This window comes from Phocaeicola coprocola, from assembly GCF_041333015.1.
Taxonomy (GTDB): Bacteria; Bacteroidota; Bacteroidia; order Bacteroidales; family Bacteroidaceae; genus Phocaeicola; species Phocaeicola coprocola.
In genome coordinates this window covers 576712-692054 of record NZ_JBGKGM010000004.1, presented here as the reverse complement: position 1 = coordinate 692054, position 115343 = coordinate 576712, and the positions used below count along the sequence as shown (strand labels likewise).

General features: G+C 43.9%; 112 protein-coding genes (2 of these 112 only partly in view). 90 read left to right on the top strand and 22 right to left on the bottom strand.

Annotated features, from left to right (window positions below; all coding sequences use genetic code 11):
• From ACDG22_RS13705 to ACDG22_RS13550, 32 genes are all read left to right on the top strand, one after another.
• On the top strand, positions 1–393 hold the 3' portion of the coding sequence (locus ACDG22_RS13705; protein ID WP_370858934.1) for a DUF1896 family protein. Its footprint begins 57 nt before the window's first position; 393 of the gene's 450 nt are visible here — the last part of the coding sequence; its start codon lies off the left edge, out of view; its stop codon occupies positions 391–393.
• Positions 383–6454 (top strand): N-6 DNA methylase, encoded by a 6072-nt coding sequence (locus tag ACDG22_RS13700; RefSeq protein ID WP_370858933.1) that lies wholly within the window; start codon positions 383–385, stop codon positions 6452–6454. Before ACDG22_RS13705 ends, ACDG22_RS13700 begins: the two co-directional genes overlap by 11 nt.
• A 232-nt stretch (positions 6455–6686) precedes the next feature.
• Positions 6687–7784 carry a toxin-antitoxin system YwqK family antitoxin gene (locus tag ACDG22_RS13695; protein ID WP_270230903.1) on the top strand — a complete coding sequence of 366 codons (1098 nt, stop codon included), beginning with the start codon at positions 6687–6689 and terminating at the stop codon, positions 7782–7784.
• A gap of 144 nt (positions 7785–7928) precedes the next feature.
• Positions 7929–8540: a TetR/AcrR family transcriptional regulator gene (locus ACDG22_RS13690; RefSeq protein WP_370858932.1), complete on the top strand. Its 612-nt coding sequence runs from the start codon at positions 7929–7931 to the stop codon at positions 8538–8540.
• A 135-nt stretch (positions 8541–8675) separates the two neighbouring features.
• A complete protein-coding gene (locus tag ACDG22_RS13685; protein ID WP_370858931.1) occupies positions 8676–9776 on the top strand; it encodes a tyrosine-type recombinase/integrase in 1101 nt (366 codons plus the stop codon).
• Between the two features lie 109 nt (positions 9777–9885).
• Positions 9886–10467, top strand: a complete 582-nt coding sequence (locus ACDG22_RS13680) for a hypothetical protein (RefSeq protein ID WP_087383464.1) — start codon at positions 9886–9888, stop codon at positions 10465–10467.
• Positions 10468–10547: 80 nt separating this feature from the next.
• A complete protein-coding gene (locus ACDG22_RS13675) occupies positions 10548–11093 on the top strand; it encodes a hypothetical protein (protein WP_013616531.1) in 546 nt (181 codons plus the stop codon).
• A 117-nt stretch (positions 11094–11210) separates the two neighbouring features.
• Positions 11211–12182: a hypothetical protein gene (locus tag ACDG22_RS13670; protein ID WP_117616253.1), complete on the top strand. Its 972-nt coding sequence runs from the start codon at positions 11211–11213 to the stop codon at positions 12180–12182.
• A gap of 108 nt (positions 12183–12290) precedes the next feature.
• Positions 12291–12836 (top strand): hypothetical protein, encoded by a 546-nt coding sequence (locus tag ACDG22_RS13665; protein ID WP_013616531.1) that lies wholly within the window; start codon positions 12291–12293, stop codon positions 12834–12836.
• Positions 12837–12961: 125 nt separating this feature from the next.
• The gene (locus ACDG22_RS13660; RefSeq protein ID WP_005650147.1) at positions 12962–13354 is read left to right on the top strand and encodes a hypothetical protein; all 393 of its coding nucleotides are present in this window, start codon (positions 12962–12964) and stop codon (positions 13352–13354) included.
• Between the two features lie 75 nt (positions 13355–13429).
• Positions 13430–14020 carry a T6SS immunity protein Tdi1 domain-containing protein gene (locus ACDG22_RS13655; RefSeq protein ID WP_004309992.1) on the top strand — a complete coding sequence of 197 codons (591 nt, stop codon included), beginning with the start codon at positions 13430–13432 and terminating at the stop codon, positions 14018–14020.
• A 92-nt stretch (positions 14021–14112) separates the two neighbouring features.
• Positions 14113–14562 (top strand): hypothetical protein, encoded by a 450-nt coding sequence (locus tag ACDG22_RS13650; protein WP_270245081.1) that lies wholly within the window; start codon positions 14113–14115, stop codon positions 14560–14562.
• A 96-nt stretch (positions 14563–14658) separates the two neighbouring features.
• Positions 14659–15219: a hypothetical protein gene (locus tag ACDG22_RS13645; RefSeq protein ID WP_117905093.1), complete on the top strand. Its 561-nt coding sequence runs from the start codon at positions 14659–14661 to the stop codon at positions 15217–15219.
• A gap of 73 nt (positions 15220–15292) precedes the next feature.
• Complete coding sequence (locus tag ACDG22_RS13640) at positions 15293–15724, top strand: hypothetical protein (RefSeq protein ID WP_087407125.1); 432 nt, start codon at positions 15293–15295, stop codon at positions 15722–15724.
• Positions 15725–15818: 94 nt separating this feature from the next.
• Positions 15819–16514, top strand: coding sequence for an Imm43 family immunity protein (locus ACDG22_RS13635; protein ID WP_370858930.1), 696 nt, complete (start codon positions 15819–15821; stop codon positions 16512–16514).
• 78 nt (positions 16515–16592) lie between these two features.
• On the top strand, positions 16593–16808 hold the full coding sequence (locus ACDG22_RS13630; RefSeq protein WP_270527687.1) for a hypothetical protein: 216 nt from the start codon (positions 16593–16595) through the stop codon (positions 16806–16808).
• Positions 16805–17146 (top strand): imm11 family protein, encoded by a 342-nt coding sequence (locus ACDG22_RS13625; RefSeq protein WP_370859005.1) that lies wholly within the window; start codon positions 16805–16807, stop codon positions 17144–17146. Before ACDG22_RS13630 ends, ACDG22_RS13625 begins: the two co-directional genes overlap by 4 nt.
• 69 nt (positions 17147–17215) lie before the next feature.
• A complete protein-coding gene (locus tag ACDG22_RS13620; RefSeq protein WP_151878564.1) occupies positions 17216–17683 on the top strand; it encodes a hypothetical protein in 468 nt (155 codons plus the stop codon).
• Positions 17684–17727: 44 nt separating this feature from the next.
• Positions 17728–18450 carry a PoNe immunity protein domain-containing protein gene (locus tag ACDG22_RS13615; protein ID WP_195617082.1) on the top strand — a complete coding sequence of 241 codons (723 nt, stop codon included), beginning with the start codon at positions 17728–17730 and terminating at the stop codon, positions 18448–18450.
• Positions 18451–18458: 8 nt separating this feature from the next.
• Positions 18459–18962 carry a DUF7691 family protein gene (locus ACDG22_RS13610; RefSeq protein ID WP_270245105.1) on the top strand — a complete coding sequence of 168 codons (504 nt, stop codon included), beginning with the start codon at positions 18459–18461 and terminating at the stop codon, positions 18960–18962.
• Positions 18963–19061: 99 nt separating this feature from the next.
• Positions 19062–19484 carry an NTF2 fold immunity protein gene (locus ACDG22_RS13605; protein WP_117905095.1) on the top strand — a complete coding sequence of 141 codons (423 nt, stop codon included), beginning with the start codon at positions 19062–19064 and terminating at the stop codon, positions 19482–19484.
• A 104-nt stretch (positions 19485–19588) separates the two neighbouring features.
• Positions 19589–20284 carry an Imm43 family immunity protein gene (locus ACDG22_RS13600; RefSeq protein WP_370858929.1) on the top strand — a complete coding sequence of 232 codons (696 nt, stop codon included), beginning with the start codon at positions 19589–19591 and terminating at the stop codon, positions 20282–20284.
• Between the two features lie 176 nt (positions 20285–20460).
• Positions 20461–20913 carry a hypothetical protein gene (locus ACDG22_RS13595; protein ID WP_259326310.1) on the top strand — a complete coding sequence of 151 codons (453 nt, stop codon included), beginning with the start codon at positions 20461–20463 and terminating at the stop codon, positions 20911–20913.
• 177 nt (positions 20914–21090) lie between these two features.
• Complete coding sequence (locus ACDG22_RS13590) at positions 21091–21729, top strand: ankyrin repeat domain-containing protein (protein WP_270230950.1); 639 nt, start codon at positions 21091–21093, stop codon at positions 21727–21729.
• Between the two features lie 1729 nt (positions 21730–23458).
• On the top strand, positions 23459–23854 hold the full coding sequence (locus ACDG22_RS13585) for a sodium transporter (protein ID WP_370858928.1): 396 nt from the start codon (positions 23459–23461) through the stop codon (positions 23852–23854).
• A gap of 177 nt (positions 23855–24031) precedes the next feature.
• Positions 24032–24898, top strand: coding sequence for a helix-turn-helix domain-containing protein (locus ACDG22_RS13580; protein ID WP_370858927.1), 867 nt, complete (start codon positions 24032–24034; stop codon positions 24896–24898).
• A gap of 87 nt (positions 24899–24985) precedes the next feature.
• Positions 24986–27394: a hybrid sensor histidine kinase/response regulator gene (locus ACDG22_RS13575; protein ID WP_270673012.1), complete on the top strand. Its 2409-nt coding sequence runs from the start codon at positions 24986–24988 to the stop codon at positions 27392–27394.
• Positions 27382–28692: a sigma-54-dependent transcriptional regulator gene (locus ACDG22_RS13570; protein ID WP_270673009.1), complete on the top strand. Its 1311-nt coding sequence runs from the start codon at positions 27382–27384 to the stop codon at positions 28690–28692. The genes ACDG22_RS13575 and ACDG22_RS13570 overlap by 13 nt, the downstream gene beginning before the upstream one ends.
• A 31-nt stretch (positions 28693–28723) precedes the next feature.
• Positions 28724–28981, top strand: a complete 258-nt coding sequence (locus ACDG22_RS13565) for a hypothetical protein (protein WP_270667160.1) — start codon at positions 28724–28726, stop codon at positions 28979–28981.
• Between the two features lie 53 nt (positions 28982–29034).
• Positions 29035–29676, top strand: coding sequence for an RteC domain-containing protein (locus ACDG22_RS13560; protein WP_270230577.1), 642 nt, complete (start codon positions 29035–29037; stop codon positions 29674–29676).
• Positions 29677–29753: 77 nt separating this feature from the next.
• Positions 29754–29933, top strand: coding sequence for a hypothetical protein (locus ACDG22_RS13555; RefSeq protein WP_007565529.1), 180 nt, complete (start codon positions 29754–29756; stop codon positions 29931–29933).
• 69 nt (positions 29934–30002) lie between these two features.
• Positions 30003–30545: a GNAT family N-acetyltransferase gene (locus ACDG22_RS13550; RefSeq protein WP_370858926.1), complete on the top strand. Its 543-nt coding sequence runs from the start codon at positions 30003–30005 to the stop codon at positions 30543–30545.
• Positions 30546–30629: 84 nt separating this feature from the next.
• Here the strand turns inward: ACDG22_RS13550 and mobC are convergent, their stop codons facing one another.
• The 3 genes from mobC to mobA are packed head-to-tail and all read right to left on the bottom strand — an operon-like array spanning position 30630 to position 34367.
• A complete protein-coding gene (gene mobC / locus ACDG22_RS13545; RefSeq protein WP_270230579.1) occupies positions 30630–32639 on the bottom strand; it encodes a conjugal transfer protein MobC in 2010 nt (669 codons plus the stop codon).
• A 34-nt stretch (positions 32640–32673) separates the two neighbouring features.
• Positions 32674–33945, bottom strand: a complete 1272-nt coding sequence (gene mobB, locus ACDG22_RS13540) for a conjugal transfer protein MobB (protein WP_270673006.1) — start codon at positions 33943–33945, stop codon at positions 32674–32676.
• The gene (gene mobA / locus ACDG22_RS13535; RefSeq protein WP_040311721.1) at positions 33930–34367 is read right to left on the bottom strand and encodes a conjugal transfer protein MobA; all 438 of its coding nucleotides are present in this window, start codon (positions 34365–34367) and stop codon (positions 33930–33932) included. Before mobA ends, mobB begins: the two co-directional genes overlap by 16 nt.
• A 7-nt stretch (positions 34368–34374) precedes the next feature.
• On the opposite strand from mobA, the gene ACDG22_RS13530 reads away from it, so the two are divergent.
• The 22 genes from ACDG22_RS13530 (at position 34375) to ACDG22_RS13425 (ending at position 49147) form a co-directional block, all read left to right on the top strand.
• Positions 34375–34503, top strand: coding sequence for a hypothetical protein (locus ACDG22_RS13530; RefSeq protein ID WP_260401392.1), 129 nt, complete (start codon positions 34375–34377; stop codon positions 34501–34503).
• 37 nt (positions 34504–34540) lie between these two features.
• A complete protein-coding gene (locus ACDG22_RS13525; protein WP_270230581.1) occupies positions 34541–34741 on the top strand; it encodes a hypothetical protein in 201 nt (66 codons plus the stop codon).
• A gap of 119 nt (positions 34742–34860) precedes the next feature.
• On the top strand, positions 34861–35040 hold the full coding sequence (locus ACDG22_RS13520) for a hypothetical protein (protein WP_370858925.1): 180 nt from the start codon (positions 34861–34863) through the stop codon (positions 35038–35040).
• Between the two features lie 116 nt (positions 35041–35156).
• Positions 35157–35915 carry a ParA family protein gene (locus tag ACDG22_RS13515; RefSeq protein ID WP_370858924.1) on the top strand — a complete coding sequence of 253 codons (759 nt, stop codon included), beginning with the start codon at positions 35157–35159 and terminating at the stop codon, positions 35913–35915.
• A 5-nt stretch (positions 35916–35920) separates the two neighbouring features.
• On the top strand, positions 35921–36337 hold the full coding sequence (locus ACDG22_RS13510; protein WP_270230605.1) for a DUF3408 domain-containing protein: 417 nt from the start codon (positions 35921–35923) through the stop codon (positions 36335–36337).
• Between the two features lie 36 nt (positions 36338–36373).
• Complete coding sequence (locus ACDG22_RS13505; RefSeq protein ID WP_270230583.1) at positions 36374–36547, top strand: hypothetical protein; 174 nt, start codon at positions 36374–36376, stop codon at positions 36545–36547.
• Positions 36541–37218: a hypothetical protein gene (locus ACDG22_RS13500; protein WP_270230584.1), complete on the top strand. Its 678-nt coding sequence runs from the start codon at positions 36541–36543 to the stop codon at positions 37216–37218. Before ACDG22_RS13505 ends, ACDG22_RS13500 begins: the two co-directional genes overlap by 7 nt.
• A gap of 99 nt (positions 37219–37317) precedes the next feature.
• Entirely contained in the window at positions 37318–37629 is a 312-nt protein-coding gene (locus ACDG22_RS13495) for a DUF4134 domain-containing protein (RefSeq protein ID WP_370858923.1), read from the top strand.
• A gap of 42 nt (positions 37630–37671) precedes the next feature.
• Positions 37672–38031, top strand: a complete 360-nt coding sequence (locus tag ACDG22_RS13490) for a DUF4133 domain-containing protein (protein WP_270230585.1) — start codon at positions 37672–37674, stop codon at positions 38029–38031.
• Complete coding sequence (locus ACDG22_RS13485; RefSeq protein ID WP_270230586.1) at positions 38028–40535, top strand: TraG family conjugative transposon ATPase; 2508 nt, start codon at positions 38028–38030, stop codon at positions 40533–40535. The genes ACDG22_RS13490 and ACDG22_RS13485 overlap by 4 nt, the downstream gene beginning before the upstream one ends.
• Before the next feature lie 79 nt (positions 40536–40614).
• Positions 40615–41028, top strand: coding sequence for a DUF3876 domain-containing protein (locus ACDG22_RS13480; RefSeq protein ID WP_270230587.1), 414 nt, complete (start codon positions 40615–40617; stop codon positions 41026–41028).
• Between the two features lie 33 nt (positions 41029–41061).
• Positions 41062–41700 carry a DUF4141 domain-containing protein gene (locus ACDG22_RS13475; protein ID WP_270230588.1) on the top strand — a complete coding sequence of 213 codons (639 nt, stop codon included), beginning with the start codon at positions 41062–41064 and terminating at the stop codon, positions 41698–41700.
• Positions 41701–41703: 3 nt separating this feature from the next.
• On the top strand, positions 41704–42729 hold the full coding sequence (traJ, locus tag ACDG22_RS13470) for a conjugative transposon protein TraJ (protein WP_270230589.1): 1026 nt from the start codon (positions 41704–41706) through the stop codon (positions 42727–42729).
• Positions 42730–42860: 131 nt separating this feature from the next.
• A complete protein-coding gene (traK, locus tag ACDG22_RS13465) occupies positions 42861–43484 on the top strand; it encodes a conjugative transposon protein TraK (protein WP_057098990.1) in 624 nt (207 codons plus the stop codon).
• A gap of 4 nt (positions 43485–43488) precedes the next feature.
• On the top strand, positions 43489–43773 hold the full coding sequence (locus ACDG22_RS13460; RefSeq protein ID WP_270230590.1) for a TraL conjugative transposon family protein: 285 nt from the start codon (positions 43489–43491) through the stop codon (positions 43771–43773).
• Complete coding sequence (gene traM / locus ACDG22_RS13455) at positions 43742–45070, top strand: conjugative transposon protein TraM (RefSeq protein ID WP_270230591.1); 1329 nt, start codon at positions 43742–43744, stop codon at positions 45068–45070. The genes ACDG22_RS13460 and traM overlap by 32 nt, the downstream gene beginning before the upstream one ends.
• Positions 45071–45154: 84 nt before the next feature.
• Entirely contained in the window at positions 45155–46153 is a 999-nt protein-coding gene (gene traN / locus ACDG22_RS13450; protein WP_370858922.1) for a conjugative transposon protein TraN, read from the top strand.
• Positions 46150–46707 (top strand): conjugal transfer protein TraO, encoded by a 558-nt coding sequence (locus ACDG22_RS13445; RefSeq protein ID WP_270230592.1) that lies wholly within the window; start codon positions 46150–46152, stop codon positions 46705–46707. Before traN ends, ACDG22_RS13445 begins: the two co-directional genes overlap by 4 nt.
• Positions 46708–46718: 11 nt before the next feature.
• Complete coding sequence (locus tag ACDG22_RS13440; protein ID WP_270230593.1) at positions 46719–47636, top strand: toprim domain-containing protein; 918 nt, start codon at positions 46719–46721, stop codon at positions 47634–47636.
• A gap of 5 nt (positions 47637–47641) precedes the next feature.
• Positions 47642–48160 carry a DUF3872 domain-containing protein gene (locus tag ACDG22_RS13435; RefSeq protein WP_270230594.1) on the top strand — a complete coding sequence of 173 codons (519 nt, stop codon included), beginning with the start codon at positions 47642–47644 and terminating at the stop codon, positions 48158–48160.
• Between the two features lie 7 nt (positions 48161–48167).
• Positions 48168–48680, top strand: a complete 513-nt coding sequence (locus ACDG22_RS13430; RefSeq protein ID WP_270230595.1) for a glycoside hydrolase family protein — start codon at positions 48168–48170, stop codon at positions 48678–48680.
• A 122-nt stretch (positions 48681–48802) separates the two neighbouring features.
• Positions 48803–49147 carry a hypothetical protein gene (locus tag ACDG22_RS13425; protein ID WP_270230596.1) on the top strand — a complete coding sequence of 115 codons (345 nt, stop codon included), beginning with the start codon at positions 48803–48805 and terminating at the stop codon, positions 49145–49147.
• Between the two features lie 110 nt (positions 49148–49257).
• On the opposite strand, the gene ACDG22_RS13420 is transcribed toward ACDG22_RS13425, so the two are convergent.
• The 9 genes from ACDG22_RS13420 to ACDG22_RS13380 form a co-directional block, all read right to left on the bottom strand.
• Positions 49258–49563, bottom strand: a complete 306-nt coding sequence (locus tag ACDG22_RS13420) for a hypothetical protein (protein ID WP_270230597.1) — start codon at positions 49561–49563, stop codon at positions 49258–49260.
• Between the two features lie 52 nt (positions 49564–49615).
• Positions 49616–49819 carry a hypothetical protein gene (locus ACDG22_RS13415; RefSeq protein WP_021908424.1) on the bottom strand — a complete coding sequence of 68 codons (204 nt, stop codon included), beginning with the start codon at positions 49817–49819 and terminating at the stop codon, positions 49616–49618.
• A gap of 62 nt (positions 49820–49881) precedes the next feature.
• Complete coding sequence (locus ACDG22_RS13410; RefSeq protein WP_005650234.1) at positions 49882–50121, bottom strand: DUF6956 domain-containing protein; 240 nt, start codon at positions 50119–50121, stop codon at positions 49882–49884.
• Entirely contained in the window at positions 50118–50339 is a 222-nt protein-coding gene (locus tag ACDG22_RS13405) for a DUF3873 domain-containing protein (RefSeq protein ID WP_072543831.1), read from the bottom strand. Before ACDG22_RS13405 ends, ACDG22_RS13410 begins: the two co-directional genes overlap by 4 nt.
• Positions 50340–50351: 12 nt before the next feature.
• Positions 50352–50609, bottom strand: a complete 258-nt coding sequence (locus ACDG22_RS13400; RefSeq protein WP_270230599.1) for a hypothetical protein — start codon at positions 50607–50609, stop codon at positions 50352–50354.
• A gap of 26 nt (positions 50610–50635) precedes the next feature.
• Positions 50636–51916 carry a PcfJ domain-containing protein gene (locus ACDG22_RS13395; RefSeq protein ID WP_270230600.1) on the bottom strand — a complete coding sequence of 427 codons (1281 nt, stop codon included), beginning with the start codon at positions 51914–51916 and terminating at the stop codon, positions 50636–50638.
• Position 51917: 1 nt separating this feature from the next.
• Complete coding sequence (locus ACDG22_RS13390; protein WP_270230607.1) at positions 51918–52328, bottom strand: PcfK-like family protein; 411 nt, start codon at positions 52326–52328, stop codon at positions 51918–51920.
• A 7-nt stretch (positions 52329–52335) separates the two neighbouring features.
• Positions 52336–52593, bottom strand: coding sequence for a DUF6926 domain-containing protein (locus tag ACDG22_RS13385; RefSeq protein WP_007565601.1), 258 nt, complete (start codon positions 52591–52593; stop codon positions 52336–52338).
• Between the two features lie 18 nt (positions 52594–52611).
• Entirely contained in the window at positions 52612–52833 is a 222-nt protein-coding gene (locus ACDG22_RS13380) for a hypothetical protein (RefSeq protein WP_022217990.1), read from the bottom strand.
• A 30-nt stretch (positions 52834–52863) separates the two neighbouring features.
• On the opposite strand from ACDG22_RS13380, the gene ACDG22_RS13375 reads away from it, so the two are divergent.
• The 3 genes from ACDG22_RS13375 (at position 52864) to ACDG22_RS13365 (ending at position 57347) form a co-directional block, all read left to right on the top strand.
• Complete coding sequence (locus tag ACDG22_RS13375; protein ID WP_007565604.1) at positions 52864–53160, top strand: hypothetical protein; 297 nt, start codon at positions 52864–52866, stop codon at positions 53158–53160.
• Between the two features lie 1624 nt (positions 53161–54784).
• The gene (locus ACDG22_RS13370) at positions 54785–55891 is read left to right on the top strand and encodes an SGNH/GDSL hydrolase family protein (protein WP_270668822.1); all 1107 of its coding nucleotides are present in this window, start codon (positions 54785–54787) and stop codon (positions 55889–55891) included.
• Positions 55892–55922: 31 nt separating this feature from the next.
• A complete protein-coding gene (locus ACDG22_RS13365; protein WP_270668821.1) occupies positions 55923–57347 on the top strand; it encodes a sialate O-acetylesterase in 1425 nt (474 codons plus the stop codon).
• Between the two features lie 394 nt (positions 57348–57741).
• Here the strand turns inward: ACDG22_RS13365 and ACDG22_RS13360 are convergent, their stop codons facing one another.
• Positions 57742–59949 carry an alpha-galactosidase gene (locus ACDG22_RS13360; RefSeq protein ID WP_270668820.1) on the bottom strand — a complete coding sequence of 736 codons (2208 nt, stop codon included), beginning with the start codon at positions 59947–59949 and terminating at the stop codon, positions 57742–57744.
• A gap of 313 nt (positions 59950–60262) precedes the next feature.
• Here ACDG22_RS13360 and ACDG22_RS13355 point away from each other — a divergent pair, with 313 nt between their 5' ends.
• From ACDG22_RS13355 to ACDG22_RS13320, 8 genes are all read left to right on the top strand, one after another.
• Entirely contained in the window at positions 60263–61153 is an 891-nt protein-coding gene (locus tag ACDG22_RS13355; protein ID WP_040311992.1) for an AraC family transcriptional regulator, read from the top strand.
• 306 nt (positions 61154–61459) lie between these two features.
• The gene (locus ACDG22_RS13350; RefSeq protein ID WP_370859004.1) at positions 61460–62365 is read left to right on the top strand and encodes a glycoside hydrolase family 5 protein; all 906 of its coding nucleotides are present in this window, start codon (positions 61460–61462) and stop codon (positions 62363–62365) included.
• 241 nt (positions 62366–62606) lie between these two features.
• Positions 62607–63914 (top strand): glycoside hydrolase 5 family protein, encoded by a 1308-nt coding sequence (locus ACDG22_RS13345; RefSeq protein WP_302452103.1) that lies wholly within the window; start codon positions 62607–62609, stop codon positions 63912–63914.
• 285 nt (positions 63915–64199) lie between these two features.
• On the top strand, positions 64200–67448 hold the full coding sequence (locus ACDG22_RS13340; protein WP_302559074.1) for a SusC/RagA family TonB-linked outer membrane protein: 3249 nt from the start codon (positions 64200–64202) through the stop codon (positions 67446–67448).
• A gap of 14 nt (positions 67449–67462) precedes the next feature.
• The gene (locus ACDG22_RS13335; RefSeq protein ID WP_370858921.1) at positions 67463–69226 is read left to right on the top strand and encodes a RagB/SusD family nutrient uptake outer membrane protein; all 1764 of its coding nucleotides are present in this window, start codon (positions 67463–67465) and stop codon (positions 69224–69226) included.
• A gap of 30 nt (positions 69227–69256) precedes the next feature.
• The gene (locus tag ACDG22_RS13330) at positions 69257–70093 is read left to right on the top strand and encodes a YajG family lipoprotein (RefSeq protein ID WP_177593276.1); all 837 of its coding nucleotides are present in this window, start codon (positions 69257–69259) and stop codon (positions 70091–70093) included.
• A gap of 180 nt (positions 70094–70273) precedes the next feature.
• On the top strand, positions 70274–72025 hold the full coding sequence (locus ACDG22_RS13325; protein WP_370858920.1) for a DUF6057 family protein: 1752 nt from the start codon (positions 70274–70276) through the stop codon (positions 72023–72025).
• A 3-nt stretch (positions 72026–72028) separates the two neighbouring features.
• The gene (locus ACDG22_RS13320; protein WP_040311995.1) at positions 72029–73492 is read left to right on the top strand and encodes a TolB family protein; all 1464 of its coding nucleotides are present in this window, start codon (positions 72029–72031) and stop codon (positions 73490–73492) included.
• Between the two features lie 3 nt (positions 73493–73495).
• Here the strand turns inward: ACDG22_RS13320 and ACDG22_RS13315 are convergent, their stop codons facing one another.
• Positions 73496–74626, bottom strand: coding sequence for a chorismate transformation enzyme, FkbO/Hyg5 family (locus ACDG22_RS13315; protein ID WP_370858919.1), 1131 nt, complete (start codon positions 74624–74626; stop codon positions 73496–73498).
• A gap of 241 nt (positions 74627–74867) precedes the next feature.
• Between ACDG22_RS13315 and ACDG22_RS13310 the strand changes: the two genes are divergently transcribed.
• The 13 genes from ACDG22_RS13310 (at position 74868) to ACDG22_RS13250 (ending at position 93957) form a co-directional block, all read left to right on the top strand.
• Positions 74868–75977, top strand: coding sequence for a glycoside hydrolase family 26 protein (locus ACDG22_RS13310; protein WP_370859003.1), 1110 nt, complete (start codon positions 74868–74870; stop codon positions 75975–75977).
• Between the two features lie 21 nt (positions 75978–75998).
• A complete protein-coding gene (locus ACDG22_RS13305) occupies positions 75999–77174 on the top strand; it encodes a glycoside hydrolase family 130 protein (protein WP_040311954.1) in 1176 nt (391 codons plus the stop codon).
• Positions 77175–77199: 25 nt separating this feature from the next.
• Positions 77200–78591 carry an MFS transporter gene (locus ACDG22_RS13300; protein ID WP_302761467.1) on the top strand — a complete coding sequence of 464 codons (1392 nt, stop codon included), beginning with the start codon at positions 77200–77202 and terminating at the stop codon, positions 78589–78591.
• On the top strand, positions 78584–79780 hold the full coding sequence (locus tag ACDG22_RS13295; protein ID WP_370858918.1) for an AGE family epimerase/isomerase: 1197 nt from the start codon (positions 78584–78586) through the stop codon (positions 79778–79780). The genes ACDG22_RS13300 and ACDG22_RS13295 overlap by 8 nt, the downstream gene beginning before the upstream one ends.
• 95 nt (positions 79781–79875) lie before the next feature.
• The gene (gene galA / locus ACDG22_RS13290) at positions 79876–82320 is read left to right on the top strand and encodes a beta-galactosidase GalA (protein ID WP_370858917.1); all 2445 of its coding nucleotides are present in this window, start codon (positions 79876–79878) and stop codon (positions 82318–82320) included.
• Between the two features lie 4 nt (positions 82321–82324).
• Positions 82325–84664 carry a glycoside hydrolase family 3 N-terminal domain-containing protein gene (locus tag ACDG22_RS13285; protein ID WP_007568164.1) on the top strand — a complete coding sequence of 780 codons (2340 nt, stop codon included), beginning with the start codon at positions 82325–82327 and terminating at the stop codon, positions 84662–84664.
• 366 nt (positions 84665–85030) lie between these two features.
• A complete protein-coding gene (miaA, locus tag ACDG22_RS13280; protein WP_007568162.1) occupies positions 85031–85948 on the top strand; it encodes a tRNA (adenosine(37)-N6)-dimethylallyltransferase MiaA in 918 nt (305 codons plus the stop codon).
• A gap of 4 nt (positions 85949–85952) precedes the next feature.
• On the top strand, positions 85953–86885 hold the full coding sequence (locus tag ACDG22_RS13275) for a diacylglycerol/lipid kinase family protein (RefSeq protein ID WP_007568160.1): 933 nt from the start codon (positions 85953–85955) through the stop codon (positions 86883–86885).
• Between the two features lie 11 nt (positions 86886–86896).
• A complete protein-coding gene (kdsA, locus tag ACDG22_RS13270) occupies positions 86897–87703 on the top strand; it encodes a 3-deoxy-8-phosphooctulonate synthase (protein WP_007568158.1) in 807 nt (268 codons plus the stop codon).
• A 95-nt stretch (positions 87704–87798) separates the two neighbouring features.
• Entirely contained in the window at positions 87799–89073 is a 1275-nt protein-coding gene (serS, locus tag ACDG22_RS13265) for a serine--tRNA ligase (RefSeq protein ID WP_022126418.1), read from the top strand.
• Between the two features lie 250 nt (positions 89074–89323).
• Entirely contained in the window at positions 89324–91270 is a 1947-nt protein-coding gene (locus ACDG22_RS13260; protein WP_022126419.1) for a glycogen debranching enzyme N-terminal domain-containing protein, read from the top strand.
• Between the two features lie 15 nt (positions 91271–91285).
• Positions 91286–92557 (top strand): glycosyltransferase family 4 protein, encoded by a 1272-nt coding sequence (locus tag ACDG22_RS13255; protein ID WP_118483173.1) that lies wholly within the window; start codon positions 91286–91288, stop codon positions 92555–92557.
• 17 nt (positions 92558–92574) lie between these two features.
• Complete coding sequence (locus ACDG22_RS13250; RefSeq protein ID WP_022126421.1) at positions 92575–93957, top strand: glycoside hydrolase family 57 protein; 1383 nt, start codon at positions 92575–92577, stop codon at positions 93955–93957.
• Between the two features lie 278 nt (positions 93958–94235).
• Here ACDG22_RS13250 and ACDG22_RS13245 read toward each other — a convergent pair whose 3' ends face one another.
• Positions 94236–95141 carry a cation diffusion facilitator family transporter gene (locus ACDG22_RS13245; protein ID WP_007567808.1) on the bottom strand — a complete coding sequence of 302 codons (906 nt, stop codon included), beginning with the start codon at positions 95139–95141 and terminating at the stop codon, positions 94236–94238.
• A 219-nt stretch (positions 95142–95360) separates the two neighbouring features.
• On the opposite strand from ACDG22_RS13245, the gene ACDG22_RS13240 reads away from it, so the two are divergent.
• The 5 genes from ACDG22_RS13240 to ACDG22_RS13220 all read left to right on the top strand — a co-directional run bounded on the left by ACDG22_RS13240 (position 95361) and on the right by ACDG22_RS13220 (position 102700).
• Positions 95361–95537, top strand: a complete 177-nt coding sequence (locus ACDG22_RS13240; protein WP_007567807.1) for a histone H1 — start codon at positions 95361–95363, stop codon at positions 95535–95537.
• Positions 95538–95676: 139 nt separating this feature from the next.
• Complete coding sequence (locus ACDG22_RS13235; protein WP_370858916.1) at positions 95677–100077, top strand: DUF5113 domain-containing protein; 4401 nt, start codon at positions 95677–95679, stop codon at positions 100075–100077.
• Between the two features lie 13 nt (positions 100078–100090).
• Positions 100091–100813, top strand: coding sequence for a DUF5932 domain-containing protein (locus ACDG22_RS13230; RefSeq protein ID WP_007567804.1), 723 nt, complete (start codon positions 100091–100093; stop codon positions 100811–100813).
• Positions 100803–101507 carry an AbgT family transporter gene (locus ACDG22_RS13225; RefSeq protein WP_204460294.1) on the top strand — a complete coding sequence of 235 codons (705 nt, stop codon included), beginning with the start codon at positions 100803–100805 and terminating at the stop codon, positions 101505–101507. The genes ACDG22_RS13230 and ACDG22_RS13225 overlap by 11 nt, the downstream gene beginning before the upstream one ends.
• A gap of 92 nt (positions 101508–101599) precedes the next feature.
• Positions 101600–102700 carry a TlpA disulfide reductase family protein gene (locus ACDG22_RS13220; protein WP_007567801.1) on the top strand — a complete coding sequence of 367 codons (1101 nt, stop codon included), beginning with the start codon at positions 101600–101602 and terminating at the stop codon, positions 102698–102700.
• 197 nt (positions 102701–102897) lie between these two features.
• Here the strand turns inward: ACDG22_RS13220 and fabD are convergent, their stop codons facing one another.
• Positions 102898–103785 carry an ACP S-malonyltransferase gene (gene fabD, locus ACDG22_RS13215; RefSeq protein WP_007567798.1) on the bottom strand — a complete coding sequence of 296 codons (888 nt, stop codon included), beginning with the start codon at positions 103783–103785 and terminating at the stop codon, positions 102898–102900.
• Between the two features lie 70 nt (positions 103786–103855).
• Complete coding sequence (gene thiD, locus ACDG22_RS13210) at positions 103856–104686, bottom strand: bifunctional hydroxymethylpyrimidine kinase/phosphomethylpyrimidine kinase (RefSeq protein ID WP_022126426.1); 831 nt, start codon at positions 104684–104686, stop codon at positions 103856–103858.
• Between the two features lie 246 nt (positions 104687–104932).
• Here thiD and ACDG22_RS13205 point away from each other — a divergent pair, with 246 nt between their 5' ends.
• The 4 genes from ACDG22_RS13205 (at position 104933) to ACDG22_RS13190 (ending at position 109753) form a co-directional block, all read left to right on the top strand.
• A complete protein-coding gene (locus ACDG22_RS13205) occupies positions 104933–105673 on the top strand; it encodes an NUDIX hydrolase (protein WP_022126427.1) in 741 nt (246 codons plus the stop codon).
• A gap of 14 nt (positions 105674–105687) precedes the next feature.
• A complete protein-coding gene (locus ACDG22_RS13200; RefSeq protein ID WP_022126428.1) occupies positions 105688–107169 on the top strand; it encodes a xylulokinase in 1482 nt (493 codons plus the stop codon).
• A gap of 91 nt (positions 107170–107260) precedes the next feature.
• On the top strand, positions 107261–108577 hold the full coding sequence (gene xylA / locus ACDG22_RS13195; protein WP_007567790.1) for a xylose isomerase: 1317 nt from the start codon (positions 107261–107263) through the stop codon (positions 108575–108577).
• Positions 108578–108688: 111 nt separating this feature from the next.
• Positions 108689–109753 carry a mannose-1-phosphate guanylyltransferase gene (locus ACDG22_RS13190; protein WP_022126429.1) on the top strand — a complete coding sequence of 355 codons (1065 nt, stop codon included), beginning with the start codon at positions 108689–108691 and terminating at the stop codon, positions 109751–109753.
• A 107-nt stretch (positions 109754–109860) separates the two neighbouring features.
• Here ACDG22_RS13190 and tpx read toward each other — a convergent pair whose 3' ends face one another.
• Complete coding sequence (gene tpx, locus ACDG22_RS13185; RefSeq protein WP_370858915.1) at positions 109861–110373, bottom strand: thiol peroxidase; 513 nt, start codon at positions 110371–110373, stop codon at positions 109861–109863.
• Positions 110374–110527: 154 nt separating this feature from the next.
• Between tpx and ACDG22_RS13180 the strand changes: the two genes are divergently transcribed.
• The gene (locus tag ACDG22_RS13180; protein WP_040311908.1) at positions 110528–111439 is read left to right on the top strand and encodes a polyprenyl-phosphate transporter; all 912 of its coding nucleotides are present in this window, start codon (positions 110528–110530) and stop codon (positions 111437–111439) included.
• Positions 111440–111634: 195 nt separating this feature from the next.
• Here the strand turns inward: ACDG22_RS13180 and ACDG22_RS13175 are convergent, their stop codons facing one another.
• Both ACDG22_RS13175 and ACDG22_RS13170 read right to left on the bottom strand, forming a co-directional pair.
• Positions 111635–112108, bottom strand: a complete 474-nt coding sequence (locus ACDG22_RS13175; protein WP_007567783.1) for a PaaI family thioesterase — start codon at positions 112106–112108, stop codon at positions 111635–111637.
• A 14-nt stretch (positions 112109–112122) separates the two neighbouring features.
• A complete protein-coding gene (locus ACDG22_RS13170) occupies positions 112123–112422 on the bottom strand; it encodes a Dabb family protein (protein ID WP_007567780.1) in 300 nt (99 codons plus the stop codon).
• Between the two features lie 72 nt (positions 112423–112494).
• Between ACDG22_RS13170 and udk the strand changes: the two genes are divergently transcribed.
• Together udk and ACDG22_RS13160 are read left to right on the top strand one after the other, a co-directional pair.
• The gene (gene udk / locus ACDG22_RS13165; RefSeq protein WP_007567778.1) at positions 112495–113106 is read left to right on the top strand and encodes a uridine kinase; all 612 of its coding nucleotides are present in this window, start codon (positions 112495–112497) and stop codon (positions 113104–113106) included.
• A complete protein-coding gene (locus ACDG22_RS13160) occupies positions 113103–114485 on the top strand; it encodes an MltF family protein (protein ID WP_007567776.1) in 1383 nt (460 codons plus the stop codon). The genes udk and ACDG22_RS13160 overlap by 4 nt, the downstream gene beginning before the upstream one ends.
• A 100-nt stretch (positions 114486–114585) precedes the next feature.
• Here the strand turns inward: ACDG22_RS13160 and trxA are convergent, their stop codons facing one another.
• Positions 114586–114882 (bottom strand): thioredoxin, encoded by a 297-nt coding sequence (trxA, locus tag ACDG22_RS13155; protein WP_007567774.1) that lies wholly within the window; start codon positions 114880–114882, stop codon positions 114586–114588.
• Between the two features lie 187 nt (positions 114883–115069).
• On the bottom strand, positions 115070–115343 hold the 3' portion of the coding sequence (locus ACDG22_RS13150; RefSeq protein WP_022125310.1) for an OmpH family outer membrane protein. It continues 335 nt past the right edge of the window; only the last 274 of its 609 coding nucleotides appear in the window; the start codon falls outside the window, past its right edge — the gene reads right to left on this strand; it ends in the stop codon at positions 115070–115072.

Here is a 115343-nt window from a genome sequence, read left to right as displayed (position 1 = left end):
CTGGACTATCTGAGAAAATATCATCCCGACAAAGTATCCGACACCGGTCTTATCTCCGGGCGCGAGGAAGCCGCCGCCGAGACCTTCGAGAAGGCAAGGCTGGAGGGAAGCTCCACGGAAGCCGCACAGGAGGAAGCCATGCGCATCCTGCTTGAAGGGCTGCACTTCTCCCCCTATGCACTGCTGCTTGAGGTGGTGGAAAACGAGTTTTCCGAAGAGGTGCAGGAACAGGAACGCGAGGCGTTCTGCCGGGAGATATTCCCGCATCTGAAAAACCTGTTTGCCGGCTATCCCACAACGGACGACACATTCGCCCTGTCGCCCGAACACGACCTGCTCTATACGGAGCTGACGGGTGCAATAATGCTTTATCTGGAGGCTTATGGCGTTTAACAAGAAGCAGAGGCTCAGGGAAAACATCGAGGCGATACGGACGGCATTCACGCTCGACCGGGAAGGGCGCACGCCCACCGCACGGGAACGGGCGCTGCTGGAGAGGTACTGCGGCTTCGGGGGACTGAAGTGCATACTGAACCCGGCACGGGAACTGACGGATGCCGTACACTGGGCGAAATCAGACCTCGAACTGTTTGCCCCGACGGTGGAGCTGCACCGTCTGATACGGGAGAACAGCCGGGACGAAACGGAGTACAAGCGTTATACGGACTCGCTGAAAGCCTCGGTGCTGACGGCGTTCTACACCCCGCAAGCCATAACGGACACCATAGCGGATGTGCTGCACGACCGCAAGGTGCGCCCGAGGCTGGTGCTGGAGCCGTCGGCAGGCATGGGCGCGTTCATCAGCCCGGTGCTGTCGAACAACCCGCAGGCGGAGGTGACGGCATTCGAGAAAGACCTGCTGACGGGCAAGATGCTCGGACACCTGTACCCGCAGCAGAAAATACGCACGGAGGGCTTCGAGAAGATAGAGAAACCTTTCCTGAACCGTTTCGACCTTGCCATCTCCAACATACCCTTCGGGGACATCGCCGTGTTTGACGCGGAATACGAGAAAAAGTCGGTCATGCACCGGATAGCGGCGAAGAAAGTGCATACGTATTTCTTCCTGAAAGGGCTGGACGCGGTGCGCGACGGCGGTGTCGTGGCATTCATCACCTCGCAGAGCGTACTGAATACGGAAGGCAACGGAGGCACGCGCTACCTGATGATGAAGCAGGCGGACCTGTTGTCCGCCATACGTCTGCCGAACAACCTGTTCACGGAAAACGCCAACACGGAAGTGGGTTGTGACCTGATAATCCTACAAAAGAACATCAACAAAATGGATTTGTCCGAAGAGGACATGCGGTTTACCCGGACAGTCAGAAGCAACCATACCGGAGTCGTTACCAATGAATATTTCCTTGACCACCCGGAACGCATCATCCATACCGAAGCGAAAAAGGATACCGACCCCTACGGCAAGCCCGCCATGATATACACGCACAGCGGCGGTGTGGAAGGTATTGCGATGGATTTGTATAAAATGCTGTCGGAAGACCTGTCGGTACGGCTGGACTTGGAACGCTACAACGGCATCAAGGGCGAAAGACAGGAAGCACGGCAAGAGATGCGGCAGAACATTGCCGTACAGACCGAGGGTATTGAGACGAAAAGAGAAAATATCCATTCGGCTGCGGGTGAACCGGCGAAGGCGAAAAGAGAAAACTCCGCTTCGGTTGCGGAAGAACGGACGGAGGTGAAAAAAGAAAGCGGATTGCCGGATGCAGGTGCAGCGGACCGGACAAAAAGGGAAGCAAACAGTGTGCAGCCGAAAGTACAAGCTATGACCGGCGTGTCGCAAGAAGCGCAAAGCAGACAGCCGGAAGCCCCGGTGATGGATTTGTATGACCTGTTCGGCTACACGCAGGAGGAAAGGCGGCTGGCGGAGCGCGGACTGAAACCGGAGCGGAAGAAGGGCAGCAAGTCCAAGCCGAAGAAACCGGTACAGGCATCGCTGTTCGTGCTGCCGGAGGACGGTACGGGAATGGAAGCGGACAAAGGAAAGACGGAGGCAGGTGCCGCCATTACCCCGGAAGAGGCAAAGGAAATGGAGGAAATCATCCGTGTCACAGCAGAGGTGGAAGCTGCCCCAGTGGAAACGACCGCACCGAAAGCAGAGGACACGGCATCTCCACAAGAGGACGACGACCCGGAGGACGCCGTTTACCGCAGCCTCGACTGGGAAACAAATCCGCCCATCAACGGATTCTATGAAACGATGATGTCGCTTACGCCGGAACAACGGGCGGAACTGCGCCGGCTGGGAAAGACGAAGATGGAAGCCAATGCCGTCAAACGGACAGTCGGGACATCGGAGGCGCAAAGAGAAAAAGTCCATGTGGGGAAAACGGAAGAACCGCAAGGTACTGCTGCCACGGTGGTCTATCCGATAGAAAACGGATTCGAGGCGGAACGCGACAGACGGATAGCGGAAGTGGAGAAAGCCCTACGCGCGGAGGAAGCCGCCCTGACACCGGAAGAGAGGCAGCGCAAGCGGGAGGAGGAAATGATGCCCTGCCCGTACAGCCGACCGCTGGAGCCGCACCTGAAGGACGGCTCGCTGGCATGGGTACACACGCAGGGCGTGCGCTATCAGGTGGGCGTGTTGAAGGACGTGACCCGCTACGGGGCAACCTTCCATCCGCTGGACATGGAGGGTATGCAGAAGGAGAAAGCGCAGCTGTACATCTCGATGCGCGACACCTACGAGCGGCTCTACGCACAGGAGGCGGAACGGCAGGAGGCAAACGACATGCTCCGCCGCCACCTGAACACCTACTATGACGAGTTCGTGATGCGCTACGGCTGCCTGAACGCCAGACAGAACGTGAAACTGCTGATGATGGACGCCTCCGGGCGCAACATGCTGGCACTGGAACGCAGCGAGGGCGGTACGATGGTGAAGGCGGACATATTCGACCATCCCGTTTCCTTTTCGCAGGAAACGACCGTCATGGCGGAATCGCCGGAAGAAGCCCTATCCGCCTCGCTCAACCGCTACGGCGGGGTGAACCTGCCGTATATGGAATCCCTGTGCGACATGGCACAGGCGGACATGCTGGAAGCACTGAAAGGCAGGGTGTACTACAACCCGCTGGCGGGGAACTACGAGATAGCCGACCGCTTCATCGCCGGGAACGTGGTGGTAAAAGCGAAGGAGGTGGAGGAATGGGTAAAGGGACACGAGGGGCACGGGATGCTGCCGCAGGCACGGGAGGCTCTGGAGGCTTTACGCGAGAACATACCCGAACAAATCCCGTTTGAAGACCTGGACTTCAACTTCGGGGAACGGTGGATACCCACGGGCGTGTATGCCGCCTACATGAGCCGCCTGTTTGAAACGGACGTGCGGATAAGCTACTCGGAGAGCCTCGACGAGTATTCGGTGGCGTGCAGCCACAGGACGATGAAAATCACCGACGAGTTTCTGGTGAAGGGATACTACCGCCACTATGACGGGATGCATCTGCTGAAGCACGCCCTGCACAACACCTGCCCGGACATGATGAAGAAGGTCGGCGAGGACGAGCACGGGAAAGACATCAAGGCACGCGACAGCGAGGGCATACAGCTGGCGAACGCGAAGATTGACGAAATCCGGGGTGGCTTCACCGAATGGCTGGAAGAACAGTCGCCGGAGTTCAAGAAACGGCTGACGGACATGTACAACAACAAGTTCAACTGCTTCGTACGCCCGAAGTACGACGGCTCGCACCAGACCTTTCCCGGACTTGACCTGAAAGGGCTGGGAATCACCGATCTGTACCCCAGCCAGAAGGACTGCATCTGGATGCTGAAACAGAACGGCGGAGGAATAGCCGACCACGAGGTGGGCACCGGCAAGACGCTGATCATGTGCGTGTCAGCACACGAGATGAAGCGGCTGGGGCTGGTACACAAACCGATGATAATCGGTCTGAAAGCCAATGTGCGCGAGATAGCGGAGACCTACCGCAAGGCATACCCCAACGCCCGCGTACTGTACGCATCGGAGAAGGACTTCGAGGCGGCCAACCGCGTGCGCTTCTTCAACGACATACGTAACAATGACTGGGATTGCGTCATCATGAGCCACGACCAGTTCGGGAAGATACCGCAGTCGCCGGAGCTGCAGCAGCGGATATTGCAGGCGGAGCTGGATACGGTGGAGGAAAATCTGGAGGTGCTCCGCTCGCAGGGCAAGGACGTGTCACGCGCCATGCTGAGGGGATTGGAGAAGCGCAAGTTCAACCTGACGGCCAAGCTGGAGAAGGTGGAGCACGCGATAAAGTCGAGGACGGACGACGTGGCGGACTTCAGGCAGATGGGCATCGACCATATTTTCATAGACGAATCGCACCAGTTCAAGAACCTGACATTCAACACCCGGCACGACCGCGTGGCGGGTCTGGGCAACTCGGAAGGCAGCCAGAAGGCACTGAACCTGCTGTTTGCCATCCGCACCATCCAGGAGCGGACGGGAAAAGATCTGGGGGCGACGTTCCTGTCGGGCACGACCATCAGCAACTCGCTGACGGAGCTGTATTTGCTTTTCAAGTATCTGCGTCCGAAGGAACTGGAAAGACAGGACATCCGATGCTTTGACGCATGGGCGGCGATCTTCGCCAAGAAGACGACGGATTTCGAGTTCAATGTGACGAACAACATCGTGCAGAAGGAGCGTTTCCGCTACTTCATCAAGGTACCGGAGCTGGCGGCGTTTTACAACGAGATAACGGACTACCGCACGGCGGAGGATGTGGGTGTGGACAGGCCGGACAAGAACGAGATACTACACCACATATCCCCCACACCCGACCAAGAATATTTCATCAAGCAACTGATGGAATTTGCCAAGACGGGCGATGCGACATTGCTGGGCAGGCTGTCGCTGTCGGAAACGGAGGAAAAGGCGAAGATGCTCATCGCCACGGACTACGCGCGGAAGATGGCACTGGATATGCGCATGATAGACCCGGAATACGAAGACCACCCGGACAACAAGGCAAGCCACTGCGCCAAGATGATAGCGGAGTATTACCACAGATACGACGCACAGAAAGGCACGCAGTTCGTATTCTCCGACTTGGGTACTTACCAGCCGGGCGGGTGGAACGTATATACCGAAATCAAGCGCAAGCTGGTGGAAGATCACGGCATACCGGCACACGAGATACGCTTCATACAGGAATGCAAGAGCGAGAAGTCAAGGAAAGCGGTGATCGAAGCGATGAACGAGGGATATGTGCGCGTACTGTTCGGCTCGACCTCGATGCTTGGCACGGGCGTGAACGCCCAGCGCAGGGCGGTGGCCATCCACCACCTGGACACGCCGTGGCGTCCGTCCGACCTCGCCCAACGTGACGGACGGGCGGTGAGAAAGGGCAACGAGATAGCGAAGCTGTATGCCGGAAACCGGGTGGATGTCATCATCTATGCGGTGGAGAAGTCGCTGGACTCGTACAAGTTCAACCTGCTGCACTGCAAGCAGACGTTCATCAGTCAGCTGAAGAGCGGCGCGATGGGCGCGAGAACCATAGACCAGGGAGCGATGGACGAGAAATCAGGCATGAATTTTTCGGAATACATGGCTATCCTGTCAGGGAACACCGACCTGCTGGAGAAGGCGAAGCTCGAAAAGAGGATAGCCTCGCTGGAGGGAGAGCGCAAGTCGTTCCACAAGGGCAAGCGCGAGTCGGAGCTCAAACTGGAGACCAAGACCGGGGAACTGAACGGGAACACGGCGGCCATTGAAGCCATGACAGAGGACTGGAACAGGTTCCTTGCCGCTGCCCGGACAGACAAGGATGGCAACCGACTGAATGGGGTCAGGGTGGACGGCGTGGACTCCACCGACGAGAAGGTTATCGGGAAGCGTTTGCAGGAGATAGCCAGGAACGCCACTACGGGCGGACTGTACAAACCGATTGGGGAACTGTACGGCTTCCCTGTCAAGGTGGTCAGCGAAAGGACGCTCAAAGAGGGACTGGAGTTTACAGACAACCGCTTCGTGGTGGAGGGAAACTACAAGTACACCTACAACAACGGGCATCTGGCAATGGCTGACCCGGTAGCCGCCGCGCGCAATTTCCTGAACGCGATGGAGAAGATACCTTCCACCATTGACCAGTACAAGGCGAAGAACGAGGTGCTGGAAAAGGAGGTTCCGCAGTTGCAGGAGATAGCCAGCAAGGTGTGGAAGAAGGAAGACGAACTGAAACAGCTGAAATCCGAACTTGCCGCACTTGACCGCAAGATACAGCTGGAACTGGCTCCTCCCGCAACGGAAACCGCCGAAAAGGAAACGGAGGGTCAGCAACAGGCCCGACCGACATTGGGAGATGTTACGCAGGTACGCGGTACGGCTGACGGGCAGCATCCTGCCGGTGAAAACATTGCAGACCGGTTCTCTGCCGTACGGCCGGGATTTCAGCCCAAGGATGAGCCCCGGATGAAAGGGATAAAGATGTAGGCCCGATTCTTGCAAGCCGGTCGCACTGCCATGCAGAACGTGATCGGCTTGCCTGTCGTAAAAGCGGAAAAATACGGGAGGAAACTATGACAAAACAAAAAACAGACCGACCTGTCGGTTTTTCCGTTTCTTTGTGTATATTTGCGACCGGACGGCATCCTGACCGGGAATACGGACACTGAAGAAAGAATGAGATTCAAAGAATAGAAATAACCCTAAAGACAATTGAAGTATGAAACGAATGAACTGTTATTTTCTGCTGTTGGCAGCCTCACTGTGCGTTTTACCGCTCCATGCACAGAAAGAATACCCGATAGACCGTATCACAGCCATAAATCTGGGAGACGGCCGTATTCTCCACCGGGAAATTTCGGGCGACAAGCCTCTTGACGGAGAGCACCGCATTATCGACGGCTACCATTCCGCCTATATCCTTGCCCGTTTCAAGGACGGTCTTTACAATGGCGATTACGAAGAATACATCTACAACAAGCTGAAATCCAAGGGTTCCTACAAGGAGGGTTGGAAGGACGGAACCTTCAGGAAATATGACGACGAAGGCAGGGTGACGGAAGAGAAATCCTACAAATCCGGCAAACTGGACGGTGCCCACCGCACATTCTACACAAACGGGAAACTGGAAATGGAACGCTTCTACAAAGAAGGAAAGCAAGACGGAAAGGACGTGTACTACGAGTTTGACGGTACGCTGCGAAGGGAACACAACTATAAGGACGGGAAGCAGACCGGCAAGCAGTATTCCTACATCAAGGGCACATTCGAGCTGAAAGAGACCTCTTACTACAACGAGCAGGGGCTGCTTGACGGCGACTTTGAACAGCTTTACCTGTTCGGCCAGCCCCGCACAACCGGCCATTACAAAAACGGGCAGAAGGATGGAACCTGGGTGCAGATAGCGGAGAGCGGCGACACCCTGCACATCACAACCTATCGTGAAGGGAATGAAGAAGGGCTTCAGGTCCGTTTTGACAGAGAGACCGGTTCGCGGCTCAAGGAATATTACAAAAAGAACAACCGGTATGACGGCCTTTACAGGGAATACGACCCGGCAACCGGAGAACTTGTCTATGAGGCAACCTACGAGTTTGGACGGCTCAACGGCAAGGCGAGGTCACTGGTGCGTGACAACCGGTTCGACTATTGGGAAACCAGCACTTACGTCAACGGACGCCAAACCGGTCCCTTCGAGTCGCGCTACGTGAAGAACGACAAGGTAAGGGAAACCGGAACCTACCGCAACGGTCACCGCACGGGACGGTGGAAACGCTATGACATCAACGGGAAGCTGGAAATGGAATGGGAAGAATAGAAGCTGCGGGTGTCCATAGCGGGCAGTCCTGACAGCAGGGTCTGGGTATGCAGAAATCCGGGGGGATGAAAATAATCGGTACGGAGAAGGGAAATCCCCCCGAAATCACTATCTTCGCAGAAGAAAACCAATGGATATAAAAATATGTTTACCAACAGGGATGAAGTACTGGAAAAGGCTTTGCGGATATTCGCAAAAATGAATTACGAGAAGGCAAGTCAGATGGAGATTGCCAGAACCTGCGGACTGTCGAAAGCGGGACTGACCTATTATTTCCCGTTCAAACTGGACCTGTTCACGGCTGTGGCAGACAGGTACGTGTTCGATACCCAGCATACTAAAAACAAGTTCAACTTTACGGCAAACTCGCTGGAGGAATTTATTGACCAGTATGTAGCCGGAGTGGAGAACACGAGGCAGAGGCTCGTACGACTGCTGGACGACGGGGACAATTCCGGCGGATGCAGTGTCAACTTCTATTATTACCACCTGCTGATGCAGGTAAGGATGTACTATCCTGACGTGGAGCAAAAGATTGCTGCCATATTCAGTCAGAACCTTGAACTGTGGAAAGCTGCTATTGGAAAGGCGAAAGAAAGCGGGGAAATCAGGCAGGATGTGGATGTGGATGAAGCGGCTTCGATGTTCTGGCAGATGTTCTTCGGAACCTCCTATGAGCTGTCCTTCTTTCAGGGGCTTGACACCCGGAAACTCTCACGCAGCCTGCACTTCCTCTATTCGCTGCTGAAAGCCTAAAGTACAGGTTGCAGGCTGTACGGAACGGCGGACGATACCCAAGCGAGGGACTTTAACAAAATAAAACCGACCAACCTGTTGGTTTTTCTGTTTCTTTGTGTATATTTGCATCTGTATGACATCACATTCAGTACTATGGATCATGTTCGGAAACAGAGAGGAAGCATCGTGCTGTATAAGGAAAAACGCAACGGTGCGGATTACATACGGATAGAGTATGCTGACAGCGAAGCTGTTGGCATACTGCTCTCGCAAGATGCGGAAAAGACAGGCGAGAATTCCGCCTGCATCCCTGCTGCCGCTTTCAGGCTGCCTGATTTCTACGACCGCTATTCGCCCCACGCCTACATCGATTACAGCAGGGTTTATGTGAGGCATCCCAAGCCCCAAAGGGAATACACACTGCCGGAAGGCTATCTGGAACTGCTGGAGCAGAAGCGTTACAGCCCCTCGACCATTAAAACCTATCGTGCCTATTTCAGCGACTTTATGGAATACCATAAAGGACGCAACATCGACCGCCTGAAAGTGGCGGACATCAACAAATACATCCTCTATCTTGTAAACGAAAAGAAAATCTCGGTATCGCAGCAGAACATGCGCATCAACGCCATCAAGTTCTACTACGAGCAGGTGAAGGGCGGAAAGCGGCAATACTACGGCGGCATCACCCGCGCCAAAGAGTACAAGAGCCTGCCCGAAGTGCTGAGCCGTAATGAGGTATGCCGTATCCTCTCGTGCCTATCGAACCGGAAGCACCGCTGCATGATTTCATTGATATACTCAGCCGGATTACGGCGGAGCGAGCTGCTGAACCTCACCCCGAAGGACATCATAAGCGAAAGGATGCTTGTGCGTATCATGGGCAAAGGACGGAAATGCCGGTATTCGCTGCTGTCGGAAAAGCTGCTGAAGGAACTGAGGGAATATTTCAAGGAGTACCGTCCGCAGAAATGGCTGTTCGAGGGAGAGACACCCGGAGAACAGTATTCCGCAAGTGCGCTGGTAAAGGTACTGAAAGAAGCCGCCAGCCGTGCCGGAATCAAGCACCGGGTACATGTACACATGCTTCGCCATTCGTTTGCCACCCACCTGCTGGAGCAAGGAACAGACCTGAGAACCATACAGGAACTGCTGGGGCATAATGACATCAAGACAACCTCAATCTATCTTCATGTGACGAGCGCACACAAGTCAAGCATACCCAATCCGCTTGATTCACTGGATGATTCATAGGGTGCAGCTATTAGAGATTAGGAAACACACCTGCCGGGTGTCGGTTATCGAAATATCCTACACCTAAAGGTGTATTTATAAACAAATTATAAACAGTATTGATTGAAATATGACGAAATCCAAATTCTTTTATATCATTCTCTGTATTCATCTATTATCTGGAATAATAGGATTGATAACTTTGAATTTGTCAAGTAATTGTGACCGGTTACGCTGGAATATTGGTGATATTCTTCGGTTATTGTTTTTCCTTACTCCTTTCGTCATGATGTTCTGCGTTCCTAAAAAACTACCTACATGGAGCAAAGTCTGTATGCGCATTTATTTTGGAGTATATATATTTCCATTCGTCATTTTTCCTCCATTATGGTGGTTTCTATTCAAATTTGACACTGCTGTAGCTGAAAACAATCAATATATAATCCGTCAATATAGATATGGAGGACGTGATTATTACGAACAAAAAAGTATATATAAAAAAAGTGGAATCTTAGAGAAATATGTAGGGCTTTTTGACAGCTCTGACTCTTATAGTGAGTTAAACCAGTTGGATTATGTAATAAAAGAATTTAAGATTGATAACATGACATTTACAGGAAATGTGCTCTTGAAACGAAATGAAAATGGGCAAGTTGTAACTAAAGACACGCTTATTGTTTACCCGATATACGAAAAAGAAGCACCTATGTAATTCAGTTTATAACAAGGTCGAGATAACAGCTTAAGGCTGTTCCTCACCAAATCATTACAGACAACTTAATACAGAAATATATGGAATATATACCGGATTATCTAAAACCATTCATTATACACAAAGATTATTTTCCTGAGTTGATAGAAGATTCATGGTTTAATAATCCTGTGTATTGGAAAGGTCGGTTAATATCACCACAACATGAAACAAAATTCAGACTTTATTTTTGTGGTGAATTAATTGATAATTACATGGCAAACAAGCAAAATTTCCCTTTGGCAATATATGCGTATTCAGTAAATTCAGGAGAAAAGATTACTCTTTTCGATGAAAGGTATAATGGATATGAAGCATTACTAATAGAGAATAAGAGAGAACTACCATTATCTCATGAAATTCAGTTCGTAGATAAAGATGCTGAAACTGAATTTGAAATTATCATTCTTGGATGCAGTAATACCGATTTTGATGATGAATACCCAGCCACCGAACAAGTACAACTAATCAATGGCGACTGGGTAAACAAAGAGTATCTAAAATGTAATGCTTTTGATTTCATTTCCATACTTATTCGCAATGCCAAAGGTCAGGTATATACGATATTGGAAATGGAATTAAGTTAATAAAATCGTCTGTAACAAGGTCGAGATAACAGCTTAACGCTGTTCCTCACCAAACCATTAATAATAATTAAGTTCGTAACAAGATTCATATATAATCAACTACATATAATACTCAATATGGAAAATATAAAAACAATAGCTTTTAGAGGTAGCAGTGACTTAATAGGTAATTTACAGTTATGTATAGACCATATAAGCTATGCTATACCTAATATTATGAATAGTGTATCGGGTCAATATAATGTTAGATGTGTGTTTGAGAAAGTTGAAAATCAATTAACATTTAGTGATTCTATATTAGGTGAACTGATAAATCAAGAAGTTTTAGGGAAGGTATATATGAACGATAAGTCGGATATAAGATTGTTCTCTTCAAATAGAAATTTACCTGAATATAGAATTAATTTTGATTTACAAGGAGAGTTTAATTTAGGAGTCAAGATTTTCAAAGACAAGCCAGTTCAAACATTACCAGTCATAGATGTTCTTCCAATACCTGTTGAAATCGTCACTATTTACTTTTATTTTTCAGAAACGAAAGTAAATGGGAAATCGGATTCTTTTATATTTGACAAATATTTTGATTCTTATGATTATCTCGGTTTCTGTCTTGTGGACTTACCGAAGATGAATGAAATAATAACTCGAAAGTATGGCAATCAGAAATTGGATTTAATCGACGAATTTTCAAACACAGAGCTAATCGACGAACTATTTGAAGAAGAAATAATCATAATAACTTGGGGCATTCATCCATATTCATATCCAATTTACAGTACTGAAGATACAGACTCTATCCGTCCTTTATTGGGACGGAAGTTCAGCCAAGAAGGTTGCTTTCGCATAAAAGAAGACATAAAAGAATTGAGCTTAATTCCAGGATATGCACTAAGAAAGTGGCCGGAATTTACACAAAAAGAATGGACAAAAATTTCATTATATGGCAAAGGTGAAATAGTACACTTAACACCTTATATTCTTGAAGATTCTGAATTTGAAACAGTATCAGTTTCATTCTTAATTCATAGAAGTAAGGGAGATTTGAAAGAGAGTATTCCTCTACTGAATGTGAATCTTTTATACGAATAACAACATTGAAAATCGTAGTTGTTGGATGATAATTATTATTAATATGCCAAGTTAGCTGCTAACGCAGCTCCTTGTCAAGCCATTACAGACAACTTAATACAGAAATATATGGAATATATACCGGATTATCTAAAACCATTCATTATACACAAAGATTATTTTCCTGAGTTGATAGAAGATTCATGGTTTAATAATCCTGTGTATTGGAAAGGTCGGTTAATATCACCACAACATGAAACAAAATTCAGACTTTATTTTTGTGGTGAATTAATTGATAATTACATGGCAAACAAGCAAAATTTCCCTTTGGCAATATATGCGTATTCAGTAAATTCAGGAGAAAAGATTACTCTTTTCGATGAAAGGTATAATGGATATGAAGCATTACTAATAGAGAATAAGAGAGAACTACCATTATCTCATGAAATTCAGTTCGTAGATAAAGATGCTGAAACTGAATTTGAAATTATCATTCTTGGATGCAGTAATACCGATTTTGATGATGAATACCCAGCCACCGAACAAGTACAACTAATCAATGGCGACTGGGTAAACAAAGAGTATCTAAAATGTAATGCTTTTGATTTCATTTCCATACTTATTCGCAATGCCAAAGGTCAGGTATATACGATATTGGAAATGGAATTAAGTTAATAAAATCGTCTGTAACAAGGTCGAGATAACAGCTTAACGCTGTTCCTCACCAAACCATTAGATATAATTGATTCATGCGATATACAGTTAATATAATAGTGAGTATAAAGGACGTTATTAAAAAGATGGATATTGAAATACCAGAGTACATTTCAAATATCCAGTCTTTCTATTTATATCTTAAAGAGAAATGTGATTTACCACAGGTTAATCAAGGTGAAGTCTGTATTTGCAGTAAGGATAAGAATAGAGATATAACTTTATTTGTCATAACTGATACCGAATCAGTTCTTTACTCTCCCTTTGAAGATATAAGTATGTTTGCTTCTATTTTTCCTCTTTATATTTCTTATTGTAGCACTATTGCACGAGCAGAAGAAATATTTCTCGCAAATGAAGGTTCTCACTATTATATGTGGCATGAAGGTTATGAAGATGAGTATTCAAAGTATGGAATCGCTAAAGAATTGGAAGAAGAATGGCTTCAAGAATACTGTTTATCTCCCAAGATTCCTTAAATATATCTAACAAGGTCGAGATAACAGCTAACGCTGTTTCTCACCAAACCATTATCAACCATAAAACGTAGAAATATGTACGAAGAATTTTTAGAAAAAAGCCTCAATAGCAAGAGGCAAGCAGTAGATGATACTTTTATTGCTAAATATGCTGATTTGTCTTATCCCGAACTGAATACTTTATGGCAGGAGGTCGGGTTAGGAAGTTTTTGTAATGGGCTGTTTAAGCTCATCAATCCATCCGATTATCAGGATGTGATAAACTCCTGTTTTGAAAAGGAGGATGACCAATCATTTCTACCATTCATGTGTACGGCTTTCGGCGATCTCTTTGCCTATGTAAAGAATCCGAGACTGAATAATTACGTCGTTTATCTGAATGTCAGATACGGAACATATTTAATACTTCCTGCCAATCTTCGTGCGATTTTTAATAAGGTAATGGTAAATGAAAGTTTCTTGAAAGGCTGGTTTGATTTAGAAAATTATCCTATAATACAAGAAAAACTCGGAACTCCAGATTATGACGAGTGTTTTGGATATTCTCTACTTTTGGCTTTGGGAGGAAGTGAAGATATTGAAAACATCAAGATAGTCAAGACTATTCCGTACATTGACATTTGTACCCAAACAATCGGCGAATTTGAAATTGCAGATAAATGGTGAATATAGAATAGGTTGATAACAACGCAGGATAACGGCAAGCCGTTCCCTGCTGAACCATTAACATCAATTTGGTAATGCAATTCATCAAATTTATGGAAATAAATCTCTCTAAAAAGAAAAAATGGATACTTAGGATTATTTGCATTTGTGTTTTATTACAATTGCCGATAGTTTACTTTATGGATAAGTTCTATTATTTTAATGACAATAATATTCGTTATACAATCGGAACTTATTATAAAGATGGGATTATTATCAATTCGAGTTCGAGTAAAGAAAAAGGATTTATTTATTATGTTGATAGTATTAAACATGTTGTAACAACAAGTAAATTTAATAATACAGATATGTCTCATACACATGTATTGATAATGTTCTCAGCGGTATTTCATGGCAATGCAAATGTCTTAAATATCATTGTTCCTAAATGGGTGCTTGCACCACCCAAAGGCGGATGGAAACAGTTCCCTCCTGACATAAACTGGAAAGGAGCTGAATTAGATACTGCATATATGAAGAAGATGAATTTGGAAATACCATAATTTGATGAGAATAAAAATAGAATGTTAACAAGGTCGAGATAACAGCTGAACGCTGTTCCTCACCAAACCATTATAAACAATTAGAATTGAAATAGGATGGTAGTCATTGTATTGCTTCTTATGCTAATTATAGCCTTCTTTGGATGCATCGTTCGAAAGGATTTTAGACATTCCTTGATATTTGCATTTCCGATTATCATCATTATTGGAATGTATGTATGGCTATTTACATTATATCCAGTTCAATGGGGATTAAAAAAACTACCTTTCGTTGAACAAGCATGTATAAGAGAAATATCGGCAAGTGATTACAGTAACATAAATTACAGGCACCTCAAATACGATGGTGTGATAGAATTTATAACAGATAAAGAACTTGATGGTCGTCAAAATATTTTACGAGGCAGCTATAAAAGGAATTTAAGCTACAATGATTTTATAACTAATGATAGTCTTGCCATATTAATCTCTTATGATGTGGTTTTTGTCAAAAAAATGAACGATAAGTTTTTTTATAAAGCATTGTTTATTTCGAATCAACCCAATGATAACATACTATGTGATAGTATATATTGCAAGATTTTTATGATACGAATGTTTGCTCCTATTTATGAAACGAACGAGTTTGCAATACCAACTATTTCAAATGGCAAATAGAGTTTATAACGAGGTCGAGACAACAGCTAAACGCTGTTGCTCACCAAACCATTAACATTATAATCTTCAAATTATGCGATTAAACAATAGGAAAATAATAATTTATACAGGAACAACAATTTTATTGATTATAATAATTGCCACTCGCTGTCTGGATTTTTTCTTCTTTTTTAATGAGGATAATAGAAGATATACAATAGGCACGTTTTCTGACATAGGATATTATCGTGGTTCAATCTGCAAATTTAATTACAAAGTGGGTGATTCAATTTATATTGTTGATACAAGGTTTGGACTACATGATAAAGATTTGAAAAATCTAAGATTGGTTGTCAAATATTCAAATAAATGGGTTGAACATTCAGAGCTACTTTTAGAGGTTGTTCCTAAATGGGTGCTTGCACCACCCAAAGGCGGATGGGAACAGTTCCCTCCTGACATAAACTGGAAAGGAGCTGAATTAGATACTGCATATATGAAGAAGATGAATTTGGAAATACCATAATTTGATGAGAATAAAAATAGAATGTTAACAAGGTCGAGATAACAGCTAAACGCTGTTGCTCACCAAACCATTAACGATAATAAATTCAGCAATTATGAATACGGAAGAACTTTATATTTGGCGATATGGGATAGATAAACTGCCTAAAGGATTATTGGAGTATGGCAAATCTGATGTTTGTGATATCTACGATGAAAGTAAAAGGCAGAAGTTTCAGAATCTCGGGCAATGGATGTGGCAAAATAATGACGGATGGCGCGAGAATTTACCTCCCATCTTATACCTTGTATGCAACAAGAAACCAGGAATCCTGAAATTTGATTTTCTTGATAAAAGCAGTATAGAACTCAAAATCGTGTCGGAAGAGTTTTTGTCTTTACTTCAAGAAAATGGGTTCGTTGATAAATATGATATTGCAACCGTCAAGGTCGTAAACAAGAAAAACGAAACTCTAACGGATAAAAAATACTACGCTTTACGTATAAATCATTTTGATAATGATTCTTTTCTTTTCGGGAAAGGCATAACATATCAAAGTGACCTACAGAAAGAACGAGGTACTTGTTTTACAGTATATCCTAATATGAAACTGAAAGACAATTCTATCAAACAGAATTTCTTTGTTTTGAATAGTCTAGAATATGGAGATGGTATAATATTCCGAGAGAGAGTTTTGGATAAGGTATTAAATCTGTATAAACCTGAAATTTACAAATTATCTGACTACTCAAAAATATGGAGAGATAAAGGCTTTTATCCATATGGGAATGAGTTTATGATTGTGAAATAAAATCGTTAACAAGATCGAGATAACAGCTAAACGCTGTTGCTCACCAAACCATTATCAGTAATTAAATAGTATGACATTATGAAAATATATGAAATTGGACAAGACTTTGATAATTATAAGTTCTTCGTATTCAAGGAAAATGATGAATTGAATAAAGGTATATGGGATTTTAGAGGTCAATCACTCATTAGTGGATGGAAAGGTCTTAACTTAGAATTATTTAGAGATAAAAGAAAAAGAAAGACAAGCGAAGTGAAGACTTTGATGCTTCTTGTTTTTTTTCAGGTCATCTGATAGTAAATAAAAGAACCTCTTTATTGCTCTCTGAAAAGCTGAAAGACCAGATAGAAGTTTTACCAGTCAATGTGGTTGGAAACACTTCAGAATATTATTTTATAAATGTACTAAATACAATAAAATCCTTAAATACAGAGTCTAAAAGCAATGAAGAAATCTTGATGATGGTGAGAGAAAATAACTGTGTCTTTAATAAAAAAAATATCGGACCATATATCATATTTCGAGATAGTATATTTGATGATGGTTATTATTGTACAGATGAATTTATAGATTTTGTGAAACAAAATTCAATTACTGGATTAAAATTTACCTGTGCAGGTATTGCTGAATAAATCACTGATAACAAGCCAAGTTAGCTGCTAAACGCAGCTTCTTGTCAAAACATTACTAACAATAGTACGATGAATAAAACTGTCCAATCCATAGTATCATTGACTGCTTTCAGTGCTTTATTGATAGTCATAACATTATTTTGTGGTGGCTTAGGTTTTGGTCGTTTGTTCGAGATATATGGCATTATGGAATATTGTTTTTTAGGTTTACTTCTAATTATAGATGTATTGCTAATCTACAAGGTCTATAAACTATATGCAATGCAACCTACAGCGATAGTGTTATTGTTGGGCTTGGAATGTTGCTCTATTCTTTTGTGGATTGCCTTTATCTGTATAGACCAAAGTTTATTAGATTGGCAAATTACAAACTGCATATTGCAAGCTGTCAATTTAGACGGCTTCGAGGGGGATGAACGAGGATTGAATATGCTCGCAGTCTTATGCGGCATTGTTTATCCTCTTATTGGGATTGGGTGTTTATTCACCGGATTGGGATTTATAAATAAGTTAGTAACAACGAAAGATAGCATCTAACGATGCTCCTTTCTAACCATTAACATCAAAAACAGTGTACCATAATGGAAACAAGAGATAAACTTTTTACCGAAGAACAGTATATAAAGCAATTGGCTAAGTATACTACCAGAATAGAAAAACTTAATAGTATGATAGAACAATCAGAAAAAGATGGTGATGAGATTAGCCCTGATTTGTATGGACGTTTATTTGATTGTAGAGTTTATACTATCGTAACTATGTATTCTATGGGGGAGAATTTAGAATCTATAAAATCCAATTATATTTTAACAATCAATGTTTTAGAAAAATGCTGGACTCCGTATGGCTATTATGTTCAGATGTTATGGTTGCTTTCAATAGGAATCATGTTGGAGTATGATAATAATGTTATTGATAAACTCCGCGTACTTATAGACATGAAAGAAGTTAAAGACCGTGTTTATGATGTATTGCTGAATTACCGTTTCCCGGAACGGAAGGAAATGGCGGATTGTGTGTTTGATGCTGTGCCTTATCGGGCAATCTTGGAAGTGTCGGATTTGGCTAAAACAAACAAGCTTCAAGCGACGAAGCGATTGGAAAAGTATCTAAAAAGGGAATGGTATCGAGGACATTCCGATTGTGCTTGGCATGACGACCACAAATATGGTATAATACATGATGGATATTGGAGTTTTGAGAGCGGTGCATTGGTCAAGGTTTTGGGGCTGGATGATAGCAGCCTGAAAGGGTTGCCATATTATCCATACGATATGGTACACTGGAACGACAACATAAAATAAAGATAAGTATGAGTTACTCTGTTTGTGCATATTTGACAGAAGCCGATAAGGTAAAGTCTGTTTATGGAGCTCGTGATAATCTGCTGCTTAACCAATTAAAGGCAGCACTGAAGCCGGGACTTGACAGTTTGAACGATTATTTCAGCGATAGTCTGAACACGGATATGGATGCTTATGCTGTATTGGCTGATATTGTGAACGGAGAAGTCCGTTATCCCGAAATCGCTTCCATGTACGGGTATGTATATGAAAAGATTTGCAATCATTTCGGAACGCAAATCTATTGTGCGGAAAACCTTTGGCAACTGGATAGCCAAAGCACATTCATACCTATTCCATTGAGTGATGATTTTCCCTATATCATTAGCATACCTGTTTCTGAATTGGAGAGCAAGAGGATGGAATACAATTCGCTGGAAGAAGGCAATGATGAGCAGGAAATGGACGATTTGAACTTCATTTTCGATGAAGCCGTTGAAGCACAAAAGGACCTTGTGATTATGGTGTATTAATATGGTACACTGGAATGGAAATTAAATATGATGTTAACGAAGCAGGATAACGGACAAGCCGTTCCCTGCTTAACCATTAATAATAAAGATAATTAAAGTATGGATGATATTACAAAAAAAACGATTGAAAAACTTGTCCTAAACTTTATTTCAGAAATGAATGAATGGGAGAAGTATTGTAACGAGTTAGACCAAAATAGTCAGTTGGCATGGGACGAAGCAGATCGTATGATGGAACAAAGGGTAGCTTCTATAATAAACAAATACTGCACAGATAAGGAACGCAAAATGAGTCGTCCAAATGCTATCTCATGGGGAGTTGAAGGAAGTTATGTCTATGATCCGAATAAGGAAAAAATAATAGATATGCAAGAAAGCAGGAAAAATAGATTTTTTGTGACAACACGAACTGACAACAAATACCTACAGTATATTGTCGTCAAAAAAAATAATAAGTATTTGATAGATAGTAAAAAAAGAAGATTCTTAAACGAAGATAAATGGTACGTGGATTATTTATAAGTCTAACAACCAACTTTAATGTTTACTTTAATAAACTCTATTATTAACGAGGTCGAGATAACAGCTTAACGCTGTTGCTCACCAAACCATTAACGATAATAATTATGAATACAGAAGAACTCTATATTTGGAACTATGGAATTGATAAACTGCCTAAAGGATTATTGGAGTTTGGTAGATCTGATGTCTGTGATACTTACGATGAAAGCAAAAGGCAGAAGTTCCAAAACCACGGGCAATGGATGTGGAAAAACAAGAATGGATGGAGAGAAAATTTACCACCAGTCTTATACCTCGTATGCAACAAAAAACCGGGAATCTTGCAATTTGATTTTCTTGATAAATACAGTATAAAACTCAAAATCGTATCGGAAGAGTTTTTATCTTTACTTCAAGAAAATGGATTCATTGATAAATATGATATTGCAACTATCAAGGTAGTAAACAAGAAAAACGAATCTCTAACGGATAAAAAATACTACGCTTTACGTATAAATCATTATGACAATGATTCTTTTCATTTCGGGAAAGGCATAACATATCAGAGTGACTTTCAGAAAAAACTAGGTACTTGTTTTACAGTATATCCTGATATGAAACTGAAAGACAATTCTATCAAACAGAATTTCTTTGTTTTGAATAGCATAGAATATGGAGATGGAATAATATTCCGAGAGAGAGTTTTGGATAAAGTGTTGAATCTGTATAAACCCGAAATTTACAAATTATCAGACTACTCAAAAATATGGAATAAAAGAGGCTGTTATCTGTATGGGAATGAACTAATGATTGTGAAATAAAATCGTTAACAAGGTCGAGATAACAGCATAATGCTGTTCCTCACCAAACCATTAACATTAACAAAAACAGAAAGTCTATGAACAAAGAATACTATGTATCAGAAGTAGAGGACAAAAGTTCTGTTGAGTATAGTAAAAAGAGGAGTGTTTAAACACCATGTAAACAGTATTAAATTATGATTGGTATGAGTTGTATGTTCAATCTTTCTGAACCTTTGGTCATTCCACGAAAGAAAATCAGTACATTTGTGGAAGCCGGATTGTGTACCGCCTATATATGGATCTGTCGGGACATGCTGTCCGAAAGACTGATTTTTTGGATTCCCGTAGGCCTATTTTTTTATTTCATGGTGAAGGGTATCAGGCATTGGCACCGTGTTATCCGAATCAGTGAACAGGGAATCACTACTCCCAAAGGAAAGCTGTTGCTTTGGAATAAAATCTTGTATTGCCAGTATGTGGTAGTGCATGGTAGATATACGCATGTAGATCTGTTTCTCCGTACTAACCATAACTACAACGAGAGAATCCATCTGAATGATTATTTTTGTAACCATCGGGAGTTGAGGGCTGCCATTGCATTTTACTCCAGAGGAAAGGTGGAATTGGAAAGTAAAGAAGAATTTTAGTATGAAATTACATTACTGGAATAATGTTTTCAATTCCGGGTAACAGACAGTATCTTGTTCATAAATCTAACCCAATATTAGAATGGGTATAATATTTTGTTAACAAGGTCGAGCCAACAGCTAAACGCTGTTGCTCACCAAACCATTAGCATTAATGTTCGACTTAAAAAAGTAAATATGAAGATAATAAATTGGACATTACTTTTTCTTGCAGCGTTTTTTTGTTGCTTTGATAGCGTGAAAGCAAATCCATTGCGGCAAGATACTATACGGGATGTACCCTATCAACTTTATCCGTTGGGGGTTGCCTGCCGTGACAATGATATGGCAACCATAAAACGGTTGCTGGCTGGAAAAGATGAACCTATGGCAATGGGTAACGATTTTTATGAGTTTGACATATTCTATACGGCGATTTACTTTGATAAAGAGGATGTACTGAAATATGCCCTTACCAGGTATAAGGACATTAATAACAGATTATATAGTGACGAATACGGGCTGACGCTCCTGACATACGCTTGTAAATTGTCTAATGTGAAGTTAGCCCGTATATTGCTGGAGCATGGCATTGACGTAAACGGTTACCAAAGTCCATACGATACATATAAAGTATATCCGATTATGGAAGCCATTGCCAATAATAACATTGAACTGGTTAAATTGCTTTTAGAATATCATGCAGATCTTAATATAAAAGATAGTAACGGCAACACCCCTCTTGCTTTAGCAAAGGAAATAGGTGCAAAAGAAGTAGAAGATTTGCTTTTGCAATGGAAGGAACAACAAAAAAATAATGCTAACAACGCAGGATAACGGACAAGCCGTTCCCTGCTTAACCATTATGAACAGTAGCAATATATGATACATAGAATATTAGGATATTTATGGTATAAGACAGAATACTTAATCCGACATTCAGATTCTTGGCATGTCCCAGATGTGTTAAGTATTGTAATTATGTTTTACGGAGTAGATATAGCTTTGATATATTGGGCAGCTACAAGTGTTAATCCGGGACCACTTTTTCTGCTTGCCTTTCCTCTTGTATGGATTATTCTGTATATTTATTATCATTATAAACGACGGTATTTGAAAATTCGAGAGGACGAATCGTATAAGAAATATTCCAATATATGGGCTATTCTATTTTTAATATTACCGTTTATTATTCTAATTGTATTGCTGTTTATGGCAGATAAATTTTATATGCCATATTAATCTTTTATAATAAAATAAGTTCATAACAAGGTTGAGATAACAGCTAACGCTGTTTCTCACCAAACCATTAGCGAAAACATATTAAGATGAAACGGATAGAATTGTTTTTTAATATGCTATACTATTGTAATTATATGATTTTTCATAAGGTACAAAAAGGTATTGATTGGCTTCTCCTCTCTATACTGGACAATACATGTACACGAAAGTTTTGCAAAAGCAATGGTTACTGGGAATATGTAAACAGCGTTAAACAGATATATAATAATTTGATGTGGTCTTCAGAAAATAAAAAGAGACCTCCGTTTAAAATTCTTAGCATGGCAGACACAGGAATTATTTTATTTATTTGCATTAACTCATTTACAATACTGATTATCTTACTTACTATACTGGATGCTATAGCCCTAAAAACAGGTATAGGAGTATATGATTTTTTCAATAATAAAATGGTATTGGGATTACTAATAATTATTCTTTGTATAATGATATATTTTACTTATCATGTTTTTATAGATAAGAACGATAAATATGTTTCTTATTTTAAGAAATTCAGGAAACAGAAAATTTGGAAACTATTTATATGGTATATACTATCTTATAGTATGTCTATAGCTTGTCTTTGTATAACTTTAAGGTTTATTCTGACAAAATAATAACAGAAAGAATATTTCACTAACAACGCAGGATAACGGACAAGCCGTTCCCTGCTGAACCATTAGTAACAATTATATTGAAAATGAAAAAAAGAAAAGAGACGATAAGTCGTTTTGAGTTAAATAACTTGATACGAGAGGGTAAGAAATACAGGTATTATTTTTTTGATTATCTGTATTATCGGTTGTATGTTGGTTATCGGAGACATAATGAACCTGCACGTATCAGTTCCTGTCTCTTTTTAGGGATGATTTGTATAATACTGTTTGGCTTTTTAGGTCTTTTCTTTAACATAGTACTGACTTATGATTGGTTATTAGACAACTTTACCCCCATTCAGGTGAAAGGAATATTTGTGGGGTTAGGAATTTTTTTCCCTATTGCATTTTTTATTCGATACAATCGTAAAAGGACTACCGCTATACTTTTGAAATACAAAGGCAATATATGGAATAAGATAATTCCTGCATGGATAATATATTTGTCTCCTATATTAATATTCTTTATATGCATATTGATGTGTAAAATATTATTTCATCTAAAAATGATTTGATGTTTAAGAGATTAAATATAAAAATCCGTTAACATGGTAAAACCAACAGCAGAACACTGTTGCTCACCAACTTATTACTGACAAAAATAAATCAAGATTTAGAAACAACAGCTTATGGAAAAGATTATTGATTACCTGTTTTACAGGTATTATCTGATTTCCATCAAGAATGAGGAATTTCCTCGTTTTGGGGCAACATGTGTATTGGCTGAAGTTGTTACAATGGTTTATTTGTTTGCTGCGCTAATATTGTCGTTTCTTTTAACTGGAGATTTCTTTTTACCCAGTACATCCGGGAGAACAAGAATAATAATAGGGATAATCGGCTGTTTTCTGCCCTGGCCTATCATCTATCTACATTACAACAAAAAAAGAATAAACGCTTTATTGGAAAAATATCAAAACAATAGATACAATACCAAATATTCAGACAAGGCGGTGTTAAGCCTCAGTTATATAGTACCAACAGTAGGGCTTATTCTGATGCTGTTACTTTATCAGTTCAGATAACTGCGGATTACGGGGCAAATTAAATATCCGATATTCAGTCTTGCCCATAAGACAATATGATATATGTATTCCGAATAGAAACCGTGCATTGATTTTTGTCAGGATTTGGAACAATAGTCCAGCGACTCCACGCTACTTTTGCCGGAAAACCATTATAAACCATTAAAACAGAGAAAGATGAAGCTGAGAATTACAGAAGCGGTGCTTGCGGAGGCATACAGGGCAAAAGTGTGCAGGGAACGGATGGAAGAACTGGCGGAGAGCATACGGAAGTCGGTGAAGGAACGGCATTCGCTGCCGAAGATGAGAATACGGCTGGCGGAGTACGGCAATGACACGGAGCTGATGCTGGCGGCAGTGAGCGCACTGCGGAAGGATAAGGAAGCACCGTCGGCAAGGGACAGGGATTTCAGGGCATGGATGCTCATGCTGTGCCGCTCACGCGAGCATGAAGTGATCTGCTACATGTGCAATGAACTGACGGATGCATGGGAACGGAAATACCGGACACGGGAAATGCTGGTGCTATGCGACGTGCTGCATACACTGAAAGGCCATGCACGTACGAACGAGATGACTAACAGGGTATGCGACTATTTCTTCAGGGAAAGACGCAACAAGCTGTATGGCAAGATTTTCCGCATAGAGGAAAAGGATATGGCATACGCCGAGAGCAGGCTGCCGGAACTGGACAAGGCGGTATTCCGCATGACAGTGAACCACTACAGCCACCGCACATTTGTGGCGGAAGAACTTGCCGGACTGTGCGGCATGGGCTATTCGCTGATGCGGCGCAAGTTCAAAACATACTACGGTATGGGGCCATCGGAGTGGCTGCGCCGGGAGCGGATAAGGCGCATAGAGGAGGATATGGAATACCGGGTGGAACTGCCGCTGAAGGAAGTGGCCGAGCGCAACGCCTTCGGCTCGGCAAGCAATTTTGCGGACTTCTGCCAGAAGCAGACCGGAATGAGTCCGTGCGAACTGAAAGCCATAGGATATGAGAAATGGGAGAAGCGCAGGATGGATTTCTGGAACCAATAAAAACGCGCACTGATTATTGTCAGGATCTGGAACATCCCTTCGGGAAGGTTCCACTAACTTACCGCCTAAAAAACAATCCGAAAATACATGAACAACAATACATTTTCAAGATGGAAGGAATCCCTCCACCTGAAAATCCTGTCGGGCTATCTCATACTGGGACTGCTCGTACTGGGCATTATCACAGCTGTATGGTACGAAAAGCAGGTATTTGAGCAGGCGGAGGCTGAGGAACGCAGCTTGCTCATGCAGCGTACCGCCGCCAGCGAAGCATACCGGGGACTGATCACACTGTTTCTGGACAATGACCGCGCGATGCTGTGGGATGACTCGGACATGGATACATACGACCGGCGGGAATCGCACACGATGGAGGTGATAGACCGACTGAAAGGCTACTACGGAGAACCGGCGCAGACGGCAAGGATAGACACGGTAGTAAGGCTGCTGCACGAGAAACGCAGGCTGATCGGGCGGATGGTGGATATGCCGACCACGGCATTCCGCATGGACAGTCTGCTGGAACGCCACCTGCCCGGACTGGAGCAGACGGCATCGGTACGGACAACGACAGTGACGGAACGCACCGAACCGGAAGAGGAAAAGAAACGGGGCGGGCTGTTCGGCCTGTTCCGCAAGAAAAAGAAAGAAGAACCGGCACGCACGACCACACGGGTGAGCACGACGCCCAACACCCGGCACATTGCGGAGATGCGTCGGTTTGAGGAAGAGATGCGTACGGCACTGGCAGAGCAGGAACAGGCATTCTCCCATCTGTCGGACTCACTGAAAATACGCAACAGCATACTGAACCGGAACCTTTCGCGGCTGATACGGGAAATCGGACAGGACGAGACGGAACGCATGGAAGAAAGGCACATGCGGGTGGCGGAACTGAGAGAGACGGCATTCGCACTGATATGCTACATATCGGCGGCAGGTGTCCTGTGTGCGGTGCTGCTGTATGCAGTAGTCCATAGGGACATCCGCCGCCGCACCAGAGACAGGAAACAGCGGGAGGAACTGATAGAGAGCCTGCGCCGGTCGGTCCGGGAGAATGAAGAGCTGATAAAAAGCAGACAGAACATCATGCAGACGGTGACGCACGACCTGCGCTCACCGCTGACCGCCATCCGCGGCAATGCGGAACTGATACTGAAGGACGGGAACCGGGAGACAACGGCGCTGCACGCGGAGCATATACGGCAGTCGGCAGAGCGTATGGGGGCACTGATGGAGAACCTGCTGGACTACTACCGCATAGACAACGGAAAGGAGACCGTCAGGGTGAAGCCGTTCAGACTGGCGGGAGTGGCGGAAACGCTGGAAACGGAGTTTGCCGCACGGATGGAAGAGAAACGGCTGGAGTTCAGGGTGAACAACGCCGCTGACGAGGTGGTCATGGGCGACAGGAACCTGATACTGCGTATCGGCAGCAACCTGCTGTCGAACGCACTGAAGTTTACGGAACGCGGGGGCGTGACACTGACCGCCCTGTATGCCGGAGGGAAATTCACGCTTGCGGTGGAAGATACCGGAGGAGGAATAGACAAGGACAAACGGGAACAGATATTCAAGCCGTTCGAGCGGCTGAGCAATGCCGCCACGCAGGACGGCTTCGGGCTGGGACTGTCGATAGTGAAAAGCCTTGCGGAACTGATGGAGGGCAGCATATCGGTGGAGAACATACGGAACACGGGCAGCCGCTTCAGCGTGGTGCTGCCGCTGCCCCAGGCGGAGAAAGCCGATGAGACAGACCGCAAGGCAGCAGCGAAGCGGACAAGACTGGGCGGATGTTCGGTGTTGTCGCTGGACAACGACAGCATCATACTGGGGATGATACACGACATATTCGTGCAGAACGGGGTGCACTGCGACACCTGCACGAGCACGGGGGAAATGGCGGAGAAGCTGCGCGAGGGACACTATGACCTGCTGACCACGGACCTGAAGATGCAGGACGCAAGCGGCTACGAGGTGCTGGAACTGCTCCGCACGTCGGACATAGGCAACTCACGCACCATCCCCGTGATGGTGGTGACCGGCTCGAAAAGCATCACGAAAGAGGAGCTGGCAGGTGCGGGCTTCGGCTCGGTGCTGTACAAGCCGTTCTCCATCGACGAACTGCTGGCAGCCGCGGAAGAATGTATCGGCGAGGACAGTACCCCACGCATAGACCTCGGCCCGCTGTTCGCATACGGCGACAAGAGGCAGAGGCTGGAATGTCTGGTCAGGGAAACGGAGAAGGAAATGGCCGCCATACGGGAGGAAGCGGAAAGGTGTGACAGGGACAGGCTGGACTACTGGGTACACCATATCCGCAGCTCGTGGATGCTGATACATGCCGAAGGACCGCTGCAGGAGCTGTATGACGTGCTCCACGGAAACGGGACGGCAGAAGAAATCAGGGAGTATGCCGGAAAAGTAACCGGTCAGGGCGAAACCATCATCCGGCTCGCCCGAAAGGAAATGGAGAGAACGGTATGGGAAGAATAATAGTGATAGAAGACAATCCGGTATTCCGCGACCATGTCTGCGGAATGCTGGAGAAGGCAGGCTACGAGACCCGCACGGCATACGACTGCGCCGGGGCACGGAGGCTGCTGGCAGAACTGGACGAAGAGGACATCATCCTGTCGGACCTGCGTCTGCCTGACGGAGAATGTACGGAAGTGCTGGAGCGGATGCGGGAAGCAGGTATCAGAAACCCGTTTGTCATCATGACCGACTATGCGCAGGTCGCGTCGGCGGTCAGCTCCATGAGGCTGGGAGCCGAGGACTATATCCCCAAGACCCTGCTGCAGGAAAAGCTGCTTCCGAGGATAAGGGAGCTGGTACGCAAAACGGAAAGAAGGCATACCATGCCCATACTGGAACGCAGAAGTGCCGCATTCCGGACCATCGACCGGCGCATCTCACTGGTAGCCCCGACGGACATAGGGGTGCTGATACTTGGAGAGAACGGCACGGGCAAGGAACACATTGCAGAAAAGATACATGCGCAGAGTACCCGACAGAAAGGTCCGTTTGTCGCGATAGACTGCGGCATGCTGACACGGGAGCTGGCGGCATCCGAACTGTTCGGATACGAGAAAGGCGCGTTTACGGGAGCCACAACCGGAAAGAAGGGCTGCATGGCAGAGGCTGACGGCGGCACGCTGTTTCTGGACGAGGTGGGCAACCTGCCCGCTGAGGTACAGCAGAAATTGCTACGTGCGCTGCAGACCAAATGCTACCGTCCGACGGGCTGCACCCGCGAACGGAAAGCGGACGTGCGCATCGTGGCGGCTACCAACGAGAATCTGGAGAAGGCAGTGGAGGAAGGACGTTTCCGGCGGGACCTGTATCACCGCCTGAAGGAGTTCGTCATCAAGATACCGCCGCTGCGGGAGTGCCGGGAGGACATACTGCCCCTTGCGGAGTTTTTCCGGGAGCTTGCCAACGAGGAACTGGGACGGCATACGGAAGGATTCGACAAGGAGGCGGAAAAGGAACTCATGAGGCGGATGTGGGCAGGAAATGTGAGGGAACTGAAACAGACGGTGCGTTCCGCCGTCCTGCTGACGGAAGGAAGGCTGATAGGAGCCGACAGACTGGAAGTGGAAAGTACGGCACAGGCAGGCAGCTCCCTGCTGCTGAAAGACGGGAATGAGGAAAGGGAACGCATCGTGCGGGCACTGGCACAGGCGGACGGGAACCGCGAAGTGACTGCCGGACTGCTGGGTATCAGCCGCACGACCCTGTACAACAAGATGAAAGAATACGGTATCATGCAGAAAAAGAGCGAAAAATGAGAATTATCTCAATGAAAAAAACTATATTTGCATGAAGATAGGACAAAACGGCACATACAAACATGTTTTGGATGTGCTGATGGAAAACACCCCGCCAACGGGTGGTGACGTTCGGAAAATGAACGCCCGGGGCGTTCAAAAAGTGAACGTACGTTCAGATTCTGAACAAAAAATGAGGCGTCGGGAAAAGCTCCAAAAAATATTTTCAGCAAATATTTCGCTGAATATCAGTGTGATATATCCATACTTAAAGAAAAACACTCCCGCAGGACCGCTATTTGTCCCATAGTTTTATGTGCGCACACTTCAAACCAAGTGTAATAACATAAAACTGAAAGAGATATGAAATACCTCATATTGACAGAAACCGAATTTTTCGGTCTTATAGACGGGAACGATGAAACAGTTAATCTGAATGCCGCATACAACCGTTTTGTTAGGGCGGTTGTGGAACTGATGCATGACGGCGATACGGACGGGGCGAAGATTGCGCTGGCGTATGCCGAAAACGAACTGCAATACCACCACACGCAGTACATTGCGGGTGTGAGAAGCCATACCGCCCTGTTTGTCCGTAAAGCCCTGTCTTTCATACGTAAGATGCAGAAACATATCCCTTCCAACCGCCCGCAGGTGTCGCCACTATCCACAACCATCCACTCCGAATGTGAAAAGAGAAATAAAGACACAGGCAATATTCCTGCCATGCGTTGGACGGGCAGTATGGCTGAGTTGGTGGAACTGATTTACGGGCTGGATTCCATGAAGCTGGTAAACGCGGGTGAACCGGGCATCAAGGAACTGCTGGAAGGTTTCTGCAAGGTGTTCGGCATGGAAATAAAGGAAAGCCAGTGCTACAACACCTATGCGGACATCAAGCGGCGGAAAAACGATAGCCGCACCTATTTCTTCGACAAGGCTGCGGAGAAGCTGAACCGCAGGATGCAGGAGGATGAGGAACGGGAACGGATGCGGAAAAGATAACGAGAAAATGAGGCATGGGTGTCATAGTCTGCGAAAAATTGCTTACCTTTGCAGAAACAATTATAATACAATAGATTATGGCATTAGAAATTAAACCTATTCCGGTACTTCGCGGCAAGGCGGCGGAGCGTTTCGTGGAAGAAGCGGACAGGAACGCCAGAGAAAGGCGCGGTTCCATAGACTTCACGAAGCAGGTGGAAAAGATGCGTGCTATCCTGAAACGCTCCAGACTGTACAATATAGATAAGGAGGGATAGGACGGTATGCTGGAGTATTGTGAGTTCTGTGAGCTGAATGAAGACGTGCTGCGCGAATGCGGCGGCTTCTTGTGCAAGGACAGGGATATAACCGAGTTCTTCACGAGAGAGTATGCGGATTATGCCTACCAGCTTTTGGGAAAGTCCTACTGCTTCGTGGAGCAAGACAAGCATCGCATCGTCGGAGCTTTCACCGTAGCCAATTCGAGTATCCGTGCAGACCTGCTCCCGAGCAGCCGGCGTAACAGGCTCAACCGTAACATCCCCAACGAGAAACGCCGTCCCCAATATCCTGCGGTGCTGGTGGGGCAGCTTGCCGTCAGTGACGGCTATATGGGACAGCATATCGGCGATGAGATACTGGATGCCATCAAGTCATGGTTCATCGAGCCATTGAACAAAACCGGATGCCGCTATATAGTGGTGGATGCCCTGAACAATCCGAAGATATTTGATTTTTATCAGCGGAACGGCTTCAAGTTCCTGTTTTCCACAGAGGAAGAGGAATGGACTTTCCTGCACGGCAGGAGAACGGCAGAAGAACAATCAGTCATGCAGCCCATGCACACCCGGCTGATGTATTTCGACCTGATACTGCTGCGAACACAATAAACATAATGATATAGAAAAGAAAATCCGTAATCCGGCTGAATGTTCAACCGTGTTACGGATTTTCCTTTTTTCGTCTGCGACGCGTTACTTGTTCTGCAAGAGGTATTGCAGTTCGGGGTCGGACTGTATGCGCTGCAACTCGTCGGCGACAATCTGCCGGACCTCGGCACGGATGCGGTTGTAGTTCTCCTGAATCATCTCCTTCATGCGGTCGTTGCCGCCGGCATCGGTAAAGTCCGTGATGACGGGAATAGGCTTGTAAGCCTGTTCCTCACGCTTGACCTTCTCGGCATCGACTACAATCTCGCAATGGAAAATCTTCTGTTCAATGCGCTCGCTGAAATTGTCGGCAACCGCCCCCACGAACATGCCCTGCGTGAGCGTGGAAATCTTGCTCGCCGGGATAAGGCTCTCCATCTGCGTGTTGATGGAGGTGGACTTGTCCTCGCGGTTGATGGTGATGCTCTGCCGCTTCTGCAAGATTTTTCCGAAACGTTCGGACAGGTTCTTGGCAGTCTCACCCACGACCTGCCCGGAAAAGATGTTGCCGACGGTGTTCATCACCACAGCGGCTTCCTTGTCGCCGTAGTCGCGCTTGAGCTGCGAAAAGTCCTGAAAGCCCAGCAGGGTGGAAACCTTGTTGCTCCGGGCGGTGGCAATCAGGTTGTCCAGCCCCTTGAAGTAAATCGTGGGCAGCTCGTCGATGATGATGGAGGACTTGAGTCTGCCCTTCTTGTTCACGAGCTTGACGATGCGCGAGTTGTACAGCCCCAATGCCGCCCCGTAGATGTTCTGGCGGTCGGGATTGTTGCCGACACAGAGAATCTTCGGCTCGTCGGGGTTGTTTATGTCGAGCGTGAACTCGCTGTCGGACATGACCCAGTAGAGCTGCGGGGAAATCATGCGCGAGAGCGGAATCTTCGCCGAGGCTATCTGCCCGGCGAGCTGCTCCATCGCTCCGCCCTGCCATGCGTCCATGAACGGGGAAAGGTAGTTCTCCAGTTCGGGATAGCTGGTCAGCATGGGAAACACGTCCTCGTAACGGCGGTTGAGCAGTTCGATGGCATGGGGAAAGGTGCAATACTTTCCGTCCTGATAGATGCGCAAAAACCATATCACTGCGGCGAACAGGATAATCGGCGACTCCACGAAGAAGTCGCCTTGTTTCTGCACCCACGTCTTGTTCAAATTGAGCATTATCGTGTAGGCACTCTCGTAGGCATCGGTGATGTCCTCCATGAAATCCGGATGGATTGGATTGCAGCGGTGCGAACGGCGCGGGTCGTCGAAGTTGATCACGTAGAACTTCGGCCTGACCTTGTATCCGTCCGGATGATTCAACAGGTGGTTGTAGGCGATGGTGGACAAGTCGCTGAATTTGAAGTCATAGATATAGAGTGCGAAACCCTTTTCAATCTGTTGCTTGATGAAAGAATTTACCACAGCATACGACTTGCCGCTACCCGGCGTACCCAGCACGATGGAAGCACGGAACGGGTTTACCACGTTGATAAATCCGTCGTTCCACTTCTTCTTGTAATAAAAGCGGGTGGGCAGATTGACGGAATACTCGTTCTCCATGAGGCGGGTTTCCTGCATGAAGCTCTCGTTTTCCACATTGAACACGTCTTCCATAAGGTTGGTACGCAAGAGGCGGCTCATCCATGTGCCTGCCATAAGCAGGCAGACATAGCCCGCCGCCATCGAAGCGGTGTAAAAACCGGCGACCGCCTCCACCGGGAGCGGCAGGGACAATATCCACCAGTTCAGAAAGAACAGCACAAGCCCGGCGGCAAGCACTGCCCAAATCCTGCGCCAAGTGATTTTCTGCTCCTTGACACCCTTCGTGCCGAGGCACGAGAGCGCGAGCAGCAGAAGGGCAAAGAGTTTCGTGTAGAGAATGTGATGGAACAGCCCGGCAGTGCGGTTGAAGTTCATCAGCACCCTGTCCACGACACCGATTTCGATGCCCCACAGCCTTACGGCTTCATAACAATACCAGTAGAGGTGGATGACCACCAGAATAATGCTCACGGCACGGAGAAAGTCCATGATTTTCGCCAGTGCCCTCAAATCGTCTTCCTGTTGTGACATAATCTGTTTCTGTTTTTAAGTGTGAATGACTGAATTATAATCCCTGTCCCTTGCGGCGTTTCTTCCGCCTGCGCTTGAGGTCGCGCTCGAAGGCGGCTTCCTCCGCCTGTGCGCCCGAAGCGTCGCCACCGAGCAAGCCCAAGCCGGAGGAATACCCCTCGTCGCGTTCCACGACGGGACGGTCTTCGGGCTGCTGCACGTCCACCGCAACAGTGAAAGGCATGGGCGGAGTACCGGCATACGGCAGGGTGAAATGCTCCTGCAAGGCGTTGGCGGAAAACTCCTTGCCCAAACGCGAGCCGTTGAGAACACAGCCCGTGCGGTGGTCGATGAAGGTTGCCCCGTAGATGCGCCCCTCGTCGGTGTAGCGGAACACCACATCCACGCCTTTCGCTTTGAGGAGGGCGACAAACTCCTCGCGGCGGTATGTCCGGGCAAGGGCGGCGGCGACGGTACGGCGGGTCGTCTCCGCCAGACGCCTGTCGCGGATCTGCCCTTTGGAAAATTCGAACCTGCGCTGCACGGCTTCGTAGCCGACGGACTTGCCGATGCGGGAAGCCTTGAAAGGATTACCGGTCTTGTTCCCGGCACCGTTGGTGGCGGATGAGTTGTCGGGCGATAGCGGAAAATAGACCAGCCCGTGATACTCGCGCCCGTCCACCATGCCGCGGGCTTCCTCCACGGTGACGTTGTAGAGCGAGAGCAGGGCACGGTATTCGCCCATTGTCCGGAACTTGTAGGTTGCCATGACCGCCTTTACGACATTCGAGACCTGCCGCTTCACGTCGCCCTGCGATACGTCCACCCTGCGGAGCGGGTTGTCGGTACGAAGCTGGCAGCGGTTAGCCGGGTGCAGCCCGTACTTCTTTTCCAGCTCGGAGGTGATGCGCTTGCTGCGACGGTGGATGAAGTCACGGTTAAGCCGCCTGCCCCGTTCGTCCACATTGACGGAAACGATGTGCAGGTGGTGGCGGCTGATGTCCTCGTGCTTAAAGACAAGGTAAGGCTGGTCGCCGTAACCCAGCCTGTCGAGATACTCGCGTGCGAGCTGTTCCAGCTCCGTGTCGGTCAGGCGGTCGTCGGGATGCGGATTGAGCGAAATATGGATGACCCTGTTGCGCGTGCGCACCTGCTCCGGCATGAACCGCTTGAAATCCTGTTCGGTACGTGCCACGTCCACCCGTCCGCTGCCGTCGTCGAAGACCCTGTTCACGGCAAGGAGCCTGCCTTCGCCCTCGTTCACCTTCAGACCGTTGTAGGCGAGTGCGCCGTACAACGATGTCCCCATGCTTATCTTCGCGACCATCTCTCCTCAAACTCCCTTGAAAGTTCCACGACCTGCCGCGTCAGGGCGACCAGTTCCTCCGTGCATTTTTCCAGACGGTAGAGCAATGCCATCGCCTTCTTTTCCGAGAAATGGCAGCGAAGCTCCCTGACCGTCTGGTTGTAGTTGTTGCCGACCATGCGGTACTGCGCATGGAAAGCGGAAAGCTTCGTGCAGTAGTCCAGCAGCGTCCTGTCCGTGACCAGCACACGGAAGGGTTGCCCGAAGAAGTGCGCTTTCAGGAACACCGCCCTCGCGTACACGCCGGATTTCTCATACATGGCGAGAAACTTCTGCCATTCCTCATTGTCGAAGCGCACCATCACGCAGTGCGACTTGCGGCTCTCTTTCGGATGCCGCCCCCATTTGAGGGACGCTTCATCCACGTTCTTTTTCTTGTTCATCTTTATTATGGATTTAGTGGTTCGTTTCACGGCACAAGCGCAGCTTCCGGCACGCATACCGCAGGTAGGAAACAGGCTTCCCGACTTCGGAGGGAAAGCCCTCCCCCGCAAGGGGCAAGGTCGTTTCCGGGAGTAACCGGAAACCCTTTGAGTAACTCAAAGGACACCTTGCTGTGTCTTTAAGGACACAAGAATCCGTACACGACGGATTGGGGATAGACCTGCCTGTTACCAACCCCAAAGGTATCGGGCGACCGATACCTTCCTGCTGCCCAAAAGAAGGACGGAGCCGGGGTGCGGTGTGCGCATCGGGAGCGTTGCCCTGCCGCTTGGGTGCAAAGGTACGGGGTAAAAATGCACTGGGAAGGGGCTGAAGTACGCCACAAGCTACCGGAACGAAGCCAAATGCTGCCACGCAAGGGGGAAACGATACAGACCGGCGGATTTGTATATTCCTTTGCGGACAGAAACGATGAAGCAACAAGGCAAATAAATGAACATGGACGGAAACAGACATTTGAAAAGGCAAGTCCGCACGGACGGACAGACACACAGCTCCGCTGACGTACTGACATACATACGTACTGATGCATTGACGTACATACGTGCTGACGTATTGACGTATCGGCGTACGACCGCACACCGGTGGGGAACCAAACCAAGACCTCCGTAAAAATGCGGGTATGCAAGAAAGTGCGTCTGCGCATATATGCGGAAGCGGAGAAACGAACAGGCGGGGAAACACACCGCCACAGTCATAAACCAACAACGATTAAAACATACAGAAAAATGAACAAGGAAACATTCGTTGCATTCGCAACACAGAAAGGCGGGGTCGGCAAATCGACCGTTACCGCGCTCGTAGCCAACTATATCCACAACGTGATGGGGATTGACGTCGCCGTGATAGACTGCGACGAGCCGCAGCACAGCATCGCCGGGCTGCGCGACAAGGAAACGGCACTCATCGAAAAGAACGACAGCCTGAAGTCCGTCGCTTATGAACATTTCCGCAAGTCGGGACGCAAGGGATTCCCCATTGTCCGAAGCAACGCCGTGCAAGCGTTGGACGATGCGGACAGCCTGCTCTCGGAGAAAGGGTACCGGCCGGAAATCGTGTTCTTCGACCTGCCCGGCACGCTGAAAAGCGACGGGGTGATAAAGACGCTGTCGCAGATGGACTACATCTTCACGCCCGTCAGCGCCGACCGCTTCGTGGTGGAAAGCGCGTTGCAGTTCGTAATGATGTTCAACGACAACCTCGTCACCACCGGGCTTGCCAAGACAAAGGACATCTCCCTGTTCTGGACGATGGTGGACGGACGGGAGAAAACCGGGCTGTACGACCTGTACGGCAAACTGTTCGCCGAAAACAACTTCCGTGTCCTTGACACGAGGCTACCCGACAGCAAGCGTTTCCGCCGCGAGCCGTCGGACGACCGCAAGTCGGTGTTCCGCTCGACCATCCTGCCGCCGGACGCCTCCATGCTGAAAGGAAGCCGTATCCGCGAGCTGTCGGAAGAGATATGTTCCATCATCAACGGATAAACCTCATGGCAAGCCGAAAGTTGAATACGGAGGGCATAGACGAAAGCCTGCTGCTTGCCTCCATAGGAAAATCCCGTCAGATGGGCGGACCTCCGGCGAGGGAAGGAACGGACGAACCCGATGCCGGCAACGCACCGGAAGATGCGGTACAGCCCACGGAAGCGAGAGCACGGAGCGAACCCGCGAAAAGAAAGAAGCCTGACTACGGCTCGACCTTCCTCAAACGGAACGAGGTGAAACTCCGGCACTGCGTGTACATCAGCAAGGAGGCGCACAGCATCGTTTCCAAGATAGTGAACACCATCGCCGGCAAGGAAATAACCGTGGGCGGCTACATCGACACGGTGCTGATGCGCCATTTTGAAGAGAACAAGGACGAAATCAACGACCTGTACCGCCGCAACAGGGACAACCTGATTTGAAGAAAACATTGTATCACATAAAAAAGTAAGGACAGAATGAAACTGAACATCCACTTTTTCAGAAGAAAACAGAATGAGGAAGCCTATAAGGGCAAGTACCACAAGCCGGAAGGCACCGAACACCTTGCACGCCACAGTACGGAGCAGGAAAACCCATGCAGGGAGAAAAAACATGATGTCGTCGAACCGGTAACGATCAGACAATGGTGACGCTGCTGTTGATCCTGATGATGGTGTGCAACCTGTGGATTCTGTTTTATCTGACATGGGAACACAAAGAGGCACGGAAGGCGGACAACAGGAAAGATGCCTGGAACGCGCATCAAAGACCGCCCGATGATATGATGGGCAAGAGCCGGTTCAGCATGCCGGAAACGAAGCCACAGGCTACCGCACCGATGCCAAATGCGGCCACGGAAAAGCAAAGCGAGGCGGTGGACGAGAAGGACGTTACCTTTGCTGACGAAATGGAAACCGCCGGCAGCCACACAGCGGAAACAAAGCCGTCGCGCCAAGTGCCCGATGAAGATCTGGACGAGGTTTTCAGGGACAACCGCGTCCACGACACGGACGGGGAGTTTGACGGGGAACCGCCAGAGGCAAGCGGAAGTACCTTTGACGAAATTGACCGTGCGGCAAGGGCGGTGAAGGACCCGAAGGCAAGGGAATCCGATGTCCTGCAGGCGGGCAAGGTATTCCACGAGCTGGAAGGGACGGAGTTCTACAACATGTTCCGGCGAAACAATGCCCGCTACGAGGCAAGGGTGTCGGAAATGGTGGAAACCTATCTTGCAAGCATCCAGCCCGCAGAGAAGAAAACAAGAATGAAAGCGGCTGTACGGAAGGAATACGAGAACTTCAACATCCGTGACTATGTATGAAAATCCGTAAGCCGGCTTTATCCGAAGCCGCAAGAATAAAAAAAGTATCAACCGCCGAAGGGAATATCCGACCCGGAGGCACAAAAACAAGAAAAGATTATGACAGAAACATCGAAGAAAAAACAAATCATTCTGGCAGTCCTTCTGACGGCTGCCAACATCTCCGCCTTCGCTCAGGGCAACGGCATGGCGGGCATCACCGAAGCAACCAGTATGGTGACCTCGTATTTTGAACCGGCTACGAAACTCATCTACGCCATCGGTGCAGTGGTGGGCCTTATCGGGGGCATCAAGGTCTATAGCAAGTTCTCGTCGGGCGACCCGGACACGAGCAAGACCGCCGCAAGCTGGTTCGGAGCCTGCATCTTCCTGATAGTAAGTGCGACCATCCTGCGCTCGTTTTTCCTCTAAACAGGCGTTTCCCATACATATATAATATAAGGTATAAGGACAATGACTGACGAATTGTTGAGCGCTAAGCGCGAAAAATACCCGGTAAACAAGGGCATCGGTCGTCCGGTGGAGTTCAAGGGGCTGAAGGCACAATATCTGTTCCTGTTTGCAGGCGGGCTGCTCGCCGCCTTCATCCTGTTTGTCATCCTGTACACGGCTGGTGCTGGCCAGTGGCTCTGCATCGGCTTCGGCATCACAGCGGCTTCCGCCGTGGTGTGGCTCACGTTCCGGCTGAATGCGAAGTACGGGGAACACGGGCTGATGAAACTGGGTGCGGCACGGATGCGCCCCCGCTACCTGATCCACCGCAGACGGGTGTCCCATCTGTTGAGACGGAAAAAGAAAGGAGGAAAAACATGAGAAACGTAATGAAAGCAACCACACTGGAAAGCCGTTTCCCGCTGCTGGCGGTGGAACACGGCTGCATCATCTCGAAGGACGCGGACATCACCGCCGCCTTCGAGGTGGAACTGCCGGAAGTCTATACCGTGACGGCGGAGGAATACGAGGGCATCCACGCCACGTGGTGCAAGGCAATCAAGGTGCTGCCCGACTACTCGGTGCTGCACAAGCAGGACTGGTATGTAAAGGAGGAATACCGCCCCGACTGGAAGAAGACGGGCACGGGCTTCCTGGCACGGAGCAACGGGATGCACTTCAACGAGCGTCCCTTCCTCAATCACCGGTGCTACCTGTTCCTGACCAAGACGACAGGAGAGCGCATGAGGCGGCAGAGCAACTGGAGCACGCTGTGCCGCGGACATATCATCCCGAAGGAGATACAGGACCGGGAGACGGCGGTGAAGTTCATGGAGGCGGTGGAACAGTTCGCCCGCATCCTGAACGATTCGGGTCGCATCCGGCTGCGCCGGCTCTCCGATGACGAGCTTGCCGGCACGGAGAAGGAAACGGGCATCATAGGAAGATACCTCGCCCTGTCACCCGGCAACACGGACTGTCTGGAAGACATCGCCATGAGCGCGGAGGAGATGCGCGTGGGCAGCAACCGCCTGTGCCTGCACACGCTCTCGGACACGGAAGACCTGCCGGCGGCGGTGGAAACGGATTACCGCTACGAACGGCTCTCGACCGACCGCTCGGACTGTCGCCTGTCGTTCGCCGCCCCGCTGGGACTGCTGCTTCCCTGCAACCATATCTACAACCAGTACGTGTTTGTCGGCAACAGCGACGAGGAGCTGCGCCGCTTCGAGAAGTCGGCGAGGAACATGCAGTCGCTCTCGCGCTACAGCCGCCAGAACGCCATCAACTGCGAGTGGATCGAGGAATACCTGAACGAGGCTCACTCGCAGGGACTGAAATCCGTCCGCGCCCACTTCAACGTGATGGCGTGGAGCGACGACGGGGAGGAGCTGAAACGGATACGGAACGACGTGGGGAGCCAGCTGGCAAGCATGGGATGCGTGCCCCGCCACAACACGACGGACTGCCCGACGCTGTTCTGGGCGGGCATACCGGGCAATGCGGCGGACTTTCCGGCGGAAGAATCGTTCCACACGTTCGTCGAGCAGTCGGTGTGCCTCTTCACCGGGGAGACCAACTACCGGGATTCGCCCTCGGCTTTCGGCATCCGCATGGCGGACCGCATCAGCGGCAAGCCGCTGCATATCGACATCTCCGACCTGCCGATGAAGCGCGGCATCATCACCAACCGCAACAAGTTCGTGCTGGGACCGAGCGGCAGCGGGAAGTCGTTCTTCATGAACCATCTGGTCAGACAATATTATGAACAGGGCACGCATGTGGTACTGGTGGACACGGGAAACTCCTATCAGGGACTGTGCGAGATGATACACCGCCGCACGCACGGGCAGGACGGCATCTACTTCACCTACACGGAGGAGAAGCCCATCTCGTTCAACCCGTTCTACACGGACGACGGGGTGTTCGACGTGGAGAAGAAGGACAGTATCAAGACACTGCTGCTGACGCTGTGGAAAAGCGAGAACGAACCCGCCACGAAGACGGAGACGGCGGAGCTGGGAAGCGCGGTGAACGCCTACATCCTGAAACTCCAACAGGACAGGAGCATCGCACCGTCGTTCAACACGTTCTATGAGTACCTGCGGGACGTGTACCGCAAGGAAATGGAGGAACGCTACATCAAGGTGGAGAAGTCGGACTTCAACATCGACAATCTGCTGACCACGCTCCGGCAGTATTACCGGGGCGGACGCTACGACTTCCTGCTCAACTCGGCGGAGAACATCGACCTGCTGCACAAGCGGTTCGTGGTCTTCGAAATTGATGCCGTGAAGGACAATGCCGAGCTTTTCCCGGTGGTGACGATTATCATCATGGAGGCATTCATCAACAAGATGCGGCGGCTGAAAGGCGTGCGCAAGCAGCTGATATGCGAGGAGGCATGGAAAGCCCTGTCATCGGCGAACATGGCATCCTATCTCCAGTACCTCTACAAGACAGTGAGAAAGTATTTCGGGGAGGCAATCGTGGTGACGCAGGAGGTGGACGACATCATTTCATCGCCCATCGTGAAGGAGAGCATCATCAACAACTCGGACTGCAAGATACTGCTTGACCAGAGAAAATACATGAACCGCTTTGACCAGATACAGTCGCTCCTGGGTCTGACGGAAAAGGAGAAGTCGCAGATACTCTCGATCAACCAGTCCAACGACCCGGCAAGGCGGTACAAGGAAGTCTGGATCGGACTTGGGGGCACGCACTCGGCGGTGTATGCCACGGAGGTGTCGATGCACGAGTACCTCGCCTATACGACGGAGGAGACGGAGAAGATGGAAGTGCGCGGGCTGGCGGAGAAACTGGGTGGCGACATGGAAGCCGCCATCCGGCAGGTGGCAGAGCGACGGAAGGAAGAAGGCTGAAATGCCGGAAAGGTGAAAAGAAAAATGACTCATAAACAAAAGAAGTATGACCGATTAAGAAAACAAGAATTAAAGAATCATGAACATCAAACTGACAAAGACGGAAAGGCTGCTGCTGTGCGGCGGTCTGATAGGCATGGCATCGCTGATGCTGCAAGCCTGTGAGACGGTAATGAAAGAAAACGAAGATGAGCGCGAGAAGATTTGCGGCAACTGGGAAAGCGCGGAGGGAAAGCCCGACATACTGGTGTACCGGGAGGGTACACTTTACAAGGTGACGCTGTTCCGACGGTCGGGCGTGCGCCGCAGGCTGAAGCCGGAGACCTACCTGCTCGAACGGGAGGAGAACGGCAACCTCTACATGAACACGGGCTTCCGCATCGATGTGGCGTACAACGAGGAAACGGACGTGCTGACCTTCTCGCCGAACGGCGACTACATCCGGGTGGACACGGATGACACTTCGGACGGCGAAAAGAAAGAAGAACAATAAAGATGTACCATTCAATCCAACGTGAAAATGAAAATGAAACGAAAACTGAAAATGCCGCTGATTGCGGTCTGCCTGTGCCTGATGGGCACAGGCAGGGCACACGCCCAATGGGTGGTGTCTGACCCCGGAAATCTTGCGCAGAGCATCATCAACTCCGCCAAGGAGATGGTGGAGACAGCCGGGACGAAAGCCAACACCCTGAACGGCTTTCTGGAAACGAAGAAGGTGTTCGAGCAGGGAAAGGCCTATTATGACGCGCTGAAATCGGTGCACGACGTGGTGAAAGGCGGCGCGAAGGTGGCGAAGAGCATCTCCCTGGTAATGGAAATCTCGGAAACCTATGTGGACAACTACCAGAAGATGCTCTCGGACGGGAACTACACGCCGGAGGAGCTTGCCGCCATCTCGTCGGGCTATGCGATGCTGATTGACGAAAGTTCGGACGTGCTGCAGGACCTGAAGAACGTGGTGAACGTGACGGGGATGTCACTGACGGACGCGGAACGGCTCGCCATGATCGAGAATGCCTACCGCAACCTGCTGAACTACCGCAACCTCGTGCGTTACTATACGAACAAGACCATTTCGGTATCCTACCTGCGGGCAAGGAAGAAGAACGACATGGACCGGGTGATGGCGCTTTACGGGAACTCCAACGAAAAATACTGGTAGCCTATGGGAGAGTTCGATAACCTGCACCGGATACTCCTCTCGCTGTATGAGGAGATGATGCCGCTCTGCTCGGACATGGCAGGAGTGGCAAAGGGGCTTGCCGGACTGGGCGCCCTGTTCTATGTGGCGGTGCGCGTGTGGCAGTCGCTCGCCCGTGCCGAGGCGATAGACGTGTACCCGCTGCTGCGGCCGTTTGCCATCGGGCTGTGCATCCTCTTCTTCCCGACCATCGTGCTGGGAACGATGAACTCCGTTCTGGGAGTAATCGTACAGGGGACGCACTCGATACTGGAGGAACAGACCTTTGACATGGAGAAGTACAGGGAACAGAAAGACAGGCTGGAATACGAGGCGATGATGCGCAACCCGGAGACCGCCTATCTCGCCTCGGACGAGGAGTTCGACCGCCAGATAGACGAGCTGGGCTGGTCGCCGTCGGACATGATCACCATGACGGGCATGTACATGGACCGTGCGTCGTACAACATCAAGAAGAGCGTGCGCGACTGGTTCCGCGAGCTGCTGGAACTGATGTTCTCCGCTGCCGCACTGATAATCGACACGCTCCGGACGTTTTTCCTGGTGGTGCTCAGTATACTGGGACCTGTAGCCTTCGCCTTTTCAGTATGGGACGGCTTCCACTCCACGCTTTCGGCATGGTTCAGCCGCTACATACAGATTTACCTGTGGCTGCCCGTCAGCGACCTGTTCAGCACGGTACTGGCGAAGATACAGATACTGATGCTCCAGAATGACATCGAAGCGATGCAGGCTGACCCGAATTTCTCGGTGGAGGCGAGCAACGGGGTGTACATCGTGTTCCTCATCATCGGCATCGTGGGCTACTTCACTATCCCGACGGTGGCAGGTTGGATTATCCAAGCCGGTGGCGGTATAGGCAGTTACAACAAAAACATCGGTACAGCCGGAGCCTTGGGCGGCAGTCTGGCGGGTGCAACCGCAGGAAATGCGGCGGGACGCACGGGCAGATTCATCAAGGGAACGGCGGGCAGGCTGTTCAGGAGATAGGCGTTCCGCCTTTCACGAGTCGCCGACTTGTGCCCCTCTTGTCGCTAACTTGGCATCCACCAGTCGGCGACAAGGAAAAGGGGATGTGAAAAGGCAAAGAAATTCATGAACTAAAAGACGAAAAGAAGAAAATGGAATTCAAATCACTCAAGAACATTGAAACGAGTTTCCGGCAGATACGCCTGTTCGGAATCATCTACACGGCGGCGTGCGCCCTCGTGGTGGTCTGCTCGGTGGTGTGTGCCTTCCGCTTCGCTGAAGCGCAGAGGCAGAAGATATACGTCCTTGACGGAGGCAAGAGCCTGATGCTCGCGCTCTCGCAGGACCTGTCGCAGAACCGCCCGGCGGAAGCGAGGGAACACGTGCGCCGCTTTCACGAGCTGTTCTTCACCCTCTCGCCGGAGAAAAGCGCAATCGAGCACAACGTGAAGCGCGCCCTGCTGCTGGCAGACAAGAGCGCGTACAACTACTATGCCGACTTTGCGGAAAAAGGTTTTTATAACCGCATCATTGCGGGGAACATCAACCAGGTGCTCCAGGTGGACAGCGTGGTCTGCAACTTCGACCGCTATCCCTATGAGGCGCGGACATACGCAAGGCAGATGATCATCCGTGAGAGCAACGTGACAGAACGCACGCTGGTGACATCGTGCCGGCTGCTGAATGCGAGCCGCTCGGACGACAACCCGAACGGGTTCACCATCGAGGGGTTCACCATACTGGAGAACAGGGACATCAGAAGCGTGGAGAGATAGGCGTATGGGAAAGGTGAGAATAATCATTGAAAAGTGCGCCACCCGTTTCCGGACGGAACTGCGCAGAAAGCTGGACACGCTGCCGCCGAAGGCAAGGCTGGCGGTCATTGCCGGGATGCTTGTCCCCTTTGCCGCCGGGTGCCTCCATACGACAGTTGCCTCCATTGCCGGCTTCGGAGAAAGAGGTGGCACGATGAAGATGCGGCATATCGAGAAACCGGACCTGCCTGTGCAGGAGAGTATGAAATTATATAATAATGTGTATGGAAAAGGAACAGAAGAAAATTGAAACAAAAGAGAAGAGACCGCTGACGGAGGAACAGCGCCTGTTGAGAAGGAAGATGCTGGTCTTTCCGCTGATGGGGCTGACCTTTCTGGGCTGCATGTGGCTCATCTTTGCCCCCTCGCAGGAGGACAGGGAGAAGGAACGGCAGGGGCAGGGATTCAATACAGATATGCCCCAGCCGGAAGATTCCAAAATCATCGGCGACAAGGCGAAAGCCTATGAGCAACAGCTGCTGGAGAAAAGGCAGAAGCAGCGCCGGGGCATGGTGGGCGACCTGTCCTCGTTCTGGGACGACACGGACGTGAAACCAGATGCGGCGGATGCACCGGAAGACTGCCGCCTGACACCGGTGGCGACACCCCGAAAGGAAACGGATAGCCGGCAACATGCGGGTATCCGCTCCTCGGCTGCCGCCAACAAGCGGCTGAACACCTCGCTGGGCACGTTCTACGAGCCGCCGAAGGAGGATGCCGAGAAGAAGGAGCTCAGGCAGCGCATCGACGAACTGGAGCGCATGGTCATGGAACAGGAGAAGCAGCCTGCAAGGATGGAGGAACAGGTCGCCCTGCTGGAGAAGTCGTACGAGCTGGCGGCGAAGTATCAGAACGGGGGAAGCAATGCCGGACAGACCGCACGGACCGATGGGACGGAAATGACGGGAAGCAATGCCGGCGAAAAGGAAATGAAGGCTGAACCAGTGAGCGGCGTGCAGCAGCTGGTGGTGTCCGCCCTGCCGCAACCCCTGACAGATTCCGCCTTTATAGCGGACTACGGGGGCGAAAGGAACTACGGGTTCCATACTGCCATCGGCACGGCAGAGGCTGCCGGAAAGAACACCATCGCCGCCTGCGTGCAGGGCGACCAGACGATAACGGACGGTCAGACGGTAAGGCTGCGGCTGCTGGAGCCGATGCGGGTGTCTGGACGGACAATACCAAGGAATACGCCCCTTGTGGGGATGGCACGCTTGCAGGGCGAGCGTCTGGAAATCGGCATCATCTCGCTGGAACATCAGGGGAACATCATTCCGGTGGAACTGGCGGTGTACGACAGCGACGGACAGGCGGGCATCTTTGTGCCCGGCTCGATGGAAACGGACGCGGCAAAGGAAATCGGGGCGAACATGGGCAGTTCGCTGGGGAGCAGCATCAACATTTCGACAGATGCGGGGGCGCAGCTTGCCTCCGATCTGGGAAAGGGAGTGATACAGGGAGTCTCGCAGTATATATCGAAGAAGATGCGCACCGTCAGGGTACATCTGAAGTCGGGATACAGGGTGTTGCTGTATCAGGAAAAATAGACAGCAAGAGACGAAAGGAAAAAACAGCAAGAGGCGAAAGAAAAAAACAGTCAAATTTTATCAACCACTAAATCCAACGTAAAAATGAGTATCAGAAAAGTAATGATGATGTTTGCCCTTATGACGGGCATTGTCTGTGCAGGACACGCACAGGAAGTGAAAAACGACAGCACCGCCACCACGAAGGCGGAGGAGCTGAAACTGGTAAAGGACGTCTATCCGCAGACGGAGGAGGACGGCGACCTGTACCACGGACTGACCAGGAAGCTGATGTTCGATCGCATGATACCGCCGCACGGTCTGGAGGTCACGTATGACAAGACGGTGCATATCCTGTTTCCCTCGGCTGTGCGCTATGTGGATCTCGGCTCGCCCAACCTCATAGCGGGCAAGGCGGACGGCGCGGAGAACGTCATCCGCGTGAAGGCGACGGTAAGGAACTTCCGCACGGAGACGAACATGAGCGTCATCACGGAGGACGGGTCCTATTATTCGTTCAACGTGAAATACGCCGATGAACCGCTGCTGCTCAATGTGGAGATGAAGGACTTCATCCATGACGGCAGCACGGTGAACCGCCCGAACAACGCGCAGGAAATCTATCTGAAGGAACTGGGAAGCGAAAGCCCCATGCTGGTGCATCTCATCATGAAGTCGCTGCACAAGGAGAACAAGCGCAAGGTGAAGCACATCGGCTGCAAGCGTTTCGGCATCCAGTATCTGCTGAAAGGGATATATGTCCACAACGACCTGCTGTACCTGCACACGGAGATAAAGAACCAGAGCAACGTGCCGTTTGACGTGGACTACATCACGTTCAAGATTGTGGACAAGAAGGTGGCGAAACGAACCGCCATCCAGGAACAGGTGCTGTTTCCGCTCCGTGCGTACAACTATGCGGTACGTGTGGCCGGGAAAAAGTCAGAGCGCACGGTGTTCTGCCTGCAGAAGTTCACCATCCCCGACGGCAAGCAGCTGGTGGTGGAGATGAACGAGAAGAACGGCGGTCGCCACCAGACGTTCACCGTGGAGAACGAAGACCTGGTACAGGCTGAAACCATCAACGAACTGTGTGTGCGATGAAAGGGAAGGCGGTGTTTTGGGCAATGCTTCTGTCCGTCCTTCTTGCAGGACGGGCGGAAGCCCAGCGATGCCTGCCGAAGATGCGGGGCATTGAGATGAAAGCCGGAATGACCGGGGCGGACGGCTACTGGCTGAGAGCCGCACTGTCGAGCTATGCAAGGGGCGGCAACAAATGGGTGTACGGAGCGGAATACCTGCAGACCAACCATCCGTACAGAAACGTGAATGTTCCCGTGGCACAGTTCACGGCGGAGGGCGGTTTCCACTACAACTTCCTGTCGGATGTGAAAAAGACGGTGTTCTTCTACGCGGGGGCGTCAGCCCTTGCCGGATACGAGACGGTAAACTGGGGAGAAAGGACGCTGTATGACGGGGCAAGGCTGAACAACAGGGACGGCTTCGTCTATGGCTGCGCCGCCACGCTGGACATGGAGCTGTATCTGGCGGACTTCATCGCACTGACGGCTTCGGTAAGGGAGCGTTTCCTATGGGGCGGCAGTACGGGCGTGTGCCGTACGGAGTACGGGATAGGTATAAAGTTCATCATCAACTGATGTATGAGCCTATGGAAACGGAAATAGACAGAATGAAGAGGATACCGATTGAGGACTTTCTCGCACGGCTGGGACATTCGCCCGTGCAGCGCAGGACAAACGCGCTGTGGTACAAGGCTCCGTACAGGGAGGAACGCACGGCATCGTTCAAGGTGAACATGGAGCGAAACCTGTGGTATGACTACGGGCTGGGCAAGGGCGGCAATATCTTCGCCCTTGCCGGGGAGTTCATCCATTGTGCCGATTTCCTCTCGCAGGTAAGGTATGTGGCGGAAGTGGCGGGTATGCCGCTGCCGGAAAAGAAGGTGTACCACCCATGCGAAGTGAGGCGGCCGGTAGAGCCGTCCTTCGAGGACGTGGAGCTGATGCCGCTCCAGAACCGGACGCTGCTCTGCTACATGCAGGAAAGGGGCATATCGTCGGGGGTGGCCATCGGCGGATGCAGGGAGATACACTACACCACACACGGGAAGCGGTATTTTGCCGTGGCATTCGGTAACGGAGGGGGCGGCTATGAGATACGCAACCGCTTCTTCAAGGGATGCCTGCCGCCCAAGGATGTGACACTGCTGGCTTACGGTTCGGCAAGCTGCAACCTGTACGAGGGTTTCATGGACTATCTGTCGGCACGTGTGCTTGGAATTGGAAACGGTGAAGACCACCTCGTGCTGAACTCGGTGGCGAACCTAACGAAGGCATACAGGCATCTGGACGGTTACGGGAAACTGCAATGTCACTTTGACAATGATGAAGCCGGACGGAGGACGCTGGAAGCCCTGCGTGCACGGTACGGCGGAAAGGTGACGGACTGCTCCGGACTGTACGGCGGCTGCAAGGACCTGAACGACTATCTGCAAAAGACGCTTGCCGAAAGGCAGGCATGGCGGGAAAACGAAAAGAAAGGAAAAAACAACGGAATAAAATTATAATGATTATGGACATGAACAGACTTAAAAATGGAATAAGGGAAAAGGTAAATACAGTAAAAATGCTGGCAGTCTTCTGTGCCGGAGTGCTTTCTATCGGCATGACGGCCTGTGATGATGGGCTGGATGTGACGCAGGCTTATCCGTTTACGGTGGAAACGATGCCCGTACCGAAGGAGCTGGCAAAGGGTGAAACGGCGGAAATCCGCTGCGAGCTGGTGCGTGAGGGCGAGTTTGACGGAGCAGTCTATACCATCCGTTATTTCCAGTTTGACGGCAAAGGTACGCTGAAGCTCGACAACGGGCTGGTGTTCCAGCCCAACGACCGTTACCTGCTGGAGAACGAGAAGTTCCGCCTGTGCTACACATCGGAGTGTGACGAGTCACAGAGCCTGACCATTACGGTGGAGGACAATTTCGGGAACTCTTTTGAATGGGAAACGGATTTCAACAACGATTCGGATGCGGAAAAGGTTCCGTCCGGGGCTGATGCTTCGGTTATGATGAAAGGAGGTGTCTATCAGTAAGGGGGTAATGAAACGGTTGTTGGTATGGGCGGTGCTGGCGGTCTTGTTCACCGTCAGCCTGCCCGCACAAAATACGAATGAAACGGCTGCATCGTTCCACGATGAGCCGAAAGCGGAACTGGCTGTTGAGCTGATTAAAAAATACGAAGGACTCCATGACCGTTCTGATTATCCGTACTACGGTTACGGACATTGTAAACTTCCGGGAGAGGAACTGTCCTATGATATGATGGAGGCGGAAGCGGAAAAACTGCTGATAAGGGATTTGGAGAAGCGTTACAGGTTGTTCAGCAAGTATGGGAAAGATGCCCTGATCCTGACCGTACTCAGCTACAATGTGGGTCACGGAACTCTGCTCGGATATGGGAAACACCCGAAAAGCCGTCTGCTGAAGAAGCTGGAAGCCGGTGACAGGGACATCTATAAGGAGTATATATCCTACTGCCACTACAAGGGGCGGAAAATCCGCTCGATAGAGCGGCGACGGAAAATGGAGTTTTTGCTGCTGTATGAGAAGTAACGCAAAGGGAGAGCTTCACACGAATGGTGGGGTCTCCTTTTGTCATTTTCCGGAAAGGTTTTGCTTTGCTCCGGGAAAAGACCTAATTTTGTACCACTTTTTTTGAAACAGAAAAAACAATCATGGAAAAATATATGGCAAAAGCGGCGTATGCCTTTCTGATTGGGCGTCCGTATGGCATACGTCTGGACTTCAAACATAAGGGCTTCGCTCTTTTCAATCACAACATGAACGAGCTTGGCAACCATCTTCCCGGCAGACTGGAAACGCTCCCGCTGGAGGATTTTGACGTGGAGGATATTCCACAGTGTGGGGAGCATATTGTCCGAAAGGAAAACATAACGGACATCTTCTTCTATGACGAGAAGAGCAACCCGTATTCGGACAACCGGGTGGATATGGAAAAACTAAGGGCATACAACAAATATATCTATCCGCTTTCACTTATTCTGAACCGTAATTTGTAAGCTGTGAAAAGAAAAAGACTTCTGTCAGTGGAAGTCTTTGGAACAGCGGTTTCTTTGCTACTTTCTTTGTCCGCCTTCTGCTCACCGAAAGAAAGTAGGGCGGCTCTCGCCTAAAGTCGGGTGTAAAGTCCCGTTACATCCGTGAAAATCTGCTGTAACATATCAAAGTACACTCCCTCGTATTTGGCTATCTTCTTGACTTTGATGTCCGCATACTTCGTCAGTGTCTGACGATAGAAATACATGGTGTATGTATCCGTATCCTCGTCCAAGATGATTTTCAGTCTGTTGGCTGACGTTTTGTTCCTTGCAAGGCTCATTTGTAGTCCGTTGCCCAAATTGATATAGTTACGGCCTCCCGTCATGACAGTAAATCCATGACCGCCCAACTGCTGTAAGATTGTATTCGCTATCATCTGTAAATGAATTTAAGTTATTGTCAATGGGTGGCTTTTGCCACCCGATTTTTTATACGTTCATGCTCTGCCTTATATGTTCCAATGTGCGCTCGGCAATGGGTCGTGTTTCCTCCGTCCAAAGGTCATAGTCATGTACGGATATTCCCACACTCTGCAAGTCACGGATATAGCCGGATACATAATCTCCCGTAGGGAGGTAAACGAACTGCATCCATGCGTCCCTGCTGTCTGTCAATATAAAATAGTATTTCATGCTCTTTCTGTTTTATGGGTTATCTGTTTCGGGTGCGGGCGGTATTGTGTACCGCCACACCTTTAGTATTCTTTCATTTCGGCAATGGGGGTATATTTTCTGAGCCATTCCACCACATGCACCATGTTGTATTCGGAAGTAATGACTGCCGTATGTTCGTTTATCGGGGTCATTCTTGTACTTTCGTAGCTCTCTATCCACTCCTTTAGTGTTGCCACATCACAAGTATCGGTACACATCATATCCAAAATTCTGATAGGGTCGCTGAATGTCACAATCAAAGTATCATAGTATGCTGTCATAATCTGTCCTCCTTTCCTTTTATCCATTCGTCACGCAGGTGTCTGCACTCCTCCAATGTCGGTCTCACACAAGAGAAAAGTTCTCCGTCCGTGTGTCGGTAGTCATACTGGAAAAGGGTTGTTCTTTTCCGTCTGATAGTCGTTTGGTACTTTTCGTACTTTTCAGTACCTGCCGTCTGGCAGGTACTCACTCCGTTGATGGTCATTCTTGTTGTCATGGTAGTCATTTATTAAAATTCAACAATCAGCAGTCGGTTCTCCATTACCTTTTCGGGGTCGGTTATCATCCTTTGGGCTACCCAAAGGTGATGCGCTTCGAAGCCGTAGGCGAACAGCCTTCCGAAGTTCTCGTTTTCTGAAAGTTTCGCCATTGAATTGCGGATTTCCTTTTCACTGAAACTCAAGGACAAGGTGTTTATCAGACTGACAAAGATGTCGGTAACTTTCTCGTCCCATAATATCAGTATGTTTTCTATCTTTATTTCCATATCATGTATATTTTGAAGTCTATAAATCAAGCACTCATCCGTTTGCGGATAAGTTCGGCATTGCTCTCTACAAGGCTGATGATGCGGTCGTGGTATTCGGTATTGGAATTGCATACACCTCTGCTCTGTACCACCTTGAATGTTGTCAGTGAAACCTCTACCGTTTCAATGCGTTTGCCGTCAATGGTTGCGGATAGTATAAGAGAGTCTGTCCTCTTGTGATAGCTTCCCACACAATGGTGCATCAGTTTACCTTCAAGTTGCATTTCCGCCACACTCTCAATGACCTTTACAAGAATAAGGTTGTCGGTAAACACAAGTCCGAAGAACTTACCTTTGGACTTCAGATAATTCTTTTCGTCCTTGACCAACTGCTCCCTGCGTTGCTCCGCTCTTTCCCTTTCAATCTGTTCTTCGTGTTTTCTGACAAGTCGGTCATGTGCCTTTTTCAAGTCTGTCGGACAAACATATTTTGGGCAGTGGGTGTCTTTCCCGAAATGTCGGAGCAGTCTTACAAGGTCACACCACATGGAGGCATCTGCAATATGATAGCCGTTTCGGATACAGATTTTTATGGAGTTCCAATATTCATGTAAATTGATATTTGATATGACGGTATATCTGAACATTTCTGTCTGTCCCGCTTTAAGCAATGTTTCTTTTTTGCTGTCCGTCAGAATGGCGGTAAAAAAATCGTATGGGGTCAGTTTGTGGAATGCTCCCTTGAAGCCGTTTCGTTTTAATTCGGGAATGATGCGCATTGCCGGATAGGTCTTGTATGCGTCTATGTTGTATGCTTTCAGCATCTTGTTGCTGCGCAAATCCATATCGCTCCATTCAGTCCAAAGGTCATAGTACATCGTGTGCATGGCTCTCAGTCGGGCAATAACTTCGGTCTTTCCGTTTGGGGCAATCCACCATTGCACCACCTCCCTTATGGAATACTCTGCCTTCTGTCCCACCTTGTATGTTGCTCCTACCATAAAGTAGCGCAACACTTGATAGCCTTTTCGGGTCGTAATGATTTCATAATATGCGCTGCCTCTGAAAACTCTCTTTCGGGTATCAAGTATTTCAAGTCCCTTTCCGCAATGGGGACAGCTACAGCCACATATAGTTTCCGCAAGAGTGTGTCCGCCTTTCCAGCGGTGTCCACATTCCGAACAAGTGATAGTTCCGCCTTTTGTGCGGTAGGCATGATGCTTGAAGCAATGTTCAAAAGCGTATGCTTTCTGCTTGTCTGTCAGTTCGGGCAGTCCGCTTGACAAACGGACTACCTCTTTCTGTATGCGTGTTCTCGGTTTCATATCAAAAATCAAATAATGAGGGTTGGACTTGTGTTTCTTTTTTCGCTGTCGGCTTGTTGCGGTTCTGTAGCTTTTGGAGTTCCATCTGCTGATATTGGGCAACCGCCTTTCTCCTTGCTTCCTGCTTTTCCTCTTCTGTCAGTTCCACCACATGGTTTACAACTACTTGACATTGTATAGGCTTGCCTACTTCAATCTTGTTTTCATCGTAATAGTGAATGGCTTGTCCGTAAATCTCTCCGTCTGAAAAGCCGTTGCAACCGCTTTTCTGCACATAGTTCAGAATGTATGTGACACAATCGTCTATGTTCTTGGCTGGGTTGCGGTGGCTTTTGGCGAATAGTTCATCTTCCGCTGCTCTCTGCTCCAAAAACATCTGTATGGTTCGTTTGAAATGGTCTGTTCCTTTCATCATAATCTCAAATTTTAGTCGGGTTGTCGTTCAAATAAAGTATCTCGCAATCTTCCACTTCTGTGGGAAGTCCGAAAAGGGGGTAATGGGTGAAATAAGGCTGTGCGTTCCCTTCTTCATCTGTGAGGGGTGAAACATCTTGTACTTGCCATTGCTTCATCCATCTGTCTATTGTCTGAACTTCATCGTCTGTGAGTGCGCTTGCATCGCCATTGATGATGTAGGCTAAACTCCATGTGGGTATCTTTTCCGTTGTCCTGTTCATCTCCGTTTCTTTATGGGGTCAGACAATCTCTTGTAAAATCTCCGTGTGGTATTGTGGAGGACATTCCACCAAAAGAAAACCGATAAAGTCCTTTCTCGCTTCCTTGTTGAGTTCGTGGTATAGCCTTCTTAGAGTTGAATGGTTGCCGTTGATGTAGGTTTCCACCATATACTCAAAGATGTTGTCCACCTCGTAAAACCTGCATTGCTGTGCTGCTGTTCTGCTGTATCTTCTTGCCATATCTTTATTTGTTAAATAGTTAATAACCAAATGAAAAAGCCGATTGCCGCCATTACTGAAAATAGGGAGATTAGGATGCCGAACATGATGCTCAACATGCCGAATAGGATTTCTCCTATGATACCTACTACCAAACCGCCAGCACAAAAGGCTATGTTTGATGTTGCCGTTACTACTGCGGATAATGCTTTCCACAATACCTTTCCGATGTCACTCAATATCATTCTCATATTTTCCGATTTTAGATTGTTGATTACCTTGTTCGGATTTGGAGTGGGCGGTTTCTTTTTCTTTTCGCCTCTCTGTATGTCCGATGTTTTCTTGTGACGTCTTCCGACCGCATTGGTCGTTTTCGTTTCGGGGGCTTCTCAAAGGTTAGGGAGTAGGATTAGCAAATTTTTTAGATAAAATACTACCCCTGAAAGGGCGTGGAGATTTTTCGACAAAAAATTTGAGTTCCTAATCCCGTCTTTACCTTTGCCCCATGCAACGAAAATGACACCTGATGCCGTCCTGGATGGCGGCATGGAAACAGAGGCATACGCATAGAGAGGCGGAAAGGAAAAGGGAACAGAGGTATTGGCGTGCAGCGCCATGTGGATGGATTAAGGGCGGTGCTACAACTAAGGGGAAAGTTGGCTTTCCGACCACCGTGTGGAAATCCTGTAACCGTCATTGTCATGCGTGCATGGCTTGCGGTTACTGGTGTTCCTCCGGTGGTACATTGTCGTAAAAACGGGATTGTCTGCTGTTGCTTTGTCTGCAATGGAAGGCAAACTGGTTTTACGACACGGGGCTTTGTAGCCGAAAATGGTCACAAGAACAGATCCACGCTTGGCGTGTCCTGTAGAAGTGGCATTTTCGGCTACTTGTATATGGATGAAATAATGACTGTAAGAACGGTTTTACCGTTTTAGTACAAGCATATAAAAGAAGTGCCCACGGCGATGGCAGTGTCATTTATGACATTGTGGTCGCTGTTGGCTTTTCTTTTGCTTGTACTGTTTCTGAAATCGGCTTTTAGTAGGCAGAAAGCGTTTTTGGAATTTTATGAAGAAAATGGGTTTCTGACTACGATAAATAAAGCAAAAATAGGTTGTGCGATAAAAAGGAGGTGAAACCTTCTTCATCGTTGAGTAACTTCTGTAATAAGCATTAGTCATGGAATAGCATGGCTTGCGGTTATAGGTGTTACTCCGGTGTATTGCCTTAAAATGGACTTTGGAGATTTACAGAAAAGTCGGTTTTAAGGCAGTGGTCTTTCTGAAAAATGAAACAACAAATTGAAATACAATGTATAAGACGTTATTAGAGAACTAATTAGAGGTCTGAACTTTAATCCATACCGATTTGATTTTGAAAAAAATAGGATAAAAGTTTGCTGTTACAGAAAAAGTGTGTATCTTTGCAACCGTAATGATAAAACGCGCAGATATTGTTAAGTCACATTAGGACATAATCAGTCAAATGTTCGTTACATATTCGTTACAGAAAAGATATACGGTCGTTGTAACAATTTGAAAATCAAATTGTGGACATTTTCGGGTCCGAGTCCCGTACGCACCGCAGAAGTCTGCAAATCATTTTGATTTGTAGACTTTTTTTATGTTATAAACTGTAGTCTTGACATTTTTCATTACCGAATCATTGCAGAATTTCTAACCGTTGCAACGGCTTATGTACAAACTCGTAGATTTTATCTTTTCCTATTTGCTTATATTATTTAGTTGACAAGTTTTTTGTTGTAGATCTTACTGACGAACATTGTCATTCGAAAAAGGATAGAAAAAGAGAAGTTTATGGTTATAAGAAAGGGTAAAAAAAGTACCATATCAGTAAGCAAATAATCCGAAACAGAGTGAATAGATCTTAAATTTGACAGATATTAGATAATAAAGTATCAAACGCTCTTGGGTTAGATGTGCTATATTTGCAGAAAATACTATGATATATGAAAAACAAAAACTATTTGTATGGTTTATTGCTGTACGGATTCATAGCCGGATTTACTTCTCCGGTTTCAGCCGAAATCCGTCAGTGTGATAAAGAATTTATATCCTCAGATGATTCACGCATCGTTTATATGGGAAGAATTAGCCGGAGTATTCCTCATATTGTCCGTTTTACTTATCCGGGAGTCAGTATACTGGCAAACTTTGAAGGAACATCCTTACAGATGAAAGCAAAACCGGGAAGCGGAGCGTTTATGGTAGAAGTTGACGATGAATTGCCTTATCGGATTAACTTCGCTGAAAACGATTCGATCCAGACGTTAGCAGAAGGATTACCGGAAGGAACACACCGTGTTCGCATTATGTATGCCATAGAAGGATATGAACTGAAGCCAGCATTCAAGGGCTTTTATTTAGATAAAGGATGCAGACTGGCCGAGGCTCCGGTGTTACCTGAACGTCGAATTGAATTTATCGGTAATTCCATTACTTGCGGTTATGGAGTAGAATCAGAAAATCCTTCTGATCCGTTTACCTATGAAACAGAAAATCATTTTTATACATATGCAGCCCGTACGGCAAGAGCATTGAAAGCCCAGCATCTGGTAGTGGCCCGTTCCGGAATCGGTGTATACCGTAACTACGGTGCACCTCGTTCGGGCAGTAAGGACTGTATGCCTGCCATGTACGAACAGGTCCTTTTTACAGACTCTACAGAGTTATGGGATCATACGCTTTATACACCGGATGTGGTATGTATTAATTTGGGAACAAATGATACAAGTCTCGACAATTATGACATGAATCTGCTGACTGAGGGATATCGCAGTTTTGTGAAAAAGCTCCGTGCTGTCTATCCTCATGCTAAACTGGTATTGCTGACAGGTTCCATGATGAATGGAAAACCATTGGATGATGTAAAGAAAGCAATGGATACCGTAGTGGGTGAAATGAACAGTCAGGGAGATAAAGAGGTATATCGTTTTGATATGTCGCCTCAAACAGGTTCGCTGGGGATAGGTGCTAGTTACCACCCTTCCATGCGACAGCATCAGAAGATGGCTTCAGAGCTGACCGCCTTCCTTAAAAAACTGATGAAATGGTAAACTGAAAGAATTACTTTAAAATATTGAAGATATGAAAAAATGGATTATCAGTGCCTGTCTGCTGATGATGCAGGCTGGGGCATGGGCAAAAGTTACATTGCCTGATATTATGAGTGACAATATGGTTTTGCAGCAACAGACGGAAGCCTGTTTGTGGGGAAAAGCCAATGCAAATGCCGAAGTTACAATCCGTCCGTCGTGGAATCGTGAAACATACAAGGTTACTGCCGGTGCAGACGGAAAGTGGATTGCAAAGATTAAGACTCCTACGGCAAGTTACAACGCTTACACCATTTCTATTTCCGATGGTGAAGAAATCATTTTGAATAATGTACTGGTAGGAGAAGTATGGTTCTGTTCTGGTCAGTCGAATATGGAGATGCCGTTGAGAGGCTTCTGGAATTGTCCGATAGCAGGAGCTAATGAAACGATCGCTACTTCATCAAAGTGGAAAGGAATCCGTGTAGCTACTGTTGAAAAGAACGGACAATTGCAGCCTGTCGACGAATGTAAAGGAAGCTGGAAAGTTAGTAATCCGGAAAATGCTCCGGCATTCAGCGCGACAGCCTTTAACTTTGCGATGATGATGAATCAGGTACTGGATATTCCAATTGGTATTATCAACTGTAGCTGGGGAGGTTCGATGGTAGAAGGATGGTTGCCTCGTGAGATTGTTTCTCAATATCCCGATATTGACTTGAAACGTGATATCCGTAAGGAAGACGGACACGACTGGTGGCATTATCTGAGTCCGACATTGATGTACAACGGTATGCTGAAACCTTTGCAGAATTATACTATTAAGGGATTTTTGTGGTACCAGGGAGAATCGAACGTAGGTAAACATAAGACGTATGCTGAACGTTTGAAAACAATGGTCGAACTCTGGCGTAAAGAGTGGGGATTGGGTGAGTTGCCGTTCTATTATGTAGAGATAGCTCCATTCAATTCTACAGAAACTACAGGATGTGCATTGCTTCGCGAAGCACAGTTCCAGGCACAGTCTATCATTCCAAACAGTGGAATGATTTCTACAAACGATTTGGTAGAACCTTATGAAATAAAAAATGTTCATCCTAAAAATAAAACTGATGTAGGAAAACGTCTTGCCTATATGGCACTGAATAAGACTTATCATGTTCCGGGTATAGAAGCTTACGGACCGGTTTACAAATCGATGGAGGTAAAGGATGGTGCAGCTATCTTGTCATTCGATCATGCAGAAGAAGGATTTAACCGTTTGTCTGATATGGAAGGATTTGAGGTTGCAGGAAGTGACAAGGTCTTTTATCCGGCAAAAGCTGAGGTCTTTAATAATTTGCAGATAAAGGTGACTTGTGATAAGGTTGCACAGCCCGTTGCTGTACGTTATTGTTTCCGAGATTCCCAGCCGGGAAATGTTGCAAATCTTCGTGAACTTCCTTTATATCCGTTCCGCACAGATAATTGGGAATAAATTATAAAACTTATTTATTCTAAAAGAGCCATGTCAATATTCCGAAATGGAGTTTGATATGGCTCTTTTATTGTTTTCTATGTCATATATGTTTTTTGGGTTTAAATGAACATTGACAGGTCATTGGACATATACGACAACTATGGGTTATGGCTGAGGGCTGTTATAGAAAATAATCTGTTGGATTGTATTATTTCCACAGTGTGAAGAACTTAAAATGATTAGATCTTTGAGGTTGGGAACCGGCATATGAAAAAATATGCTGTACATTTTGTCTGTTGAGTAAATGAAAGGTCCTGGATAGCATATCAGATTGGAAATTCTGATGAACGAAAAAGGCTGTTTCAGACCTAAAACCTCTGAAACAGCCTTTATTTTTACTTAATTTACAGACTTATTTTACTTCTTCCAAATACAAGACTCTGCTGGAATAATCATTCTGTTTGTGATAATCAACGATATGGTTGTAAGGTATTTCCAGTCCGTTCGCCATCAGATAAGCACCACTGTATACCTTCCCTTCAAAGGCAAGCGGTTGATTGTCTATGCGGTTCAGTTCTGTGATGCGGTACTTTTTGTCAGGATTAAGTCCTGCCATTGTCACGCGAGGCAAATGCTGGTTGACGAAATGTTCTGTTTTCCACCAGTAGAATACGGCCTTATCTTTTTCAGGGCTGGTATACATCAGCGAAGCTACTCCCAAACGGTCGTAAGGTGAGATGAGGCGGTAAATATCTCCCAACTGTACAATCGGGCGAATCTTCTTGTAGTCAGCTATAGCCTTGCGGCACAAGTCCTTTTCTTCATCGGTCATATTCTTGGGCTGAATTTCCATACCCAGTCGTCCGCTCATTGCCACATCAATACGGTATTTTAATGGAATGGTACGGAAAGTCTGATGATTAGGAGCTGCGCTGATGTGTGAAGCCATGGCAATAGCAGGGAAGAAGTACGATGTTCCCCATTGCATATATACGCGCTGAAGTGCATCGGTATTGTCGCTCACCCAAAATTCATCAAAATAGGGAAGAATACCATAGTTGGCACGTCCGCCACCGCTTGCACATGCTTGAATAGTCAAATCTGGGTATTTGGCACGGATGCGCTGGCATATTTTTTCGAATCCTTTGTGGAATTCTATATACATATGGCTTTGTTTATCCGCAGGCAGATAGTTGGAGCCATGATTCATGATTGGCATGTTTGCATCCCATTTGATATAAGCTATTTCAGGGTAATTTGTCATCAAGTCGTCTACAACTTTAAATACAAAATCTTGTACTTCCGGATTAGCCAGGTCAAGTACTACTTGTGTACCTCCACGTCCTAGTACCGGATCACGCTGAGGGGCTTTCAGTATCCATTCAGGATGCTTTTCATACAGTTCGCTGGTTGTGTTTGCCATTTCAGGCTCAATCCAGATACCAAACTTGATTCCGTGTTTCTTGGCGTCTCTTATCAATCCCTCAATGCCTTCAGGCAGCTTGTTCTTGTCTACTACCCAGTCACCTAGTGAAGAACTGTCGTTCTTACGCGGATATTTGTCGCCGAACCATCCGTCGTCCATTACGAAAAGTTCACCTCCCATTGAAGCAATGTCACCCATCATCTGGTCCATGCCCTTCTGGTTAATATCGAAATATACACCTTCCCAGCTGTTCAGCAGAATGTCGCGTACGGTGTTACCATGTGCCAGCTTATACGTTCTTCCCCATTTATGGAAGTTACGGCTCGCACCGCTCAGACCTTCGTTGCTGTATGTAAGAGCAACGGCAGGAGTCTGAAATACAGTTCCTTTAGGAAGTGTATACGAAGAGTTCTCTTCGTTGATACCTGCATAAAACTGATGGTAGTCGCTGTCGTCAGTATCTATTCTCAGTTTGTAGTTTCCCGAGTAACAAAGTGCAGCTCCGATAACACGTCCTTTATTTTCCTGAGGAGCGCCATCGAGTGAAAACATCACTTCCGCGTGCGATGTGTGTGAATTGCGTGCACCGTCTTTGTTCTTGATAATTGTCATGCCCGGTTGTAAAGGCTCTTGGGTAAGCTGACCTTCGTTAGCCCATGAACCTGATAAATGTGAAAGCCATACGTTTCCTCTGCGGATTGGCAAGTAGGCAGATGCAAATTGTGTCAGGTAAACAGGTTTTTTCTCTGTGTGGCTTATTTCAGTCCATGTTTCTATCATGTCTACATCTTCGTAGGCTTTATAGCGTACATCTATATAGAAAGGATATACCTTATCTTTCAGACGTACAGTGGTTAGTGTAGCCTGATTCTCTTTATCAGTACTTACGCTTACCACTTCCATTTGTGTTGACATGTTTCCATCACCATGTCTGACAGCCAGTGCAGTTTCTCCAGGGCAGTTCATACCATAAGTCGGATAAGCTGTATGGTCGCAGTTCTTGCCCCCGTTGATATTCTGTAAATCAGTTTCATTTAACTTGTTTCCATAATAAAGATACTTCAGCTCACCACCGGTTGGTGCATTCAGAACAAGCGAAGTGTTTGGGGTAGAAATGCAAATGTTTTGTGCCCACATGTTTCCAGCAAGTAAAGAGAATCCTGCCAGCAGATAGATTTTGTTTTTTACTTTCATGCTTTTCATCTTTTTGATAATCGGTTTATGCAGTTATTAACTCATTTGCAAAAATAGTAATTATTTTATGAACAGACTGATATGGTTTTATCTTATTTTGATAGAAAGGTGGAAGTAAGATAAAATATTATCGGGAACAGGTGATAAAAGTTTGTACAGAAAATAAAAAAATATCAGCATGTTTTTCTGAAGATATCAGCATATTTCTTTGAAAATATCAGCATGTTTTTCTATAAACGTGAACACGTTTTTTCTTCGGTTTTATGGTTTTGTCATTTTATTATGTATATTTGTGATAATGAAAACAAATGCTATGGAAAAACTGGTAAATGAAAATTTTATACGCGAAATAACTCCACTTTCGGACAAGGACTGTTTTTATATAGCCGACCGGCATAAGAAAGAGTTTACCTATCCGATGCATTCGCATAAAGAGTTTGAATTGAATTTTGTAGAACATGCGCCTGGAGTGCGCCGTGTGGTGGGTGATTCGGCAGAGGTTATAGGCGATTACGATTTAGTGCTGATAACAAGTCCGGACCTGGAACACGTTTGGGAGCAAAATACCTGTTCGTCATCAAATATCCGGGAAATAACCATTCAGTTTGTACCCGCTTTTTTGAGTGGACTGATAGATGCCAATCAGTTTGATATGATTCGAAAGATGCTCGACAAGGCGCAATACGGCTTATGTTTTCCAATGGATGCGGTGATGAAAGTGTATGCACTGATAGACAAGCTTCCGGAAATGAAAGGTTTTTATGCAGTAGTGCATTTTCTGACCTTGCTGTATGAACTTTCCCTTTTTACAGATCAGGCACGTACGTTGTCTAGTTCTTCGTTTGCAAAAATCGAAGTGCACTCAGACAGCCGGAGAGTACAGAAAGTACAGGATTATATTGGAAAACATTATCAGGAGGAAATCAGACTAGGTCTGCTTGCTGATATGGTAGGTATGACAGAAGTTTCGTTCAGCCGTTTTTTCAAGTTGCGTACCGGAAAGAACCTGTCAGATTACATTATTGATTTACGTTTGGGGCATGCTACCCGTTTACTGGTAGATTCTACGATGGCGATTGCTGAAATCTGCTATGAGTGCGGTTTCAACAATCTTTCCAACTTTAACCGTATCTTTAAGAAAAAGAAGAATTGTTCTCCGAAAGAGTTCAGGGATGATTATCGGAAGAAACGTACAATTATTTGATAAAACTAGTATGGTAAGTAAAGCGGTGTTTCCTTTCAAGACTAATGTCTGTAAAAGAAACATCGCTTTTTTATTGTCAATGTTATGGTAAGATGAACTATCGCTGTTAGCGTATATAAATAAGGTAATAAAAAGCGGTTTGTGATAGAAATGCAACAATCAGATAAAATAGTATTGCTTTTTTATTTTATGATAGTCTACTTTTGCAAGTGTTAATCGAATGGATTTTTAATTTGAAATGCTATGGACCGAAACATGATTAAAAGCGTCTTTTCTATTCTGCAAGTTTGTGTATTGTGCTGCCTGATGTTTTTATATGGTAGTGTAAATGCTAGTGCAGCTGTGGAACGTTTGTCTGTAAAAGGAACCTTTCTTGTAAACGAAAAAGGCGAAAAGGTCGTATTGAAAGGAGTCAGTATGGGCTGGCATAACTGGTGGCCTCGCTTTTATAATGCTTCGGCTGTGAAAACGCTGAAAGAGCAATGGAATTGTACGCTGATTCGTGCCGCTATGGGAGTAGAGCCCGAAGGGGCTTATCTAAGCAATCCGGAGAAGGCGTTGAAATGTGTGACGGCTGTTGCCGATGCTGCTATCGCTAATGATGTGTATGTCATTATAGACTGGCATAGCCATGGGTTACATACAGAAGAGGCGAAAGAGTTTTTTAGTCAGATAACCGCTCGCTATAAAGGTGTTCCCAATGTTATTTATGAAATATTCAACGAACCGGTAAAGGATACCTGGGCTGATGTGAAAAAATATTCAGAGGACGTTATTGCTTGTATTCGTGCCGTCGATAAGGAGGCATTGATTCTGGTGGGTACTCCTCATTGGGATCAGGATGTACATCTGGCTGCTGATGATCCAATAAAGAATGTACATAATATAATGTATACACTGCATTTTTATGCTGCTACTCATAAAACTTCGTTGCGTGAGCGTGCCGATTATGCGTTGGAAAAAGGACTTCCTCTTTTTGTTTCCGAATGTGCCGGCATGGAAGCAAGCGGAGATGGAAATATAGATTTGGAGGAATGGAATAAATGGCAGGCGTGGATGAAAGAACATGCTGTCAGCTGGGCTGCCTGGTCAATAGCTGACAAAGACGAAACTTGCTCGATGCTTTATCCTTCAGCACCTGATACTGGGTGGAAAAGTGAGGATTTGAAGGAGTGGGGGCGTATTGTAAAAGAAGTGTTATTGGTAAAATAAGATATGTTGTTTATAGATAAAGTGTTTTTTTAGGTAAGGTTGAAAGGATAATGGTTTTTGTGCCGGTAATTCTCTGAATTATCGGCACTATTTATTTGAAAGTATTCGGGAGATTTATAGGACATAGAGTAGATGTAAGTAATTAGACTATCTGCAATGTTGTGAATTATTGGATAAAATTATATCATATTTCTAGATAGTTTCTTCTTACTTTTGCATTGTTGAAATAAATCTAATAGATATGCGGAAGCAGAACTTTTTTTTGTTGTTAATGTCACTTGTGGTTATTGTGTCGTGTACCACAATGTCGAAAAATCAGAAAGAGAATAATTTTGTACGAGTAGAGAACGGACAGTTTATCCGTAATGGAAAGCCTTATTATTACATTGGTACTAACTTTTGGTATGGTGCAATATTAGGCTCAGAAGGCGAAGGAGGTAACCGTGTGCGTCTATGTCGCGAGCTTGATTCATTAAAAAGTATTGGCATTGATAATTTACGTATACTGGTTGGTTCTGATGGCGAGCGAGGAGTAGCTGCTAAAGTAGAACCTACGCTTCAGGTTGCTCCAGGAGTTTACAATGATACTATTTTTGCAGGACTTGACTATCTGCTTGCTGAAATGGCAAAGCGTGATATGCTGGCTGTGCTTTATCTGAATAATTCATGGGAATGGAGTGGAGGATATGGACAGTATCTGCAATGGGCTGGTTATGGAAAAGCACCACAGCCAGCAGTTGATGGGTATGCGGCTTATATGAATTTTGCCGGTCAGTTTGTATGCTCGGACAGTGCCCAAGCTCTTTATGCAAATTATGTAAAGGATGTAATAACCCGTACCAACCGTTATACAAATGTGCGTTATATAGACGATCCGACTATTATGTCATGGCAGATAGGTAATGAACCTCGCGCTTTCTTACCAGAATATAAACAGAATTTTGCCAATTGGATGGGTAAGGCTGCTGCCTTGATCAAATCTCTTGATCCCAATCACCTGGTTTCTACCGGAAGCGAAGGTAAATGGGGCTGTGAGATGGATATGGACTTATTCGAAAAAATTCATGCAGATGCTAATGTGGATTATATGAATATTCATATCTGGCCATACAATTGGGGATGGGCTCCGAAAGATAGTTTGCAGGAGAATCTGGAAAAAGCAAAACAGAATTCGAAAGTGTATATCGACGAACATCTTGCAGTTGCAAAGAAGTATCAGAAGCCTTTGGTAATGGAAGAATTTGGATATCCTAGAGATAATTTTCAATTCAGTAAATCGTCGTCAGTGAAAGCACGAGATGCTTATTATAAATATATATTCGATTTGGTATTAGATAATGCTTCATCTCACACTTTGTTTGCGGGTTGTAATTTCTGGGGATGGGGAGGCTTTGCTAATCCTTCTGAAGAATATGAATATTGGAAACCTGGAGACGATTATACTGGCGATCCTGCTCAGGAGCAGCAGGGGCTGAATTCTGTATTTGCATCGGATAGTACAACTATCACTTTAATAAAACAGGCTAATAGAGTATTAGGTAACAATTGAAATCTGAAAAATATATCATAATCAGGTAGTATTTATACAAACTATACCCTGATTGAAAACATATTTACCCCTTTTGTTCTAATGTAAATGCCTATTTTTGCTTCGTATTTTTTATGCAAAACTAATTTATAATTGAAGAAATAAAATTGTAACAAGTTATAATTTTATGATAAAATTATATCGGAATATAGATTGCGTATTCTGTAACTTTGCATTGAAGATATATGATACAAGTCTTTATATAGAGTAATAAAAATACTTGAAAACTTTAAAAAATATGATGTTATGAACAAACATGCAAAAAGAACTGTATTGGTTGCAGGAACTTGCTTATCAGTAATGGTTGCAGGTTTTCCAGGGACATTGTCTGCATCAACAGGAACTATGATTGCTGCTCAACAGACAAAGTCTATTTCTGGTACGATTGTTGATTCTAATGGAATTCCAGTGATCGGTGCTAATGTCTTGGTAAAAGGAACAACGAATGGTACAATTACTGACATTGATGGTAATTTTACTTTAACTGTTCCTGCTGGTGCTATATTACAAATCTCTTTTATTGGTTATAATAGTCAAGAGGTAACTGTTGGAGAACAGACATCTTTCAATGTTGTATTGAAGGAAGATACAGAAACTTTGGAAGAAGTTGTCGTAGTTGGTTATGGTGTTCAGAAAAAGAAACTCGTAACAGGTGCTACTGTTGAAGTAAAGGGTGATGATGTAGCAAAAAGAAATACGATTAGTGCATTGGGAGCTTTGCAGAACCAAAGCCCTGGTGTAAATATTCAGGCTACTTCAGGTAAACCGGGTGATGGGTATAAAATCAGTATTCGTGGTGCTGGTACTAATAGTTCTACTAATCCGCTTTATATTATTGATGGTGTTGCCGGAGGTGATATTAATGCGTTAAACCCTGCTGATATTGAACGTATTGATGTCTTGAAAGATGCAGCTTCGTGTGCTATTTATGGAGCTCGTGCAGCTAATGGTGTTATCATGGTTACTACTAAGCAGGGTAAAGCTGGAAAGGTTACTGTGACTTATGATGCAAATGTAGGTTGGCAGAATGTATATAAAAAACCAGACTTGCTGAATGCTAAAGAATATATGGCTGTTCAGGGTCAGGTAGCTTATAATAATGGAGGTAATCCTTATGACTGGTCAAAATATATAGATGCTGATTTATTGGCAGATTATCAAAGTGGAGCAAATGAAGGAACAAACTGGTTGGATCAGATTATCAATGACAATGCAATAACTACTTCTCATGCATTGAATATCTCAGGTGGTTCTGAACTTTCAAAATTCTCTACAGGATTTGGTTATCAGTATCAGGACGGTGTCATAGGAAATATAGCAAAATCTGATTATCGTCGTTTTACTTTTCGTTTAAATTCTGAGCACATTATTTATAAAACAGATGATAGAGATGTGATCAAGTTTGGTCAGAACCTGTATTATCAGCATGCTCAGACACAAGGTATTCAGATTGGTAATCAATATAGTAATGCCATATCTACTATGTTACGTGCAAATCCGTGCGTACCTGTATATAATGCAAATGGTGATTACTTTATGTATGATGATTTGAAGAACTCAGGTACAGATGGTTGGTTTGCTTATAACTCATATACAAGCAATCCTGTTGCTGAAATAGTCAATACTCAAAGTGGAAACAACAAGAGTAAAAACTTCAACTTGAATGCGGTTGCTTATTTTGAAGTACAACCAATTAAAAATTTGACTTATAGATCACAGGCGTATTATAAACAGTATTCAAGTTTGTGGAAAGGATATACTGGTGAATACAAGATAAATGATCAAGGTAATGCTGCTGACCAAAGTACATTGTCTGAAAATATGACAATAGGATGGAACTGGGGAGTTACCAATACCTTGAACTATAAATTTGATCTTCCAAAAGAACACCACTTTGATGTATTGGTTGGTACAGAGTACTCTCGTGAAGGTAATAATATGGCTGAAACATTGGAGGCAATAGCTAAAGGTAATGTCTTCACAGATTTTTCTCATGCTTATTTTGATAACTTTACAGGACGTACAGGACTTGCAACAGTAGGAGGCTATCCGGTAGACGATCACTCTATATTGTCATACTTCGGTCGTGTCAACTACGATTATAAAGAACGGTATATGTTTACCGCAATTATGCGTGGTGATGGTTCTTCTAACTTTGCGGATGGACACCGCTGGGGATATTTCCCTTCTTTCTCTGCTGGTTGGGTTATCTCGAACGAACAGTTTATGCAAAGTACAACAAACTGGCTTGATTTCTTGAAGTTGCGTGCAAGCTGGGGACAGAATGGTAATGAGAATATTGGTGCTTTCCAGTATCTGGCAACTTATTCGTTCGGTGACTTAGGACAGTATCCGTTTGGTAGTGATAAGAACTCTGCTACTCAGGGAGGTTATCCTACTCGTCTTTCGAACACTGATTTGACTTGGGAAACTTCTGAACAGACCAATATTGGTGTTGATACTCGTTTCTTGGGCGGAAAATTGAGCTTTACATTTGATTGGTATAGTAAGAAAACAAAAGACTTGTTGATCAATGTTCCGGTTTCTTCTATCAATGGATTTACAACAAAAGCAGCAAATGCCGGTAGTATCGAGAATAAAGGTATTGAGATCTCTTTAGGTTGGAACGATAGTGTTGGTGATGATTTTACTTATGGAGCAAACTTTAATTTGTCACATAACAAAAATGAAGTTATAGAGGTTAATAATGGTTCTGGCTATGTAGAAGGAGGTAATGATAACCTTTCTCAGAATACTGGTTTTATGGCCCGTATGAAAGAAGGACATCCAATCGGATACTTCTATGGATATAAGACTGACGGTGTAATGCAAAATATGGATGACGTTCAGGCTTATTTGAACCAGAATTGTGGAGGAAATGTTGCTAATTCTTTGCAGGGAACTTCAATTAAACCGGGTGATTTGAAATTTGTGGATGTAAATGGTGATGGAGTTATCAACTCAGATGATAAGACAGATTTGGGAAATCCGCATCCAGATATTACAATGGGATTGAATTTAAATGCTGCATATAAAGGTTTTGATCTTTCAATTTCTGCTTATGGAGCTTTCGGACAGCAGGTTGCTCGCTCTTATCGTAAATTTACAGATGGTCAATATGAAAATTATACTACAGAGGTATATGATTACTGGCATGGCGAAGGAACATCTGATCGCTATCCACTTTTGACTCCGGGTAATGCAGGTCCAAACTGGCAGAATATTTCAGATATTTATGTAGAAGATGCAGATTATGTGCGTTTGCAGAATTTGACAATAGGATATGATGTGAAACGTGTTTGGAAAACTTGTCCACTTCAGCAGTTACGAGTTTACTTTACAGCCCAGAATTTATTTACTATTACTGGATATAAAGGTATGGATCCAGAAAATGGTATGGCTTTAAATAGTAATGAGCCTTGGGTTACAGGAGTTGATGTTGGTAACTATCCTCAGCCTAGAACTTATATGTTTGGTGTTAATGTTAAATTTTAATTATGAATAATACGATGAAAAAGTTTATAAATATATTAGCTGCAGCGCTCCTAGGTTTGGGAGGAGTAACATCGTGTACTCTTGATGCTGTGAACTATGTGGAGAAAACACCTGAAAATTTCCCTGTTACATCTAGTGATGCTTCTCAGGCACTTGCGGGTATTTATCAAAACTTAAGTTTGGTTTGTGCTAATCCACAAATGTCATTCTTCTATTTGTCAATGTTGGCAAGTGATGATAATTTAGGTGGTGGTGGTACAAATGATAAATTAATGCAAGCAATGGATTTGCTTTTGAACTACCAAACAGATATGACACATCAGTTCTGGAGTGATCGTTATCAGGGTATCAACCGTGCCAATGCATTATTGGAAGGTGTGGAAAATATGGAGCTAGAGGAAAGTGAGAGAAATCAGGTAGTAGGTGAAGCTAAATTTATGCGTGCTTTCTTCTATTATGAGCTGGCTTCTCAGTATGGTCGTGTACCTTTGGTTCTTTCAACAGAAGAGGCTGAGCCGTCTCAACCAGCAGCTGCTGCTTTGTGGGGACAGATTCTGATGGATTTACGAGATGCTGCTGCAACAATGCCTGCTGTTCGTAAGACTGATGGACATGTGGATAAATATGCGGCTGAGGCTATGTTAGGACGTGCATGGTTGTTTTATACCGGAATGTATGGTAATGGTGACGACTTAGCTGCACTGACTAGTACCACATATAATCCTCTTTCAGAAGTGGCTTTGCCTGACGGTACTGCATTGACAAAGAATGAAGTAATTGGTTATATCGATGACTGTGTTGATAATTCTGGATATTCATTAGTCCCAGATTATCGTAATTTATGGGCCTATACCAACCGTTGTACAGTAGAAGATTATAATTATACGAAAGGACAGGGATTAAAGTGGGTTGAAGACGATGCTGCTGTAAACCCTGAGTCTATGTTTGCTATCAAATTTAATAAACTTGCTAGTTGGCAGACTACAATCGGTTATGCAAATGGATATGCATTGCATTTTGGTATGCGAGGTGGACAGGATTATTCGAAAACATTCCCATTTGGTCAAGGATGGGGAGCTGGTCCTGTTGCTCCAAATTTAGTGAACGACTGGAGTTCAGCAGAGTCGGATGATATGCGTCGTGAAGCTTCTGTTCAGAATGTAAAAGATTTGCCGGCTTACACATATGGTGGATGGGCTGATTTTGTTCAAGAAACAGATTACTATGAAAAGAAGCAATCGTCAGTGTCAGCACAATATACAGATGAAAGTGGAACTCTTCAATATACTCCTGTTTTTGAATATTTAATGTATGGTGAAAATGGATGGCAGAACGATAACTTGATGCAAACAGGTAATATTCATGATTTAGTTTTGATTCGTTTTGCTGATGTTCTGTTGATGCAATCTGAGTTAAAAGAGGATGTGTCGGGTATTAATAGAGTACGAGAACGTGCAGGCTTGGATCCTATAGGTTCTTATTCTTTGGAAGCCTTACAGAATGAACGCCGTTGGGAGTTAGCTTTTGAAGGTGTAAGATGGAATGATATACGTCGTTGGCACATTGCTGCTGCTGCCCTTGAAAAACAGACAAATCAGCCTGTTTATTATTTAGGATCATCTGCTAAAAATACACCACATGCTGGTGGATATGCAGCCCGATACAATGCTACTGCAGGTTTCTTTAAGATACCAGAGACTGAAGTTTCTTTGTCTAATGGTGGATTGGTTCAGAATGAAGGTTGGACGGATGCAAGCAGTGAATATAGTGGTTGGTAATAATTAACTAATAACAAAGCGAAAATAATTATGAAAAAGATACTATTTGCGTTGCCATTTTTATTTGCAATTCTTTTGGTTGCATGTGATGCTTCGGTTGATGATAAACAACCCGGAGCAAGTGTAACGGTTGATGAGTTGACTAATAGTTTTCAACTAGTAGCTCGTAGTGAAGGTAATAACAACATTACAGTAAAATTATCTCCTGTACGTTACGTTAAAGTATATTCTGCAGATAATGATGCACTGTTAGCTGAAGGTACAAATCCTACTTTCCAGGTAACACCTCCTACAACAGAATTAGATGTGTATATAACAGCTATTAATCAAGATGGTAGCATTACAAAATCATCAACGAAAAGTATAACTGTTAGTGAATACACAGATTTGCCTGCTATTTATGAGCAGATATTTGGTCTGGAAAATGGAGAATATGGTACAACTAAATGGACTTGGGACGATACTTTGACTCGTTACTGGGGAAATGGAGGCTGGGGAAGTGATACAACTCCTTCTTGGTGGGGAGCTCCCGATGGTGCCGATATTAATGAAGAATGTGAAGGCAAAGGCTTACCTAACGATGGTATTGGGGCATGGTTCTCTTTAAGTCTTACAGGAGTACAGACAAGTCGTGGTGAAACAGGTAGTGTAAAAGTTACCGAAGAACAACTTGTTGCAGGATGGGGAGTCGGTACAATGACTTTCTCTGGTACAGTTCCTTTGTTAGGAGTATTACCTAATGATGGCAATCAGCGTTGCTATACTTATCAGATTATATCTGCAGATGGTGATCATTTGGTTTTAGCTGCTCAGACTTTGTCTAATTCTTCAGAAGGTTGGTTCTTCTGTTATAAACGTATTGAATGATACAAAGACTGTAATTGATAAGTAATGTATATAAAAGAGAGGTGTTTTAGGATAGTCCTATTACATCTCTCTTTTCTTATTATAGATAAAATTCTATAAAATGTTAAGATAGTATCATTTCTATAAGCTAAAGGTGTGTAACTTTGAACATGCAAATAAACCTAATATAATCCAATGTCTATGCAGAACAATATAAGAGCATTTTTGTCTATTCTCTTTGTGGGTATTGCTTTTTTGTTTTGGGCAATATACTATCCTTTTCATTTGTTGTATCAGGAACAATATTTATTGTTTTTGTATATTCCTTCATATTTTTTCGATAAGCTATCTTATCCCGGTGGGGTTGGAGAATATATAGCTGAATTTTTAACTCAGTTTTATTACTATCCCTACCTTGGAGCTTTGATTGTGGCTTTATTGCTAGGAGGAATACAGAGGCTTATGTACAGGATTATGCTGAAAATGCAAAAGAACTCTATTGATTGGTATGTTTTGTCGTTTATTCCATCACTGGGAGCTTGGGCATTTTTATGCGATGAAAATAGTCTGTTGGCAGGTATAGTTTCATTGCTTCTTTCTATGGGAATATCCTATGGTTATATGTCATTATCTCGTCAATGGGTAAAATATGTGTATGTATTGGGGGTATTTCCATTGCTTTATTGGTGTGTTGGAGGAGTATGTATAGTAACTCTATGTCTGATTTTAGCTTATGAGTGGTTGGTTGATTCTATATCGATTAAACATAAGAGTGCTATTAGTTTACTTATGGTGATAGCATGGGGGATAAGTGTGGGATATGCTATACTTCATTTGCAATATCCGGTTTCTAGATTGATTACAGGAATTGGTTATTATCGCTTTCCTACACTTATTCCTTTTTCTGGAGTCTTGACCTGTGTTATAGTTGTATTATTGGCAGGAGGTGTAGTTTTTCTACCTCTGTATCAAAAGTATCGTTCCTTATATTGGTCTATACAAAGTATTGTTGTATTGACTCTTGGAGCTGGATGGATTTATAGTGCAACGAGTATGAAAAAGGAACGTGATATGGCTTATGATTATTGGGCGAGTACATGTCAATGGCAGCAGATTATCCAGTCTGCAGAACAAAATAATCCAGATACACCTTTGTCTGTCGTTTGTTTGAATCTGGCTTTAGGGAAAACTGGGCAATTAGGCGAACGTATGTTTCAATTCTTTCAAAATGGTACAGATGGGCTGATTCCTGATTTTGTTCGGGACTATACGATTCCACTTACAGTCAATGAAGTTTATTTTCATTTGGGAATGATTAATACTAGTCAGCGATATGTGTTTGAAGCAATGGAGGCCAATCCGTCTTATCATAAAAGTACACGTTGTATTCGTCGTCTTGCAGAAACAAACTTGTTGAACGGAGAATATAAGGTAGCTGCAAAATATCTGAATCTGTTGAAACATACACTTTTTTATAAAAAATGGGCTGAAGAAACAGAAACATATCTTTATGAAGAAGATAAAATAAACTCTCATCCGGAGTGGGGAAGGCTACGAAAAATGCGCTATACTGAAGATTTCTTATTCAGTGAAAATGAAAAAGATATGATGTTAGGATTGCTTTTAGTGCATAATAAAAATAATCGTCTTGCCTTTGAATATTTATTGGCCTATACACTTTTAAATCGTGATATAGCGTCATTTTTAAAATATTATCCAATAGGGAAAAATATGGGATATGCTGTTATTCCACGTTCCTATCAGGAAGCATTGGTATATGTTTGGACACAATCTCATCCGAATTTTCAAGGAATGCCTTGGAGTATTTCTCCTGTCGTAATGAAGGAAGTAACAGAGTTTGCTACTCATTATGTACGCGCTCCGAAGGATGAAGCATTTTTTCTTAATCGTTTTGGAAAAAGTTATTGGTATTATTTATTATTCAGAAAGTAGCTTATGAAATTAATTGTAAAGTGGATAGGATGTCTTGCTCTTTGCTTGTGTATGTCTTGTGCTGAGCAAGTTGAATCACCTGAAATGGTTGATACTTTTCCTGATATTTATCCAGATTATATAGCTGTAACTGTACCGGTTGGTATAGCTCCTCTTAATTTTACTATGAAAGATGACTGTGAAAGAATCGATATCAGAATGCAAGGAGTGGGCGGAAAGGAGTTGCACATGAATGATACAGATGTAGATATAGATATAGAGGAATGGAAACAGTTGTTGAAAGCTAGTAAAGGCGATAGTATAATTGTAACTGTATCTGCAAAATATGATGGAAAATGGAAACAATATAAGCCTTTCCCTTTTTATGTTAGCAACTATTCTATCGACTATGGATTGGCATATAGATTGATAGCTCCTGGTTATGAGGTATATAGTAAGATGGGTATTTATCAGCGTGAGCTAGGTAGTTTTCAGGAACAGGCAGTGATCGAAAATACTTTGATACCGGGAATGTGTATAAACTGTCATGCTAGTAATCGAACAAATTCAGATCGTTTAAGTTTGCATGTACGAGGAGATCATGGAGCTACTCTGATGCAGTTAGAAGGGCGGTTAGAAGTTCTTGATACAAAAACTGATAGTACAATTTCAGCATGTGTGTATCCTTATTGGCATCCGTCAGGTGATTATATTGCATATTCTGTTAATGATACAAAACAGGCTTTTCATGTAGTTCATGATGAGCGTATAGAAGTAATGGATAATGCTTCTGATATAGTGGTTTATCATCCAGAAACTCATCGTTTGCTTACTAGTCCTTTGCTTAGTAAAAAGGAATCATTTGAAACGTTTCCTGTATTTTCTGCAGATGGAAGAAAACTCTATTTTTGTAGTGCAGAAGCGCAAGCTATGCCTGAAGATTATAAAAAAGTAAGATATAGTTTATGTTCTATTGATTTCGACTCATCTCGTGGAACTTTTGGAAATAAAATAGATACTTTAGTATCTGCGAGCTCTTTGGGAAAAAGTGTTTCATTCCCTCGTCCGTCTTATGATGGGAAATATATTATGTATACTCTTTCCGATTATGGAAACTTTTCTATCTGGCATCGGGAAGCTGATTTGTGGCTGCTTGATTTAAAGAGCGGTGAAAGTCGTAATATTACTGAAGTGAATAGTCCGGAAACTGAAAGTTATCATAATTGGAGCAGTAATTCTCATTGGTTTGTTTTTAGCTCCCGGCGGGATGATGGACTTTATACACGTTTGTATTTAGCTTCTATAGATGATAACGGAAATGTTAGTAAACCTTTTATGCTTCCTCAACAGTATCCGGCAGAATATTATACAGAATTGTTATATTCATATAATGTGCCTGATTTCATTAGCAAACCTATTCGCATGGATAAGCAAGAAGTTGAAAAGGGCTTGATGTCGAAGGAAAGGATAAAGATAAAATATCAGTAAAAATTACTGTGATAACTGGCATATACCTTCTATTTCTACTAATAACTCTTCTCTGCATATATCAGTGAAAAGATATATTGCTGGTATTAGGGGAAATCGGGTCTCAACAGTTTTACGTATGACCTGATAGTGGTTTCTATTTTTTATGTATACTCGTAAGTTACATATTTTTAATGATGTATCTGGGCAAGAATTATATTGTAGATTTTTCAATGATATTAAATATTCTATGTTGTCTAAAGTTAGTTCTGTTTGTTTCTGGGGAGATTGTATATGAGTGCTATATTCTCCTCTGATAGCTGCGGTACCAGATATGAAACAAAATATATTATTGGCGAAATCTATAAGTTTAGCTCGCTCAAACTTTGGCGTTTCTTTTAAAGAGGTTGTTGATGATCCTATTAAAACTTCTTTAGAATAAGAATGGGCGGCTATTTGCAGAGGATTGTTTAATGGGTAAATTCTTTTATGTTTGTTGTTTGTGCTTTTGAATGCAATACAACTGATGATGAGTCCGTTGAATTGAGCGCCTATACCGGTTGCTGCAGGATATCCGTAGGGCCATGAAGTCTTCTGGTAGAATTGAGTTCGGGAGTTGTTGTATATTTGGTAGTTCTGTTCATTATTATGATACCCTGTAATATTTCCGATATAATTCCATTGGCGTACTATATCTCCGATGGTAAAATTATGTTTGTAAAGTATTGATTCAAGCTTGGTAAATATATCGATACTTTGTTGAGATATTGATAAGAAATGACTCGAAGATGGAATACCTTCGATACATAACATTTCGCTTTGCTGGTCTTTTATATATAAATAATGAATGTTGTTAGTCGTTTCATGGGATATAGATATTGTATTATCTGAATTATATTCCCAAACCTCTACCCAGAGTTCTTGAGAAGAAATAGTTTGTTCTGGAATAAATGTAATAAGAATTTTTTTACTTAGTATTGTATATACAGCTTGTTTTATGTTGTGTAAAATTGTATGATAAGTCTGATCAATACATGTTCCAAAAAATGTCAGACTTAAGATTTTGTCTTGCTGGGTATGTTTTAGCAAATTGTGGATGGTTGTAAATATGTTAGAATCTATTGGAGCATGTAAATAATAGGTATTAGTAAGCATATTTGTTCCTTTCTTTTGTTTAATATGTTTTTCATGTATACAAAAATATATTGTTTTTTTGATGTATAGGAATATTTGCAAGAGAAAATTCCGTGTGTCGGTGCTTGATTTTTATTACTCTTGTATAGATTAAATCTGGTATTAAGTAAAAAGAAAAAACGTATATGCATATGTTAAGATTGTATCATTCTGTGGTATAAAATTTCTCTATCTTTGCTGATGTTAAATAGTAAAACTAATTATTATGAAATTCTCGAAAGCTATTGTTTCAACTATGATTATCGGTACTTGTCTGACTGCTTGCGGCAATCAGCAAAAAAAACAATCAGAAATGGATAAAACACCTGAAGCATACTCTATGCTAAATGTGCTTGAGAAGCTTCCTCAGCATAAAATGTTCATGTTTGGACATCACGATGATCCGGTTTATGGTATCGGCTGGGACGGAGATGAGAACCGAAGCGATGTGAAAAGTGTTTGCGGGGACTATCCGGCAATGATGTCTTTTGATTTGGGAAGAATGGAGATCTACGGTGATAAAACACTAGATAATGTATCACTCGACCGTATCAGAAAGGAAGTTATTGCTCAGTATGAGCGTGGGGGTATGTCATCTTTCAGCTGGCACGTAGATAATCCTTTGACAGGAAAGGATTCATGGGATGTGAGTGACTCTACTGTGGTAAAGTCGGTTTTGCCGGGAGGAGTTAATCATGATAAGTTTATAGGTTGGCTGGATAAAGTAGCAGATTATCTTAATTCAATTCAGACTTCAGAAGGAGTAAAGGTTCCTGTGCTGTTCCGTCCTTGGCATGAACATACGGGAAGTTGGTTCTGGTGGGGAAAGAATTTGTGCTCAACTGAAGATTATAAAGCGCTTTGGAGAATGACTTATGACCGTTTGCAAGAAAAAGGGGCTACTCAGTTGCTGTATGCATATTCTCCGGGTACGGAACCCAAAGACTCTACCGAATATCTGGAACGCTATCCGGGAGATGATATTGTTGACCTGATAGGAGTAGATGCATATCAGTTTGATAAAGATGCTTATGTGAAGAGCCTGGATAATGCACTTACCATTATGTCACAGGTAAGCAAGGCGCATAAAAAACTGATGGCCGTAACCGAAACAGGCTATGAAACAATTCCTGATTCGCTTTGGTGGACACAAACATTGATGCCTGTAATTGAAAAATATCCGATCAGTTATGTGCTGGTATGGAGAAATGCGCGTGAAAGAGAAAATCACTACTATGCTCCTTATCCGGGACATCCGTCGGCTGCCGATTTTGTGAACTTCTATAATGATCTGCGGACATTGTTTGCCGGAGATATGAAAACAATAAAGTAAATTGATATAAAACTTATTATAATGAATACTACATTTGAAGACAAAGTAAAAAGATTGTTTGCTCAGCATGAAGAGTTGATTACTCGTAAGAATGAGCCTGTTGAAACAACCAACGGAGTATATACTCGTTATAAGTATCCAGTTGTAACGGCTGCTCATACTCCTGTGTTCTGGCGTTACGATTTGGATGAAAAGACAAATCCTTATCTGATGGAACGCATTGGAATGAATGCTGCAATGAATTCCGGAGCTATTAAATGGAACGGAAAATATTTGCTGGTAGTGCGTGTCGAAGGAGCTGACCGCAAGTCGTTCTTTGCTGTTGCTGAAAGCCCGAATGGAGTAGATAATTTCCGTTTCTGGGATTATCCTATTACCATGCCCGACGATGTAATACCGGCTACCAATATTTATGATATGCGTCTGACAGCTCACGAAGATGGTTGGATCTACGGTATTTTCTGTGCTGAACGTCACGATGATAATGCGCCTGCTGGTGATCTGTCTTCTGCAACAGCTACAGCAGCAATTGCTCGTACTAAAGACCTGAAGACATGGGAACGTTTGCCGGATTTGAAATCGAAGAGCCAGCAACGTAATGTTGTTCTTCACCCGGAATTTGTGGATGGAAAATATGCATTCTATACTCGTCCGCAAGATGGATTTATCGATGCCGGAAGTGGCGGTGGTATCGGATGGGCACTGGTTGACGATATAACTCATGCCGAAGTAAAAGAAGAAAAGATTATTGACTGCCGTTATTATCATACAATAAAAGAAGTGAAGAACGGTGAAGGTCCACATCCTATCAAGACTCCGAAGGGATGGTTGCACCTGGCTCATGGAGTACGTGGTTGTGCTGCTGGTTTACGTTATGTACTTTATATGTATATGACTTCACTCGAAGATCCTAGCAAGCTGATTGCTGCTCCTGGAGGCTATTTTATGGCTCCTGAAGGAGAAGAACGTATCGGTGACGTTTCAAACGTGTTGTTTACAAACGGTTGGATTGCCGACGAAGATGGGAAAGTATTTATTTATTATGCTTCTTCAGACACACGTATGCATGTAGCTGTTTCTACTATCGACAAACTGGTAGATTACTGTATGAATACTCCGCAAGACGGCCTGACAACTACTGCATCAGTAGAAACGTTGAAAAAACTGATTGATAAGAACCTGAAATTGATAAAATAATAAAAATAAGAAAGTAAGTACTGCTATGATAAAACTCACGGAAAAAATAGGTTATGGTTTCGGAGATATGGCTTCCTCTATGTTTTGGAAGTTGTTCGGGGCTTATTTGATGATATTCTATACGGATGTATTTGGCTTGCCTGCTGCTATGGTGGGAACAATGTTCTTGGTTACTCGTATATGGGATTCTGTATTCGATCCGATTGTTGGAGTTGTAGCCGACCGTACTTCCAGCCGATGGGGTAAGTTCCGCCCGTACTTGTTATATCTGGCTATTCCGTTTGCTTTGATAGGAGTACTTACTTTTTATACGCCACCTTTCGGCGATATGGGTAAATTGGTTTATGCCTATATAACCTATTCGCTGATGATGATGGTTTATTCGGCCATTAATGTTCCTTACGCATCCTTGTTAGGAGTGATGAGTCCCGATCCGTCAGAACGCAATACACTGTCTACTTATCGTATGATGTTTGCTTATCTGGGCAGTTTTATTGCACTTCTGTTGTTCATGCCTATGGTCAATGCCTTTAGTGGGCATAGCAAGGAAGTTGCTGACCAGCAGTTCGGATGGCTGATGGCTGTGGTTGTAATTGCAATCATGTGTGCAGTCTTGTTCTTTGGTTGTTTTGCATGGACAAAAGAACGGGTGAAGCCTATCAATGATAAAAAGACTTCTCTGAAAGATGATATCAAAGATCTCTTCCATAATAAACCGTGGTGGATATTGTTTGGTGCCGGAGTAGCCACTTTGGTATTTAACTCTATCCGTGACGGAGCGGCGGTATATTACTTCAAGTATTTTATTATAGAAGACGAGTACCGTACTATTTCGCTGATGGGCGTATCGTTTGTGTTGAGTGGATTGTATCTTTCTATCGGTCAGATTGCCAATATTGTAGGAGTTATTCTGGCTGCTCCCATGAGTAATAAGATTGGAAAGAAAAGAACTTTCGCATTGTCTATGCTGGTAGCTTCAGCCTTAAGTGTGGTATTCTTCTGGTTCGATAAGGATGATCTGGTTCTGATTTTTGTATTCCAATGTCTGATAAGCATATGTGCCGGAAGTATTTTCCCTTTGCTTTGGTCAATGTATGCCGACTGTGCCGATTTCTCGGAACTGAAAACAGGTAATCGTGCGACAGGTTTGATATTCAGTGCGTCATCAATGAGTCAGAAGTTTGGCTGGGCCATTGGTACAGCTGTAACCGGATGGCTGTTGTCTTTCTTCGGTTTCCAGGCTAATGCAGTGCAAAGTGAAGAAACTATTAATGGTATTAAGATGTTCTTAAGTCTGCTTCCCGCAATTGCGGCATTTATTTCGGTAGTATTTGTTTGCTTCTATCCATTGGGAGAACAGAAAATGAAGGGTATAATGGAACAGTTAAACTTAAAACGACAATCAAAAAATGTATAACGAAATAGTATCACAGCTCTGTTCTGAGGTAAAGGCTGAGCTGGAAAACAATATTCTTCCTTTTTGGATGACAAAAATGACCGACCATGAGCATGGTGGATTCTATGGCCGTATCACAGGCAATGACGTGTTGGAGGCATCAGCTTCGAAAGGAGCAATTCTCAATGCACGTATTTTGTGGACTTTCTCTGCTGCTTATCGCTTGTTTAGAAAAAAAGAATATCTTGAAACTGCTACACGTGCAAAGCGTTATCTGATTGATTTCTTCTATGACAGTGATTTTGGAGGTATTTATTGGGAACTTGATTATAAAGGAAATCCTGTCGATACAAAAAAACAGATTTATGCCATAGGCTTTGCTATTTACGGTTTGAGTGAATATACGCGTGCTACAGGTGATGCTGAGGCTTTGGATTATGCCAAACGTTTGTTTGAAGTTATCGAGAAGTATAGCTTTGATGCAGAAAAGAATGGTTATCTGGAAGCTCTTACCCGCAACTGGTGTCCAATAGAAGATATGCGTCTGAGTGATAAAGATGAAAACGAGAAGAAAACCATGAATACGCATTTGCATATTCTGGAACCTTATACCAATCTGTATCGCGTGTGGAAGGATGAACGTCTGGGAAAACAAATCTATAATCTGGTAAACTTGTTTTTGGATAAAATATTGGATGCTGAAACTTATCATCTGAATTTATTTTTTGAAGATGACTGGACCAACAAATATCAGATTGTATCATACGGACATGATATTGAGGCGTCGTGGCTGATTCATGAAGCTGCTTTGGTATTAGGTGATAAAGGTCTGTTGCAGAAGGTGGAACCTGCCATTATAAAAATAGCTGAGGCTGCTGATGAAGGACTAAATCCAGATGGCAGCATGATTTATGAAAACTTTGTGAGCAAAGGAAAAATAGATCGTGAGTTGCATTGGTGGGTACAAGCTGAGAATGTTGTCGGTCATCTTAATCTTTATCAGCATTTTGGTGATAAGTCGGCCTTGGAAAAGGCATTGAAGTGCTGGACATTTATCAAGTCAAAATTAGTAGACACGGAGCAGGGTGAATGGCATTGGAGCTTGTATCCTGACGGAACAGTTAATACCAAAGATGATAAAGCTGGATTCTGGAAATGTCCTTATCATAATGGTCGTATGTGTATGGAAATATTGGAACATTTTTCTTGAAAAACGATAGAGAACAGCTTTCATCATTATTAGACGAATAATAGTAATGATGAAGGCTGTTTTTTGTTGCTTAACCCCGGATTACTAATAATATTATGAGAAAACTATTATCTGTTTTACTGCTTATACAGTTTATGGCTTGTTTGTCTGTCAGTGCACAACAAATAAGAGAGTCGATATTGCTGAATAATGGATGGAAATTTGCGTATGGACATGCTGGTGACATGAAAAAAGATTTTACTCATGGAACTGAATATTTTACTTATTTCGCAAAGGCCAAGTCTTTTAATCAGAACCAAGGTCCAAGTTCCGAGCAGTTTAATGACTCTTTGTGGCAAACAGTCAGTTTACCGCACGATTGGGCAGTTGATCTTCCTTATTCAGAAGAAGCAAGTCATAGTCATGGATATAAAACCATCGGATGGAAATATCCTGAAACAAGTGTTGGATGGTATCGGCGTAAGTTTTATATTGCAGCAGAGGATTCAGGCAAACACATTGCTGTCAGATTTGATGGAATCTTTCGTAATGCACAAGTATTCTGCAACGGTTTTTATTTAGGACATGAACCGAGCGGATATGCTACTCAGGTTTATGATTTGACGGAATACTTGAATTACGGCGCAGAGAATCTGCTTACAGTCCGTGTAGATGCCAGTACGGAAGAAGGCTGGTATTACGAAGGAGCAGGAATTTATCGCGATGTGTGGTTGGAAAAGATGTCATTAGTTCATGTTGCTCCTTTTGGCACGTTCGTTACTTCTCGCATAACCGATTCTTATAAGGCTGCCGATGTGAATATAGAAGTTCGTTTATCGAATAAGGGATTGGAACCGGCGAATTGTACAGTGCTCAATCGTGTCCTTGATGCTACAGGACGCGAAGTAGTCAGTACGCAGAAATCAGATATTACTTTAGCTCCTAAACAGGAAGAGGTGAAGCTATTGCAGTCGGTAAAGATGAATGATATTCATTTGTGGAATCTGGAACAGCCTTATTTATATACCTTATATACAGATGTATATGTCGGCGAGAAGTTGGTTGATACATATTCTACCAATTTTGGAATCCGGAAAATCGAGTTTGATCCACAGAAAGGATTTATGCTAAATGGTTGTCCGGTTAAATTGAAAGGAACTAACTTACATCAGGATCATGCCGGAGTAGGGACTGGAATCCCCGACCGGTTGTGGGAGTATCGCATAAAGAAGATGAAAACGATAGGAAGTAATGCCATACGCACGTCGCACAATCCGATGTCGCCTGTCTTTCTGGATTTATGCGACCGCCTGGGAATGCTTGTTATTGAAGAAAATCGTCTGATGGGTATCAATCGTGAGCATATCGGTCTTTTGGAACATATGATCAAGCGTGACCGGAATCATCCATGTATTATTTTGTGGAGTATCGGAAATGAAGAGTGGGCACTCGAAGGTAATGAACGTGGATTGCGTATTACTAAATCGATGAGTGAATATGTACATCAGCTGGACTCAACTCGCCTGTCGACACAAGGAACGGCCGGTGGACGGGTTTCTCTCTTCGGAGTCGATGTGAAAGGATATAATTATCTCCGCCAGAACCCGATAGATGAATTCCATCAGAAACATCCTGAGTGGTATTCGCCGGTTGGTTCGGAGGAAACATCAGGATGTGGTACACGTAACGTTTATTATACCGATTCATTACGTGGTTGGATGGCTCCTATCAATCGTACGGCTCAAGATGATAATCATATTATTAATCCGATGGCAAGAGGCTGGCAGTTCTATCATGACCGTCCTTGGCTGGCCGGACTTTTCTATTGGACAGGACTTGATTATAGAGGTGAACCGAATCCGATGCTTTATCCGGCTACAGGCTCACAGTTTGGCATATTTGATTATTGCGGATTCCCTAAAGATGAAGCCTTTTATCTGAAATCTTGGTGGACTGACGAACCGGTTCTGCATTTGTCACCGCATTGGAATTTGTCTGGTCATGAAGGAGATAGTATTAATGTATGGGCATATAGCAATTGTGACGAAGTTGAACTGTTTGTCAACGGAAAAAGCTTAGGACGGAAGTCTATGCCGGTCAATGGATATATCGAATGGAAAACAATCTATCGTCCGGGTAGTTTACTGGCCAAAGGCTATAAGGCTGGCAAGAAAGTTATGGTAGAGAAAATAGAAACTACAGGTAAGGCTGCCCGTATCTCAATAGAACCATATAATACAACTTTGAAGGCGGACGGTCAGGATATTGCAATTGTAGATCTGACATTGAAAGATGAAAAAAATCGTGAAGTACCCGATGCCATGAATGAAATGATTGTTACCTTGACTGGTCCTGCAACGATATTGGGATACGGGAACGGTGATCCGGGATTCAAGGAAATAGAACGTCCTGTAAATGGTGAAACATCTTTCCGCATCAAAGCTTTTTCTGGAAAGGCACAGGTAATAATCCGTTCGCAGGAAGGAAAGAAAGGAAATGTCCAATTGGAAGTTTCTGGTACGGGATTGAAAAAAGCAACTCAACAATTTATAATAGATTAATATCATGAATAATATTCGAAATTTGGCGATGGCTTCTATGGTATGTGCCGGAAGCCTTGCAGGAATGGCTCAGCCGGCTCCTGCGATTTCTGCTGATCCGGTAATCGAGGCACATATTCAGGAATGGCTGAAAAAAATGACACTCGAAGAGAAAATCGGACAGATGTGTGAGATAACAGTCGATGTAGTTACTGATTTTCCAGGAAGCAAAGATGGGTTTAAGTTGAGCGAGGCTATGCTCGATACGGTGATAGGTAAGTATAAAGTTGGTTCTATCCTGAATGTTCCTTTAAGCGTAGCCCAGAAAAAAGAAGTGTGGGCGGCTGCCATTAAGCAAATTCAGGAGAAGTCGATGAAAGAAATAGGCATTCCATGTATTTATGGAGTGGACCAGATTCATGGAACCACCTATACACTCGATGGTACATTATTCCCTCAAGGTGTCAACATGGGAGCTACTTTCAATCGCAGCCTGGTTCGTCGTGGAGCAGAAATATCTGCTTACGAAACAAAGGCTGGCTGTATTCCCTGGACCTATGCTCCGGTTGTCGATTTAGGACGTGACCCGCGCTGGCCGCGTATGTGGGAGAACTACGGAGAAGACTGTTATGTGAATGCAGAAATGGGTGTTGAGGCTGTCAAAGGTTTTCAGGGAGATGATCCGAATCATATTGGCGAATATAATGTGGCAGCCTGCATGAAACATTACATGGGGTATGGTGTTCCAGTTTCGGGTAAAGACCGTACACCTTCTTCTATTTCACGAAGCGATATGCGTGAAAAACATTTTGCTCCGTTTTTGGCAGCAGTGAGAGCCGGTGCGCTGTCGGTTATGGTAAACTCAGGTGTAGACAATGGTATGCCTTTCCATGCTAATCGTGAACTGCTTACCGAATGGTTGAAGGAGGACTTGAACTGGGACGGTATGATTGTGACCGACTGGGCGGATATCAACAATCTGTGTACACGCGACCACATTGCAGCAACCAAGAAAGAAGCTGTCAAGATTGCCATCAATGCCGGAATCGACATGTCGATGGTTCCCTACGAAGTAAGCTTCTGCGACTACTTGAAAGAACTGGTACAGGAAGGTGAAGTTCCCATGAGCCGCATTGATGATGCCGTAGCCCGCGTATTACGTCTGAAATACCGTCTAGGGCTGTTCGAAAATCCATATTGGGATATTAAGAAATACGATAAGTTTGGTTCGAAGGAATTTGCAGCCGAAGCTTTGCAGGCCGCCGAAGAATCAGAAGTGCTGTTGAAGAATGAAGGCAATATCCTGCCGCTTGCCAAAGGAACAAAAATCCTGCTTGCCGGTCCGAATGCCAACTCCATGCGCTGCCTGAACGGAGGGTGGTCGTATAGCTGGCAGGGACATCGTGCCGACGAATTTGCAGGAGCATATAATACGATTTACGAAGCATTGTGCAACAAATACGGTAAAGAGAACATCATCTACGAACCGGGTGTGACTTACGCTCCTTATAAAAACGATAACTGGTGGGAAGAAAACCAGCCGGAAATCGAAAAATCAGTTGCCGCAGCCAGTCGTGCCGATGTGATTATTGCCTGCATCGGAGAAAACTCTTACTGCGAAACTCCGGGTAATTTGAGCAATCTGACCATGTCGGAAAACCAACGCAATCTGGTAAAAGCCCTTGCTGCAACCGGAAAGCCAGTCATTCTGATCTTGAATCAAGGTCGTCCGCGTATCATCAACGACATTGTTCCACTGGCAAAAGCCGTAATTAACGTGATGCTTCCGGGCAATTATGGTGGCGATGCCCTTGCCAACCTGCTAGCCGGTGATGCCAACTTCAGCGGAAAGATGCCTTTCACCTATCCTAAATATATCAACGCATTGGCAAACTACGACTATAAGCCTTGCGAAAACATGGGACAGATGGGCGGAAATTACAACTACGACTCGGTAATGGATGTACAGTGGAATTTTGGTGATGGCTTGAGTTATACAACTTACAATTATTCAAATCTGAAAATTGACAAAACTTCATTTACTGCTGATGATGTCCTGACAGTCAGCGTCGATGTTACCAATACAGGAAAGGTAGCCGGAAAAGAAAGCGTACTGCTTTATTCAAAAGATTTGGTGGCAAGCAGCACTCCTGATAACATCCGTCTGCGTAACTTCGAAAAAGTGGCACTCAACCCGGGTGAAACCAAAACCGTAACCATGCAACTGAAAGGCAGTGATCTGGCATTTGTTGGTTACGACGGTAAATGGCGCCTGGAAAAAGGAGACTTTACAATAAAGTGTGGCGGACAGACATTAGATATTAATTGCACAGAAACAAAAGTATGGGATACTCCTAATCGTTGAGTATAATAAGTGTTTATAGAAAATCCCCGGCTGTTGTGGATAAATGATTCCCGAAGCCAGGGATTTTTTATGCCTTTAAGTCTGCATTGCCGAAGATTAAAGCTGCTTGTAGTATTATGCTGAAATACAGTGTTTTGAATAATATGCTGCGACGTATGAAAAAATATGCTGAAGTTTTCTCTAAAATATCAGCATGTTTTAGAGAAAATTTGTACAAAAAATAAAAAAACATCGAGATGTTTTTAGGGAGATTTCTTGTATCTTATTCCTTAATTGCCCCATATATGTAAAAAACTTGCAATCTTTCTCCTTATTGTGTTTAAGAAAAAGCTATCTTTGTCATCAGAACTTTTTTCCGGAAGACTTATGAATTATGATCTGATAACTATACTTGGTCCTACCGCTTCGGGCAAAACCCCTTTAGCTGCCGCTTTGGCTGTACAACTGCATGCTGAAATCATCAGTGGTGACAGTCGTCAGGTATATCGGCGTATGGACCTGGGTACAGGGAAAGATCTGGCAGATTATGTTGTAGACGGCTATCGTGTGCCTTATCATCTGATAGACATTGCAGAACCGGGATATAAATATAATGTATTCGAGTTTCAACGCGATTTTCTGAAAGCTTACGATGATATTCGTTCACGTAATATCCTTCCGATATTATGTGGAGGAACGGGTATGTATCTGGAATCGGTCCTGAAAGGTTATAAGCTTTTGCCTGTACCCGAAAATCCGGAATTGAGAGTCAGACTGGCCGATAAATCACTCGAAGAACTTACTGCCATCTTGTCTTCTTATAAGAAACTGCATAATTCAACCGATGTAGATACAGCCAAACGGGCTATCCGTGCTATCGAAATAGAAGAATATTATTTGCATCAGCCGGTAGAGGCGCGTAAGTTTCCTGAAATTCACAGCCTGATAATCGGTGTGGATATAGACCGTGAGTTGAGAAGAGAAAAAATCTCCAGAAGGTTGAAGCAGCGTCTGGATGAAGGTATGGTTGACGAGGTGCGTGCTCTGATAGACGGGAGAATTGGTCCGGACGATCTGATATATTATGGGTTGGAATATAAATACCTTACGCTGTACGTTACCGGACAACTGACGTTTGATGAAATGTATCATCAACTGGAAATAGCCATTCATCAGTTTGCCAAACGGCAAATGACATGGTTCAGAGGCATGGAACGGCGTGGCTTTACTATACATTGGATAGATGCAACCCGCCCGATGGAGGAAAAAGTAAATGAAATAATCGGATTACTCAATAAAGAATAAGAAAATGGCAGTGGAACCTACTCGTTGGGGAGTGATATATAACCCAAAAGCTGGAAGTCGGAAAGCGCAGAAGCGCTGGAAGGAGATTCGCGGTTATATGGAAAGTCGCGGAGTCTTGTTCGATTACGTGCAGTCGGATGGATTCGGTTCGGTTGAGAGATTGTCCCGTGCATTGGCAAACAATGGCTATCGCACGATTGTCATCGTGGGTGGTGACGGAGCCATAAACGATGCTGTAAACGGCATTATGCTTTCGGATGTTCCCGATAAGCACGATATCGCGTTTGGAATTATTCCGAATGGTATCGGAAACGATTTTGCAAAATATTGGGGGCTTGATTCTGATGATTATAAAGGAGCGGTAGATGTACTGATAAACCGCCGTCTTAGAAAGGTTGATGTGGGAGTGTTCAGTTATTTTGATGGAGAAAAGCATCAGATACGGCATTTCCTGAATGCTGTTTATATCGGGTTGGGGGCACGTATTGTACTTATTACTAACGAAACACGTCGTTTTTGGGGAATACCTCTCTTTTCGTATCTTGCTTCACTGTTCCTTGTTGCTTTCGAACGTAAGTTGTATCGTATGCACCTGAAAGTAAACGATGAACATATACGGGGACGTTTGATGGCAGTAGCTATCGGAAGTGGACGTGGTTACGGACTGACACCTAGCGCTGTACCATATAACGGCTGGCTTGATGTATCACTGGTTTATCGTCCGGAACTTCGTCAGCTGATTTCTGGTCTGTGGATGATGCAGCAGGGGCGTTTGCTTAATCATAAGATCGTAAAGCCGTACCGAACCCGTAAAGTAAAGATATTGCGTGCCCAGAATGCTGAAATCAGCCTTGACGGACGTATCTGGTTCGACCGTCATTTCCCGATTGAGATAACCATTGCTCCCGAAGCACTGACATTAATAATACCAAACTGATTTAAAGATTTATGATACATACTATTTCTGATTTAAAGAAAAGCGATAATTTCTTTTTGCTGGCAGGACCTTGTGTGATAGAAGGAGAAGACATGGCTTTGCGTATTGCAGAACGTGTGGTAAAGATAACCGATAAGCTGGGTATACCTTATATATTTAAGGGATCGTACCGTAAAGCTAACCGCTCACGCTTGGATTCGTTTATGGGAATCGGCGATGAAAAGGCTTTGAAGATTCTTGCCAAGGTGCGTGATACATTCGATGTCCCGGTGGTAACAGATATACATGCAGCAGATGAAGCAGCTATGGCTGCCGAATATGTTGATGTGTTGCAGATTCCGGCCTTCTTGTGTCGTCAGACAGATTTGCTTGTTGCTGCCGCAAAAACCGGAAAGATTGTAAATATCAAGAAAGGACAGTTCCTTTCTCCCGGGGCCATGCGATTTGCAGCCGATAAAGTGGTAGAGGCGGGAAACAATGAGGTAATGCTGACTGAACGCGGAACAACTTTCGGTTATCAGGATTTGGTGGTCGATTATCGCGGAATACCGGAAATGCAAACATTCGGACATCCTGTAATATTGGATGTGACTCATTCATTGCAGCAACCAAACCAGACTTCCGGAGTAACAGGAGGAATGCCTCAGCTGATAGAAACAGTTGCAAAAGCGGGTGTCGCTGTAGGAGTAGATGGTTTGTTTATGGAAACACACGAAGATCCTTCGGTTGCGAAAAGTGATGGAGCAAATATGTTGAAGCTCGATTTGCTGGAAGATTTATTGGTGAAATTGGTACGTATTCGTCAGGCTTGCCGATAATGTAAAATTTATATCGGAATGTATGTTGCATGTTTTCCGATAAAAAACTATATCTTTGCACAACCAAAAAATAGAGTTCAAAAAGTAAAAAAGATATGCTTACTATTAAACAAATTACAGAAGATACCGATAAGGTAATTCGCGGATTGGAAAAGAAACACTTTGCCAATGCAAAAGAAACCATTGCGCAAGTGATTGAATTGAATGACAAAAGACGTAATGCGCAAAATCAATTAGATAGAAATCTTGCTGAAGTAAATTCAATATCGAAGAATATCGGTTTACTGATGAAAGAAGGCAAGAAAGAAGAAGCTGAAACAGCTAAAGCTCGTGTAGCAGAAATAAAGGAAGTGAGCAAGAGTTTGCAGGCTGAGATGGATCAGGCTGCTGAAGATATGCAGAACCTGTTGTATACTATTCCTAATGTTCCTTACGATGAAGTGCCTGAAGGCGTTGGTGCTGAAGACAATGAAGTTGTGAAGATGGGAGGAATGGAAACCGAACTTCCTAAAGATGCACTGCCTCACTGGGAACTGGCAAAGAAATATGATTTAATAGATTTTGACCTGGGTGTAAAGATTACAGGTGCTGGATTCCCGGTTTATAAAGGACAGGGAGCTCGTTTGCAGCGTGCTTTGATTAACTTCTTCCTTGATGAAGCGCGTGCTGCCGGATATGAAGAAATCATGCCGCCTACAGTAGTAAATGCTGCTTCTGGTTATGGCACCGGACAGTTGCCTGATAAGGAAGGCCAGATGTATCACTGCAATCTGGATGATTTGTATCTGATTCCTACAGCAGAGGTTCCTGTAACAAATATTTATCGCGACGTGATTTTGGATGAGAAACAGTTGCCTATTAAGAACTGTGCTTATACCCAGTGTTTCCGTCGTGAAGCCGGTTCTTATGGAAAAGATGTACGTGGCTTGAACCGTTTGCATGAATTCTCTAAAGTGGAACTGGTACGCATTGACAAACCGGAACACTCTAAACAATCTCATCAGGAAATGTTGGATCATGTAGAAGGTTTGTTGCAGAAGCTGGAATTACCTTATCGTATCCTTCGTCTGTGTGGAGGTGATATGAGCTTTACAGCTGCTTTGTGCTTCGACTTTGAAGTTTATTCTGAAGCTCAGAAGCGTTGGTTGGAAGTCAGCTCAGTTTCTAACTTCGATACTTATCAGGCAAATCGTTTGAAATGTCGTTACCGCACTGCAGATAAGAAGACTGAACTTTGTCATACATTAAACGGATCTGCTTTGGCTTTGCCGCGTATAGTTGCTGCTTTGTTGGAAAATAATCAGACTCCTGAAGGTATTCGCATACCGAAGGCTTTGGTTCCATATTGTGGCTTTGACATGATAAAATAATTTTAAAAAGAATATAATAATGAAGAGGGGCTATCGGGATTTTACCGGATAGCCCCTCTCTTTTAGACTTTCATCAGATGTGCTAGAAACAACTTTGACTCCAATTAGTTGCAAATGGAATTTTTTTTGCACAAAAGAGAAAAAATAACCGTTTATTTTTTTTCTTTATTTCATTTAATTACTATTTTTGAGGAGGCAATAAAATAACATTTTTTATAGAATTATTAATTATAACCTTAATATAACAGCTATGAGTTATTTACGATTCGACAAAACGCTAATGACGAATTTGGAAGAATCTCTTACGCGTGAGATTTTACGTACAAATCGTTCTGGTGCGTACCACTGTTCTACTATTGTAGATTGTAATACTCGCAAATATCATGGTTTGTTGGTCATTCCAGTACCAGAACTGGATGATGAAAACCATGTTTTGCTTTCTTCATTGGATGAAACAGTCGTACAGCACGGAGCTGAATTTAATTTAGGGCTCCATAAATATCATGGGGATAATTTTAGTCCTCGTGGACATAAGTATATCCGTGAATTTGAATGTGAAAAGGTTCCTACTACAATATATAGAGTAGGGGGTGTAGTCCTGAAAAAGGAAAAATTATTCGTACACCATGAAAATAGAATATTAATTCGTTATACCTTGCTGGAAGCTCATTCAAAAACGACTCTTCGTCTGCGTCCATATTTGGCTTTCCGTAGTGTTCGCCAGTATACGCATGAGAATGCGCAGGCAAGCCGCCATTACGATGAAGTTAAAAATGGTTTGAAAACTTGCATGTATCCGGGATATCCCGATTTGTACATGCAGATGAGTAAAAATAATGATTTTCATTTCCAGCCCGACTGGTACAGAGGTATAGAATATACAAAAGAGCAGGAACGCGGGTATGATTTTAACGAAGACTTGTATGTTCCTGGATATTTTGAAATGGAAATCACCAAGGATGAGCCGATTGTGTTCTCTGGTGGTATCTCTGAAATTGAACCGGAAAGACTGAACGAACTGTTTGCACAGGAAGCAGACAGACGTACTCCTCGTGATAGCTTTAAAAACTGTTTGGTAAACGCTGCTCATCAGTTCTTGAACAAGCAAGGTGATGAATATTATATTTTGGCAGGTTACCCATGGTTTAAATGTCGTGCACGTGATATGTTTATCTCTTTGCCGGGATTGACTCTTGCCATTAATGAACTTGATAAGTTCGATATGGTAATGAATACTGCGGTAAAAGCTATCTATGCTTTCATGAAAGGAGAGGATACTTCTTTGATAGTGTACGAAATGGAACATCCTGATGTGCTTTTGTGGGCTATATGGACTGTTCAGCAGTTTGGTAAAGCTGTTTCTAGAAAGGATGCTTATCAGAAGTATGGAAACCTGTTGAAGGATATAATGACATATCTTGTTGATGGTAAACATCCTAATTTGGCACTTCATGACAACGGCTTGGTTTACTCTGATGGTAAAGATAAAGCGGTGACATGGATGAATGCAACTGTCAACGGTCGTCCTGTAACTCCTCGTTCGGGCTATATTGTTGAGTTTAATACATTGTGGTACAATGCACTGATGTATGTATCAGAGTTGTTGGCCGAAAATGAAGGTGCATCAGAGCTTTCTTCTCGACTGGCAGGTATAGCCGAAAAGACAGCCAAGTCATTTGTCGATACATTCTTGAACGAATATGGTTATTTACTTGATTATGTAGATGGCGATATGCTCGACTGGAGTGTTCGTCCTAATATGATTTTTGCAGCCTCATTCGATTATTCTCCTCTGGATGCCAAACAGAAGAAGGGTATCGTAGATATTGCAACTAGAGAATTGCTTACTCCGAAGGGATTACGTTCGTTAAGCCCGAAGAGCGGAGGATATAATCCTAATTATGTAGGTCCTCAGTTGCAGCGTGATTATGCATATCATCAGGGTACAGCATGGCCTTGGCTGGAAGGCTTCTATCTGGAAGCTTACTTGCGCTTGTATAAGCGTAGTGCTATTTCATTCGTTGAACGTCAGATGATTGGCTATGAAGACGAAATGAGTTTGCACTGTCTGGGTGCTATTCCTGAATTGTTTGACGGTAATCCACCGTTTAAAGGTAGAGGAGCCGTTTCGTTTGCAATGAACGTTGCACAAATTTTGAGAACTTTAAATCTATTGGAAAAATATGATAATCAATAAAAAGGAGGAAAGCATATGAAGGTTTTAATGTTTGGTTGGGAATTTCCTCCTCATATCTTAGGAGGTTTAGGTACTGCCAGTTACGGTTTGACTAAAGGTATGTCGCAACAGCCGGATATGGATATTACTTTCTGTATTCCGAAACCGTGGGGAGATGAAGACCAAAGTTTCCTGAAAATTATTGGAATGAACAGTGTTCCTATTGTATGGCGCGATGTACAGTGGGATTATGTAAATAGTCGTGTAGGGCATTATATGGATCCGCAACTTTATTATGACTTGCGTGAACATATTTATGCTGACTTCAATTATATGCATACAAACGATTTGGGTTGTATGGAATTCTCAGGACGTTATCCTGATAATTTGCATGAGGAAATTAATAACTATTCTATTGTTGCCGGTGTGGTAGCACGTCAACAGCAATTTGATATCATCCATTCACACGATTGGTTGACTTATCCGGCCGGAATTCATGCAAAACAGATTTCGGGAAAACCGTTGGTTATTCATGTGCATGCAACTGATTTCGACCGTAGCCGTGGTAATGTGAACCCAACCGTATATTCAATCGAAAAGAACGGTATGGACCATGCAGATTGTATTATGTGCGTAAGTGAACTTACCCGTCAGACGGTTATTCATAAATATTATCAGGATCCGCGTAAGGTATTTACTATGCATAATGCTGTATCTCCGTTGCCAAAAGAAATACAGGAGATTGTACCGCGTAAGAATCCGAAAGAAAAGATCGTAACATTCTTGGGACGTATCACTATGCAGAAAGGACCTGAATATTTCGTTGAGGCTGCTGCTATGGTACTGAAACGTACTCGTAATATTCGTTTCGTGATGGCGGGAAGCGGTGATATGATGAATGCAATGATTCGTCTGGCTGCTGAACGTGGTATCGCAGATCGTTTCCATTTCCCGGGATTTATGAAAGGGAAACAGGTATATGAGGTATTGAAAGCTAGTGATGTGTATATCATGCCTTCTGTATCAGAACCTTTTGGTATCTCTCCGCTTGAGGCAATGCAGTGTAGTGTTCCGACTATCATCTCTAAACAGTCGGGATGTGCCGAAATCCTCGATAAGTGTATAAAAACCGATTATTGGGATATTCACGCAATGGCAGATGCTATTCATTCTATTTGTACCAACCAGTCGCTTTATGAATATCTGCGCGATGAAGGTAAGAAAGAAGTGGATGGTATCGTATGGGAAAAAGTTGGTTTGAAAGTACGCGCATTGTACGATCAGGTTTTAAAAAATTATGGTAAATAATAAATGCTAAGTTAGTTATGAAAACAATCTGTCTTTACTTTGAAATACACCAGATTATACATTTGAAACGTTATCGTTTCTTCGAAATAGGAACAGACCACTATTATTATGATGATTATGCCAATGAACAAGGCATTAACGAAGTGGTTGAACGCTCTTATATTCCAGCTCTGAAAACTCTTATTGAAATGGCAAAGGAAAATGAAGGCATGTTTAAGGTTGCCCTTTCTATTTCCGGAGTTGCATTGGAACAGTTGGAGATACATGCACCGGCTGTAATTGAGCTGTTACACGAACTGAATGCTACAGGATGTTGTGAGTTTATCTGTGAACCTTATTCACATGGACTTTCATCATTGGCAAATGAAGATTGCTTCCGCGAGGAGGTAGAACAAATGCGTCGTAAGGTAAAAGACTATTTCGGTCAGGAACCAAAAGTATTCCGTAACTCTAGCTTGATTTACGATAATGAAATAGGTGGCATTGTTGCAAGCATGGGCTTCAAGGGTATGTTGGTAGAAGGTGCAAAACACGTATTGGGTTGGAAGAGTGCTCACTATTTGTACCACTGCGCAGAAAATCCGAATCTGAAGCTTTTGATGCGTGACTTTAAGTTGTCAGACGATATCAGCCTTCGTTTCTCTAACAGCGAATGGAGTGAATATCCGTTGTTTGCTGATAAATATATTGACTGGATTGCTTCTCTTCCAGAAAATGAACAGGTTATCAATATCTTCATGGAATTGTCAGCACTGGGTATAGCACAGCCATTGTCTTCTAATATATTGGAATTCCTGAAGGCTTTGCCGGTATGTGCAAAACAAAGAGGTATCACTTTCTCTACACCGACTGAAATCGTTACTAAGCTGAAATCAGTGGATATGGTAGATGTACCTTATCCGATGTCATGGGCAGACGAAGAAAGAGATATCAGTCCGTGGTTGGGTAATGTAATGCAGCGTGAAGCTTTCAACAAGCTTTATAGTGTAGCCGAACGTGTTCATTTGTGTGATGACCGTCGCATCAAGCAAGACTGGTATTATTTGCAGGCTAGTAACAACTTCCGTTTCATGACTACTAAGGATACAGGTGTAGGATTGAACAGAGGTATTTACGATTCTCCTTATGATGCCTTTACTAACTATATGAATATCTTGGGTGATTTCTTGGGACGAGTTAATGCTCTTTATCCTGTAGATATGGATAATGAAGAATTAAGTTCACTGTTGACAACAATTAAGAATCAGGGAGAAGAACTGGTACAGTTGACAAGTGAAGTAAATAAACTTCAGGCAGCATTGAAGAAAGCGGAAGGTGCCAAGAAAACAACTACCAAGAAAACAGCTGAAGGTACTGAAAAGAAATCGACAGCTAAGAAAACAACAAAGAAAGAGGCTTAATTGATTTTCTCTGAGATCTTTGATCGTTGGAGTTTCAACGGATATAAAGATACTCAGAAAATTCAGATTGATTATAGCTGATAAAAAAATTGCCCTATCATTCTCTTGTATGGAGTTTGATAGGGCTTTTTGTATTAAGATCCTATGATTGGTAGTGTTGTGAGTGTGTTTGGTTAGTTTGTTGATGAGTGTAGTCAATCAGTCCCTGATATGTAAAAGAATTTATATGTGCTTTATGGCGTATCCTAATATAAACACTAGTGAACTGAAAGAAGTATTCAGCAGCAATCTCTGTCTTTACATAAAGAGTCGGGAGTTTCACATTCGATAGTCGTGTGTTGAATACCCTTTTTTCGTAATTCGTTTTTCAGATTCCATTTTATCTCTTCCATTTGTAATAGATTACTGATGACGATGTGTACAGTTGCTGCATTTTCAGTAGTGCTGACTGCCCATATATGTAAGTGATGCCATCCTTCTATGCCCGGAGCCTGTGTTAGAATTTGTTCGATAGTCTTAATGTCAATGTTTTCCGGAACAGCATCCAATGAAAGAAAGAGACTTTCCTTCAGTAACCTCCATGTAGAGAGTAAGATAATGGCGGCAATTACCAGGCTGATTATAGTATCGATGATTGTAAAACCTGTATAAATAATAATGATACCCGATATGACAACACCCACAGAAACGAGTGTGTCCATAACCATATGCAGGAATGCCCCACGTACATTCAAATCGTGTTTCTGATTCTTCATTAAAAGCCATGCCGTTATTCCGTTCACAAGAATACCTATACCGGCTGTCCATGATATTGCTTCACCTGATGTCGCTTCCGGATGTTTCAGTTTGTAAAAGCTTTCAATAACGATGGCTCCTACCGCTATCAGTAGGATAATTGCATTGACCAGTGAAACTAACACCGTACTTTTTTTGTATCCGTAAGTGAAATGCCGGTTGCTGTGATATTGTGACATACGGAATGCGAATAAAGAAAGCAGCAAACTGAATACATCGCTGAGATTATGTCCGGCATCGGATAAAAGTCCTAATGAGTTATAGATAAAACCTACTCCTGCTTCGATAAAAACAAAAGCAAGATTGATTACTATGCATGCAATAAATATTGAATTAAGTGAGGATATTGCATGGTGATGTTCATGATGATGTTTGTGATGATGTGTCATTTGATTAGTTTTTTTATCAGGAAACAAAAATACATACGTTATATCATAAATTCAATATATGCGTAGTCTGATTTCATCTGCGCTAACTTTATTTGCAACCGAGTTGCATTGAAAAACAGTGTTTTATATTAAATAATGTAAAAAAGAAAGACAAAGATATCTGTTATTGAGTTATTTGTATTTACTTTGAGTGGTTTAAAATAAAAAATACAGGAGATTATGAACGAATTAATTGCAAAGATTAAGGAATTGAATGCAGCTTTGGTTGCTGATGCAGAATTGCAGGTTGCTAAAGGAAATAAGGCAGCTGGAACTCGTGCTCGCAAGGCTTCATTGGAACTGGAAAAAGTATTGAAAGAATTTAGAAAAGTTTCTCTGGAAGAGTCAAAGAAATAATCTTTTTTCACTTTGTCCATAAGAGGCTATATCATTTCGTACAGACGATGTGATATGGCCTCTTTTATTTTTTTATCATCTTCTCTGCCGTTTCTTCGCAATGAACTTTGTACTTTTGTAGTAAATCGTATGTTTCCTTATGAGAGTAGTAATGTGTATATTGATAATAAGCTTCACAGTCATCTTTGGAATGTCGTGTGAAAGGCACATAGAGCAGCAAGTTTCTTATACAGAAGCCGATTCTCTGAATCATCTTGCTTATGATATGCGCTATAAAGACTTGTCTGTTGCTATGAAAGCAGCCAAGCGCGCATGTCAGTTGGCTGAAGGAAATTCCGATTTGCGTGCAGAGGCTTTAAATAACATGGGCTTTTGTGCCTTTATGCGCATGGATTTTGAAAAGGCTTCTTCTTTGTATCTACAGGCTTTGAAAGAAGGAGGTAATGAAATAGAACATTTGATTTCGGATGTAGGTATGATGAAAATATGTCAGCGTACATCAATGAATAAAGAGTTTTACGATTACCGGAATAGCGCTTTACAACGTTTGAAGCGTATTCGTGAAGATGAGGCCCTTATTTCTGATGCTCACGAGAAACAAAGACTAAATTATGCTGTTTCCGAGTTTCATATTGTATCGGGTATTTATTTCTATTATCTGGAACAGCACGATGAATCATTGCGTTCCATTAATTCTATTACACCCGATGTGTTGCAGGGAGATACAGCACAGTGGTTGTACTATGAATATATGAGAGGTTCTGGAGGAATGTATGAGGCTCCCGCTCGCGAGGAAATTACTATTGGAGAGTTTGGCTGCCTGACGAGTTGTCTACTTCAGAGTCGTAAGGGAGGATATATTTATTTTGAGGCTAATGCCATGCAGGCTATGGCAGAATTGCTGAATTTTCGCAGTAATCGGAAAATATTGGAAGAAAAGCATTCGGGGCTTCTCCGTTTGGTCAATAAAGAAGACTTACCAGTTGACAGCTTGCCGCTGTATTATGCACGTCAGGCGCTGGATTTGTTTAAGAAATATGGTGACGGTTATCAGATTTCGGGAACTTATCGGACGATTGCTACGTATTATAATTACTCGGGACAGCCGGAAAAGGCTTTGGAGAACCTGAAAGCTGCATTGCAATATGTTAACTGGCATCATGAAAAATATTATCACTGTACAGATACAACCGATCGCTTGCAGGCCTATGCTCCTGATGAAGTACGGTCTACTGAACTGAAATGGATTGCGGATGAAGGCATCAAAACTGTACCGGAATGGATACTGCGCTTGCGTGAGCAATTGAGTAGGACGTATGCAGCAATGGGGTGTAAGCTGGAATCCGATTACAATCGGAATGTTTATTTGGACTTACTGGACTATACCCGGCAGGACAAAGCTTTGGAGAGTCGTTATGCAGCTTTGGAGAAAGAATCAAGACAGATTAATGCGTTATTATTGCTGGTAGTGATAGGGATTTTTCTGCTTATTGTATTATTCGTTATGCTGAATAGGCGTTGGCGCAAGAGAAATAAGCTTTATATATCCATACTGAAGGAAGTATTTGATTTGTGTCGCAAGATAACTTCGTCTGTTCCGGAAAATGTAACAGAAGTAGAAGAAATTACTGATACTGTCTGTCATACGATAAAAACCGATTTTGAGCATATCTTTGGAGCTACGGATGTAAAAATTGTATTAGAAGCGTGTTCATCGGAAGATGAGCGTGAAGAAATTGAAGCCGGCTTTTATGCCTTCGAGCTCTTTTCTCCTGATAAAAGCAAGAATATAGGGAAATTATTATTGGAATTACCTCATCCGCTTCGTAAAGAGAAACAGACATTACTCCAGCTGGTCTTGCCTTATCTGGCATGGACATTGGAAAATGGAATGAATCTTGTTTCTTTAGACGACGAGCGGCGGCGTCTGGAAAAGGAACAGTATATTCATGAACAGCATGTAGCCGAGAACAAACGTCAGAACATGGTAAAAAAAGCTTGTCTTTCTATTGTGACAGGTATATTTCCATATATAGACCGAGTAGCTAATGAAGTGCATAAGCTGCAATCTGTACCTTATGCCAGTCGGGCTGACATTAAGAAAGGAAAGTTTGAATATATCGACGAACTAATTACCCGGATTAATGAGTACAATGAAATATTAGCAATATGGATCAAGATGCGTCAAGGGGTATTAAGTTTGAACATTGAGAGCTTTGCCTTAAAAGAACTTTTTGGGATTATTGCTAAAGGTAGACGTTCTTTTGAAATAAAACATCAGGAGTTGCAGGTCGATCCGACCGAAGCTGTTGTAAAAGCCGATAAGGCACTTACTCTTTTTATGATAAATACCTTGACCGAAAATGCACGTAAGTATACTCCCGAGTATGGACATATTACACTATCGACAAAAGAAACGGATGAGTATGTAGAGATTTCAGTGTCGGATGACGGTCCTGGTCTGTCGGAAGAGGATGTAAACCGTATCTTAGGTGAGAAGGTCTATGATTCTGGAGCTATTGGAATGGGAACAGCTGCTGATACGGAGGAATTGCGCCGGCAGAAGGGATCTGGTTTTGGCTTGATGAATTGTAAAGGGATTATTGAGAAGTACCGTAAGACTAATGCTGTATTCAGCGTTTGTTGTTTCTCGATAGACAGTACATTGGGAAAAGGAAGTCGTTTTTATTTCAGATTGCCTAAAGGAGTAAAAAGAACTCTTTCTATATGTCTGATATTCGCCATGAGTATTTTAGGCCTGGGTAGCTGTCAGTCGTCGGTATACAAACAGCCTGAAGAAAAGAACAGAGTTGCTTACGACAGTTTGCTGTCGATTGCTAATGATTATGCAAACTGGGTGTACGATTGCAATGTAAATGCTCGCTATCAGGAGGCGCTGGTATATGCCGACAGTGTTTTATATTACATGAATCTGCACTATCTGAAATATTCCAAGCGAAAATATCCGTTGCTGAAATTATATCGCGATGATTATGAAGCAGCAGAACAGACATGGTTGGCCCAAGGATTTGATACCGATTATTATATTCTGCTTGATGTTCGTAATGAAGCAGCTGTAGCCGGACTTGCAGTAAAGGATTTCCGTACATATTATTATAATAATCGTGCTTATACTACCTTGTACAAGCAGATTAGTAAAGACCGTTCGCTGGAAGAATATTGTGTGCGGATGCAGCAGTCTGCCAATAATAAGCTGATAGCCTTAGGAATTTTTCTTTTACTGGTTGTGGTCTGTCTGGCCGGTTATTATATACTATACTTACGTCATCGTTTGCATTATCGCTATAATATGGAGCAGGTATTCGAGATAAACCAGTCTATCTTCTCTGTTGCGCAGCCGGGAGACGAAGAAGAAAGTAATGTAGCAGAAGACATTCTTAAAAAGCTTTCCGAGGAAATGAATGAACTGTTCCCCGTTGCGGATATGGCTTTAGCCTTATACGATGAAGAAACCTCATCTTTGCATTATATTTTCGGTGAAGAAGGAGAGAACGAAGATTTGTGTAACCGGATGGAACGCTGTTTTGAAAAGAAACTAGTATCGTGGACGAATGAAGCTTCCTGGAATTATTTTCCGCTGAATGTAGATATTAATGAAGAGAATTATTGTGCAGGTGTACTTGCCGTGAAGGCCGCACTTCCTTGTGTGCGCGAAAAAGACAGATTGCTGGTAGAGCTGATTGTAAGTTATCTTGCTGTTGTGTTGCATAATGCGGTGGTCTGTGTCAGACGTAAACATTACGACATAGAATTGGCTCAGGATGATGCAAGGCGAGCTTCTTATGAAGAAAATATGCTGCATGTGCAGAATATGGTACTCGATAATTGTTTGTCTACCATAAAGCATGAAACAATCTATTATCCTAACCGGATAAAGCAGATAGTCGATCGTCTGAACAGGCAGGATAATATCTCTTTACAGGAGGAGAAACAGCAGCTGCAAACCATTTCTGAACTGGTGAGCTATTATAAAGATATATTTACTTTACTTAGTTCGTGTGCCTCCCGTCAGCTTGACGATATAACGTTCCGACGGGCAGAGGTCAATGTAGCTGTATTGATTGGACAAGTAGAAAAATATTTGCGTAAAATATCTCGTAAACTGTCATATTCGCTGAAGTTGGAAGTCGAGCAGGAAGCAGGCTTGTCAGTAGCAGGAGATGGTGTTTTGCTTTTATTTCTCTTCGAAAATTTACTCGATGAGGCTGTACGTTTCCCGCAGACGGGTGTTCTGAAGTTATCAGTTTTTCAGGAAAACGGCTTTGCACATTTCAACTTTACGGATACCCGACGGAATCATACACAGGCAGAACTGAACGATTTGTTTTATCCGGCATTGTCTCGTTTTCATGAAGGCGGCACAGCTGGCCTGCAGGGTACAGAGTTTCTGGTCTGTAAGCAGATAATTCGCGAACATGATGAGTTTGCCGGACGTCGTGGATGCCGGATCAATGCTTGTCCGTCTTCAGAGGGAGGATATACCGTATGGTTTACCATACCGCTTATTGTGAAAAAGTAAAAAGACTGAATATATGGAAAAGTTTAAAGTTATCATTGTAGAAGATGTTAAGTTGGAATTAAAAGGGACGGAAGAAATCTTTCGTCACGAGATACCTAATGCAGAAGTTATAGGTACGGCTATGACTGAAGCTGAATTTTGGCCGTTGCTGGAACAGCATACTCCCGATTTGATTTTGCTTGATTTAGGTTTGGGAGGTTCTACTACTATCGGTGTTGATATTTGTGCCCGTTTGCATCGTGAACGTCCGGAACTGAAAGTTTTGATTTTTACCGGTGAAGTATTGAATGAAAAATTATGGGTTGATGCTTTGAATGCAGGTGCTGACGGGATCATTCTGAAAACAGGTGAGCTGTTGACTGCTACGGATGTAGAGGCTGTCATGGCAGGAAAGAAATTAGTGTTCAACTATCCGATACTGGAAAAAATTGTGGAACGCTTCAAGCAGTCGGTAGAAGTGGAGATGCGGCGTCAGGAAGCGATCATTGATTATGATATCGATGAATATGACGAACGTTTGCTTCGCCATTTGGCTTTGGGGTATACTAAGGAAATGATCACCAACCTGAAGGCTATGCCTTTCGGAGTGAAATCGATAGAAAAACGTCAGAATGAATTGGTAAACCGCTTGTTCCGTCCTGAGGAGCGTACCGGAGTAAATGCTTGCCGATTGGTAACACGGGCTTTTGAACTGAGGATATTGGATATCGACAATCTGGAACCTGATGATGAATAGACACTTCCTTCATCCTGCTACGCTTTTCTTTCTGCTTACGTTGGTAGTGGCCCTCCTTTCATGGGTTGGGAGCATATATGGCTGGTCGGGCGTTCAGAGTCTGCTCAGTGCGGAAGGGTTACGCTGGCAACTCAGAAATGTTGGCGACGGCTTTTTTTCCGCTCCTTTTTTTAGCGATATCTTGTTGTTGGCTTTCGGGGTGGGACTCTGTATGCATTCAGGTTTTTGGGAGGCTGTCCGACGAGCAATCTTTCATGGCAGAAAACTTTCCCGAAAAGAAAAGCGTTCGTTGTTGTTGAGTCTGACCGTTGGGGCAGTTTATATACTGGCAGTTTTGTGTCTGGCTTTAGGTCCATGGGGGATAGTACGCAGTATTACAGGAGGGTTGAAGAATTCACCCTTGTCAGAAGGTGTCAGTTATCTCCTTTCGTTGGGGCTGGGAATAATGGCGATAATTTACGGATACAGTATAGATTTATACCGTACGGATAGAGATATAATAAAGGGTATGTCGTATAGCTTTGTCCGTTTTTCTGGCTATTGTGTTACACTGTTTTTTGTGATACAGCTGTTTACATCCCTGCACTATACAGGATTGGATTCTTTTTTCGGGCTTTCCTCCGACGGATTTACTATACTTTATGCCTTGTGCTCTATTCTTCCACTATTTGTTGGAGGAAATAAACTGAAGTGATAAGCGGAAGAATATACATTAATTTGTTTGCCTTTCTGATTTAAAGGGCTATCTTTGCCGCCATTAAACTATTTTATTATTACACATTTATTATGAAGAAAATTTTATTGATGGCAACTGCCGGATTATTGGCATTTGCTTCTTGTCAGGAAAAGGCTGGGTACACGATTAAGGGTACTATTGAAGGAGTAGCAGAAGGGGATACTGTGTATTTGCAGAATTTTGTAGACGGATCACTCGTTAAAATGGATTCTGCTGTTGTAAAAGGTGGTGCATTCGAATTTAAGGGCACTCCCGATTCTGTAACAGTAAGCCGTTATGTAACCTATAGAAAGAACGGTATGCGCATGACTGCGATGGTATTCATTGAAAAAGGAGATATCACGCTGAACATGGGCGCTGAAGCCAATAAGGTTGCTGGTACAATGTGTAATGATGCTTACCAGCAGTTTATGGATAAATTTGTTGCTATCAATAAGGAAATGTCTGAAATATATCAGAAATCAAAGACTGATACTACATTGACTGACGATCAGCGCAAAGATTTGGAAAAGCAGTTGGCTGAAAAAGATAGCTTGGGAACTGAAATGGTTTACAACTGCATTAATGAAAACATCAACAACCTTGTAGGTGTACAGTTGCTGACTTCATATGCTAATGCATTCGAAACAGCTAAAGTAAAAGCATTATTGGATAAAGTTCCAGCTGCTTACAGCGCAGATAAAGATATTGTTGCTTTGAAAGAACACATTGCTACAATAGAAAAAACAGAAGTAGGTCAGAAGTTCATTGATTTTGCAATGAATACTCCAGAAGGTAAGGAAGTAAAACTGTCTGACTTTATTTCTCAGAATAAATATACTTTGATTGATTTCTGGGCTAGCTGGTGTGGTCCTTGCCGTGCAGAAATGCCAAATGTAGTAGCTGCATACAATGCATTCAAGGCTAAAGGTTTTGGTATTGTCGGTGTTTCTTTGGACAACAATGCAGAAGCATGGAAAAAGGCTATTAAAGACCTGAATATTACATGGGCACAGATGTCAGACTTGAAAGGCTGGAGCTGTGAGGGTGCGAAACTTTATGGTGTTCGTGCTATCCCTGCAACTGTTCTGGTTGACCAGGAAGGTACTATCGTTGCTCGTAACTTGCGTGGTGAAGAACTGGCTGCTAAACTTGGAGAACTTTTGAAATAAAAGAATAATTTTTTACCCCTTTTGCAGACTTTTATAGCCGATCTTTACGGGGCTTGGCAGATAAAAAACAAGAAAACTGCAAGAGGGGTAAATTATATCCTGATATTTGTCGTAAAACTTGCTGATAAAATAAAAAAAGATGCTGAATTTTTCATCAAAAATTCAGCATCTTTTTTTGCTTCGTGCAGAACTGCTGCTTATGCTATTCCGTGAGCATTAGCTTCTTTATCGATCTTTTTAATAAGTCCCTGTAAAACAGCACCCGGACCACATTCTGTAAAGTCTGTTGCTCCGTCTGCAATCATGTTCTGAACTGTCTGAGTCCAACGTACAGAAGCAGTCAGCTGAGCTACCAGATTAGTCTTGATTTCAGCAGGGTCTGTATGTGGTTTAGCGTCTACGTTCTGATAAATCGGGCATTTCGGAGTGTGGAATTCAGTTGCATTGATTGCTGCTTCCAGCTCAACTTTAGCAGGATCCATCAGTGGAGAATGGAAAGCACCACCTACTTTCAGCGGCAATGCACGTTTAGCTCCTGCTGCTTTCATCAGTTCGCAAGCTTTGTTGATGCCTTCGATAGATCCTGAGATAACGATCTGTCCCGGGCAGTTGAAGTTAGCTGCGACACAAACTTCGCCTTCTGCACTTACCTGAGCACAAATTTCTTCTACTTTTTCATCAGGCAGGGCGATGATAGCAGCCATTGTAGAAGGCTGCATTTCGCATGCTTTCTGCATAGCCATAGCACGTGCGTACACCAGTTTCAAACCGTCTTCGAACGACAGAGCACCGGCTGCAACAAGAGCAGAAAACTCTCCAAGTGAGTGTCCGGCAGTCATTTCAGGTTTGAAGTCATCGCCCATGCAAAGAGCAGAGATAACAGAGTGAAGGAATACGGCAGGCTGAGTAACTTTAGTCTGACGCAGGTCTTCGTCTGTGCCGTTGAACATGATATCGGTGATACGATAGCCCAAAATATCGTTTGCTTTCTCGAATAATTCTTTTGCCAGTGCTGAGTTTTCGTAGAGGTCTTTACCCATTCCTACGAATTGTGCGCCCTGTCCGGGGAATACAAATGCTTTCATAAATTTATTTTTGAGTTAAGTTATTGATGACAAAGGTAATGAATTATTTTAGATTTCTGATTTTTTTGATTTAATCTTCATCGGAAATATGCATCGGTACGGGAGAGTGGAAGTGATTCAGCGGTCCGTGTCCTTCTCCTATGTGTACATCTTTACCGGATAGAATACCTTGATATACATATTCTTTAGCTTGTTTTACCGCCTCGGGCATACTGTTGCCTAAAGCAAGGAAAGTAGCAATGGCAGACGAAAGTGTACACCCGGTGCCGTGTGTATTATGACTTTCTACTTTTTGTGCCATGAATAAATGAGGTTCGCTCTCATCCTTCAGTTGCAGTACGTCGCACATGTTTCCGTCTTCCAGATGGCCTCCTTTAACCAGTACGGCACGGCATCCGTAGTTCAGCAGTTCACGCGAAGCAGTTTTCATCATTTCGATGTTGCGAATCTGCTTTCCCGTCAGCACTTCCGTTTCACTCAGATTGGGAGTTATAATACTGGCAAGCGGCATAAGAAGTGTGGTGATAGCTTCAATTGCATCATCCTCCATAAGTTTGCATCCGCTTGTTGATACCATAACCGGATCGAACACGACAAACTCCGGCTTGAATTTTTTCAGAGATTCGGCTATAACCTGCACAATCTCTACATCGTTTATCATGCCAATCTTGACCGCACGTGGACGGATATCCGTCATAACAGCTTCTATCTGTCCCTTTACGTAGCTGGGAGGTACAGGATGAATACCTGTTACTCCACAAGTATTTTGTACTGTGATTGCTGTAATGGCACTGGCAGCATAAGCTCCCAATGCTGATATAGTCTTTATGTCGGCCTGAATGCCGGCTCCTCCACTGCAATCCGATCCGGCAATAGTGAGCACGCAAGGATAATGTTTCATAACTTCATTATTAGGATTGTTTTATGCAAAGATAAAAAACTAATTTTAAAGTACTTTTTGTTGCAGTGTAATTTGCTTGAATCTCTTTTCGTATTACCTACAATAATACATTAATTATATATCGTATGAAGTATGAAATCTATATACTTGTAGAATAATGTTTTATAACATGATAAATATTCTGATATTTTTGAATAACGAATTGAAAAAGTCTTTATATTTGCAGTGTTGAAAGAAAATAAAGATATGGAAACTCAGACCGGAAATAACCTTATAATCGATGTACACGTTTCAGTGGACTGTGTGCTGATTGGCTTCGATGGAGAACAGTTTCGCGTTTTGCTTGTACGCCAGATAGGAAAACAAACGGATGGTGAATTTAATGACCTGAAGCTTCCCGGTAGCTTGATTTATGCCGATGAAGACTTGGATGAAGCTGCTAAGCGTGTGCTTAATGAACTTACCGGTTTGAAAAATATCAAGATGAGCCAGTTTAAAGCTTATGGCTCCAAAGATCGTACGGCTAATCCGAAAGATGTGTTGTGGCTGGAACGCTTTCATCGCATTACGGATAACAAAGTCGGCAGGATTGTTACGATCGCTTATCTTTCTTTATTGAAAATTGACCAGCGAAACCGGCAGCTGACTGATACGTATGATGCTTGCTGGACTCCGCTGTCGGAAGTGAAAGCCTTGGCGTTCGACCATATTCAGATATATCGCGACGCGCTTGCTTTTATACGTCATTATGTGGAAACAAATCCATCGGTAATGTTCGATCTCTTGCCTAGAAAGTTTACTGCGGCACAGCTTCGTGTATTGTATCAGTTGGTATACGATAAAGAGTTTGATGTGCGTAATTTCCACAAGAAGATAGCACTGATGCCTTATGTCGTACCGATGGAGGAAAAAGAAAAAGGTGTGCGACATCGTGCTGCACGCTATTATAGATTCGACAGAACGATTTATAACAAACTAAAGAAATAAAATATATTAGAGTTATGTATTTGTTAGGTTATGATATAGGTAGTTCTTCGGTTAAGGCCAGTTTGGTAAATTCGGAGACAGGTAAATGTGTAGCTTCTGCTTTCTACCCTAAGACAGAGGCAGAGATTATAGCTGTGCATCCCGGTTGGGCTGAACAGAAACCGGAAATGTGGTGGGCAAACCTGAAGCTTGCAACTGAAGCTGTTATGAATGAAAGCGGAGTACGCAAGGAAGATATTGCTGCTATCGGTATTTCTTATCAGATGCATGGTCTGGTATGTGTGGACAAGAATCAGCAGGTGCTCCGTCCGGCTATTATCTGGTGCGATTCTCGTGCGGTTCCGTATGGAGAGAAGGCTTTCAATACATTGGGTGAAGAGCTGTGTCTTTCTCATTTGCTTAACTCTCCGGGTAATTTTACCGCTTCCAAGCTTGCCTGGATTAAAGAGAATGAACCGGATGTCTATGCCAGAATAGATAAAATTATGCTTCCGGGCGACTATATCGCTATGAAGCTGACTGGTGAGGTTTGCACCACTGTATCCGGACTTTCAGAAGGTATGTTCTGGGATTTCAAGAATAATGAAGTCGCAAAATTCCTGATGAAATATTACGGATTCGACAATTCACTGATAGCCGATATCAAACCGACTTTTTCAGAACAGGGACGTGTAACCGCTATTGCAGCAGCCGAACTAGGATTGAAAGAGGGTACACCTGTGACTTATCGTGCGGGCGACCAGCCGAACAATGCGTTGTCGCTGAATGTTTTCAATCCGGGCGAAATCGCGTCTACAGCCGGAACGTCGGGTGTAGTGTATGGTGTAAACGGTGCAGTCAACTATGATCCGAAATCACGTGTCAATACATTTGCGCATGTCAATCATACGGCAGACCAGACTCGTCTGGGAGTGTTGCTCTGCATTAATGGAACAGGTATTTTGAATTCATGGGTAAAACGTACCGTTGTACCTGCAGGCGTTTCGTATGCCGAAATGAATGATATGGCTGCTCAGGCTCCTATCGGTGCGGGAGGAATCAGTATCTTGCCTTTTGGAAATGGTGCAGAACGTATGTTGCAGAATCGTGAAACAGGATGTTCTATCAATGGAATAAACTTTAATCTGCATACGCGCAATCATATTATTCGTGCTGCTCAAGAGGGTATCGTATTCTCGTTCAAATATGGAATAGATATTATGGAAGGCATGGGAATGGATGTACATAAGATACATGCCGGACATGCAAATATGTTCCTGAGTCCGATATTCCGCGATACGCTGGCCGGTGTGACTGGAGCTACCATCGAACTGTATGATACTGACGGTTCAGTTGGAGCTGCAAAAGGAGCTGGTATCGGAGCAGGTATCTATAAAGACAATAATGAAGCTTTTGCTACGCTGGATAAGTTGGCTGTTATCGAACCGGATATGGCAAACAAGGCTGCATACGAAGATGCATATCAGCGCTGGCTTTCATATATGAATAAAATCTAATTTACTTGTTTTGCTGTCTGGAAATAACTCCGGACGCAGGACAATTTCCTGAAATAAATAAAAATAATTAACTTTTAAATAGAATATAACTATGGCAACAAAAGAGTATTTTCCCGGTATTGGTAAAATTAAATTCGAAGGTGTAGAAAGCAAAAACCCGATGGCTTTCCGTTATTATGATGCAGAAAAAGTAGTAATGGGTAAGAAGATGAAAGACTGGTTGAAATTTTCTATGGCTTGGTGGCACACATTGTGCGCTGAAGGAGCTGACCAGTTTGGTGGCGGTACTAAGAACTTCCCATGGAAAGGAAATCCTGACAAGGTACAGGCTGCTAAAGACAAAATGGATGCAGGCTTCGAATTTATGCAGAAAATGGGTATTGAATACTACTGTTTCCACGATGTAGACTTGTGTGATGAGGCTGACACAATCGAAGAATATGAAGCAAATCTGAAAGAAATAGTAGCTTATGCAAAACAGAAACAGGCTGAAACTGGTATCAAACTGTTGTGGGGTACTGCAAATGTATTCGGTCATGCTCGTTATATGAACGGTGCTGCTACAAACCCTGATTTCGATGTTGTAGCTCGTGCTGCTGTTCAGATTAAGAATGCTATTGATGCAACAATCGAACTGGGTGGTTCAAACTATGTATTCTGGGGCGGACGTGAAGGTTATATGTCACTGTTGAACACAGACCAGAAACGTGAAAAAGAACACTTGGCACAGATGTTGACTATTGCTCGTGACTATGCTCGTGCAAAAGGCTTTACTGGTACATTCCTGATCGAACCGAAACCGATGGAACCGACAAAACATCAGTATGACGTAGATACTGAAACTGTTATCGGCTTCCTGAAAGCTCATAATCTGGACAAGGACTTCAAAGTTAATATTGAAGTAAACCATGCAACTTTGGCTGGTCACACTTTCGAACACGAACTGGCTGTTGCTGTTGACAATGGCATGTTGGGTTCTATCGATGCAAACCGTGGTGACTATCAGAACGGATGGGATACAGACCAGTTCCCTATCGACAATTATGAACTCATCCAGGCTATGATGCAGATTATCCGTGGCGGAGGTCTGGGTAATGGTGGTACTAACTTCGATGCTAAGACCCGTCGTAACTCAACAGACTTGGAAGATATCTTTATCGCTCACATTGCAGGTATGGATGCTATGGCTCGTGCATTGCTGAGTGCTGCTAAGTTGCTGGAAGAATCTCCATATAAGAAAATGTTGGCTGAACGTTATGCTTCATTCGATTCTGGTAAAGGTAAAGAATTTGAAGAAGGTAAGCTGACTTTGGAAGATGTTGTTGCTTATGCTAAGGCAAACGGCGAACCAAAACAGACTAGCGGTAAGCAAGAATTGTATGAGGCTATTGTAAATATGTATTGCTAATAGGTTTTTATAAGAACCAATCTCTATCCCGGCTGATTTTTATCAGTCGGGATATTTTATTTTGTCAAAATAAAGCTATATTTGCAAAACATCTAAAAATGAATCGTGGTTATGGCTTTAAACAACAATCATATAGTTATCATGGCGGGAGGTATAGGAAGTCGTTTCTGGCCTATGAGTACCCCCCAGATGCCGAAGCAGTTTATTGATGTTTTGGGATGCGGACGAACATTGCTTCAGCTTACGGTAGACCGCTTTCAGGATATTTGTCCTTCTGAGAATATATGGGTGGTAACATCAGTCGACTGTGCAGATGTCGTAAAAGAGCAGTTGCCGTCTATTCCAGTAGATCATATTCTGCTTGAGCCTTGTCGCCGTAATACCGCTCCGTGTATTGCTTATGTAAGCTGGAAAATAAAAGCTAAAAATCCGAAGGCCAATATCGTAGTGACTCCAAGTGATCATGTGGTGATGGATGTGAGGGAATTTGCACGTGTCATTAACTCTGCTATGAAATTTACAGCCGATTCGGATGCTATCGTTACATTGGGAATGAAGGCAAACCGTCCGGAAACGGGATATGGCTATATAGAAGCGGACTTGTCGATGGCATGTCCTTCCAATAAGGAAATTTATAGAGTTGATGCTTTTAAGGAAAAACCGGATTTGGAAGTTGCACGTCGCTACATTCAGCGGAAAAATTATTTTTGGAATGCAGGGATTTTTATATGGAATGTCAATACGATAGTTAATGCCCTGCGTGTTTATCAGCCTCCAATGGCAGAGGTTTTTGAGCGCATGCTTCCATATTTTTATACAGACAAAGAGCAGGAAATGCTGAATGAGTTATTTCCTACCTGTGAAAACATATCTGTAGACTATGCTATCATGGAAAAGGCAGAGGAGATTTATGTCTTTCCGGCATCATTTGGATGGAGTGATCTGGGAACCTGGGGTTCTTTGCATGAAAACTCAAAAAAGGATGCGCATAACAATGCCTGCATCGGAAATAATATCAAACTGTATGAAACCAGAAACTGTATAATTCATACTACTCAGGAAAAGAAAGTGGTAGTACAGGGATTGGACGGTTATATTGTTGCCGAGAAAAATGATAAGCTGTTGATTTGTCGCCTGACCGAAGAACAACGTATCAAAGACTTTGCTGAAGAGTAAGGTGACTGTATATTTCAGATAGCAAAATGGCGGAAAGAGAATTTTATGTAAGTTTCTCTTCCCGCCATTATTGTTAGTTGGTTTAGTTATTATAAGAGGGGTAGCAATTATCGTTGTTCTTTAAGTGCTGCTAAAGCAGAATCGTAGTTGGGTTCCTGAGTTATTTCCGGTACGAGTTCTGTATAGATAACTTTTCCTTCCGGGTTAATAATTACTACGGCACGCGCCAACAGTCCGCATAATACGCCGTCAGTCATCAATACACCATATTTTTCTCCAAAATCAGAAGTATATCGGTAGTCTGAAAGTGGAATAACATTTTCAATTCCTTCAGTTGTACAGAAACGTCCCTGCGCAAAAGGAAGGTCTTTCGAAATTGCCAGAACAACGGTATTTTCCATTTCGGCTGCCAGCTTGTTGAATTTGCGTACTGAAGTTGCACATACACCCGTATCCATACTAGGGAATATATTCAGGAGTGCGTATTTCCCTTTAATATCATTTTGAGTGAAAGAACTTAAATTTCCTTTTACCAGTGAAAACTCTGGAGCTTGAGCTCCAACTTTAATAAACTCGCCTGCCAGTGAAACTGGGGCTCCTTGAAATGCTGTTTTTGCCATGATTATTTTTATTAAATATTTCTGTGAATATAACAAACAATCGGATATAATGTTTGTCCTGTGATGCCTTTTTTATCTTTTTAATAGATACATTTCTTTTTTTTCTGTTACTTTGCAAACCATAAAATTCTTAGGAAAACAGATAAAATTTAAGATGAAACGAAGTTTTAAAGACTACGCCTTGCTTGCCTTAAAAGGTATGGGTATGGGGGCGGCCGATGTAGTACCTGGTGTGTCAGGAGGAACAATTGCTTTTATTGTAGGTATTTATGATGAATTGATTGATTCCATTAAGAGTATCAATGCACAAAGTTTGAAAATGTTTTTTACCGGGAAGTGGGGAACTTTCTGGAAGATGATAAACGGTAACTTTTTGCTATTTCTTTTAGCCGGTATTGGAATCAGTGTCTTCTCATTGGCAAAAGTAATAACTTGGTTGCTTACCGATCATCCGGTTCTTGTATGGTCTTTTTTCTTTGGCCTTGTTCTTGCCTCTACTTGGTTTGTTGGGAAAGACATTAAGGAATGGAACTGGAAAACGATTTTAGGGTTCATTGTCGGTGTTGCTGTAGCTTTTTACATTACAGTCGCTACTCCGGCAGAAACTCCTTCTAATTTATTGTTTATCTTTTTATGTGGGGCTATTGCGATTTGTGCCATGATTCTTCCGGGGATATCGGGAAGTTTTATATTGGTATTGCTGGGAAAATACTTTTTTATCATGGAAGCAGTAAAGACATTCGATATAAAGGTTATACTTGTATTCGGTGCTGGGGCATGCATTGGTATAACCAGTTTCTCACGTGTCTTATCGTATGCATTAAAGCATTTTCGTAATATAACCCTGGCTGTACTGACAGGTTTCATGTTAGGGTCACTCAATAAAGTATGGCCATGGAAAGAAACTATTGAAACATTTATAGACAGTCATGGAGTGGAAAAGCCGTTGATAGAAAGTAATATCCTGCCTAATCAATACATATGGGAGGCTGTTGTTTTAATGCTGGCGGGCTTTTTCCTAGTATATTTTCTGGAAAAGCTTTCTACCAGAAAGGGCAATGAATAAAAACTGACTTGGGATATTCAGTAAACGTCTATACAAAATATAATGGCATATGAAGATGATATATAATAATCGCTCCATATGCCATTTTTATTGTATGTAAGACCTCTTTCTGTTTTTAACTTAATCCATCATAATATGAAGCTGATAGTAGAGGTCTTCTTTTTTAATTCAGATTCTATTTATATCAGGAACCAATTATTCGCCTTCCGTTTTGCATTCATGAAAGTGCATATCTTGTAGTGCTTTCTCGCGTGAGAAAGTAAAATAAGTACAAACAGCTTGAGTGCATATTTCTCCTGCTTCATTGAACAAAGAAGCATCGATCGTAACAATGTTTCGCCGTTGTTCACGAATAGATGCTCGCAGGGTTAACATATTATCTGTAGTATGTACAGGTTTTAAATAGCGGGTTTCCATTTTTGAAGTAACTCCGGCCGTTTGAAGCTTTCGCATGATTACCCATCCGCATATTTCGTCTAGCAATACAGCCTGAATGCCTCCGTGCAGCGTATTAAGCCAGCCTTGGTATTTGCCGTCCGGATGCCAGAAGCTTACGATATCATCGCCATCCTCGTAAAACTCCATGTGTAGTCCTGACGGATTTTGAGGAGCACATCCAAAACAGTTGTAACCTTCTATTTCGCCCCAAGGATTGATTATCTTTTTCATATCTGCTTGAAATTCTAGAAAATATAATCTGTACAGGCACGGTCTTGTTTGGCTTCCTTTAAAATGCCGGCTGCTGCTACATGTGCCGGATGAACTGCATATGCTTTAACATCTTCTAATGTATCAAACTCACTTTCCAGACAAATATCCCATTTCTCGTCAGCATTGATATTTTGTCCGACAAAGATTTTCCGAATACTTGGTATGACAGGCGGCAAAGCTTCTATTGCTGCTTTAAATTTGTCTATAACAGCCTGTTTTTCTTCTGTTGACAGGTTTTCTTTCAGTTTAAATAAAACAATGTGCTTGACCATAGTTGTTTATATTATGATTTATCGTAAATTTGTATAGATGCAAATATATAACTAATTATTGGATTTTAGCTTATGATAATCATTGGAATTGCAGGAGGTACAGGCTCCGGTAAAACAACTGTAGTGAAAAGTATTGTTGATAGTCTGTCGGCCGATGAAGTGGCTTTGCTTCCGTTGGATTCTTATTATAATGACAGCAGTCATGTACCAGTGGAACTGCGTCAAAGTATTAATTTCGATCATCCGAATGCTTTCGACTGGGAGTTGTTGTCGCAGCATGTGGCTATGCTTCGCAGAGGAGAAGCGATAGAACAGCCTATATATGATTTCCTTACTTGTACGCGACAGAAGGAAACGTTGCATGTAGAACCTCGTAAAGTGATTATTATAGAGGGTATATTGGCGTTGAGTGATAAGGAGCTGTGTAAGTTGATGGACCTGAAAATATTTGTCGATGCTGATCCGGATGAGCGATTGATTCGCGTAATGCAGCGTGATGTAGTAGAACGAGGACGTACGGCAGAGGCTGTTATGGAACGATATATGAGGGTGCTGAAACCTATGCATCTTGAATTTATCGAACCTGCAAAACGGTATGCTGACCTGATTATTCCTCAAGGAGGATATAATAAGAAAGCGATAGAGATATTGAAGATGTATATTGAAAAAATAGTGGGACGATGAAGCTCTCCTATGTCTTCTGGAGCGTACTATGCCTGAGTCTGCTGTTTTATTCGTGTCAGTCACGAAAAGGAACTGTAAATGGAGAAGCAGCAATTGATTTACCCGAAATTATGGAGAGGGGAGAGTTGGTTGTTCTTACAGCCAATAGCTCTACATCATACTTTAACTATCGTGGTGAACCGATGGGATTTCAATATGAATTAGCACAACAGTTTGCACGTTCCCTTGGGCTCAAATTAAAGTTGAAGGTCGTAAATAATCCTTCTGAAATGGTGCGTTGCCTGATAAGAGGAGAAGGCGACCTGGTTGCATATAATCTTGATATCACAAATGCATGGAAGGACAGTCTGATCTATTGTGGTGAAGAAAATATCACTCATCAAGTGATTGTGCAGCGCAGAGGAAAAGATGCACTGAAAGACGTAACACAATTGCCTGGAAAAGAGGTTTATACTACTTCAGGAAAATACTATGACCGGCTGATGAACTTGAATAGTGAGCTGGGGGGAGGTATCAACGTGCATAAAGTAGAGACCGACAGCGTATCGGAAGAAAATTTGATTACTTGGGTGGCGGAAGGTAAAATAGATTATACAGTTGCTACTAATGAAATTGCTAAGATAAACCGTACGTATTATCCTAATCTTGATATCGGTCTGGTAATCAGTTTCGACCAGCGCTCTTCATGGGCTGTACGTAAAACATCTCCTTTGCTGGCTGAAGCTGCCGACAAGTGGCATAAAGAAAATATCAATTCATCGGAATTCAAGGCAAGTGCCCGGCGTTATTTTGAGCTGAATAAACGTCCTACCCATGGATCTATACTTTCAGTTAAGGATGGAAAGATTTCACATTACGATGATTTGTTCAAGAAATATGCAAAAGAAATAGGCTGGGACTGGCGTATGCTGGCGTCGCTGGCATATACAGAATCGAATTTCGATCCGAATGTCATATCTTGGGCAGGCGCTCGGGGGTTGATGCAATTAATGCCAGCTACGGCACGTGCTATGGGGATACCTGCAGGAAAAGAAAGTGATCCGGAGGAAAGTATAAAAGCTGGAGTGAAATATATCGCCCGTCTACAGAATATTTTCTCTAAAGTTCCCGATAAAGGTGAGCAGACTAAGTTTGTGCTTGCTGCATATAATGCAGGAGTGGGGCACATTACTGATGCCATGGCATTAGCGGAAAAATATGGTAAGAACCGTTATCTATGGGATCATCATGTTGATCATTACATCTTATTGAAGAGTAACGAAGACTATTATCAGGATCCTGTGTGTAAAAATGGATATTTCAGAGGAACAGAAACATATAACTTTGTGCGTGAAGTTGTAGAACGTGCCGAGGTTTATAAGAAAAAGATTAAAGGCTGATAAACAGTAAAAAAGCTGACCTTTTTCGTAAAAAGACAAGTGGGTTTTGTCTTTTTGCGGTAGAGGTCAGCTTATGCTACGTGAAAATGAATATGTTGCTTTACTTAAACATTTCAACAATTTTATTTAGTTCGTTTGCTTCTATTACTCCACTTTGCCGCCATAACTGTTTTCCGTTTTTGAAAATCATGAGTGTAGGCACAGAGGATATTGCATAATGTTGTGCAATATTCATATTTTTATCTATGTCGATTTTTATGATTCGCAGCGAGTCACCTTGTGTTTCTTTTACTTTCTTTAAAATTCCAGCCATTATTTTACAAGGCGCACACCATTCTGCGAAAACATCCACCAGAACAGGAGTGGGCGATGATATCAAGTCAGCAAACGTTTCCATAAAAACTCCTTTTTAATACATTGTAAATTTCTTCCAACCTTTATAATATAACAAATCCATATATTATTTTGTTCGGGAAAGTTTGATAAAAAAGAGTATTTTATATCGAAAGTTTTTTGTCTGAGAAAAAGAAAGCCCTGCTGCTCTTTTTTAAGCAACAGGGCTTGAATATAATACAAGGTTTAAATTATTTTTTGCTTGATGCTGGGTTATAGCGAGCATTCAGTCCGTCTACGATTTCCTGAGTAATATTGAATGCAGGATCAGCATACAGTAAGTTGTCGAAACCAGTGTTGCTGATAATCAGGCTATATCCTTTATCCTTATTATATATTTTCAAGAATGAGTTGATAGAATCGCGGAGCTGCAAGCTTATTTTCTGGTTTTCTGCTTGTAATTCACTAGTCAATTTTTCCTGCAACTGCTGCAAGTCACGTTGTTTTTGGCTGATGCGTAAGTTT

What these genes read in the sequence shown, in the direction of transcription:
- xylA (WP_007567790.1), top strand. Translation starts at nt 107,261, where the DNA reads ATGGCAACAAAAGAGTATTTTCCCGGTATTGGTAAAATTAAATTCGAA.
- ACDG22_RS13605 (WP_117905095.1), top strand. Translation starts at nt 19,062, where the DNA reads ATGGATGATATTACAAAAAAAACGATTGAAAAACTTGTCCTAAACTTT.
- ACDG22_RS13245 (WP_007567808.1), bottom strand. Translation starts at nt 95,141, where the DNA reads ATGACACATCATCACAAACATCATCATGAACATCACCATGCAATATCC.
- ACDG22_RS13330 (WP_177593276.1), top strand. Translation starts at nt 69,257, where the DNA reads ATGAAAAAGATACTATTTGCGTTGCCATTTTTATTTGCAATTCTTTTG.
- ACDG22_RS13395 (WP_270230600.1), bottom strand. Translation starts at nt 51,916, where the DNA reads ATGAAACCGAGAACACGCATACAGAAAGAGGTAGTCCGTTTGTCAAGC.
- ACDG22_RS13600 (WP_370858929.1), top strand. Translation starts at nt 19,589, where the DNA reads ATGAATACAGAAGAACTCTATATTTGGAACTATGGAATTGATAAACTG.
- ACDG22_RS13430 (WP_270230595.1), top strand. Translation starts at nt 48,168, where the DNA reads ATGAAACGGTTGTTGGTATGGGCGGTGCTGGCGGTCTTGTTCACCGTC.
- miaA (WP_007568162.1), top strand. Translation starts at nt 85,031, where the DNA reads ATGAATTATGATCTGATAACTATACTTGGTCCTACCGCTTCGGGCAAA.
- ACDG22_RS13515 (WP_370858924.1), top strand. Translation starts at nt 35,157, where the DNA reads ATGAACAAGGAAACATTCGTTGCATTCGCAACACAGAAAGGCGGGGTC.
- mobB (WP_270673006.1), bottom strand. Translation starts at nt 33,945, where the DNA reads ATGGTCGCGAAGATAAGCATGGGGACATCGTTGTACGGCGCACTCGCC.
- ACDG22_RS13640 (WP_087407125.1), top strand. Translation starts at nt 15,293, where the DNA reads ATGCGATTAAACAATAGGAAAATAATAATTTATACAGGAACAACAATT.
- ACDG22_RS13250 (WP_022126421.1), top strand. Translation starts at nt 92,575, where the DNA reads ATGAAAACAATCTGTCTTTACTTTGAAATACACCAGATTATACATTTG.
- ACDG22_RS13475 (WP_270230588.1), top strand. Translation starts at nt 41,062, where the DNA reads ATGAAACGAAAACTGAAAATGCCGCTGATTGCGGTCTGCCTGTGCCTG.
- ACDG22_RS13445 (WP_270230592.1), top strand. Translation starts at nt 46,150, where the DNA reads ATGAAAGGGAAGGCGGTGTTTTGGGCAATGCTTCTGTCCGTCCTTCTT.
- ACDG22_RS13570 (WP_270673009.1), top strand. Translation starts at nt 27,382, where the DNA reads ATGGGAAGAATAATAGTGATAGAAGACAATCCGGTATTCCGCGACCAT.
- ACDG22_RS13495 (WP_370858923.1), top strand. Translation starts at nt 37,318, where the DNA reads ATGACAGAAACATCGAAGAAAAAACAAATCATTCTGGCAGTCCTTCTG.
- ACDG22_RS13390 (WP_270230607.1), bottom strand. Translation starts at nt 52,328, where the DNA reads ATGAAAGGAACAGACCATTTCAAACGAACCATACAGATGTTTTTGGAG.
- ACDG22_RS13660 (WP_005650147.1), top strand. Translation starts at nt 12,962, where the DNA reads ATGGATATTGAAATACCAGAGTACATTTCAAATATCCAGTCTTTCTAT.
- traN (WP_370858922.1), top strand. Translation starts at nt 45,155, where the DNA reads ATGAGTATCAGAAAAGTAATGATGATGTTTGCCCTTATGACGGGCATT.
- ACDG22_RS13170 (WP_007567780.1), bottom strand. Translation starts at nt 112,422, where the DNA reads ATGGTCAAGCACATTGTTTTATTTAAACTGAAAGAAAACCTGTCAACA.
- ACDG22_RS13260 (WP_022126419.1), top strand. Translation starts at nt 89,324, where the DNA reads ATGAGTTATTTACGATTCGACAAAACGCTAATGACGAATTTGGAAGAA.
- thiD (WP_022126426.1), bottom strand. Translation starts at nt 104,686, where the DNA reads ATGAAACATTATCCTTGCGTGCTCACTATTGCCGGATCGGATTGCAGT.
- ACDG22_RS13650 (WP_270245081.1), top strand. Translation starts at nt 14,113, where the DNA reads ATGGAAATAAATCTCTCTAAAAAGAAAAAATGGATACTTAGGATTATT.
- ACDG22_RS13300 (WP_302761467.1), top strand. Translation starts at nt 77,200, where the DNA reads ATGATAAAACTCACGGAAAAAATAGGTTATGGTTTCGGAGATATGGCT.
- ACDG22_RS13220 (WP_007567801.1), top strand. Translation starts at nt 101,600, where the DNA reads ATGAAGAAAATTTTATTGATGGCAACTGCCGGATTATTGGCATTTGCT.
- ACDG22_RS13700 (WP_370858933.1), top strand. Translation starts at nt 383, where the DNA reads ATGGCGTTTAACAAGAAGCAGAGGCTCAGGGAAAACATCGAGGCGATA.
- ACDG22_RS13275 (WP_007568160.1), top strand. Translation starts at nt 85,953, where the DNA reads ATGGCAGTGGAACCTACTCGTTGGGGAGTGATATATAACCCAAAAGCT.
- ACDG22_RS13365 (WP_270668821.1), top strand. Translation starts at nt 55,923, where the DNA reads ATGAAAAAATGGATTATCAGTGCCTGTCTGCTGATGATGCAGGCTGGG.
- ACDG22_RS13295 (WP_370858918.1), top strand. Translation starts at nt 78,584, where the DNA reads ATGTATAACGAAATAGTATCACAGCTCTGTTCTGAGGTAAAGGCTGAG.
- ACDG22_RS13595 (WP_259326310.1), top strand. Translation starts at nt 20,461, where the DNA reads ATGATTGGTATGAGTTGTATGTTCAATCTTTCTGAACCTTTGGTCATT.
- ACDG22_RS13485 (WP_270230586.1), top strand. Translation starts at nt 38,028, where the DNA reads ATGAGAAACGTAATGAAAGCAACCACACTGGAAAGCCGTTTCCCGCTG.
- ACDG22_RS13285 (WP_007568164.1), top strand. Translation starts at nt 82,325, where the DNA reads ATGAATAATATTCGAAATTTGGCGATGGCTTCTATGGTATGTGCCGGA.
- ACDG22_RS13510 (WP_270230605.1), top strand. Translation starts at nt 35,921, where the DNA reads ATGGCAAGCCGAAAGTTGAATACGGAGGGCATAGACGAAAGCCTGCTG.
- traK (WP_057098990.1), top strand. Translation starts at nt 42,861, where the DNA reads ATGGAATTCAAATCACTCAAGAACATTGAAACGAGTTTCCGGCAGATA.
- ACDG22_RS13345 (WP_302452103.1), top strand. Translation starts at nt 62,607, where the DNA reads ATGCGGAAGCAGAACTTTTTTTTGTTGTTAATGTCACTTGTGGTTATT.
- ACDG22_RS13635 (WP_370858930.1), top strand. Translation starts at nt 15,819, where the DNA reads ATGAATACGGAAGAACTTTATATTTGGCGATATGGGATAGATAAACTG.
- ACDG22_RS13685 (WP_370858931.1), top strand. Translation starts at nt 8,676, where the DNA reads ATGGATCATGTTCGGAAACAGAGAGGAAGCATCGTGCTGTATAAGGAA.
- ACDG22_RS13675 (WP_013616531.1), top strand. Translation starts at nt 10,548, where the DNA reads ATGGAATATATACCGGATTATCTAAAACCATTCATTATACACAAAGAT.
- ACDG22_RS13615 (WP_195617082.1), top strand. Translation starts at nt 17,728, where the DNA reads ATGGAAACAAGAGATAAACTTTTTACCGAAGAACAGTATATAAAGCAA.
- ACDG22_RS13405 (WP_072543831.1), bottom strand. Translation starts at nt 50,339, where the DNA reads ATGACAACAAGAATGACCATCAACGGAGTGAGTACCTGCCAGACGGCA.
- galA (WP_370858917.1), top strand. Translation starts at nt 79,876, where the DNA reads ATGAGAAAACTATTATCTGTTTTACTGCTTATACAGTTTATGGCTTGT.
- ACDG22_RS13490 (WP_270230585.1), top strand. Translation starts at nt 37,672, where the DNA reads ATGACTGACGAATTGTTGAGCGCTAAGCGCGAAAAATACCCGGTAAAC.
- ACDG22_RS13585 (WP_370858928.1), top strand. Translation starts at nt 23,459, where the DNA reads ATGGAAAAGATTATTGATTACCTGTTTTACAGGTATTATCTGATTTCC.
- fabD (WP_007567798.1), bottom strand. Translation starts at nt 103,785, where the DNA reads ATGAAAGCATTTGTATTCCCCGGACAGGGCGCACAATTCGTAGGAATG.
- ACDG22_RS13335 (WP_370858921.1), top strand. Translation starts at nt 67,463, where the DNA reads ATGAAAAAGTTTATAAATATATTAGCTGCAGCGCTCCTAGGTTTGGGA.
- ACDG22_RS13320 (WP_040311995.1), top strand. Translation starts at nt 72,029, where the DNA reads ATGAAATTAATTGTAAAGTGGATAGGATGTCTTGCTCTTTGCTTGTGT.
- ACDG22_RS13670 (WP_117616253.1), top strand. Translation starts at nt 11,211, where the DNA reads ATGGAAAATATAAAAACAATAGCTTTTAGAGGTAGCAGTGACTTAATA.
- ACDG22_RS13225 (WP_204460294.1), top strand. Translation starts at nt 100,803, where the DNA reads ATGATGAATAGACACTTCCTTCATCCTGCTACGCTTTTCTTTCTGCTT.
- traM (WP_270230591.1), top strand. Translation starts at nt 43,742, where the DNA reads ATGTGTATGGAAAAGGAACAGAAGAAAATTGAAACAAAAGAGAAGAGA.
- ACDG22_RS13380 (WP_022217990.1), bottom strand. Translation starts at nt 52,833, where the DNA reads ATGGCAAGAAGATACAGCAGAACAGCAGCACAGCAATGCAGGTTTTAC.
- ACDG22_RS13415 (WP_021908424.1), bottom strand. Translation starts at nt 49,819, where the DNA reads ATGAAATACTATTTTATATTGACAGACAGCAGGGACGCATGGATGCAG.
- ACDG22_RS13240 (WP_007567807.1), top strand. Translation starts at nt 95,361, where the DNA reads ATGAACGAATTAATTGCAAAGATTAAGGAATTGAATGCAGCTTTGGTT.
- ACDG22_RS13555 (WP_007565529.1), top strand. Translation starts at nt 29,754, where the DNA reads ATGGCATTAGAAATTAAACCTATTCCGGTACTTCGCGGCAAGGCGGCG.
- ACDG22_RS13420 (WP_270230597.1), bottom strand. Translation starts at nt 49,563, where the DNA reads ATGATAGCGAATACAATCTTACAGCAGTTGGGCGGTCATGGATTTACT.
- ACDG22_RS13620 (WP_151878564.1), top strand. Translation starts at nt 17,216, where the DNA reads ATGAATAAAACTGTCCAATCCATAGTATCATTGACTGCTTTCAGTGCT.
- ACDG22_RS13385 (WP_007565601.1), bottom strand. Translation starts at nt 52,593, where the DNA reads ATGAACAGGACAACGGAAAAGATACCCACATGGAGTTTAGCCTACATC.
- ACDG22_RS13610 (WP_270245105.1), top strand. Translation starts at nt 18,459, where the DNA reads ATGAGTTACTCTGTTTGTGCATATTTGACAGAAGCCGATAAGGTAAAG.
- ACDG22_RS13230 (WP_007567804.1), top strand. Translation starts at nt 100,091, where the DNA reads ATGGAAAAGTTTAAAGTTATCATTGTAGAAGATGTTAAGTTGGAATTA.
- ACDG22_RS13175 (WP_007567783.1), bottom strand. Translation starts at nt 112,108, where the DNA reads ATGAAAAAGATAATCAATCCTTGGGGCGAAATAGAAGGTTACAACTGT.
- ACDG22_RS13440 (WP_270230593.1), top strand. Translation starts at nt 46,719, where the DNA reads ATGGAAACGGAAATAGACAGAATGAAGAGGATACCGATTGAGGACTTT.
- ACDG22_RS13505 (WP_270230583.1), top strand. Translation starts at nt 36,374, where the DNA reads ATGAAACTGAACATCCACTTTTTCAGAAGAAAACAGAATGAGGAAGCC.
- ACDG22_RS13580 (WP_370858927.1), top strand. Translation starts at nt 24,032, where the DNA reads ATGAAGCTGAGAATTACAGAAGCGGTGCTTGCGGAGGCATACAGGGCA.
- ACDG22_RS13375 (WP_007565604.1), top strand. Translation starts at nt 52,864, where the DNA reads ATGAAAAAGCCGATTGCCGCCATTACTGAAAATAGGGAGATTAGGATG.
- ACDG22_RS13190 (WP_022126429.1), top strand. Translation starts at nt 108,689, where the DNA reads ATGGCTTTAAACAACAATCATATAGTTATCATGGCGGGAGGTATAGGA.
- ACDG22_RS13360 (WP_270668820.1), bottom strand. Translation starts at nt 59,949, where the DNA reads ATGAAAGTAAAAAACAAAATCTATCTGCTGGCAGGATTCTCTTTACTT.
- ACDG22_RS13315 (WP_370858919.1), bottom strand. Translation starts at nt 74,626, where the DNA reads ATGCTTACTAATACCTATTATTTACATGCTCCAATAGATTCTAACATA.
- ACDG22_RS13400 (WP_270230599.1), bottom strand. Translation starts at nt 50,609, where the DNA reads ATGGAAATAAAGATAGAAAACATACTGATATTATGGGACGAGAAAGTT.
- ACDG22_RS13565 (WP_270667160.1), top strand. Translation starts at nt 28,724, where the DNA reads ATGAAGATAGGACAAAACGGCACATACAAACATGTTTTGGATGTGCTG.
- udk (WP_007567778.1), top strand. Translation starts at nt 112,495, where the DNA reads ATGATAATCATTGGAATTGCAGGAGGTACAGGCTCCGGTAAAACAACT.
- ACDG22_RS13530 (WP_260401392.1), top strand. Translation starts at nt 34,375, where the DNA reads ATGGATTTAGTGGTTCGTTTCACGGCACAAGCGCAGCTTCCGGCACGC.
- ACDG22_RS13425 (WP_270230596.1), top strand. Translation starts at nt 48,803, where the DNA reads ATGGAAAAATATATGGCAAAAGCGGCGTATGCCTTTCTGATTGGGCGT.
- ACDG22_RS13575 (WP_270673012.1), top strand. Translation starts at nt 24,986, where the DNA reads ATGAACAACAATACATTTTCAAGATGGAAGGAATCCCTCCACCTGAAA.
- ACDG22_RS13590 (WP_270230950.1), top strand. Translation starts at nt 21,091, where the DNA reads ATGAAGATAATAAATTGGACATTACTTTTTCTTGCAGCGTTTTTTTGT.
- ACDG22_RS13305 (WP_040311954.1), top strand. Translation starts at nt 75,999, where the DNA reads ATGAATACTACATTTGAAGACAAAGTAAAAAGATTGTTTGCTCAGCAT.
- ACDG22_RS13645 (WP_117905093.1), top strand. Translation starts at nt 14,659, where the DNA reads ATGGTAGTCATTGTATTGCTTCTTATGCTAATTATAGCCTTCTTTGGA.
- ACDG22_RS13160 (WP_007567776.1), top strand. Translation starts at nt 113,103, where the DNA reads ATGAAGCTCTCCTATGTCTTCTGGAGCGTACTATGCCTGAGTCTGCTG.
- ACDG22_RS13655 (WP_004309992.1), top strand. Translation starts at nt 13,430, where the DNA reads ATGTACGAAGAATTTTTAGAAAAAAGCCTCAATAGCAAGAGGCAAGCA.
- ACDG22_RS13410 (WP_005650234.1), bottom strand. Translation starts at nt 50,121, where the DNA reads ATGACAGCATACTATGATACTTTGATTGTGACATTCAGCGACCCTATC.
- ACDG22_RS13460 (WP_270230590.1), top strand. Translation starts at nt 43,489, where the DNA reads ATGGGAAAGGTGAGAATAATCATTGAAAAGTGCGCCACCCGTTTCCGG.
- ACDG22_RS13630 (WP_270527687.1), top strand. Translation starts at nt 16,593, where the DNA reads ATGAAAATATATGAAATTGGACAAGACTTTGATAATTATAAGTTCTTC.
- ACDG22_RS13350 (WP_370859004.1), top strand. Translation starts at nt 61,460, where the DNA reads ATGTTTTTATATGGTAGTGTAAATGCTAGTGCAGCTGTGGAACGTTTG.
- ACDG22_RS13695 (WP_270230903.1), top strand. Translation starts at nt 6,687, where the DNA reads ATGAAACGAATGAACTGTTATTTTCTGCTGTTGGCAGCCTCACTGTGC.
- ACDG22_RS13200 (WP_022126428.1), top strand. Translation starts at nt 105,688, where the DNA reads ATGTATTTGTTAGGTTATGATATAGGTAGTTCTTCGGTTAAGGCCAGT.
- ACDG22_RS13560 (WP_270230577.1), top strand. Translation starts at nt 29,035, where the DNA reads ATGAAATACCTCATATTGACAGAAACCGAATTTTTCGGTCTTATAGAC.
- ACDG22_RS13680 (WP_087383464.1), top strand. Translation starts at nt 9,886, where the DNA reads ATGACGAAATCCAAATTCTTTTATATCATTCTCTGTATTCATCTATTA.
- ACDG22_RS13435 (WP_270230594.1), top strand. Translation starts at nt 47,642, where the DNA reads ATGGACATGAACAGACTTAAAAATGGAATAAGGGAAAAGGTAAATACA.
- serS (WP_022126418.1), top strand. Translation starts at nt 87,799, where the DNA reads ATGCTTACTATTAAACAAATTACAGAAGATACCGATAAGGTAATTCGC.
- ACDG22_RS13340 (WP_302559074.1), top strand. Translation starts at nt 64,200, where the DNA reads ATGAACAAACATGCAAAAAGAACTGTATTGGTTGCAGGAACTTGCTTA.
- ACDG22_RS13325 (WP_370858920.1), top strand. Translation starts at nt 70,274, where the DNA reads ATGCAGAACAATATAAGAGCATTTTTGTCTATTCTCTTTGTGGGTATT.
- ACDG22_RS13480 (WP_270230587.1), top strand. Translation starts at nt 40,615, where the DNA reads ATGAACATCAAACTGACAAAGACGGAAAGGCTGCTGCTGTGCGGCGGT.
- ACDG22_RS13255 (WP_118483173.1), top strand. Translation starts at nt 91,286, where the DNA reads ATGAAGGTTTTAATGTTTGGTTGGGAATTTCCTCCTCATATCTTAGGA.
- ACDG22_RS13520 (WP_370858925.1), top strand. Translation starts at nt 34,861, where the DNA reads ATGAACATGGACGGAAACAGACATTTGAAAAGGCAAGTCCGCACGGAC.
- ACDG22_RS13370 (WP_270668822.1), top strand. Translation starts at nt 54,785, where the DNA reads ATGAAAAACAAAAACTATTTGTATGGTTTATTGCTGTACGGATTCATA.
- ACDG22_RS13355 (WP_040311992.1), top strand. Translation starts at nt 60,263, where the DNA reads ATGGAAAAACTGGTAAATGAAAATTTTATACGCGAAATAACTCCACTT.
- ACDG22_RS13205 (WP_022126427.1), top strand. Translation starts at nt 104,933, where the DNA reads ATGGAAACTCAGACCGGAAATAACCTTATAATCGATGTACACGTTTCA.
- mobA (WP_040311721.1), bottom strand. Translation starts at nt 34,367, where the DNA reads ATGAACAAGAAAAAGAACGTGGATGAAGCGTCCCTCAAATGGGGGCGG.
- ACDG22_RS13235 (WP_370858916.1), top strand. Translation starts at nt 95,677, where the DNA reads ATGAGAGTAGTAATGTGTATATTGATAATAAGCTTCACAGTCATCTTT.
- trxA (WP_007567774.1), bottom strand. Translation starts at nt 114,882, where the DNA reads ATGGAAACGTTTGCTGACTTGATATCATCGCCCACTCCTGTTCTGGTG.
- kdsA (WP_007568158.1), top strand. Translation starts at nt 86,897, where the DNA reads ATGATACATACTATTTCTGATTTAAAGAAAAGCGATAATTTCTTTTTG.
- ACDG22_RS13180 (WP_040311908.1), top strand. Translation starts at nt 110,528, where the DNA reads ATGAAACGAAGTTTTAAAGACTACGCCTTGCTTGCCTTAAAAGGTATG.
- ACDG22_RS13665 (WP_013616531.1), top strand. Translation starts at nt 12,291, where the DNA reads ATGGAATATATACCGGATTATCTAAAACCATTCATTATACACAAAGAT.
- ACDG22_RS13500 (WP_270230584.1), top strand. Translation starts at nt 36,541, where the DNA reads ATGGTGACGCTGCTGTTGATCCTGATGATGGTGTGCAACCTGTGGATT.
- tpx (WP_370858915.1), bottom strand. Translation starts at nt 110,373, where the DNA reads ATGGCAAAAACAGCATTTCAAGGAGCCCCAGTTTCACTGGCAGGCGAG.
- ACDG22_RS13690 (WP_370858932.1), top strand. Translation starts at nt 7,929, where the DNA reads ATGTTTACCAACAGGGATGAAGTACTGGAAAAGGCTTTGCGGATATTC.
- mobC (WP_270230579.1), bottom strand. Translation starts at nt 32,639, where the DNA reads ATGTCACAACAGGAAGACGATTTGAGGGCACTGGCGAAAATCATGGAC.
- traJ (WP_270230589.1), top strand. Translation starts at nt 41,704, where the DNA reads ATGGGAGAGTTCGATAACCTGCACCGGATACTCCTCTCGCTGTATGAG.